At 45.7% G+C, this 115,343-nt stretch carries 93 protein-coding genes and 2 pseudogenes; 42 read left to right on the plus strand and 53 right to left on the minus strand.

What is annotated here, in order from left to right; genetic code table 11:
- Window positions 1-171: 171 nt before the first annotated feature.
- Window positions 172-1,281: a hypothetical protein gene (locus QT998_RS17415; protein WP_333116689.1), complete on the minus strand. Its 1,110-nt coding sequence runs from the start codon at window positions 1,279-1,281 to the stop codon at window positions 172-174.
- Window positions 1,282-1,746: 465 nt separating this feature from the next.
- Between QT998_RS17415 and QT998_RS17420 the strand changes: the two genes are divergently transcribed.
- From QT998_RS17420 to QT998_RS17435, 4 genes are read left to right on the plus strand one after another with little or no spacing between them, the layout of a single operon-like run.
- On the plus strand, window positions 1,747-2,526 hold the full coding sequence (locus QT998_RS17420; protein WP_333116688.1) for a helix-turn-helix domain-containing protein: 780 nt from the start codon (window positions 1,747-1,749) through the stop codon (window positions 2,524-2,526).
- Entirely contained in the window at window positions 2,523-3,662 is a 1,140-nt protein-coding gene (locus QT998_RS17425) for a DUF1822 family protein (RefSeq protein ID WP_333116687.1), read from the plus strand. Before QT998_RS17420 ends, QT998_RS17425 begins: the two co-directional genes overlap by 4 nt.
- A 30-nt stretch (window positions 3,663-3,692) precedes the next feature.
- A complete protein-coding gene (locus QT998_RS17430) occupies window positions 3,693-5,555 on the plus strand; it encodes a CHAT domain-containing tetratricopeptide repeat protein (protein ID WP_333116686.1) in 1,863 nt (620 codons plus the stop codon).
- Window positions 5,552-6,745 (plus strand): tetratricopeptide repeat protein, encoded by a 1,194-nt coding sequence (locus tag QT998_RS17435; protein WP_333116684.1) that lies wholly within the window; start codon window positions 5,552-5,554, stop codon window positions 6,743-6,745. Before QT998_RS17430 ends, QT998_RS17435 begins: the two co-directional genes overlap by 4 nt.
- A 122-nt stretch (window positions 6,746-6,867) precedes the next feature.
- Here QT998_RS17435 and QT998_RS17440 read toward each other — a convergent pair whose 3' ends face one another.
- Both QT998_RS17440 and chlG read right to left on the minus strand, forming a co-directional pair.
- A complete protein-coding gene (locus tag QT998_RS17440; protein ID WP_333087406.1) occupies window positions 6,868-9,399 on the minus strand; it encodes a transglycosylase domain-containing protein in 2,532 nt (843 codons plus the stop codon).
- Between the two features lie 157 nt (window positions 9,400-9,556).
- Window positions 9,557-10,567: a chlorophyll synthase ChlG gene (gene chlG / locus QT998_RS17445; protein ID WP_333087407.1), complete on the minus strand. Its 1,011-nt coding sequence runs from the start codon at window positions 10,565-10,567 to the stop codon at window positions 9,557-9,559.
- Window positions 10,568-10,799: 232 nt separating this feature from the next.
- Here chlG and QT998_RS17450 point away from each other — a divergent pair, with 232 nt between their 5' ends.
- Window positions 10,800-10,964, plus strand: coding sequence for a hypothetical protein (locus QT998_RS17450; RefSeq protein WP_333116682.1), 165 nt, complete (start codon window positions 10,800-10,802; stop codon window positions 10,962-10,964).
- A gap of 94 nt (window positions 10,965-11,058) precedes the next feature.
- On the opposite strand, the gene QT998_RS17455 is transcribed toward QT998_RS17450, so the two are convergent.
- The 4 genes from QT998_RS17455 to QT998_RS17470 form a co-directional block, all read right to left on the minus strand.
- Window positions 11,059-11,763 carry a helix-hairpin-helix domain-containing protein gene (locus QT998_RS17455; protein ID WP_333116679.1) on the minus strand — a complete coding sequence of 235 codons (705 nt, stop codon included), beginning with the start codon at window positions 11,761-11,763 and terminating at the stop codon, window positions 11,059-11,061.
- A gap of 186 nt (window positions 11,764-11,949) precedes the next feature.
- Window positions 11,950-12,297 (minus strand): NINE protein, encoded by a 348-nt coding sequence (locus QT998_RS17460; protein WP_333116676.1) that lies wholly within the window; start codon window positions 12,295-12,297, stop codon window positions 11,950-11,952.
- A 67-nt stretch (window positions 12,298-12,364) separates the two neighbouring features.
- Window positions 12,365-12,577, minus strand: a complete 213-nt coding sequence (locus QT998_RS17465) for a hypothetical protein (protein WP_333116673.1) — start codon at window positions 12,575-12,577, stop codon at window positions 12,365-12,367.
- A gap of 186 nt (window positions 12,578-12,763) precedes the next feature.
- Window positions 12,764-14,356: a CPBP family glutamic-type intramembrane protease gene (locus QT998_RS17470; protein ID WP_333116670.1), complete on the minus strand. Its 1,593-nt coding sequence runs from the start codon at window positions 14,354-14,356 to the stop codon at window positions 12,764-12,766.
- A gap of 456 nt (window positions 14,357-14,812) precedes the next feature.
- Here QT998_RS17470 and QT998_RS17475 point away from each other — a divergent pair, with 456 nt between their 5' ends.
- From QT998_RS17475 to QT998_RS17485, 3 genes are all read left to right on the plus strand, one after another.
- Window positions 14,813-16,174: a histidine phosphatase family protein gene (locus tag QT998_RS17475; RefSeq protein WP_333087413.1), complete on the plus strand. Its 1,362-nt coding sequence runs from the start codon at window positions 14,813-14,815 to the stop codon at window positions 16,172-16,174.
- A gap of 256 nt (window positions 16,175-16,430) precedes the next feature.
- On the plus strand, window positions 16,431-17,747 hold the full coding sequence (locus QT998_RS17480; RefSeq protein WP_333087414.1) for a dihydroorotase: 1,317 nt from the start codon (window positions 16,431-16,433) through the stop codon (window positions 17,745-17,747).
- Window positions 17,748-17,872: 125 nt separating this feature from the next.
- The gene (locus QT998_RS17485; RefSeq protein ID WP_333087416.1) at window positions 17,873-18,628 is read left to right on the plus strand and encodes a 4'-phosphopantetheinyl transferase family protein; all 756 of its coding nucleotides are present in this window, start codon (window positions 17,873-17,875) and stop codon (window positions 18,626-18,628) included.
- 44 nt (window positions 18,629-18,672) lie between these two features.
- Here QT998_RS17485 and QT998_RS17490 read toward each other — a convergent pair whose 3' ends face one another.
- The 5 genes from QT998_RS17490 to QT998_RS17510 form a co-directional block, all read right to left on the minus strand.
- Window positions 18,673-18,852 (minus strand): hypothetical protein, encoded by a 180-nt coding sequence (locus QT998_RS17490; RefSeq protein WP_333116668.1) that lies wholly within the window; start codon window positions 18,850-18,852, stop codon window positions 18,673-18,675.
- Entirely contained in the window at window positions 18,849-19,241 is a 393-nt protein-coding gene (locus QT998_RS17495; protein ID WP_333087417.1) for a response regulator, read from the minus strand. The genes QT998_RS17490 and QT998_RS17495 overlap by 4 nt, the downstream gene beginning before the upstream one ends.
- 9 nt (window positions 19,242-19,250) lie before the next feature.
- On the minus strand, window positions 19,251-22,016 hold the full coding sequence (locus tag QT998_RS17500) for an ATP-binding protein (RefSeq protein ID WP_333087418.1): 2,766 nt from the start codon (window positions 22,014-22,016) through the stop codon (window positions 19,251-19,253).
- Window positions 22,017-22,927: 911 nt separating this feature from the next.
- Window positions 22,928-23,671 (minus strand): winged helix-turn-helix domain-containing protein, encoded by a 744-nt coding sequence (locus tag QT998_RS17505; RefSeq protein WP_194067669.1) that lies wholly within the window; start codon window positions 23,669-23,671, stop codon window positions 22,928-22,930.
- 141 nt (window positions 23,672-23,812) lie between these two features.
- A complete protein-coding gene (locus tag QT998_RS17510) occupies window positions 23,813-23,962 on the minus strand; it encodes a hypothetical protein (RefSeq protein WP_194009093.1) in 150 nt (49 codons plus the stop codon).
- 262 nt (window positions 23,963-24,224) lie between these two features.
- Between QT998_RS17510 and QT998_RS17515 the strand changes: the two genes are divergently transcribed.
- Window positions 24,225-24,971, plus strand: coding sequence for a creatininase family protein (locus QT998_RS17515; RefSeq protein ID WP_333087419.1), 747 nt, complete (start codon window positions 24,225-24,227; stop codon window positions 24,969-24,971).
- A gap of 223 nt (window positions 24,972-25,194) precedes the next feature.
- Here QT998_RS17515 and rpsF read toward each other — a convergent pair whose 3' ends face one another.
- Window positions 25,195-25,530, minus strand: a complete 336-nt coding sequence (gene rpsF, locus QT998_RS17520) for a 30S ribosomal protein S6 (protein ID WP_194009095.1) — start codon at window positions 25,528-25,530, stop codon at window positions 25,195-25,197.
- Between the two features lie 15 nt (window positions 25,531-25,545).
- Between rpsF and QT998_RS17525 the strand changes: the two genes are divergently transcribed.
- Complete coding sequence (locus tag QT998_RS17525; RefSeq protein WP_442921506.1) at window positions 25,546-26,463, plus strand: carbohydrate ABC transporter permease; 918 nt, start codon at window positions 25,546-25,548, stop codon at window positions 26,461-26,463.
- A gap of 80 nt (window positions 26,464-26,543) precedes the next feature.
- On the opposite strand, the gene QT998_RS17530 is transcribed toward QT998_RS17525, so the two are convergent.
- Window positions 26,544-26,732, minus strand: coding sequence for a hypothetical protein (locus QT998_RS17530; protein WP_333087421.1), 189 nt, complete (start codon window positions 26,730-26,732; stop codon window positions 26,544-26,546).
- A gap of 19 nt (window positions 26,733-26,751) precedes the next feature.
- On the opposite strand from QT998_RS17530, the gene QT998_RS17535 reads away from it, so the two are divergent.
- Complete coding sequence (locus tag QT998_RS17535) at window positions 26,752-27,234, plus strand: nuclear transport factor 2 family protein (protein ID WP_333087422.1); 483 nt, start codon at window positions 26,752-26,754, stop codon at window positions 27,232-27,234.
- A 54-nt stretch (window positions 27,235-27,288) separates the two neighbouring features.
- On the opposite strand, the gene QT998_RS17540 is transcribed toward QT998_RS17535, so the two are convergent.
- The 7 genes from QT998_RS17540 to glyA all read right to left on the minus strand — a co-directional run bounded on the left by QT998_RS17540 (window position 27,289) and on the right by glyA (window position 37,252).
- On the minus strand, window positions 27,289-29,841 hold the full coding sequence (locus QT998_RS17540) for an HD family phosphohydrolase (protein WP_333087423.1): 2,553 nt from the start codon (window positions 29,839-29,841) through the stop codon (window positions 27,289-27,291).
- 439 nt (window positions 29,842-30,280) lie between these two features.
- Complete coding sequence (locus QT998_RS17545) at window positions 30,281-31,426, minus strand: ADP-ribosylglycohydrolase family protein (RefSeq protein ID WP_333116665.1); 1,146 nt, start codon at window positions 31,424-31,426, stop codon at window positions 30,281-30,283.
- A 620-nt stretch (window positions 31,427-32,046) separates the two neighbouring features.
- Window positions 32,047-32,487, minus strand: coding sequence for a type II 3-dehydroquinate dehydratase (gene aroQ, locus QT998_RS17550; RefSeq protein ID WP_228049995.1), 441 nt, complete (start codon window positions 32,485-32,487; stop codon window positions 32,047-32,049).
- 81 nt (window positions 32,488-32,568) lie between these two features.
- The gene (locus QT998_RS17555; RefSeq protein ID WP_194009100.1) at window positions 32,569-32,706 is read right to left on the minus strand and encodes a hypothetical protein; all 138 of its coding nucleotides are present in this window, start codon (window positions 32,704-32,706) and stop codon (window positions 32,569-32,571) included.
- Window positions 32,707-33,008: 302 nt separating this feature from the next.
- Window positions 33,009-34,265, minus strand: a complete 1,257-nt coding sequence (locus QT998_RS17560; protein WP_333087430.1) for a competence/damage-inducible protein A — start codon at window positions 34,263-34,265, stop codon at window positions 33,009-33,011.
- 201 nt (window positions 34,266-34,466) lie between these two features.
- Entirely contained in the window at window positions 34,467-35,522 is a 1,056-nt protein-coding gene (locus QT998_RS17565) for a glycosyltransferase family 4 protein (protein WP_333087431.1), read from the minus strand.
- Between the two features lie 446 nt (window positions 35,523-35,968).
- A complete protein-coding gene (glyA, locus tag QT998_RS17570) occupies window positions 35,969-37,252 on the minus strand; it encodes a serine hydroxymethyltransferase (protein WP_333087435.1) in 1,284 nt (427 codons plus the stop codon).
- Window positions 37,253-37,419: 167 nt separating this feature from the next.
- Here glyA and QT998_RS17575 point away from each other — a divergent pair, with 167 nt between their 5' ends.
- Both QT998_RS17575 and QT998_RS17580 read left to right on the plus strand, forming a co-directional pair.
- Window positions 37,420-37,617: a hypothetical protein gene (locus QT998_RS17575; RefSeq protein WP_106149203.1), complete on the plus strand. Its 198-nt coding sequence runs from the start codon at window positions 37,420-37,422 to the stop codon at window positions 37,615-37,617.
- 188 nt (window positions 37,618-37,805) lie between these two features.
- Window positions 37,806-38,279 (plus strand): Tic20 family protein, encoded by a 474-nt coding sequence (locus QT998_RS17580; RefSeq protein WP_194067657.1) that lies wholly within the window; start codon window positions 37,806-37,808, stop codon window positions 38,277-38,279.
- Window positions 38,280-38,462: 183 nt separating this feature from the next.
- Here the strand turns inward: QT998_RS17580 and QT998_RS17585 are convergent, their stop codons facing one another.
- From QT998_RS17585 to QT998_RS17600, 4 genes are all read right to left on the minus strand, one after another.
- A complete protein-coding gene (locus QT998_RS17585) occupies window positions 38,463-39,239 on the minus strand; it encodes a fumarylacetoacetate hydrolase family protein (protein WP_333116663.1) in 777 nt (258 codons plus the stop codon).
- Window positions 39,240-39,477: 238 nt separating this feature from the next.
- Window positions 39,478-40,059 (minus strand): 5-formyltetrahydrofolate cyclo-ligase, encoded by a 582-nt coding sequence (locus QT998_RS17590; protein WP_333116662.1) that lies wholly within the window; start codon window positions 40,057-40,059, stop codon window positions 39,478-39,480.
- Between the two features lie 369 nt (window positions 40,060-40,428).
- Complete coding sequence (locus QT998_RS17595) at window positions 40,429-40,785, minus strand: hypothetical protein (RefSeq protein WP_333116660.1); 357 nt, start codon at window positions 40,783-40,785, stop codon at window positions 40,429-40,431.
- Window positions 40,786-40,911: 126 nt separating this feature from the next.
- Complete coding sequence (locus tag QT998_RS17600) at window positions 40,912-41,826, minus strand: NB-ARC domain-containing protein (RefSeq protein WP_333116658.1); 915 nt, start codon at window positions 41,824-41,826, stop codon at window positions 40,912-40,914.
- A gap of 463 nt (window positions 41,827-42,289) precedes the next feature.
- Between QT998_RS17600 and QT998_RS17605 the strand changes: the two genes are divergently transcribed.
- Together QT998_RS17605 and QT998_RS17610 are read left to right on the plus strand one after the other, a co-directional pair.
- On the plus strand, window positions 42,290-42,898 hold the full coding sequence (locus tag QT998_RS17605) for a hypothetical protein (RefSeq protein WP_333116655.1): 609 nt from the start codon (window positions 42,290-42,292) through the stop codon (window positions 42,896-42,898).
- Between the two features lie 142 nt (window positions 42,899-43,040).
- Window positions 43,041-43,379, plus strand: a complete 339-nt coding sequence (locus QT998_RS17610; RefSeq protein ID WP_333116652.1) for a hypothetical protein — start codon at window positions 43,041-43,043, stop codon at window positions 43,377-43,379.
- 53 nt (window positions 43,380-43,432) lie between these two features.
- On the opposite strand, the gene QT998_RS17615 is transcribed toward QT998_RS17610, so the two are convergent.
- From QT998_RS17615 to QT998_RS17635, 5 genes are all read right to left on the minus strand, one after another.
- Window positions 43,433-44,044 (minus strand): Uma2 family endonuclease, encoded by a 612-nt coding sequence (locus QT998_RS17615; protein WP_333116649.1) that lies wholly within the window; start codon window positions 44,042-44,044, stop codon window positions 43,433-43,435.
- A 153-nt stretch (window positions 44,045-44,197) separates the two neighbouring features.
- Window positions 44,198-45,022 (minus strand): peptidoglycan-binding protein, encoded by an 825-nt coding sequence (locus QT998_RS17620; RefSeq protein ID WP_333116646.1) that lies wholly within the window; start codon window positions 45,020-45,022, stop codon window positions 44,198-44,200.
- Between the two features lie 401 nt (window positions 45,023-45,423).
- The gene (locus QT998_RS17625; protein WP_333087446.1) at window positions 45,424-46,368 is read right to left on the minus strand and encodes a GDP-L-fucose synthase family protein; all 945 of its coding nucleotides are present in this window, start codon (window positions 46,366-46,368) and stop codon (window positions 45,424-45,426) included.
- 234 nt (window positions 46,369-46,602) lie between these two features.
- The gene (gmd, locus tag QT998_RS17630) at window positions 46,603-47,634 is read right to left on the minus strand and encodes a GDP-mannose 4,6-dehydratase (protein ID WP_333087447.1); all 1,032 of its coding nucleotides are present in this window, start codon (window positions 47,632-47,634) and stop codon (window positions 46,603-46,605) included.
- A 227-nt stretch (window positions 47,635-47,861) separates the two neighbouring features.
- Window positions 47,862-48,593 carry a sugar transferase gene (locus QT998_RS17635; protein WP_333116644.1) on the minus strand — a complete coding sequence of 244 codons (732 nt, stop codon included), beginning with the start codon at window positions 48,591-48,593 and terminating at the stop codon, window positions 47,862-47,864.
- 117 nt (window positions 48,594-48,710) lie between these two features.
- On the opposite strand from QT998_RS17635, the gene QT998_RS17640 reads away from it, so the two are divergent.
- Window positions 48,711-48,905 (plus strand): hypothetical protein, encoded by a 195-nt coding sequence (locus tag QT998_RS17640; protein ID WP_333218090.1) that lies wholly within the window; start codon window positions 48,711-48,713, stop codon window positions 48,903-48,905.
- Between the two features lie 63 nt (window positions 48,906-48,968).
- Here QT998_RS17640 and QT998_RS17645 read toward each other — a convergent pair whose 3' ends face one another.
- A complete protein-coding gene (locus QT998_RS17645) occupies window positions 48,969-50,132 on the minus strand; it encodes a glycosyltransferase (RefSeq protein ID WP_333116639.1) in 1,164 nt (387 codons plus the stop codon).
- 416 nt (window positions 50,133-50,548) lie between these two features.
- Here QT998_RS17645 and QT998_RS17650 point away from each other — a divergent pair, with 416 nt between their 5' ends.
- Window positions 50,549-52,609 carry an iron uptake porin gene (locus tag QT998_RS17650; RefSeq protein ID WP_333116695.1) on the plus strand — a complete coding sequence of 687 codons (2,061 nt, stop codon included), beginning with the start codon at window positions 50,549-50,551 and terminating at the stop codon, window positions 52,607-52,609.
- 563 nt (window positions 52,610-53,172) lie between these two features.
- Here QT998_RS17650 and QT998_RS17655 read toward each other — a convergent pair.
- From QT998_RS17655 to QT998_RS17665, 3 genes and pseudogenes are all read right to left on the minus strand, one after another.
- Window positions 53,173-54,975, minus strand: coding sequence for an Rqc2 family fibronectin-binding protein (locus tag QT998_RS17655; protein WP_333116635.1), 1,803 nt, complete (start codon window positions 54,973-54,975; stop codon window positions 53,173-53,175).
- Between the two features lie 399 nt (window positions 54,976-55,374).
- Window positions 55,375-56,459: pseudogene (locus tag QT998_RS17660) on the minus strand (ISAs1 family transposase).
- A 211-nt stretch (window positions 56,460-56,670) separates the two neighbouring features.
- A complete protein-coding gene (locus tag QT998_RS17665; RefSeq protein ID WP_333218092.1) occupies window positions 56,671-56,880 on the minus strand; it encodes a hypothetical protein in 210 nt (69 codons plus the stop codon).
- A 232-nt stretch (window positions 56,881-57,112) separates the two neighbouring features.
- Here QT998_RS17665 and QT998_RS17670 point away from each other — a divergent pair, with 232 nt between their 5' ends.
- Window positions 57,113-57,562: an EVE domain-containing protein gene (locus QT998_RS17670; protein ID WP_194069305.1), complete on the plus strand. Its 450-nt coding sequence runs from the start codon at window positions 57,113-57,115 to the stop codon at window positions 57,560-57,562.
- A 395-nt stretch (window positions 57,563-57,957) separates the two neighbouring features.
- Here QT998_RS17670 and murQ read toward each other — a convergent pair whose 3' ends face one another.
- Both murQ and QT998_RS17680 read right to left on the minus strand, forming a co-directional pair.
- Complete coding sequence (gene murQ, locus QT998_RS17675; protein ID WP_333116692.1) at window positions 57,958-58,872, minus strand: N-acetylmuramic acid 6-phosphate etherase; 915 nt, start codon at window positions 58,870-58,872, stop codon at window positions 57,958-57,960.
- A gap of 504 nt (window positions 58,873-59,376) precedes the next feature.
- A complete protein-coding gene (locus QT998_RS17680; RefSeq protein WP_194012547.1) occupies window positions 59,377-59,763 on the minus strand; it encodes a DUF3110 domain-containing protein in 387 nt (128 codons plus the stop codon).
- A gap of 464 nt (window positions 59,764-60,227) precedes the next feature.
- Between QT998_RS17680 and QT998_RS17685 the strand changes: the two genes are divergently transcribed.
- The 3 genes and pseudogenes from QT998_RS17685 (at window position 60,228) to QT998_RS17695 (ending at window position 69,221) form a co-directional block, all read left to right on the plus strand.
- Window positions 60,228-66,935 (plus strand): translocation/assembly module TamB domain-containing protein, encoded by a 6,708-nt coding sequence (locus QT998_RS17685; RefSeq protein ID WP_333116634.1) that lies wholly within the window; start codon window positions 60,228-60,230, stop codon window positions 66,933-66,935.
- Between the two features lie 277 nt (window positions 66,936-67,212).
- A complete protein-coding gene (locus QT998_RS17690; protein WP_194012543.1) occupies window positions 67,213-67,578 on the plus strand; it encodes a hypothetical protein in 366 nt (121 codons plus the stop codon).
- Window positions 67,579-68,264: 686 nt separating this feature from the next.
- Window positions 68,265-69,221, plus strand: a pseudogene (locus QT998_RS17695) (IS630 family transposase).
- A 77-nt stretch (window positions 69,222-69,298) separates the two neighbouring features.
- On the opposite strand, the gene QT998_RS17700 reads toward QT998_RS17695, so the two are convergent.
- From QT998_RS17700 to QT998_RS17710, 3 genes are all read right to left on the minus strand, one after another.
- Complete coding sequence (locus QT998_RS17700) at window positions 69,299-71,170, minus strand: ABC-ATPase domain-containing protein (RefSeq protein ID WP_333116630.1); 1,872 nt, start codon at window positions 71,168-71,170, stop codon at window positions 69,299-69,301.
- A gap of 183 nt (window positions 71,171-71,353) precedes the next feature.
- Entirely contained in the window at window positions 71,354-72,391 is a 1,038-nt protein-coding gene (locus QT998_RS17705) for a M28 family peptidase (RefSeq protein WP_333087457.1), read from the minus strand.
- Between the two features lie 398 nt (window positions 72,392-72,789).
- Window positions 72,790-73,368: a hypothetical protein gene (locus QT998_RS17710; RefSeq protein ID WP_333087459.1), complete on the minus strand. Its 579-nt coding sequence runs from the start codon at window positions 73,366-73,368 to the stop codon at window positions 72,790-72,792.
- Window positions 73,369-73,874: 506 nt separating this feature from the next.
- On the opposite strand from QT998_RS17710, the gene QT998_RS17715 reads away from it, so the two are divergent.
- The 3 genes from QT998_RS17715 to glgP all read left to right on the plus strand — a co-directional run bounded on the left by QT998_RS17715 (window position 73,875) and on the right by glgP (window position 80,285).
- Entirely contained in the window at window positions 73,875-77,219 is a 3,345-nt protein-coding gene (locus QT998_RS17715) for an EAL domain-containing protein (RefSeq protein WP_333218094.1), read from the plus strand.
- Window positions 77,220-77,414: 195 nt separating this feature from the next.
- A complete protein-coding gene (locus QT998_RS17720) occupies window positions 77,415-77,651 on the plus strand; it encodes a hypothetical protein (protein WP_333218096.1) in 237 nt (78 codons plus the stop codon).
- Between the two features lie 75 nt (window positions 77,652-77,726).
- A complete protein-coding gene (glgP, locus tag QT998_RS17725) occupies window positions 77,727-80,285 on the plus strand; it encodes an alpha-glucan family phosphorylase (protein WP_333087499.1) in 2,559 nt (852 codons plus the stop codon).
- A gap of 222 nt (window positions 80,286-80,507) precedes the next feature.
- On the opposite strand, the gene QT998_RS17730 is transcribed toward glgP, so the two are convergent.
- Window positions 80,508-81,275, minus strand: a complete 768-nt coding sequence (locus QT998_RS17730; RefSeq protein ID WP_333116624.1) for a DUF429 domain-containing protein — start codon at window positions 81,273-81,275, stop codon at window positions 80,508-80,510.
- 109 nt (window positions 81,276-81,384) lie between these two features.
- Entirely contained in the window at window positions 81,385-81,570 is a 186-nt protein-coding gene (locus QT998_RS17735) for a ribbon-helix-helix domain-containing protein (protein ID WP_333116622.1), read from the minus strand.
- A gap of 213 nt (window positions 81,571-81,783) precedes the next feature.
- Between QT998_RS17735 and QT998_RS17740 the strand changes: the two genes are divergently transcribed.
- Entirely contained in the window at window positions 81,784-82,089 is a 306-nt protein-coding gene (locus tag QT998_RS17740) for a hypothetical protein (RefSeq protein WP_333116620.1), read from the plus strand.
- A 53-nt stretch (window positions 82,090-82,142) separates the two neighbouring features.
- The gene (locus QT998_RS17745; RefSeq protein ID WP_333218098.1) at window positions 82,143-82,271 is read left to right on the plus strand and encodes a hypothetical protein; all 129 of its coding nucleotides are present in this window, start codon (window positions 82,143-82,145) and stop codon (window positions 82,269-82,271) included.
- A 206-nt stretch (window positions 82,272-82,477) separates the two neighbouring features.
- Here the strand turns inward: QT998_RS17745 and QT998_RS17750 are convergent, their stop codons facing one another.
- The gene (locus tag QT998_RS17750; protein WP_333116618.1) at window positions 82,478-83,368 is read right to left on the minus strand and encodes a hypothetical protein; all 891 of its coding nucleotides are present in this window, start codon (window positions 83,366-83,368) and stop codon (window positions 82,478-82,480) included.
- Between the two features lie 83 nt (window positions 83,369-83,451).
- Between QT998_RS17750 and QT998_RS17755 the strand changes: the two genes are divergently transcribed.
- The 6 genes from QT998_RS17755 (at window position 83,452) to QT998_RS17780 (ending at window position 88,700) form a co-directional block, all read left to right on the plus strand.
- Window positions 83,452-84,054, plus strand: a complete 603-nt coding sequence (locus QT998_RS17755) for a hypothetical protein (RefSeq protein WP_333116615.1) — start codon at window positions 83,452-83,454, stop codon at window positions 84,052-84,054.
- A gap of 169 nt (window positions 84,055-84,223) precedes the next feature.
- Complete coding sequence (locus QT998_RS17760; protein ID WP_333116612.1) at window positions 84,224-84,793, plus strand: hypothetical protein; 570 nt, start codon at window positions 84,224-84,226, stop codon at window positions 84,791-84,793.
- Window positions 84,790-85,209, plus strand: a complete 420-nt coding sequence (locus tag QT998_RS17765; RefSeq protein ID WP_333116609.1) for a type II toxin-antitoxin system VapC family toxin — start codon at window positions 84,790-84,792, stop codon at window positions 85,207-85,209. The genes QT998_RS17760 and QT998_RS17765 overlap by 4 nt, the downstream gene beginning before the upstream one ends.
- Before the next feature lie 109 nt (window positions 85,210-85,318).
- Complete coding sequence (locus QT998_RS17770) at window positions 85,319-87,901, plus strand: CHAT domain-containing protein (protein ID WP_333218100.1); 2,583 nt, start codon at window positions 85,319-85,321, stop codon at window positions 87,899-87,901.
- A gap of 56 nt (window positions 87,902-87,957) precedes the next feature.
- The gene (locus QT998_RS17775; protein ID WP_333116604.1) at window positions 87,958-88,374 is read left to right on the plus strand and encodes a XisH family protein; all 417 of its coding nucleotides are present in this window, start codon (window positions 87,958-87,960) and stop codon (window positions 88,372-88,374) included.
- Complete coding sequence (locus QT998_RS17780) at window positions 88,362-88,700, plus strand: XisI protein (protein ID WP_333116603.1); 339 nt, start codon at window positions 88,362-88,364, stop codon at window positions 88,698-88,700. The genes QT998_RS17775 and QT998_RS17780 overlap by 13 nt, the downstream gene beginning before the upstream one ends.
- 69 nt (window positions 88,701-88,769) lie before the next feature.
- Here QT998_RS17780 and QT998_RS17785 read toward each other — a convergent pair whose 3' ends face one another.
- Together QT998_RS17785 and QT998_RS17790 are read right to left on the minus strand one after the other, a co-directional pair.
- Window positions 88,770-89,366 carry a hypothetical protein gene (locus QT998_RS17785; protein WP_333116600.1) on the minus strand — a complete coding sequence of 199 codons (597 nt, stop codon included), beginning with the start codon at window positions 89,364-89,366 and terminating at the stop codon, window positions 88,770-88,772.
- 253 nt (window positions 89,367-89,619) lie between these two features.
- A complete protein-coding gene (locus QT998_RS17790; RefSeq protein WP_333116597.1) occupies window positions 89,620-90,660 on the minus strand; it encodes a glucokinase in 1,041 nt (346 codons plus the stop codon).
- 399 nt (window positions 90,661-91,059) lie between these two features.
- Here QT998_RS17790 and QT998_RS17795 point away from each other — a divergent pair, with 399 nt between their 5' ends.
- The gene (locus QT998_RS17795; protein WP_333116594.1) at window positions 91,060-92,271 is read left to right on the plus strand and encodes an RNA-guided endonuclease InsQ/TnpB family protein; all 1,212 of its coding nucleotides are present in this window, start codon (window positions 91,060-91,062) and stop codon (window positions 92,269-92,271) included.
- A gap of 1 nt (window position 92,272) precedes the next feature.
- Here QT998_RS17795 and QT998_RS17800 read toward each other — a convergent pair whose 3' ends face one another.
- On the minus strand, window positions 92,273-94,339 hold the full coding sequence (locus tag QT998_RS17800; RefSeq protein WP_333093355.1) for an amylo-alpha-1,6-glucosidase: 2,067 nt from the start codon (window positions 94,337-94,339) through the stop codon (window positions 92,273-92,275).
- Between the two features lie 325 nt (window positions 94,340-94,664).
- Here QT998_RS17800 and treZ point away from each other — a divergent pair, with 325 nt between their 5' ends.
- Window positions 94,665-96,491, plus strand: a complete 1,827-nt coding sequence (treZ, locus tag QT998_RS17805) for a malto-oligosyltrehalose trehalohydrolase (protein ID WP_333116591.1) — start codon at window positions 94,665-94,667, stop codon at window positions 96,489-96,491.
- 54 nt (window positions 96,492-96,545) lie between these two features.
- Here the strand turns inward: treZ and QT998_RS17810 are convergent, their stop codons facing one another.
- Complete coding sequence (locus QT998_RS17810; protein WP_333093352.1) at window positions 96,546-96,671, minus strand: hypothetical protein; 126 nt, start codon at window positions 96,669-96,671, stop codon at window positions 96,546-96,548.
- Window positions 96,672-96,945: 274 nt separating this feature from the next.
- Here QT998_RS17810 and treY point away from each other — a divergent pair, with 274 nt between their 5' ends.
- The 4 genes from treY (at window position 96,946) to QT998_RS17830 (ending at window position 103,482) form a co-directional block, all read left to right on the plus strand.
- The gene (treY, locus tag QT998_RS17815) at window positions 96,946-99,738 is read left to right on the plus strand and encodes a malto-oligosyltrehalose synthase (protein WP_333116588.1); all 2,793 of its coding nucleotides are present in this window, start codon (window positions 96,946-96,948) and stop codon (window positions 99,736-99,738) included.
- A gap of 374 nt (window positions 99,739-100,112) precedes the next feature.
- Entirely contained in the window at window positions 100,113-100,298 is a 186-nt protein-coding gene (locus QT998_RS17820; RefSeq protein WP_333218102.1) for a hypothetical protein, read from the plus strand.
- Between the two features lie 334 nt (window positions 100,299-100,632).
- Window positions 100,633-102,531, plus strand: coding sequence for a molecular chaperone DnaK (gene dnaK / locus QT998_RS17825; protein ID WP_333093349.1), 1,899 nt, complete (start codon window positions 100,633-100,635; stop codon window positions 102,529-102,531).
- Between the two features lie 438 nt (window positions 102,532-102,969).
- The gene (locus QT998_RS17830) at window positions 102,970-103,482 is read left to right on the plus strand and encodes a DUF4112 domain-containing protein (protein WP_333116583.1); all 513 of its coding nucleotides are present in this window, start codon (window positions 102,970-102,972) and stop codon (window positions 103,480-103,482) included.
- Window positions 103,483-103,804: 322 nt separating this feature from the next.
- Here QT998_RS17830 and QT998_RS17835 read toward each other — a convergent pair whose 3' ends face one another.
- Entirely contained in the window at window positions 103,805-104,770 is a 966-nt protein-coding gene (locus tag QT998_RS17835) for a DNA polymerase III subunit delta' (protein WP_333093347.1), read from the minus strand.
- 218 nt (window positions 104,771-104,988) lie between these two features.
- Window positions 104,989-105,657 (minus strand): dTMP kinase, encoded by a 669-nt coding sequence (tmk, locus tag QT998_RS17840; protein WP_333093346.1) that lies wholly within the window; start codon window positions 105,655-105,657, stop codon window positions 104,989-104,991.
- A 105-nt stretch (window positions 105,658-105,762) separates the two neighbouring features.
- On the opposite strand from tmk, the gene QT998_RS17845 reads away from it, so the two are divergent.
- Complete coding sequence (locus QT998_RS17845) at window positions 105,763-106,110, plus strand: hypothetical protein (protein ID WP_194012637.1); 348 nt, start codon at window positions 105,763-105,765, stop codon at window positions 106,108-106,110.
- Between the two features lie 204 nt (window positions 106,111-106,314).
- Here QT998_RS17845 and QT998_RS17850 read toward each other — a convergent pair whose 3' ends face one another.
- Window positions 106,315-108,846 carry a heavy metal translocating P-type ATPase gene (locus QT998_RS17850; protein WP_333093344.1) on the minus strand — a complete coding sequence of 844 codons (2,532 nt, stop codon included), beginning with the start codon at window positions 108,844-108,846 and terminating at the stop codon, window positions 106,315-106,317.
- A gap of 222 nt (window positions 108,847-109,068) precedes the next feature.
- Here QT998_RS17850 and QT998_RS17855 point away from each other — a divergent pair, with 222 nt between their 5' ends.
- Window positions 109,069-109,296 carry a DDE transposase family protein gene (locus tag QT998_RS17855; RefSeq protein WP_333093343.1) on the plus strand — a complete coding sequence of 76 codons (228 nt, stop codon included), beginning with the start codon at window positions 109,069-109,071 and terminating at the stop codon, window positions 109,294-109,296.
- Between the two features lie 93 nt (window positions 109,297-109,389).
- Here QT998_RS17855 and ctpC read toward each other — a convergent pair whose 3' ends face one another.
- Together ctpC and ispG are read right to left on the minus strand one after the other, a co-directional pair.
- Window positions 109,390-110,745 carry a carboxyl-terminal processing protease CtpC gene (gene ctpC / locus QT998_RS17860; RefSeq protein WP_333093341.1) on the minus strand — a complete coding sequence of 452 codons (1,356 nt, stop codon included), beginning with the start codon at window positions 110,743-110,745 and terminating at the stop codon, window positions 109,390-109,392.
- A gap of 427 nt (window positions 110,746-111,172) precedes the next feature.
- Window positions 111,173-112,396 (minus strand): (E)-4-hydroxy-3-methylbut-2-enyl-diphosphate synthase, encoded by a 1,224-nt coding sequence (gene ispG / locus QT998_RS17865; protein ID WP_333093340.1) that lies wholly within the window; start codon window positions 112,394-112,396, stop codon window positions 111,173-111,175.
- A 79-nt stretch (window positions 112,397-112,475) separates the two neighbouring features.
- Between ispG and QT998_RS17870 the strand changes: the two genes are divergently transcribed.
- Both QT998_RS17870 and QT998_RS17875 read left to right on the plus strand, forming a co-directional pair.
- Window positions 112,476-112,616, plus strand: a complete 141-nt coding sequence (locus QT998_RS17870; protein WP_333093339.1) for a hypothetical protein — start codon at window positions 112,476-112,478, stop codon at window positions 112,614-112,616.
- A 74-nt stretch (window positions 112,617-112,690) separates the two neighbouring features.
- Window positions 112,691-114,046, plus strand: a complete 1,356-nt coding sequence (locus tag QT998_RS17875; RefSeq protein WP_333116581.1) for a serine/threonine-protein kinase — start codon at window positions 112,691-112,693, stop codon at window positions 114,044-114,046.
- A gap of 103 nt (window positions 114,047-114,149) precedes the next feature.
- Here the strand turns inward: QT998_RS17875 and QT998_RS17880 are convergent, their stop codons facing one another.
- The gene (locus QT998_RS17880) at window positions 114,150-114,542 is read right to left on the minus strand and encodes a type II toxin-antitoxin system VapC family toxin (RefSeq protein WP_333143612.1); all 393 of its coding nucleotides are present in this window, start codon (window positions 114,540-114,542) and stop codon (window positions 114,150-114,152) included.
- Window positions 114,539-114,769 (minus strand): prevent-host-death protein, encoded by a 231-nt coding sequence (locus QT998_RS17885; RefSeq protein WP_333093335.1) that lies wholly within the window; start codon window positions 114,767-114,769, stop codon window positions 114,539-114,541. The genes QT998_RS17880 and QT998_RS17885 overlap by 4 nt, the downstream gene beginning before the upstream one ends.
- Window positions 114,770-115,343 lie beyond the last annotated feature (574 nt).

Consider the following 115,343-nt stretch of genomic DNA (forward strand, 5'->3'; position numbering starts at 1 on the left):
TTTTGGCTGGCATACACTATAACTAATGATTGCTTATTTTTTTATATTATACAATCTAGCTGCGTCTCAGCTTAGTAGAGTGCCTTACTAATTGTGACACTTGCATAATTCCTGATTTTTTAACCCCAGATAAACACAGATGAACGCAGATGAAATTTCGTCTGCGTTCTTTTAATTAAGCTTAAATCCTTTAGCAGCTAATTGTTGGCGGAGACTTTGAATTATTACGCTATCTAGAGTATTCTCGCCTCTATTGCTACTAGATTGGCGCTGTTGTTCAATATATGCTGTACGCTTTTGAGATAAGTCGCGGATCGTCTTTTTAATTGCCTCTCTTTCCGTTTTCTTTCCAGCTACATATGCTCTCTTTTCTGTTAGCGTCATCCCTCGCATGATTTCTGGTAAATTATCATCTGATATTGCCTCTAGTTTAACTGTTCCGTTTTCGAAAGCATCGAGCAAATCCCAAGAAGCATTATCATAGTATTCAGAAGCTTTGGACGCACTACGCAAAACCCTATTACTGCCAGCATTACTATCTTCAACTTCTTGACGTTGTTGTCCTACTCTTCCTTCTCTACCATAGGGAATGTAGGTTTGATTTAGTTTAGTATTCCAACTAGAAATTTCGTCATCGTAAGGGGACTTAATTACCACAATTACTTGGTTTTGATTAATATTGAAGTGACTGCCTTTTGCTACTGTAGCTCCTGATGCCCAAAGTTGTCGCTCCTGACTTTCCGCTGAACCACAGTAGATAGTATTAATGATAGTATCTCCTTTAACAGCTAGATTGACAGATTGTGTCCAAACTATTGGGCCTTGATCGAATGGTTCATTACCCGCAATAAAAATCACGCGAAAATCTTCCTGATTTTTACTCCAGTTTAATTCTTGCATTGCCGAGCGAATTACCCAGCCAGCATATTCCTGGCCGCCGTTGGTTTTGATACTAAATAGCTTTTCGGAAACTAAATCTAATTCTGGAGTAAATCCAGTTAATAATCTCACAAAACCTTCCGAGGAAGGTAAGCTGTCATTGCCATAATGGTAGACAGCAACTTCTAACTCTGGCACTTCGCCATCTTTGGTGACTTTAGTTAAAAAATTCACAATTTGCCAAAGTTGAGTACGAGTCTGGTCGATCAGTCCATCCATGCTATTACTAGAATCTAAAAGGATGGCAATCTGAATTTTAGCTTTGGCGAAAGCGGCTGTGGGAAAACACAAGATACTTAGGGTTAATGCTGTAGCGAATAAATTTTTAGCTAGTTTCTGCATGAATTTTTCCCTATAAAATTATTTTTTATCTAATTATAGTCAGTGATAATAGAGATTTAGTTCCAGGTGTCAAGTAATTTATAACAATATTTTACATTTGGGTTCGATTCATTACAGAACTTATCAACTCCGATCGAAGAAACCGGGTTTTTACCGAATTTGTGGACTGCAACGAAGTATTTTCCTAAAAACCAGGTTTCTGGTCATTTATGGGTAACTCAGACCAAAGAAACCGGTTTTTTTGCGAAAATTATTCGCTGTTACCAGAAGATGCGGCCAAAAACTCGGTTTCTTGAGCTTGGCGCGCCAGTCTTTACAAAAATTTACATCTAATTTTACAGCCACATCGACCGCACAGCGAGACTTTCAACCATATGCCGAAAAAAAGTTTCATAATTTCGCAAAAAAAGTCCCAACTCATCCTGATAAGTAAATGTAGGAAAAAAGTTGCGACCGCACTTAACTATGAACGATAAATCCAACCCATCCAAGCGGGAAGACAACTTATCCGACAACTCCGATGCTGTTGGGGCTGGGGGAAAATCGAAATTATCCGATCGAGATTCCGCCCAGCAGCAAATCCTCCAACTCGTCACCCAAGCTTGCAAGCATCCCCTGGGCAGTCCCCGGCGAGGTTACTTTGTGGGTAAACTCATTCGAGAAATTCTCAAATCCGGCAAACTCTGGAAAGAAAATACACCTCACTACGAAGAGGCATTGCACAAGACATGGATCTATTTATCTGCGAATTTATGTGAAGCTACCACAGCAAAACAAGCTTACAATCCCGAAATAAGCCAAATCACGAGTTGGTTAAATCCCTATCTCAAAATGCGGCTGTTAGATTGTCATCTGAAGCAACAACAGGAAAGGGAAAGACAAAGCAGCGATCGCATAGTTTGGCTAGACGGAATCAAAGAAGATACTATCAATTCAAGCAACAATCTCGTCGCCGATCCAGATGTAACTTTCTATTTAGACGAACTTCTAGAATGGATAGAAACCGATCCCAATAACGAGTTAAAAAGCAGACACGTTAGAGGTAAACCACAGCTCAATTGCCAAGTTTTATTGCAGCGGCAGTGTTTGTACGGTCAAAGCATTCAAGAAATAGCAAAAGAGTTTGGCTGCGCCCCCTCCACTGTATATCAATTGTTCAAGAACGACTGCCGCCACCTGCTGCAGAAATTTTCGGAAAACCAAGGATATCAAACTTTTAACATAACAGGATTGCAAAAACCATGAACTCGAATAACCTTTCAGAAATAGACTCTTTGCCCATGCCAATTACTCAAGACTCACTGCATATTGCTAGACGTTTTTCATCCCAACAACGTCACCCACAAAAACAAGATCAAGTTTATTTAAATACTTTGGCAGTGCTGGCAGTTCGCGATTACCTCACAATTTTGAGTATTGAAACTGACTTAACTCAATGTGATAGCTGGAATCCCGCAATGCGCTTGTTTGCAAATGCGGCAGATTTGTATATTAAAGGATTAGGTAAAATTGAATGCCGCCCGATTATAAATCGGTTTCAAAATTCATCGTTTCAGACACCTGATATTTACCCGTTGCCGTTGGAAGCCAGGGAGGAACGCATCGGTTATATAGTTGTAGAAATTGATCAAGAGGAAAAGGAGGCAAGATTGTTGGGGTTTTCTCCGACGGCGAGTTCAGGCGAATTAGTATTGAGTAAATTACATTCTGTTGATGATTTTTTAGTACATTTAGAACATTTGCTTGAAGCTAAAATCGACCTAAATCAGTGGTTTTTAAATGTATTTAATTCTGAATGGCAACCTTTTGAGGCCGTATTTCACCCCCAGCCGCAGACTTCGCCCCGCAAAATTGAAAATCCGATTTCGTCAAAATTGGGCAATTGGTTTAAAAATGTTTTTGAAACAGGCTGGCAGAACATTGGGCAAGGTAAAAAAAGTTTAGAAAATGCAATTTTTCCTGATAGAAACCCAGATTTTGCATTCCGAAGTGGTGGAAATTCTAGATCGGAATCTCCGTTGTCAGGGAATCAAACTACTATCCGTCAGACATTCCCGGAAGCGGATGTCACGCGGGCAAAGTTGATTGATTTGGGAATGCGTTTGGGGAGGACAACTGTTGCTTTGTTGGTGGCGATCGCCCAACAAAGCGATCGCACTGTCAGAGTTCACGCCCAGTTGCATCCGGCGATTGGCGATCGTTATTTGCCGCGCAACCTGAAACTGTCGTTAATATCCGATGCTGGCCAAGTTTTAGATGAGCTTGAATCGACTGTTCAACAGCAGTGCATTTCACTGGAATTTGAGGTAGAACCCGGAGAGAGTTTTAGTATTCGACTGGCGATCGATGGTTTGAGCGTAACAGAAAACTTTATGGTATGATTTTGTGATTACTGTTACCACAGCAAATTTATGACTTGGACTGTCATATTGGCTTTAGGGTCGGGAAATCTTCTTGAAGGATTTCCTCACATCACTGCACAGTTGCAAAACCAAGCCCGATCTATCAGTATTCAACAATTCAAAGGAAGCTTGCCGCCAGCACCAGATATTGAGGTGCTGCACAGAAGATGGAAAGCTGCTTGTACAGGACTACAATCTAGCAGAAGCGATGCTCGAATAAAAGTCAATTATGCCAGCACGACTCACATTTCTGAAACCAATCCGGGCGCTATATATGAAGGTTTAAAAAAAGAGATACAATCGTGGCTGAAAACAGACGATTTTTACAGCAAAATTGAGGTTAAGCTGAGGACACGAATCGGCAATCCCTCGGAAGCTGCCGTTCAAATATTTCTAGAGTGCGATGATTCTCAGATTTCTGAGTTGCCTTGGGATGCGTGGAATTTTCGGGAAGAATACCGCCAGAGTGAAATCATCCGCAGTTCGTCCGAGTATACAATACCCCACCGGCAGGAAACACAAGTAGGAATAAATCTAGCTTCTAGAGGCAGAATTTTATGTATTTTAGGTAACAGTAAGGGAATAAATGTTACAAAAGATCGCAGAATTATCGAAAAAAGTTTGGGCGATAGCTGCCAATTAGAATTTTTAGACAACCCGACACTGGAAGACTTTAACGATCGCCTTTTTGATGAAAAAGGCTGGCAAATTTTCTTTTTTGCCGGACACAGCAACAGTGATGACAATGCTACAAACGGAAGGCTGCACATCAATCAAAATCCTACCAATAATACTGTCACAGTAAAGGATTTAAAATTAGGCGTACAGCAAGCGAGTTTTAAAGGCTTGCAATTGCTAATTTTTAATTCCTGTTCGAGTTTTGGATTAGCAGCAGATTTGGTGGCTCAGAATCATCATTTGCCGTCAATAATTGTGATGCGCGCACCAATTCCAGACCAAATTGCTCACGATTTTGTGAAGTCTTTGCTTAGATATTTGGCTGAGGGAGATCTCTTATTTTTGGCAATGCGAAAAGCTAAGGATGATTTGCAGCGCTGGGAATCTCGATTTCCGGGCGCTAGCGGGATTCCGGTACTATGTCAGGATCCAAACTTTGAGGAATTAACCTTACCGGGATGTGGCGCAGCTAAACCTGTGATTTCAGCAGCGGATGGTGCGGCACCTCGCCCAAACCGCCCCCAATTTACTGTTTCAACTAAATTTATGCAGCGTACCAGCATCAGTTTAGCTGTTTTGGCGATCGGCTATCCACTCACTGGCCCCAATCTGGCAGATGCCATCAACGCATTTGGGCGGGAAAACCACCGGAAAAATCAATTTTTAGCCGCTAAAATTTCCTACAATCTAGCTGCATTAATCAATCCGATTAACGGCGAGCCTTACTATAACTTATCCGAACTTTGTAAACAATTAAGCGATCGCCAATGCGAGCGAGAAGCAATGCAAAGTGCAGTCTGGCGGGGACTTCCAGAAGCTCACGCTCAAATATCTAAATCCTTCTTGCTGGAAAATAAACCTGAAGATGTTTTAAATGCGATCGGACTTTGCTTAAAAACTACTAAATACGATGGAGTTAAATCAGCTTGTTTCAAAAATCGTGGCTGGTTGCGATTCACTCAAAAGCGATACAATTCAGCGGAAGCAGATTTAAGAACAGCAATATCTCTTAACAGTAATAGTCCCGAAGCTCAATGTTTTTTAGCGCAAGTTCTCGAAACTAAAGGTAAAGTACAAGAATCACTAAGATATTGGCAACAAACCTTGAATCATGCGAATTCTAGCATCCCAGAACAAGATGAATGTCTCGAAATGGCAAAGGATCGTTTACAAATCCTAGGAAAGAGCAAATGAAAAAACAGACGGCATTTTGTATAAGCGCAAGCGCGATCGCATTTACATTGATTGCGATCGAAATTATGCCTGATTCCTGGGAAAATGGCCCAGGCTTCCGCGAAATATTGGCCAACAATCCGATAATTTCCCCAGCAATCGCAGCAACGCAAAGAATACCCAACGGACAAATCCTGAATATTAGCGGCGAAGTGCAGCTACAGCGTCAAGATGGCAGAAATATTCGCCCGACAATCGGTACGCCAATTTATCCGGGCGACAAACTGCAAACTTCACAAAACGGACAAATTACGCTCCAATGTGCGGATTTAGGAATTCAGTCAATTAAAGCAGGCGAAAATCAATTAAATAGCTGTTTATTGGCTAGCAACAAGTCGGAGTCTGACTGCAATAAAAATTTAATTAAATGTCCCGATCGCGGTGATGATAGAATTGCTTGGAATAATGCGCCAATTCCTTATACAATCAGTCCGAGGCGGACGCAATTGCTCGACAGCAAACCGACTTTGCGTTGGAATCCGGTTGCGGGTGCGACTAGCTATAAGTTGAGCCTCCTCGAAAATAATGCGAAGTTAAATTGGGAAATGACGGTTAGCGGTACTGAGGCTGTGTATCCGGGGGAACCGGCGCTGAAACCGGGTATTAAGTACAAATTGATTGTGGAAACGAATACGGGGGTTTCTTCGGAAAGTCCGCTGTTAGAGGAAGATACAGAGTTTGATTTGTTGGATGAGAAAGCAGTTGAAGGGGTGAAGGAGGCTGTGGGGGCGATCGACAAACAACTATCGAATCCAGTGGCTAAAAAATTAGCAACAGCACAGATATATCTTAGCACAAACTTGAATGCAGAAGCAATAGAAACCTTAGAAACTTTACCAAAAGCCGGAGTTGAAACAGCGCCAATTTACCGCAAGTTGGGCAAATTGTATCGGGAGCGATCGCAATTGATGCCGCAGGCTGAAATATATTATAAAAAGGCGATCGAGACAGCTAAACCCGATGAGACTGAGGAGCTAACCGAGGCTCGTTACGGTTTAGCACAAGTTTATTTATCTATGCGGAACTATCCCGAAGCGATACAGTATTTGAAGTTGTCACAAGAGGGATATCAAAGTTTGGGAGATTTATCAATGGTGGAAAAAATAGGCAAGCAATTACAAGATGCCCAAAGGAGGAAAGATCGGCAATAGTAATGTGTTGTGAAGTTAATTGTGGGTAAATTAACGTCGCAATCACCAGACTTTTTAGGGGCGGGTTCGTAAGGGATTTTGTCACCCACACACAATCTTAATAAACCCGCCCCACCAATCACTTAATATCCCGGTTCTTGATAAGCTGGTTCTTGATAAGCTGGTTCTTGCCACTCGCGGCGGGGGGGTTCGGGATTGGGATTGTAAGGTACGATCGCCCCATCATCATTCACAATCATCCCATGAATAATCCTATTAGGCTGCACCGGTTTTGCCTTAATACTGCCTTTGCGGCCCTCCAACTTCGGCAACTTCGGAAACTCTTCAACCGGCATTCCCTTGACAGCTTGACTCATAAAATCGCGCCAATTGTAGGCTGCAGTACCGCTAGTTCCCCACGTCGGATAGTTGTCATCATTCCCCAGCCAAACGCCAGTCACCACCTGCGGAATATAACCGATAAACCACAAATCCCGCACGTTTTCTGAAGTACCAGTTTTGCCGGCAACAGCGCGATCGTTTAAAGCAGCAGGCCCGCCCGTACCTCCAGTTACCACACCCTCCAACATCCAAGTAGTAATCGCAGCACTATCCTTATCCAAAACCCGCTTTGGTTTAAAATTAGCCTTATAAATCACATCTCCCCGCTGATTTATCACCTTAGTAATTCCGTGCGCTTCAATAAAATTACCTTGGGATGCTAAAGTACCGTAAGCATTAGTTAACTCCAGCAAATTCACCTCAGAAGAACCCAAAGCCAGGGAATAAATCGGACTTAATTTAGACTTAATTCCCATATCGTGGGCTAATTTGATCGCCGGCTCAAAGCCGACATCAACCAACACTTTCACCGCCACCACATTCACCGAAGCCCTCAAAGCATCAGACATCGATCGCCAGCCACTAAACTTTTTGCCGTAATTGTTCGGTTGATAGCCGTCGAAAATAATTGGCTCATCTTGATAGCTGTCGTAAGGCGAAAAACCGGCTGCTATCCCCGCGGCATAAACCAACCCCTTAAAAGTCGATCCGGGTTGTCGCAAAGCCTGGGTAGCACGATTAAATTGGCTTTCCTTAAAATTTCCGCCGCCGACTAGCGCCTTAACTTCCCCAGTTTTAGTGTCCATAGAAACTAAAGCAGCCTGTTCAAAACCTTGACGGCGGCCATCAACCTCGATCGCATCTTTAACCACCTGTTCCGCTATTTTCTGCCACTTCAAATCCACCGTCGTCTCGACAGTCAAACCGCCAGCTTCCAAAGCATCCTTAGAAATATAGCGCGGCAATTCCTTGCGAATGTAACTAGCAAAATAAGGCGCGACTACTTTAAATCGCTTCGGCGGACTTTGTTTGACAGTCATAGGTTCTGCCATCGCCTCCTTCGCCTGCGCTTCTGTAATTACCTTTGCGTCTTGCATTTGTTTGAGCACAATATTGCGGCGTTCCTTAGCAATATTCGGATTAACCAAAGGCGAATATTCGCTCGGTGCAGGTGGCAAACCCGCCAAAGTGGCCATCTCTGCCAATGTTAATTGATCGACAGTTTTGCTAAAAAAAACCCAAGCCGCATCTGCGACTCCGTAGGAATCCGAACCCAAATAAACCAAATTTAAATATCTTTCTAAAACTTGGTCTTTAGTCAACTCCCGCTCTATTTTCTGAGCTAAAAGAGCCTCCCGAACTTTTCGCTTAAGACTTCTTTCTTGATTGAGAAAAACCACGCGAGCCAATTGTTGGGTAATTGTACTGCCGCCCTGCACCAAATCTCTCGCTACCAAATTAGAAGCTATCGATCGCACAATACCTTGATAATCCACCCCGCCATGTTCGTAAAAACGGCGGTCTTCGATAGAAATAAAAGCTTTTTTCAACAAATCTGGAATTTCATTAAGTTTTAGCTTATCTCTAGTTGCGGGCCCCGACTGCAATAAAATCGTATTATCTGCAGCCTTAATTGTCAGCGTTCCATCGCGGCTAAACGCTGACAAATCGTTAACATCCGGCAAACCTTTATTTAAGGTGTGCAAAATCCATAAACCGTATATTAAAGCGCCACTGCCCACACTAACAACACCTATGGCTATCCAAAATCGCGGGCGGCGGGACCGTAGCTTTTTTAACTTTTCCTGTAGTTTGCTATTTTTCTGCAGCGCGATATTTTCCGGTAGTTCAGTATTTACTTGCAGTTGGGTATTCTGCAAGCCGCTATTTTCCGGTAGTTTGCTGCTATCGAACCTCTTGATTTTTTTTGATGATCTCGTTCTGCGCCTACCGAATACCGGCTGCAACAATTCTCTTCCCTTTGCTTGCAGCATAGTAACTTGAGGTTCAATTTCCAACCAAACGATTAAGCGCTTCAACCCTTGCCAATGGCGCTGGACTCTTGGATATTCACCGTTTTTTGGGTAGGAATATTCTGATGCTAATTCTGACTCTTCTGGAGGTTCAGCATCTTCTGATACCACATACTCCGATCGCTCATCCGTTGCCTGTGGATACAATTCAGGCAGGGATGGTGACGAGTTTAGCCCCGTGCTATTGGCAGCATTTGGCGATTCTCGATCGGAATTACCCCTTGCTGCCTTAGTGACTTTGCTCAATTTATCCTTGATATTTGAGAAAAATTCTGCCACGTTCAGACCTTCAAACCTCATCAACTTCAATTAAAAATTAAAAATCAAAAAGGCTAGCCTCCTTCAATTTTTAATTTTTAACTTGACATTTTTTATTCAACAACACTGCGAACAGTCTTGAGTTAATTATTTTGAATTAAAAACTATTTAACTCAAAATTCCCCACTCTTAATTCTTCTTAACTCGCATGACCAAGTGCCAAGGCTGCTACCAGCATACCCAAAACCAGGAAAGGCTGAGCGCTAGCCTGATATTTAACATCATTTTCCAGGGGATTGCGTAAAAAGTACATATCCTGAAAAGTAATTTGGGGAATTATCAGCAGTAGCAGAATGACAGCGTAAAGGTTTTGGTGGATGCTGATCAGGTAGCCTGCAATCCCAGCTTGAAAGATGTCGATCATCAACACGCAAATCCAAGCTGCAGTGCTGATACCAAACATCACTGGCAAAGATTGTAACCCTAATTGCCGATCGCCCTCGACACTTTTAAAATCGTTAACGATCGCAATTCCCAGCCCTGCCAAACTATAAAACAGGGTCAAAATCATAATAGTAGCATCAAGTTTGCCGAACAAAGCGTGACCAGCCCACCAAGGCAGAGCAATGTAACTAGCACCCAGGGCATAATTTCCCAACCAGCCATTCTGCTTGAGTTTCAGCGGTGGCGCAGAGTAGATGTAAGCTAGAAACGCGCCGCCGAGAGTCAACACAGTCATGATTGGGAATTCGTGACCCGCCCACAAGTCTAGAGCATAAGCCACCCCAATGCCTGCGGCTAATAATACCAAAATTTGCGTTACTACTTGGGGAATCGAGATGATACCGGAGGGAATCGGGCGGTAGGGTTCGTTAATAGCGTCGATGTCGCGATCGTAAAAATCGTTCAAAGTTTGAGTGTAGCCAGTAAGCAAAGGCCCTGACATCAACATACAAGCTGCTGCGATCGCAAAATTCTCTAGATTCCAAACATAGTTTCCAGAAGACGCAGCCCCGCACACCACGCCCCAAATTAAGGGAATCCAGGTAATCGGTTTCATCAGTTGCAAGCGAATCTTCCAGATCGAAGTTTCCCCGCTAGAAGCGCCTTTCATGCCCAACAATTGCCGAGTTTTGGCACTGCGATCTGCGGTAGCAGCACTTTCCGGTGCAGCTTCTGGGGAGATTTGAGATGGAGGAGAGTCAGACATAATTTGATGTTAGCGGTATTGCTACTGTGTCGTTGTGCGTTTGAATAATAATTCTGATAGGATACCACTGATATTTAAGGCATCGTCTGAAAAACTTACCCAGGATTGGAGTTGATGCTAGGGAAAATTACCATTTTTACCAAAATTGTTTAATATCATTATTTGGTGCAAATGTCAAGATTTTTAAAAGTTTTTTTGAATTTTTCGTTGGGTTCGCCTGCTGGGGAGATTTTTGCGAGCAGGTAGATTCTATGTCAGTTACCAGGATGCGATCGAGCTTTTTGTCCTGCTAACCTTGAATCATCCGATCGAGCCAAAACCGGTGGCAGAAACTCAATATGTCTTCTACATGACTTACCCAACTAAGCTGTTCGTACTAGGCTGTTGCGGCCTGTAAATTATATGTCACAAAACTATTCCCCGTATTGTGGGGTGGGCTGTCCCCTCCTGAACATAGAATTTAAATGCCGCGACAGTTTAACAACTGCAACTTAACAAATATGGCGGTAGGAATCAAAAGGCAGTCCCGTGCGCCGCTTGACATCAACAACTGATTTGTATGCACCTTTGATCTGCCTTTCTCTAACTATTGTTTCAGCCACAACCCGATCTAAACCGCTCTGAATTAACTCTTCCGGCGACAGAATATTTAACCGTTTCCAACTAAATTGTGATTCTTTTTTATAATTGTAGCTGAAGCAAATCATCGGAGCGATGCGTCTGACGTGACTTTCTGGAACTCCGGCGATTTCCGATAACTCTTCGGCGTGGGTAAAAATGTAGCCTTCGTTTTGCAAAGATTCAATATCGTTAGCGTAGACGATCGGCAAACCCAATATTCTGACCAAATCATCTTTGGTACACTCATTAATATCTATTTTGCCGCGCTCTTTTGCCAGTTCTTGGGCATTTGTCGCAGTTGCCGGAACGAGTAAGCCTTTGGGTGCGGTTTTGATGAGATAGCGCTTTTTCAAGGCAAAAGCAGTGACAATTTGAGCTATCCAAACCAGCGTCCCCAAATTAGTTGAAGAAGATAGCGCTAGTGCTGCTAAAGTAATGCCAACACCCCATCCCATCCAACTGCGAATATTTGTTTTTTGCCCTGCATAGGCGATCGCCAATCCGCCGAAGTAGGGAATAAAAGAATACCACACCCAGTTGGGAGTTTGACGCAGCCAGTATAAATTTTGAGACACTTTAGTTTTATCCTCGATCTATTTTATATTTGACTATTGTTTAAATCCCACCTTTTTCATACAGTCATAGCTGAGCTGAGAGGGCGGGTTTTGCCATTTGTTTAGTCATTTGTATCATAAATTTTCTTCTAAGCCCGCCCCTACAAAACGCTAATGACTAATGACTAATGACTACTGACTTCTTAATTACAATTCTCGGAGCAGTTTTTGGCGTTTTTCTTCATATTCTTCGGCAGTAATTGCGCCCATATCGTAAAGTCCTTTCAATTCGGCGATCGCCCCTGTCACATCTTTTGCCCCTCTGAGCATATACCCAGAAGGCAATGATCCGTGATTGTACTGTACCTGAAAAGCTTGTTCCGACATCAGCAGCAGACCGATAAAATCGAAAAATGCGATCAGTGACGGAATTAACGTCCAGGAAAAAAGCAAATAAAATAGTCCTGCTACGTTATTTCCTAAATAAAATTTGTGTCCTCCGAAACCTCCAATAAAAAAAGCTAACACAACTGCTACGGTTTTATCTTTTACCATTTTCCCTTTCCCCAGTTTTTGTACTTTAACTTGTGCGATCGAGCGAAGCATTATTACTAATTTTTACTCATTTATTAGGGTTTTTGCGAAATTTAGACATGGCAAAATACAGCAGAACTATACCGGCTTGAGCTTGTAGAATGACCAAGTAGCCTCTCATGAAATAATTTAGTTCGCTGCCTGAATTGAGAGAAAATATTAAAATGCCTAGAGCTGCGTAGGGTGCCAAACGCATCCAATTCGGTGCTCCCTCTAACTTGCGGCTGTTGAAATTGCTCATTCGTGCGACCCATCCACAAAAACCGGACAAGATGTTACTTCTATGTTAAAACAAGTTTTTCCGTTTAGCTTCCCAATTTGGGACTAGATTGAAGATCGCGGGCTGGTGGCGCACCTGCTTTTTTGGCAGTTTCTCAAACCTGCGAAAAAAGCAAGGTGAATTCACAATTATTAACAACCGCGCGACTTAACCCGCGCCGCTGCCCAACAGAAACAGGCTCAGGAGAGTTCCGCTGTTCCAAAGACTGTGGAGAAGCATGGGAGCGAGGAGATTGCGCGATCGCGTGTACACAAAGCCCAACACCGCACCCAAAGTCGCCAAGGGCAGAATCTCGGAGACACTCAAGTGAGCCACGGCAAACAAGAAAGCCGAAGCTGCGATCGCCCCCCAAACAGGCAAATAGCGAGTCAGAGAAGGCAGCAGAAAGCCCCGAAACACGATTTCCTCAAAAACCGGAGCGGCGATCGCAGCAGTGCCGAAAAACACCGCCAGAGCCACGTTGTCCCTACCTTCAAGGACGATCGGCAAAATCGGATTACTGCCACCTTGTCCCTGCCATAATTGCTGATTGATCAGCGACACCACAACTACCAAAGGCAAGGCAACAAAATAGCCGCCCAACCCCCACAAAAACCAATTATCCCGCCAATTAAGCCGAAACCAACCATCAGGCAAAGGCAAAAAAGACTTAATTGAAAAATACAGTACCGAAAGCCCGCCAGCCGACAGCAACAAATAAGTAGCAAAGATATAAAAAGCCTTTTCGCGCGGGTCAAAAGTAGCCGGACTGAGTTTTAAAACAACTAGAGAAACTGGCAATAACAAATAGGGAATCAAGATTTGCCCGACAAAGAAAAAGCCGACTACAAGCACCTGCCAAACAATCTCGCCATCCCAAGGCACATCCCAAGCCAAACTCCCATTTCGCGCCAACAGCGGCCCGGAACTAGCCTGATCTAACTGTCGCCGCTGCAACAGCCACTGTACAGTCAAACCAACCAGCAAAACCGTACCGATGCAAAGCGCGATCGCCGGAATGCCTACAATAAGTGCCAATTTTTCTATAGCTTTTTCAGCCGTTGCTTGCTCTGTAGCTTGCAGCGCCGCCAGTTCCTTAGAACGTTCTTGCAGTTTGTAAAGTTGAGCGAGAGCGCGATAGCGAAACCAACCATTCAAAGACTTTTGAATGCGCGGCTCGGCATCCGGCAGCAGTTGAGCCGGATCGCTCCAAATTCCAGTTAAAACTCTAGCAGTGGACACCGAATAATCGCCATCACTTTGAGTTTTGTACCGATCCAATAAATTTTGCCAAGTTTGGATTGCTGCCTCCGTTTTGTCATTGCTTGCCTGCAAAATTCCGACGCGCAAGTCAATTTCGTTTTGCAGCGCTAACTGTTGCTTGATCGACTCTGACAAAACCTTTTTTTGAGCCAAATTCTGAGTATTATTATCAGGTTTAGCTGCGATAGCAGACTGAATATCTTTAATTTGTGATTGAGTTGTTGTGATAGCTTTTCGAGTGGTATCTCGTGCTTCTTGATACTGCGTCAAAGCAGTATTTAAAGGCTCTGTACCGACAATATTGTTGCGTGCCGAAGTTAAATTAGCATCGCCATCGTTTTGTGGTTGCCACTCCGAGGCGTGAAGCAGCAAATTTGTCTGGTAGAGTTCCAGCCGGCTTTGAATTTGCGGCTGGTTCCAACTACCAACTAAAGATAAACCGACTAGGGCGATCGCGATCGCCGTTAAAATACTTAAAATTATCCGCTTCAGTGTCATTCCTGCTTTTCCGTCCCGCGCAAATCCGTGGCTAAATCTTGTCCGTCTTTAATCATATGTCGGGAGCATCTAAGTTTTGCATTTATACTGCTGTCCCCAAAGAACGAGTTGTACAATACGCGAGCTCTTGAGGTGCTCGCACGCTTAGTCAAAAAATGCGGCGTTGCAAAACCCAGATACTCCCCATATGTCGTTCCAGTCGAGAGTAGCCCCACAACTGGTAAAATTTCACTGGCCGATCTTTTTGACTCGGCTCAACAGGACTTGCGCCACAAATCCTCGACTCGCCGTTTATGCGTAAGCTATACACCTTGGCGCGCGCGACGCACCTTGGCGCGCGCGACAGGATTAGTGTACTGTGCAGCGATGTGTGGGGCACAAGATGCCCCACAAGCAGCCGACGAAGACTCGACAGCAACGTAAATCGTAAATCTAAAATCTAAAATCTAAAATCGAATGACTCGCATTATCTTAGTCCGTCACGGCAAAAGCACCTACAATCTAGAGCGCCGCATCCAAGGCCGCCTCGACAAATCAGTTTTGACAGAAGCAGGGCGCAGCGGCGCGATTCAAGTAGGCGACATACTCAGCACCATCGCCTTCGATGCTGCGTATACAAGTCCCCTGAAGCGAGCCCAAGAAACAGCCGAAATCATCCTGTCGCGCTTGACAAATCCGCCACAACTGCAACCAACCGATAAATTGATGGAAATCGATTTACCTCTGTGGGAAGGAATGTTGCGTCAAGATGCGATCGACCAATTCCCCGACGCATATCAGCAATGGCAAAAACAGCCTGACAAATTTTCCATGAAACTACCTTCAGCCGAAGGAGAAGTCGAACACTTTCCAGTATTGGCAATATTTGCTAACGCCCGCAATTTTTGGAAAGAGCTTTTTTCTCGCCACCCTGAAGGCACAATTCTAGTAGTAGGTCACAACGGAATCAACCGCGCGCTCATCGCTACAGCCTCCGAAATTTTGCCGAATTACTATCAATCTATTCAGCAGTCAAATTGCGGAATTAGCGTCATCAATTTTGGGCCTTCTCCTGTAGGTGGCGATGAAAAAACAGAGCGAAATAAAAAAATTGCCGTTCAATTAGAATCGCTGAATTTAACCGCCCATACCGGAGAAAAATTCCCGAAACCGAGGGACGGACACAGCGGCCCGCGCTTGTTGCTGGTGCGTCACGGCGAAACAGATTGGAATAAAGCAGGTAAATTTCAAGGACAAATAGACGTACCTCTCAACGATAACGGTCGCGAACAAGCTCGGCAAGCCGCAGAATTTCTCAAAGATGTAAAATTAGATTTTGCGATTAGCAGTTCCATGCTGCGACCGAAAGAAACTGCGGAAATTATTCTCCAACATCACGGCGGTTTGCAACTACAACTCCGCGACGAATTGAGAGAAATTAGTCACGGACTTTGGGAAGGAAAGTTTGAATCAGAAATAGAACAATCCTATCCGGGTTTGCTGGATGAATGGAAAACATCTCCAGAAAAAGTACAAATGCCCGAAGGAGAAAATTTGGAGGAAGTTTGGACAAGGGCGATCGCAGCTTGGCAAGAAATTGTACGATCGGTTTCTGGTACAGGAATTGTAGTTGCTCACGATGCCGTCAACAAAGCCCTTCTGTGCCACCTGTTCAATTTGCAACCCGAACATTTTTGGCAATTCAAACAAGGAAATGGGGCAGTTAGCGTCATCGATTATCCCCACGGCCCCGACGGTTTGCCAGTATTGCAGGCGATGAACATCACAACTCATTTAAGCGGCGGCATTTTTGACAAAACAGCAGCCGGAGCACTGTAATTTGTAAGGCGATCGGCAAAGTGTAGCAGAGAAAATCCCCTCTGCTACAATTCCCCCGCCTAACAAATGTCCGAACCCCGATCACAACCACCAAGCATTCTGAATAATTGAAACCCTTGCTTTTATTACTTATTCCTTCTTACCTCTTCCTTCGTGTACTTAGCGCCTTCGCGGTTCGTACTTCCCTCTTCCCGACCTCCGTTACATCCGTTAAATCCCGTACATTGCTCGTTCCCGAACTTCCTTCTGCTACTATATGAGTCGCGAACTGCTACAAAATGTAAGAGTGTTAGATCCAGTTTCAAAGCTCGATCGCACCGCTGATATTCTAATTAAAGAAAATCAGATCGAAACAATCGAAGAAAAAATTACCGAGATTCCCACCGACACCGAAGTACGAGATTCTCAGGGACTAATTTTAGGGCCGGGATTGGTCGATATCTACAGTCACAGCGGTGAACCGGGTTTTGAAGAACGGGAAACCCTGGAATCCTTGATGCAGGCGGCGGCGGCTGGCGGTTTTACGCGGGTGGCCATTTTGCCCGATACGTCGCCGCCTGCGGATAACTTGGCCGGTTTAGCTTTGTTGCAGCAACATATCCGCAATTTGTCGCCGGGGCTGCCCCGCTTGTATTTTTGGGGCGCGCTGACAGCGGGCGTTAAAGGGCAGCAGATGGCTGAGTTGGGCGAGCTGGCCTCCTCTGCGGTGGTGGGGTTTGCCGACGGTTTGCCGCTTAGCAATCCGGCTCTGGTGAGGCGTTTGCTTGAATATATCCAGCCTTTGGGCAAGTCGGTGGCTTTGTGGCCGTGCGATCGAACTTTGGCAGGAAATGGCGCGGCGAGGGAGGGTGCGGTGTCGGTGCGTTTGGGTTTGCCGGGAATTCCTGCGACTGCGGAAACATCGGCTTTGGCGGCCATCCTGGAGTTGGTGGCATCGGCGGGCACGAAAGTACATATCATGCGCGTTTCTACGGCGCGCAGCGTGGAATTGATTCGGGATGCTAAGGCGCGGGGTTTGCCGGTGACTGCGAGTGTGACTTGGATGCACTTGCTGTTGAATGTTGGGGCAATTTCAGGTAACGCCAAAGATTCTGGAGGCGGGAAAAATGCTCTGACTGCTTCGTTTGCTTACGATCCAAATTTACATCTAGAACCGCCGCTGGGCAATCTGGGCGACCAATTGGCGCTGATTCAAGCTGTGAAAGATGGGGTGATTGATGCGATCGCGATCGACCACAACGCGCATACCTATGAGGAGAAAACTGTGGCTTTTGCTGATAGTCCGCCTGGGGCGATCGGCTTAGAATTAGCCTTGCCTTTGCTCTGGCACGGACTGGTAGAAACCGGCAAAATTTCGGCCTTACAACTGTGGCGAGTGTTGAGCCCAGGCCCCGCCGTTTGTCTCGGACAAATGCCCCCCACGGCTGCACCGGGAGTCTCTGCTGAGCTGATTTTGTTCGACCCGTTAATGACTTGGACGGTTGAGGCGCACAGTCTGAAGTCGCGATCGGCAAATACGCCTTGGTTGGGACAAAAATTAGCAGGTAAGGTTGTGCAAACTTGGATTAATTGACCGTTGGAATTAGGATTTATTTAACGAACCGCGAAGGCGCAAAGGGCGCTAAGGAAGAGAAAGAAGATCGAGAATAGGAGCGGTAATTTGGTAACTGGAAGCTTTGGATAAGGCATGGTAAATATATGGTTGCTGTCGTTCCTTCGTGGAATTCCCCACCGCAAAACCTGAAATTAGACATCAACGAAATTCATGTTTGGCGCGTCTCTCTAGCTCAAACAGAAACTTGTTTGCAGAGTTTACAACAAACTCTTTCAACCGATGAACAGACAAAAGCAGAGCGTTTTCATTTTCCCAAAGATCGAGATCAATTTATTGTAAGTCGCGGTGCGCTGAGAGCGATTTTGAGTCGCTACCTGCATATAAACCCCACCCTTCTATGCTTTGAATACAATCCCTACGGCAAACCATCTCTCACCATCGCCCAAGGTGGAAATACCCTGCGTTTTAATTTGTCTCACACTAGGGGAATAGCTCTAATTGCTATAACCAAAAATCGAGAAATTGGTGTGGATATTGAAGCCATAAAGCCCAAAAGTTCTTGTTTAGAAATTGCTGAAAGATTTTTTTCACCATTAGAACAATTAGCACTCAGTTCGCTGCCAGAACATCTCCAGACGACAGCTTTTTTCACCTGTTGGACTCGCAAAGAAGCTTATATCAAGGCAGTAGGCAAAGGACTTTCTCTTCCTTTAAATGAGTTTGATGTCACCCTCGCACCTGGAGAACCAGCAGCGCTGTTAAATGTCAAAGCAAACCCCGATGAAGCATCAAAATGGTCTTTAATTGAATTAATTTCCAGTTCAGATATGGTTGCGGCTGTTGCAGTTGCAGGGGATTGCCACAAACTTGATTGTTGGCAGTGGACGGCAGAGTGTTGAGTTATAACCTTTTTCAAAAAAGTGAAAAAATGAGATTTTATATTTTAGATTTGAGATTTAGGAATTGATATCAAGTGCGATCGATTACCATAATAAAAATGGTTTGTAGTGTGGACTTTAGTCCGCTCTATTTTGCGGACTAAAGTCCACACTACGAATTCTATTTTCAGACTTTTCAAAATAGTTTTTTCATCGTCAACGCAAATAATTACTTGTTTGGTCATAGCGATAAGGCAGTTTTAATGGTTTCGATTAGCTCTGATTCCGACCAAGGTTTCTGCAAACACCGATGTAAGTTCGCTTCGTCAAAAGCTCTCTTCACGGCTTTTTCATCGGCTTGACCTGTTAGCATAATTTTTACTATTTTCGGGAATTTTCGATGGACGCGAATTAGAAATTCATCTCCTTTCATTTCTGGCATTAACCAATCGGATAAAATCAAAATAATCGAAATTTTATCGTCATTATACTCATCAATTAACTCTAAAGCCTCGGTGGGATTTTCCGCTAGTTCATAAATGTAAGCATTTCCAAAAGCTGATTTAAGTTGGGTTTTGAGGCTTTTTAATACTACTGGTTCGTCGTCAACACACAGGATGATTGGTTTAGACATTTTGTTGGTTTAACTAATTGTTTCCTGGAAATTGACAGGCAGAAAAACCGTAAAGGTAGTTGTGCCCGGTACCGATGCAGCTTCTATTTTACCGCGATGTTTGTCAAGGATGTTTTTGACTATATCGAGACCGAGACCGCTGCCTTCTCCGGGGGGTTTTGTTGTGAAGAAAGGAGTGAATATTTTGGGCATGATTTCGGTCGGAATTCCTTTGCCGCTATCCGTAACGCTGACTTTGATATATTTGCCTTCTTCCAGGATCTCCAGGGTTAATGTGCCTTTATTCTCCATCGCTTGCAGGGCGTTGTGAATCAGATTTGTCCATACCTGATTCAGTTGGTCTACGTAGCACGGTACGGGCGGTATTTTTGCGAAATTGCGGATTACTTCTACGCCGTGTTTGAGGTTATTTTGATACAGGGTGAGTACGGTTTCTATGCCTTGAGTGATATTTGATTGAACCATCTTTTCTGATGAGTCGTAACGGGCATAGGTTTTGAGGGCAAAAACGACTTTAGAAGCGCGATCGGCTGCGGTATTAATTATTTGGGTTCCTCGCTGGATTTCTGAGAGTTTGTAGGCGATGTCTAAGATGCGATCGCGATCGCCCTTTTGCAGCAGAGACAGAAAATCGTCAGCTTCGTAAATCCCCATATCCACCAAGGTGTCGGCGATATCATCCGCTTCCTCAATATCTTCGCCTTCGAGTTGACGAATCAAAGCCCGTTTTAACTTCCTTTCTTCTTTAGCTGTTAAAGTCATATCTTTTTGTAGCGAGCGATACATTAATTGGCTAAAAGTGTCAGTTTCTGCGGGGGAAAGCGACTGAAGCAGTGAGGGTAAATTGGTGATAGTTGGGCCCAAAAACTTAATCATATTTCCCGCACTCGATCGGATCGCGCCCAGCGGAGTGTTTAACTCGTGAGCAACTCCGGCGACTAATTGACCTAAAGCTGCCATTTTTTCCGATTGAATCAACTCTTCCTGAGTGGTTTGCAAGTTTTCTAATGCTGTTTTGAGCTCTTGGGTTCTTTCCGCCACTTGGACTTCGAGGGTGCGGTTGTATTCTGCTACCAATTTCTCCGCTTGTTTGCGTTGGGTGATGTCGGCAAAAGCTGCGATCGCATCACTCACCTTTCCTTTATCATCATAGATGGGCGTTCCCCAAACCTCGATCGGAATAGTCCTGTCATGTTGGCGAATTTCCATATCATCAACGTTAACGCTGGTCCCTTTAAAAGCATTGATAATTGGATCTTTTTGGGCGGGATAAATTTCGTTAGTACCTGCTAGATAAGCTTGATAAATCTCTCGAAGTTCAGACGCATTATTAGCAACTTTATCTGTACCCAATAAATCCAGAGCGCGAGAATTAAAATAATAAGGTTTATCGCTAGAAGTGGCGACAAATATTCCGATTGGAACCGCTTCTAAAATTTGGTAAAGTCTGCTTTTACTCTCAGATAATTCGGTATTCAAAGCTTGCAATTCTGTGAAGGATAGTTGCAGTTGCTTCGCCATGCTATTAAATGAATTGGCAAGTTCTCCGACTTCATCATCGCGGTTAATTGTTATACTTTTTCCCCATTCACCCTTAGCAATATTTTTAACCGCATCGTTCAAAGATAAAATTGGTTGAGTCACCCATCTCGCCGTCACAATTCCGACAATTATCGCCACAATTAAAGCAGCAGCACACAACCAAATTGTTGCGGTATTATTGGCATTAATTTGTGCCATGAAATCCGCTTCTGGCACAACCAAAACAATTAACCAATCTAATCCTTTGTCATCTTGCCAGGGTAGAACTTGTAAAAATTGTTTTTTACCCTGAATCTTGAATTCTAGTGACTGCGAGGTTTTGAGAGATTGGAACTCGTTAAAATTAGTTGCTAAATATTGAGCAGTGGTTTTGGTAAAAATATTTTTACTGTCAATTGCTTTAACTCGTTCCGCGCCGTAGTCTTTTTTAACCGTGTGAAACGGTCTTTCTCCTGTCGAAGTTGCGACTAACATTCCCGATCTCTCAATAATGAAAATTTGTCCGGTTTTGCCGATTTTTAAGCTTTCCAAAAACTTACCAATGGTGGACAAATTAATATTAGTTAGCACTACGCCTTGCAATTGGCCTTGTTTGTCATAGAAAGGCATAGATGCGCCGAGATAAGCAGTCAGACCGGCCGTATTGGGATAAATCTCACTCCAGGTGGGCTTGTTAGCAGCTACCGCAGCTTTGTACCAAGGGCGAGTGCGCGGGTCGAAATTAATTTTGTTGTTTAAAAATTGAGTGATTTCACCGGATTTATTGGTAGCATAGGTGCGAAAATCATAGTTACTTGCTGCTGTCGATATTCTCAAAGTCAGCGAGCCGTTGTCGAGTCTTTCTGCCCCCAAGTTGTCTTTTTGTTCTAACCCTAAACCCGTAAAAGTGAGCGTGTCAAATATCTGAAGCTGCCGCCAGAAATGACGCTGTAAAACAGGTAAATCTTTCAGGTTAAGGGTGCCGAGTTCGATCGCAGCAGCATTGATCTGGTTGACCTGATGCGGTACACTCAGGTAAGTACCCAGGTTTTGTTCGACGCGGCTGCCTACTTCTGCCATCAGTCGATCGGCAATTTCATTGACTGCCTTTTGTCCGTTTTTAAATGAGAGATATCCTACCAGTCCCACCGCCGCGAAGAGTTGCAAGACGAAGGGAACTATCAGAACTGTTCGCAAGGTTCGGGAGCGAGCAGTTTTTGCGGCTTTGGGGCTAGTAGATCTGGTTTGGTTCACAACGTTGGTGCTTGTTTTGCGTAGAAACCGGATTGACGATCGTAAGTTTGATCTCTGTTATGGACTGTTGTCAAAGTCTGCTGATTTTTGAGATGCTACTTGTGAACTGCTAGCAGGCTGCATAACTCTACAATATTTTTACGATCGAATTAATAAAATAAAAACGCCTGCGTTTGATTGTACAGCAAAATAGAGGTAATTTCGCGATCGCTGGGGCATTTTTTGCACTTTTTAACTCAGAGTGCGTGGTGTGCAAGCTTCGCCCTCGGCGCTAATTCGATCGCGGGCGAGAAACAAATAAGAAAGAAAATCCAGAAGCTTTGTAGGTGCTAGTTTTTATGAATTGCAGATTTAGCTTTTCATACTGTCATATCAAATCCTCTCTTCATCGGAAGAGTAAATTCACAGTTAACAGTTAACAGTTAACATCATGTATGAGTGCAACCGGAATTGATATCAATCAACAACCCCGAATTTTGGGGCGAGCAATCTCTGTTCTTTTTTCCTCGGAGGTCAAATCTCCCGATCGCACTCGAAGCCCAATGTTTCACCTTTTCTAACACAAGCCGCTGGACTTAAGTATGTATAGCCTTTCAAGCGAAAGATGAGGTACTATGCGGCATAGGGCATAGGCCAAACCGGGCATAGGCCAAACCGGGCATAGGGCATAATTTGTAATATCATGTTCGGTTGATTACTCCAACAAAAACGGTTTGTACTAGGGACTTTGGTTCTCCGTTTAAGAGCGTATGCAAGTCGGCACTAGGAAGTTAATTCGCGATCGGTTAATCGATCGGACACGATATAAAGTGCTAAGCCGGCACGCTACACATACAAATAAGGACACAATAATGTTGTGTCCCTAGGTCATATTTAACGGCTACTTTGCACCCTACAAATGATGTAAAAATTCAACCGAATCGATAGCCAAATCCCCGTACCGTAATGATATATTCCGGTTGACTGGGATCGATTTCCAACTTTTCGCGCAGCCAGCGGATGTGAACGTCAACTGTTTTGCTGTCTCCGATAAAATCTTGACCCCAAATTTTTTCCAACAACCGATCGCGAGACCAAACTCGCCGGGGATTACTCATAAATAGTTCCAGTAAGCGAAACTGTTTAGGAGAAAATTTTACTTCAATGCCGCGAACCAATACGCGGCATTCTTCGGGATACAAAGTTATGCTCTTATATTGCAGCATCACCGGTTGCGACAACTGACCGACGAGGCGCTGGCGACGCATCAGCGCCCGACAGCGAGCAATAAATTCCCGCATCCCAAAAGGCTTGGTTAGATAATCGTCCGATCCGGCTTCTAGATAAAAAGCGCAATTGTTCGCACTTCCTCTAGCGCCGATAATTAAAATAGGAACTGGATTGCCTTGGTGCCGTAACATTCGACACAGATCCAAACCGTTAATTGAATCCATAATTAACAGGTTAAAGGCAAATTCACCGTGGTATGACGAGGAAGCCTGCACAGTAGGCAGAGCGTTACGCCCGTCGCTAGTAACAACCACCTCATAGCCCTGTTCTTTAAGGGCTAAAGCTAGCATTTCCCGCAACAGGTCTTCACCTTCCAATAACAAGATGCGGCCGGCTTGTCCAACAGCCAACCTTGAAGGACTTTCGCTTAATTCAGCAGAAGACATAAATATCAGTGGGAGTTATGTTTGTATGTGGCTAGCGTGAGGTGCCTTCTTCAGTAGCTGAGGCCTCTCGCGCTGCGATCGCTTGTACGCGATCGCCATTTGTTCGTTAGCGAAGCCCTCGAAGAGGATCGCTTGTAATCCTTAGCCAGCCCATCCCACAGACACGCGCTCGACTATTTCTACTTGCTCGTGCAAAAAGTACAGCCGTAGAGCAGTTGCGATAGCTGCGCTGTTTGCCTGCGTCCAGGCATCAGAAGCCCGGTCATTTTTAGGGGTTGGTGTTAATTTCATAAAACATTGCCCGCCGTTAATTGACCGGGTAACACCCAATCTATAGGGAGATGCTTGTTATACTACTCTTAAAAGGTTATTAAAAGGTAAAGTTTTGGTAATTAATTGGTTAAATTATTAAAGTTAAGTAATATCACTGTAAAGTTGCGATCGGACTGTAGAGCTTTGTTTAAGAATACAATCATAAGTTTGTCCAAAGTTCTTTTTCTGCGCTTGCCGGCTAGGATCGAGTTTGTAAGTAAAAATCTGTAAACTGCCTATAATGTTGCTGCATTTGAGTACCTGGCCGGAGGTAGAAGCTTATCTAGAAAGTTCCCGCGGCATAATTATCCCGATCGGCTCGACGGAACAGCACGGGCCCACCGGCTTAATCGGAACTGACGCCATTGCTGCTGGTGCGATCGCCCTTGGTGTCGGCGAAGCTGCCAATGCCTTAATCGGCCCGACAATTAATGTAGGAATGGCCTTGCACCACACCAGCTTTCCCGGCAGCATCAGCCTCCGACCCCAGACCCTGATTCTCGTAATCAGAGATTATATCACATCTTTAGCAAAAGCTGGATTTGAGAAATATTTCTTCATCAACGGTCACGGCGGCAACATTGCCACGATGAAAGCAGCATTTTCCGAGACTTACGCGCATTTGTCGGACTTAAATCTACCAAATGCCGATCGCATCCAGTGTCAAATCGGCAACTGGTTCATGTGCGGTTCAGTCTACAAACTCGCCAAAGAATTGTACGGAAACCAAGAAGGTTCCCACGCCACCCCCAGCGAAATCGCCTTAACCCAGTACCTTTATCCAGAAGCAATCAAGCAAGCACCGCTTTCGGAACAAGCTGCATCCGGGTACAAAATTTACAGTGCTGCTAACTTCCGACGGCGATATCCCGACGGCAGAATGGGTTCAAATCCGGCCCTAGCAACCCCAGAACACGGCCAGCAGTTTTACGAGTTAGCAGTCAAAGAACTGACTAATAACTATTTAGAGTTTTTGAACTCAGATTAACAATTTCCTGAAAATCTCGATCAATTGCGTTTTAATCCGAGGCCAGATCCTCCTCGCATCCCTCTTAGGTCGGGGGAATTTGAGATGAATCCTGTCTTCTCGTTACCAGGCTCTGCCTGGTAATGAAGATACTTTGACTCCGCCTCCTAATCTGTTCTTGCTGTCTCGTGTTATTAATAGAAGCGGTTCTTGGGAACGAGCATACACCCGCCCCCGCCGATTTCTACGCCGCAGCTTCCTCTTGGGCTTCAGCTTCCGGTGCATCAGGGACATCTTGCTTGATCGTCAAATAGCGAATCACTTCCTCGCTCAGACGCATGGCGCGTTCCATAGGAAAAATTGCAGCGCCGGGAGCAGTATAGTTCATTTGAACGTATACTCCGTCGCGGTGCTTGCCGATTTCGTAAGCCAAACGGCGCTTGCCGCGGTGCTGAGTTTCGATATTTTCAGCACCTTGATCGCGCAAAATAGTTTGATATTTCGCGATCGCCGCGTCAGTCATTTCCTCACCCAAATCAGGGCGCAGAATGTACATTGTTTCGTAAATAAACGGTTTCATGGCAATAATCCCCTTATGGACAACAAGGCTTCTCGCGAAGCAAGGACTTATCATCATATCCCAACAATGAACAATCTCAAAACTAAAAAATCAAATTTCCGCAACAACGGTCGATCGAGGTCGAGTACGCTGTGGACGTACAGTATCATGGGGGCGATCGCACTTTTAATGCTCTTCCCCCTGCTGTGGCTGCTGAGTACCTCCCTCAAATCCCCAACCGAAAACATCTTTCAATATCCCCCGCAACTGTGGCCACAACAGCCAACCCTCGAAAACTTCATCAAAGTGTGGCAAACCAACCCCTTCGGCCGCTACCTGTTCAACAGCACCCTAATTGCCGGCCTCACAGTCAGCATCAACGTTTTGTTTTGCGCCCTCGCCGCATACCCCTTAGCCAGACTAAACTTTCGCGGCCGCGAAGCCATCTTAATTACGATCGTTTCCACCATCATGATACCCTTCCAAATAGTCATGATTCCGCTGTACATATTGACAGTACAACTCGGATTAAAAAACAGCTATTTAGGCGTAATATTTCCCGGACTAGCCTCAGCATTCGGCATATTTTTATTGCGGCAAGCATTCCTAGCAGTTCCCAAAGAATTAGAAGAAGCCGCCCGCATCGACGGCTGCACAGAATTGGGTATTTGGTGGCACGTCATGATTCCGGCAATTAAACCAGCTTTAGTCACTTTAGGAATTTTTGTATTTATCGGTTCTTGGAGCGATTTTCTGTGGCCGCTGCTAGTTTTAGACAGACCGGAATATTACACATTACCTTTAGGAGTTGCTAATTTAGCCGGGACATTTTCCTTAGATTGGCGTTTGGTAGCGGCGGGTTCAATTATTTCCATTGTTCCAGTTTTAGGACTGTTTTTGGTCTTGCAAAAATACATTGTACCGACAGAAGCCGCCGCCGGAGTCAAAGGATAGATTGAGGGCATGGGCCTAACAGGGCATGGGGCATGGGCCTAACAGGGCATGGGGCATGGGCTAAACAGGGCATTGTCAGTCTAAAATTCTTCCTTCTTCCTTCTTCCTTCTTCCTTCTTCCTTCTTCCTTCTTCCTTCTTCCTTCTTCCTTCTTCCCTCTTCCGTCTTCCGACGGATTTACATCCGTTACATCCGTTACATCCCGTACATTGCTCGTTGCCTAACTTCCTTCTTCCTTCTTCCTTCTCCCTCTCCCTTCTGCAACACAACTGACAAAATTTATTTGCTATGTACGAACTGCCAGAAATCCGCTGGATTGTTGACCGCGCTGCGATCGTATCTGCGATCGTAGCATTTGCCAATGCGTTCGATGCCAAAGACTGGCAAAAAGTGCGTTCGCATTTAGCAGAGGAAATAGATATCGACTACTCGGAATTCAGGGGTGAACCTCCCCGACGAGTAACTGCAGAAGAATACATAAAACAGCGGGTAGAAGGTCTTGCGGGTTTGCGCTCGCTACACGTCAGCACAAATCACGAGGTAACTCTTAACAAGAATACTGCCGAATGCAAGTCTGTCTATCAAATTTATCGACTTGACCCGACTCGCGAATCGGGACAGAATCGGTTGGATACAGCAGGAAACTATTTTCACTCCTTGATTCAAAAAACAGACAGACATTGGCTAATCACAGGAATCAAACAAACTGTGGTGATTGTCAGCGGCAATCCACAAGTTCACGGTTCCCTGCGCGGTACATCGCCATCATAAAATCTAATTTTCAACAGAAATTAGATCCGCTTTTTTGCTACTCAAAATATCCCCTTACCTCGGAGTGAAAACCGCACTAGGATAAGCAATTCGCTTGTGATTGAACTGTTCCCAAACCCGCACAAAAATCTCCCCAATTAAAGACATATCTTCCCGCGTCAAACCAGAATCCAACAACTGATTATCCTGCCAACGAGCGCGCAAAATCTTATTAACCATATTCAAAGCTTCCTCGTGAGTGGCATCCTTGAGCGATCGCAAAGCAGCCTCGCAAGAATCCGCCAGCATCAAAATCCCAGTTTCCCGCGACTGAGGAATCGGGCCTACGTAGCGAAAATCCTTCTCCGTCACTTCCCGAATTGCGATGGCTAACTTAGAATTATCCGCATCTGCCAAAGCAATCTTTAAATCTTCTGGTTTTTGGGCAGTATCTTGCTTCGCTTGGTGATAGAAATAAGCAATCAACATCGTACCTTGGTGTTCGGGAATAAACGCCTGAATCGCCTTCGGCAATCGGTGCTTGCGCGCCATCAGCAACCCTTCGCTAACGTGCTTTTTAATAATTTCAGCGCTTTTCCAAGGGTCATTAATTTCATCGTGTTTGTTTCCCCCGCCCATTTGATTTTCGCAAAATCCGAGCGGATCGTGCATTTTTCCAATATCGTGGTATAATGTTCCAGTCCTGACCAGCTCAACATTGCAGCCGAGTTCCCGAGCTGCAGCCTCCGCCAAACTAGCCACAAACAGCGTGTGCTGAAAAGTCCCCGGAGCCTCGGCAGCCAACCTCTTTAACAGCGGGCGGTTGGGATTGGCAAGTTCCGCCAGCCGGATCGGGGTAATCAAGTCGAAAACGTGTTCTAAATAAGGGCTGATGCCGATCGCCACAACGCTCCAAGCCAAACCGGCCAAACTTTGGGCGCCCACCGTACCGAGAACGAGGTACCAAATCGCACCGGCAGCCGCACTGGCAATCAAAGTCCCCACCAGATAAACCGAGCCCTGAGTCAAGCCCACAGCCACGCCCAAGAGAGCCAACTCCTCGCGCGATCGCAGCCGCCCGGCCATAAAAGCGCCCAGCAATCCCCCCGCCGCGCTAGCCACCAAATGAATCAACTCCACATTTAAGCCAACGGGCAGCAGCGCCGACAGCAGCCCCACCACAGTCACTCCCACCGCAGAACCGTAGAAGCCACCGGCTAAAATGCCGATCGCGGGCAAACTCGTCCAAGGCAGCCCCAAACTCACCAGCACGGGCGCGCTCAAAGTCAGCAACAGCAACAGCAAATGATCTCTCCGCCGCAAGCGGTAGTGCCTTTCTACCAGCAGCACGATCGCAATTGCCCCCGACACTAAACACACAAACCCCGCCAGCCCCAGCCAATTCACCCCCCGCCGGCTCAAACCAAAATAGTCCAGCAACACGAAATCTTGCTGCGATATTTCTTTTCCTTCTGTAACAATAATATCGCCCTGCTTGACGGCGATCGTCACCGGTTTCACCTTTTGCGCCGCCAATTCAGCTAGCTGTTTGGTTGCTTCGGGATCTTTTACCAGATTTGGCTGCAAAATCGCACTTAAACCTTCAACTGCCAAAGCTTGCGACTCTAAAGGCACTTCATCTGCTATTTGCAGCTTCACAGCTTCTTTCAACATCTCTTTTGGCAACCCCGGCGGGATACCTTGAGCCAGCATTATTTTTGCCACTCGACTCATACCCGTTTGGGTTTTCTGCCAAGCTGCATCCGACAAATCGAACAACGAAGTATCGTAAATCTGTCGGAGTCCAGAAACCGAAGGTTTTTCCAGCGCCTCCACAGCACTGGCATAGTGGATGCGAGCTGAAGAAATACTGTCTGTCAGGCTTTTGAACTCTGCTGCTGAGACCGATCGACTGTAAGCTTGCAGTTGAGTCAGAGCCTCCTGCTTAGACTGGCTATCTGTCGGCGCATCACTGGCGGGGGAATCCAAATTCAACTTCTCGGAAGTTCCGCCGCTAGAGTCTCCAGCCTCCGCCAAAATGGATCGCCACTCCCACTCAGGACACCGCCTCAAGTAAAGCTGAGTCGAATTTGAGAGCGCCGAGGTGGCGGCAAACGGAAACGAGCCTACTTCCCGCCGCAGTTCGCTTCCCTGTTGCCAAAATAGCTGCATTTCTTGATCGATTTGTTGCTCGACGGCTGGATCGAGCATTAATATCGCTACAGCCCCGATCCGCGCCGATGAACGCTCTTCTTCAGTAGTTTTGCGATCGGGGATACTAGCACTAGCAGGAGCCTGAATCGTCTGAGGAGCTTTCGTCCCCACATCAAGTTTCGGCTGGTTGTAGAAGCGGTGGCCCAAAGTGCTGCTGAGGGAAACTACCGCTACGATCACCAACATCGGGGAACGAGCTTGATTTTTGATAGTTGATTTTGAGGTTTTACTTCTAAATTTAATAAAAGTTTCGGGCAGATCCAGTTTGTCGAGCGAAAAACGGCTTAACAGATGTTTACCAGGGCGATCGGGCTCTGCTTTGCTGCCTTTTTGCACTTTAGCAATCTGTTGGCGCAGTGAGCGCGCAGCCCCTAGCTGCTCAATCTGCCGCATCAATGAGGAGATCGTATTCATTATATGTCGAAGATATGTTCACTGTTATCCAGCAGCCTTGTCAGAAATTCTGACTGTGCATCTTGATTGAGTGTATCCGAATTACCGTACCTGAATATTTAACCGCGCCAGCTACTTTGCCTGAATGTCGCCAGCAGTTCGGTTTGCTAAGAAGCAGCCAACCAGCCAGCAGTTTCCTCAAGCTTCCGCTGTTTCTTTCGGGCCCTTCTCTATCTCGAACAGTTCGCGGGCGCGAGGGCTAAAAACCCGATTTATCCGTAGATTCCTGGTTTTACAACCCAACATTTTCCTAGAAACCGGGTTTTGGGAGTCAAGATAGTCAGATTTTATTTTTAAATTTTTAATTGCCGCTTCCCTTCCGCTTTCACTTTTGACTGGTTAATTGCTCATTTCTCATTACTAATTTCTAGTTTACCCTCCCTTTTTCAAGCTCAAAACTTTATATTTTGCGAGGTCTAATCACATAAGGTGCAGCCACAGCGCGGGCTAGCGCTTCCGAATTCATGCCTGCTGAAGGGTTGTAAACTCCCGCCCACACCGCAAACAAATTATTTGCTAACTCCACAATTTTGGCATCGCTGCCGATTCCCCAGAGCGAGGGTTCTCCGCCCTCGGCGAGCCGCCGCGATTCCACCGCAGCCGAAGATAATTGTCGCCATTCTACAGGAATTGCAGCAGCGCCGTTGTAAGCTCCAGACAAAGCTCCCGTCAAAGCGCAGGTGAGTTGTCCGGCTATCCCGCAGCGGGCGGCCCGCATCACTGACAAGCGCAAGTCTTCTGCAGTGTTCAAGAAGCAGTAGAAAGCTAGGGCGATGGGTAGCAAATTTCCCTGGTTGACAGTTGAGTTAGTTTCCGCTCTTTTGTCGCCATCACCTTGTTTTTCTGGCAAAGCTGTGACGCTTTTGCACAGGTCGGTGGTGGCTGTTTCTAAATCGGCTTTCTGTTCTAGTAGTATTTGCACTTGTAGCAGTAGCTCTGTTAAGGCATTATCTGTGTTCAGGTAGGCAATTGTTTGATCGATCGCTGTCGAGGGATCGAGTCTTTGTTTGAGCGATCGGGCGATCGCATATCCGATAGCTAAAACGGCTGTTTGCAATTCTGACTTATTTTCGTTGGGAAAAACATCTGTCGCCAGCATGATGTTTTCTCGCAGCTTAGCTTTATTTTCGTGAAAAAACATCGCGCACGGGATCGCAGCAACAGCAGCTTCGCAAGGGTTAAGCACGCTTTGAAACTCGGTGATTTCTGGAGGATAGATTTGCGACTTGACAAATCCTTCCCAAGTGTCGCCCCAATCTTTTAAATCTAAACCCATACACCGAATTAAACTTTGAGTCCACGCTACTGCAAGTCTCCCGCATTCGGATGAGTGCGTGCCCGTGAGGATTTTAGTGTTGGGAGAATTCAACAATGTTTGCCCGTTCAGGGTCAATTGCTGGTGTTTCGTCAGTTGTAAAATCGGCTGCCAGCCTTCTGTTTTGGGGGAAATACCCACCAGTTGCCTCTGATATTGCAGGCCTGTAGAGTCTCCTAAAACTGCCCCCAGTATGGTTCCTTGAAACTTGCTCAACAGGGAATGACGCATTTGAATTTAACTCAAGTTGTTAGTAATTGGGAATTGGGAATTGGGAATTGGGGAATTGGGAATTAGGAATTAGGAATCCAGAATGGTTAATTTTTTTTCCTTATTAGCCCTCTATCTGTACTGCAATTAATTTCAAAAATCTTGTTTTTTTAACTCTTGTGGGGAGGGCTTTTTGCAGCGCCCAAAATTTTAAAATCAAATGCAGCAGTACAGTTTATCTGTTACCAATTATATCGTTTCCGGTTGCATCGGAATGATTTGACCGGCGCTAGAACACAGAGTACACAGAGTCCGAGAATATATATCTGAATCATTCCGATGAAGAGAGGATTTGATATTACCCACAATTCTGGACGCACCATCATAAACCGTTTTTTTTACGAATCGATTATCATCACAAAAATGGTTTGTAGTGCGTCAGTCAGCGTCTGCATTGTAAGAGCCGACTCGCATTCCGCACTACGAACCGGAGTGCGGTGCGGAACAGGATGTTACCCATTAGCCATTAGCCATTAGCCATGATCCAATTCTTGTGGCTAATGTCAATTAGCCATAAATATACAAGGGCTGGCCTTCCATCTAAAACCTGCCCTTATCCGATCGCGAAAATCGGTGAATTTTTAATTTTTAACCAAGTAACTAACCAGAGCCTGCAGCCCCAGCCGATAACTGTCTGAGCCAAAACCGCTGATTTGTCCGATCGCCACTGGTGCAATATACGAGTGGTGTCGAAAAGCTTCCCGCCGATAAATATTACTCAGATGAACTTCCACCACAGGAATATTCACAGCAGCGATCGCGTCTCTAATTGCCACACTCGTATGAGTATAAGCTCCAGGATTCATTAACAAGCCTTGGTGCTGCCCTAACATCGAGTGAATTGCATCCACCAAGACTCCTTCATGATTCGACTGCTGAATTGAGACTTTCACCTGGAGGGCTTGCGCTTCTCGTTCTAGCAACTCGTTGATATCATTTAAAGTCGCAGAACCATAAACTCCAGGTTCTCGTTGACCCAATAAATTCAAATTGGGGCCGTGAAGTACCAGGATCTTTAACAATTTTTTAAATTCCAGCGCCACAAAACTTTGAGTTTTGACTTGAATTCGATCGCCAACATCAAATCTCAAACCCCGTCTCAACTATCGACGATGCCTAGGTTGGTTAACTGGAATAGGAATCGGTTCCAATTCCGGTTGAGCTTCGGGACTCAGCAGTCCTTCTATCAACTTGCGAACCCATTTTTCAATTTGTTCCAGCACCTTTTCAATGTTTTCCATTGAACGGATAGCTCCTTTTTTTATAGTCTAGACTGCTAAACCGACGGCTAAATCTCTGAAACATAAGCAAGCACGGCTTTGAAACCAAAGGTCAAACTTGCTTTCTCGCTTGCTGGTTGTTTTTGAGCAAAGGAGAGAGTTCAGTATCTTTGCCAATCAGTCCTATCTTATTATCATAACGAATCTTTACAGATAAGCAAGAGGCAAAAGGAAGATTGCCAAATTATGTCGGAGTATAGAGTGTTAAATAAAGCTTAAGCTTAGAGTTGACTGTTGACAATTGACCAATCGTAGGATTTTTTCTATGTTTTTACCAATAATAATTGACGCCGGAGTCGATCGAGCGCCGTACAGCTACTGAGATGCCGAATCCAATCGCGGCCTCGCGCATCGCCAAAGCGGTATTCAAAACTTTCTGTCACGCCGTCGGGGCCTGCTAAACCGATATAAACCAGTCCCACAGGTTTAGCGTCTGTACCGCCTCCTGGCCCGGCGATGCCTGTAATGCTCAATCCCCAACTCGTATTGAGCCTCGCGCGCACTCCCGCCGCCATTTGTTTCGCTACTTGCTGGCTGACTGCGCCGAATTCGGCTAAATCTTGGGGATTAACACCTAATAATGATTCCTTAACCCGATTGTCATAAGAAATAATCCCGCCCCAAAAATAGCTCGAACTGCCGGGAACAGTAGTCAGCATCGCCCCTAACCCTCCTCCCGTGCAGGATTCAGCCACACTCAGAGTTTCCCCGGCCAACAGCAGCAATTTGCCTACTGTCGAAGGGAGGGTATCGCTATCGGCACCGTAACAGTCTAGGCCTGTAATCTGCTGCAATTGTTGTTCGATCGGCTCAATTAACTTTTTCGCAGCCACTTCCGAGTCAGCGCGGGCAGAAATCCGCAATTTGACTTGACCGTGATTGGCGTAAGGAGCGACAGTAGGATTAGTTAAATTCAGAAAAGATTCTACTTTTTCCGCCAGCGCCGACTCAGCAATTCCCCAAAATTTCAACGTGCGGCTGAAAATAGTTGCGCTGCACCAACCGCCATTTTTCAGGTAAGGAACGGCGGTTTCTCGCCACATCAAGTGCATTTCCGCCGGTACGCCGGGAAATGTCATCACTGTCACCTTGGGAATTGGCTGCCAAAGAATGCCCGGTGCCGAACCGCTGCGGTTCGGCAGAATGTCCGCCGTTTCTGGAATTAAAGCTTGTTTGCGGTTGCTGGGACTCATAGTGCGTCCGCGCAGGGCAAATTTTTGTTCGATATCGGCGATAATTTCCGGTTTTTCGATTAAGGGAACCCCAAAGAAATCGGCGATTGTTTCGACGGTGAGGTCGTCTGGTGTCGGGCCGAGGCCTCCTGTAAAGAGTAAAAGTTGCGATCGGTTAACGGCGATTTCTAACACTTGTTTGATGCGTTCTGGATTGTCCCCCACAACTGTTTGATAGTAGTGAGGGATTCCCAGACTCGCTAATTCTTTGGCTAAAAACTGAGCGTTCCCATTAAGAATATCTCCTAAAAGCAATTCAGTGCCAACACAAATAATTTCAGCAACCATTCGATTTTAGATTTTAGATTTTAGATTTTAGATTGGAAAATTGGGCAAACAGGGCAAACAGGGCATTGGGCGAGCGCGAAGCGGAGGGATTGGGCATTGGGCATTAGAAATTATTTTTCTTCCTTCTTCCTTTTTCCTTCTTCCTTCTTCCTTATTCCTTATTCCTTATTCCCTCTTCCTTCTTCCTTCTTCCTTCTTCCTTCACCGAGCGTGTCTCCAAACTTTCCAGCTAGCGTATCCCAGCAAACTTGTTGCACCCAGTGCGTAAATTACGCCGCTGGGTATCGAAAAAGCGAGGGCTAAACTTCCCACCCACAGTGTTAAGGCGTAAATAAATAAAACCGCAAATCGATGGGATACTCCGGCTTCTAGAAGTCGGTGGTGGAGGTGGCGCTTGTCAGCAATAAACGGTGATTTGCCGTTGCGGAGTCGATCAAGAATAACCGCAGACATATCTAAAATCGGTACAGCTAAAATTAAATATGGCAGTAACACAGAGGTAATAGCCGTAGTTTTAACTAACCCAATTACTCCCACTCCCGCGAGAGTGAAACCGATAAAATAAGCGCCGCCATCTCCCATAAAGATTTGAGCCGGATTGAAGTTGTAGCGCAGAAATCCCAAAGTGCCGCCTGCTAACGCCGCTGCAATTAGGGCTGCTGCGGGTTGGTGCATTGACAGACTGACTATCAGCATCACAACTGCTGCAATACCTGAAACTCCGGCTGCTAAACCGTCCAAACCGTCAATCCAGTTGATGGCGTTGGCCATACCGACGAGCCAAATTACGGTAATTGGCAAACTCAGCCAGCCAAGATCTGTCAGTCCCAAGGATGGAACTGTGAGAAACTCAATTTGTACGCCCGCGTACCAAGCGATGCTGGATACGCCAATTTGCATGAGCAAGCGTTTGATGGCTGAGAGCGAAAATAAATCGTCTGCTAAACCGATGAGAAAGAATCCGAGGCCGCCGAGGGTGACTCCCCAGATTTCGTATTCGTCTTTGCGATCGAGAATTTGTCCGCTAGCATCGATGAAGCCTCCTGAGAGCCAGACAAATAACAGAGCAATCAGAGTGCCCATAAAGATGGACACTCCTCCCAAGCGCACCATCGGGCGCTTGTGGACTTTTCGCTCGCCTGGCCGATCGACTCGCCCGCTTTTGAGACCAATTTTTTTGACTATTGGCGTACTGTAGAGGACGACGATCGCAGAAACCAGAAAAGCGACTACGTGGTACAGATACTGGTGCGGCATCTGAAATCAATTTTAAATAGTGCGGGGCAATTAGGCTGTCAGGCAGAGTCTACTACATTTCAGATGGCTTATCACAAGGAAACATCTTTAAAGTGCGACTGGGGGGTTTGGGAGCCGGAAATTTGTTGGAATGGAAGTTGCCCGATCGCCAAAAAGTGAGATTTTTAACTTACGTAACTCTCAAATTAAGATCCTTGGGGATCTATGCTGCGATCGCGAGACTGTCGTTCGACACATCGATCCGAGTGGATTTATCCCTCGAAGGGGGCGGGTAGATCGATATTTTTGGCTACCGACAAATATATCGGGTAAAACCCGCCCCGCGCGATCGATAATATGCAAGTTAAAACAGGGGGCGCGAATGGCAACTCTCAATCTTTTCCGGCTGTTTTACCCTTTTACCCGTACACTTCCAACTACAAATTTCCCATTGCCGATCAGGAAAATTAAGCTAATGCCGGCACTTTTAAGAACAAGTGCGGATATAACGGGAAGCGATCGCAAAGTGCAGCTACTCGCCGCAGGCAATCGGCTGTGACGCTTTCATCTTCAGGATTCAGCAGTCGATCGGCAATAATATTACCAATTTCGGTAAATTCAGCAGTTCCCATGCCCCTGGTTGTCATCGCCGGCGAACCGAGTCTCAAACCGCTGGTGATAAAAGGCGATGCCGGATCGAAAGGCACGGTATTTTTATTAGCAGTAATATTCACACCGCTAACTAATTGGTCGGCTCGCTTGCCTGTCATGTTTACCGATTGCAAATCGACTAGCATTAAGTGATTGTCTGTGCCGCCGGAAACGAGTTTTAAACCCCGCTGCTGCAACTGTGCTGCTAAAGCCCGCGCATTTTCTATTACTTGACCGGAATAAGTTTTAAATTCAGGTTTTAATGCTTCGCCAAAAGCTACTGCTTTGCCGGCAATTACGTGCTCTAATGGGCCGCCTTGAGTGCCGGGAAACACTGCTTTGTCGAACTTTTTGCCTAGTTCGGGGTCATTGGTCAAAATCAAGCCGCCGCGCGGGCCGCGCAGGGTTTTGTGAGTAGTGGTGGTGACTGCGTGACAGTGGGCGAGGGGGCTTGGGTGGTGGCCTGTGGCGACTAACCCGGCGATGTGGGCAATGTCTGCGAGCAGGTAAGCTCCGATTTCGTCGGCGATCGCTCTAAACTTTTCAAAGTCGATAATTCGCGAATATGCTGAATAGCCGCAAATCAGCAATTTCGGTCGGTTTTGTTTCGCCAGTGCCAAAATTTCGTCGTAGTCGAGCTGTTCTGTTTCTGGGCTGACACCGTAGTGAAAAGCTTTGAACCATTTGCCGGATACGTTGACGGGGGAACCGTGGGTCAGGTGTCCGCCGTGGGACAAATCCATGCCCATAATTCCGTCCCCTGGCTCTAGCAAGCTCAAAAACACTGCAAAGTTGGCTTGAGCGCCTGAGTGGGGCTGGACGTTGGCGTGGGCTGCTCCAAATAGCTGTTTGGCGCGATCGATCGCGATTTGCTCGATGCCGTCAATAAATTCGCAGCCCCCGTAGTACCGTTTCGCTGGCAGTCCTTCGGCGTATTTATTGGTCAGCACTGAGCCTTGAGCTGCCATTACCGCTGCGGAGGTAAAGTTTTCACTGGCGATGAGTTCTAGGTGGTCTCGCTGCCGCTGCAGCTCTTGCCCGATTAAATCGGCAATCTGCGGGTCGGTTTTGGAAAGCAAGTCTAAGTTAGTGTCGGTCACAATAATCAACCTCTTGACAATTTAGGATTGCGAATTGGGGATCTTTTACCCTACTACGGATTTCACATGATTTATCCAAATATTACATTGTGTTCAGCTTAAGCGGTTTGTCCCAAGTTCCTGACATACAATGAAATTACTGGTATGAAACCTGCCGGAGGTATCAAATGTTAGTTATTCTAATGGAAAATCAGATGCTTGCCCCTCAGTGTGTTTGCCAAGGTTGTGTGCTCGCCGATCGCACGGGCCAACCACGCTGGAGCGGTGGAGAGCTTCGCTGCGGGCATCCAGTTGCTAAACCTACGGAAAATTTGCCCGATCGGTACGAGTGTCTAATGGGCTTCGTCATTGCCAATATTAAATAATCATCGGCCAAACAGGGCATCGGCCAAACAGGGCATGGTGACTATTGAACCCGACTCGCTCTCAATACCCCTGAATCTACTCGGCTCTGAGTGTGGGAAAATTCCGGGCGAGTCGGAACTGAGCCTGCTGCGTTATCCTGAGTTTAACGGGAATTGATAGTTTATCGATCGACTCAGGAGAGTTCATTATGACTTGGCGCGGATCTACGACTGTTCCAGACCGAATTTTTGCTTGTTTGCCTTATTTGCTGCCATTGATTGACGGGCTGGGGTTTGGCAGGTATCTGTTTGCACAGTTTCCTGTCCTCCAACTGTTTTTGATCCCGCTAACTCCGTTGCTTCAGATTTATAGGTTGCCCTTCGCTAGCTTGATTATTTTCTTTGCGCTGTATTTAGCAGTGGTGAGAAACGAAAACATCAGTCACTTCATTCGTTTTAATGCGATGCAGGCGATTCTTTTAGACATTGTTTTGATGCTATGCGGTTTGATATTGCCGATTTTTTCTAGAGGCTTACAAGTCGCATTTATTGCGGAAACTCTGTTTAATATGGTGTTTTTGGGAGCTTTGGCTGCATTTGTTTATGCAGTCGTACAGTCGGCGTTGGGACGCTATGCAGAGATTCCTCCGCTTTCGGATGCTGTTTATATGCAGGTTCGTTAGGCAGTTGGCAGTTGGCAGTTGGCAGTTGGCAGTTGGTTGTTGGCAGTTGGCAGTTGGCAAAAGTGCCAGTTCTCTTAGTTGTGAGTTGACAGGAAAGCAGTAGTTATTAGTTATTAGTTATTAGTTATTAGTTAACAGTCAACAATGACAACTGACAACTGACAACTGACAACTGACAACTAACTACTGACTACTAACTACTGTATTTTCAAGACTCCCAATACCTTCTATCTCAATACGGACTCGATCGCCTATTTGTAGCGGCCCTACCCCTTGTGGCGTTCCTGTCAGTATCACATCGCCGGGAATCAAAGTCATTATTTGACTGATGTAGGAGACTAGAAAGTCTGGGGAAAATACCATGCGATCGATCGGGGATGACTGTATCGGCCGATCGCTATCATTGACAAAAGTCTGCAACTGTGCAGCCGGACTCAATTCGCGGACAATCCAAGGCCCCAAGGGACAAAATGTATCGAACCCTTTCGCCCTCGCCCACTGGTTGTCCCGCTTTTGCAAATCTCTGGCTGTCACGTCGTTGGCGATGGTATAGCCCCAAATCTTGCCGTGTGCTTGTTCGGGAGTGCAGTTGCTACAATGTTCGCCAATTACCAAGGCCAATTCTCCTTCGTAGTCTACCCTTTCCGATTGCTGCGGATAGCGAATCGCTCCACCTGCGGGGATGATAGCGCTGGGCGGCTTAAAAAATAGCAGCGGCTCTTCGGGTACTGGAGTACCCATTTCGGCGGCGTGATCGACATAATTTTTGCCGACGGCTACAATTTTTGAGGGAGAGCAAGGGGCAAGAATTTGGTAAGTATCTGGTTGGAGTTCCAAATCTGTTGGTTGTCCTTTTAACCAGGGAGGTGCATCAAATACTTGAACGCTGTGGCTCAGTTGCAGCAAACCGTAATGGATGTGTCCTTGTGTTGTTTTAACTCGAACGTAGCGCTGGGCCATAGTATTTTAGATTTTAGATTTTGGATTTTAGGTTAAACTATACTGAGAACTAAAGATGGCTCTAGGGATAATATCATGTCTTGTAAAATAACTGTTATAAGTTTGTATAAGTTTGTAGTGGGGACTTCAGTCCTCAGATTTTTATGAAGATTGAAGTCCGATGCTGCAAACCAATTTTGCTGCGATCGTTTGAGCCGACATCCTGCTAATTATTAAAAATTTATTGCTCGATCGACCTTTAAGATTTTTGCTGTATCATTTTTAACCCGCTTTCGGTGCAAACTCCGTGCAGCGGTTTGTCCCAAGAGTCGGCTGGTAGCTGGGTTAGCAAGGCAAATTCAAAGATTGTGGCGATCGTCATTTTCGCTCGCCACTCTGGTAAACTCAGCATTCGATCGTAATAGCCGCCGCCGTAACCCAAGCGATAGCCGCGAACATCGCAACCAACGGCGGGTACGAGGATTAAATCTACTTCTGAACAATCTATTTTTGGAGCATCAGGCAGTGGTTCTAGGATGCCGTAAGCTCCACTATGTAAAGCGTCTCCGGGCTGCCAAACGTGCCATGATAGCTCTTTCCCGACACAGCGGGGAAATCCCCATTTGCGCGGTGTTGCAAACAAGGGACTTAAATCTGGTTCTTGGCGACAACTGAAGTAGGCGAGGATTGTTTTTGCTTGGGCGAATAGGGGCGAGTTTTGCAGGTGATTGCAGAGGCTCGTGCTCTTTTCTCTCCACTCTTGTGCTGATAGGGATTTGCGGGTTTTGAGGAACGATTTTCTTAATTCAGTTTTAGTTAATGAAGGTTCAGCAGTATTCATATTTGCGATCGAATCTCTCGTTTGACTTCCAGTCCGACAGGGGTTGAAAACCCCTGTCTCACAGCGAAAGTCCTCTAAAAGAGGACTACAATTAATTGCATTTCCATCACACTCTGCAGTCGGTTTTAACTGATATCTTGCACCATTCTCAATTAGCCGTAGGGACGGGTTCGCCAACAGCCTTAAAGCTTGCAAATAGGTTCTATAAACCCGCCCGACCCCACGAAAAATCCTCTTATTGATATTGCTGCAAGATATCAGTTTTAACCGACTTTAGCTTTGAGGCAGGGGTTTCAACCCCTGCCGGACTGTCGGGCTGTCGGGCTGTCGGACTGCCGGACTCCCGGACTGTCGGACTGTCGGAAAGTATCAACAAACTGGATTTGAGAGCACATATTGTCTCACCACAGGACAAACGCTGAATAACGTTTCATTCTCCTGTTCTTCTATTTCAACTAACGATCGCCTCCCCAAAGATTGCAGCCCGTTGAATAACTCGGAGGGCGATAAATCGGCATCTTGTAGCAATTGCTCTCTTGAAACTGAATTTGCTTCTCGGCTGAGGCGACAGATTAGTTTTTTTTCTAATTCTGACAAACGATTTATCTGTGGGTGCAATGTTGCTGCCAATTCTTCCCCTAAAAATAGCATATCATATTTCAAAAATTCTGCAACCCTACCTCGGAATATTTCTTGAATGGTGGTGGCGACTATTTTTAACCACAATGGATTGCCTCGGTAGGTGTTAATTAGGTTTTCCCATGTTTCTGGATTGAGTAAACTTTTTTGTCGAAAAATTTCGGCTGCTACTGCACCTATGCCTTTGAGTTGTAAGCTGCGAACTGGTGATTTTTATTCTTTTAATGCGGTAATTTCTCTGGGTGGTTCCCAACTATTGAGAATTAAGCAACTGTTGTGGGTTGTTTCTCCGATTTGTCTGAAGAGGATGCTGTAATTTTCGCATTCGGGGCGGTAATTTCCTGCTAATTGTCCGCTGCTGAGAATGGTTTGCACGTCGTCGAGGATAATGAGACAGCGGTTTTTTCGCAGATATTCCATTAACAAGGAAAGTCGATCGGGTATGCTGCTAGGGAGTTCGATTTCGGGTTTATTTAAGAGAAATTTTAGGAGATTTTTTAGGGTTGTTTTTAAGGGTGGGGAGTGGCGGAGACTTCGCCAGATGACGCATTCAAAGTTATGCTGAATTTGTGGGATGAGGTGGAGGGAAAGTGCGGTTTTGCCAATGCCGCTTATTCCTGATATTGCTGCGAGGTTGCACTTTTCTTGGACGATCCATTGTTCCAGGGTGGCGAGTTCGGATGTGCGATCGCAGAATGATGAAATATGAGGTGCGTCTGCTAAGTCTAGTCTGGTTTGAGGTTGGGATGTGTCTGAGGTGGGGGCTGAGGGCGATCGGGTTTTTTGAATTTCTGAAGCTTGGGTATCTGTACAAACATTGACGTTACCAATGTGTAGAAAATCATTGCCAAAATTTGATGATACGATGAATAATTGTCGTCTCTCAAGTGCCGAGCGTAAATTCGATGGAGTAACTTCTTCACCTAAGACATTTGATAAACGCTTCCATAATTTTGAAGCTACATTCCTGACGTGACCTTCGCTACAATGCGATGCTTCTGCGATTTGAGAGTATTTTTGACCTTCCCATACACCCCCCAGGATAGCTTCTTGCAGATCCTCCAAATGTTCTCCCGTCTTAGCGAAAACCAGGTCATCGGCAAATCTCAAGACTTCTTTAACGTCCATCGGTGACTTAAGTTTAGGGGTTTTGCTTATTATACCTGCTATTTTATGACATTTTATGACATGGATGGCAACATTTGACTTTTTTTGAGAGTTAGCGTCAGGTACAACAACTTACATTGTCTGACGTTTTATGACTGGATATCACTGTGAATATAATGATATTATCCAAAGATAAGCGAGCATTTTCCGCTAATGAAATATAGCACAACATTGGAGTATTAAGCTCATGGCTGACCAACCCAAAAGAGAACCTAAGCTAAAATGTCCGCTGTCGCAAGAACAAAAGGAGACAGTCAAAGAGGTGGCTGATGTCATTGATAAGCATAGAAAAATTGTGAGAAAAATTACTGGGAAAAGTTAATAAATCAACTGGCTTTGCATAATGCTGTAAGAGTCAAAAAAATATTTTATGGCTTTTTTGCAACAAAATATAACACAAAAATACTTATAGCACTAATTAATCATGAACGAAAAAGAAAATCCAAATGAAGTGGCTAGTGAAGTCGCAAGCAAAGTTAAATCCACTCTTAATGACGCTATCCAAGGATTAAAAATTTTTCTAATTAACCCTGTTGGCGGTCTTCCAGTTTTTTTTCAAGGGTTAGGCAAGGAACGTGCTTTAGGAGTTGGAATTGCTTTTGGAATAGCCTATGTAGTTTGCTTTGTATTCGCGTGCCAAAAATATTTAACACAATTTTCGATCGATAGCTCATTATTTAATTTGATACTTGCCAGCGTTGCTAATTTTTTGAGTATAGCAGGGGCTAGTTTTTTGACGCGAAAACTATTTCGGGGATATGGCAGCTTTGAAGGGGATATATTCATTGCTGGTGTCGCTTTAGTTCCTGCGTCATTATTGCTATTAATGAGTAGTCTTTTAGGAATAACGAATCTTGAAATTATCGTTATAGTTATGGTTGTGGCTATAACTTACACAGTTTTAATGATTTACACGGGATGCCACAAGATTTCGGGAATTCCCGAAAATGCTGCTGCTTTTGCAGTTTCAGTCATGTTACTTTTGAGTGGCTGGTTATTTAAAATCTTGATTTTATCTAACATATTGAATTAAAAAGCAGAATAATGTAGGAACCAAGATGAGAAATGATTTGAGTTTGTTAGAAATGATAAGACTATTTTTTGAACTGCTTTTTCAGCTAGTTGACTAAGAGTATTGATTTATCGTAGGTATTTGACCCTAAAAGGAAATAAGTATGGATGCACTCGTAGCAGCAATCACACAAATTTTAAATTACATTCACACCCAAGGCCCAGACGCGATCGCGCAGCTCACGGGACTACTCGAAGCTCTCAAGGCTGGAGCTGATTATGTTGAGGTTGGAGCTGGTTCTGTTGCGGCTCTGTTTGGCTTGGTTACTAGCGTACCCGCTGTTATTGAAATTATGAGCCAGTTGATAGCTTTAATCAGTTCAGGTGCCGGTGTTACGGAAATAGCGACAGCGATCGGCTCCTTGGCCGGCTCACTGGGATTGTCTATTGAGTCTGTCATCCATATCTTACAAATGATCGCCGCTTTCTTGCTGGCATTTTAAATATATCAAAAGCGATCGCTCTTCCTTAACTGAGGTGCGATCGCACTTTCCATTTATCCCCTCGATCGCACTTCGTCAATTTCTGTTTCTGAATCTTCCTTAGTAAAAATTACATCCTCATAGATAGCCTCAATACCTGTGCGAAAATCTACGCTAGCCAAGTGAATTTCGCTGCCTTGAGTATAGGAATACAAAACCCACAACCCTTCAGCATTACGGCGAAAACACTCTACCCGCTCACGTTTTTGGCTAATTAACACATACTCTTGCAGCGTTTCTAATTCTTGATAGTCAGCAAACTTATCGCCCCGATCGAATCCTTCAGTACCATTAGACAACACCTCGACAATTAAACAAGGATATCTTTTAAAAGATTGAGATGATTTGTCCCGTTCATCGCACGTTACCATCACGTCAGGATAGTAGTAAATATTCTTCGATTCAATCCTGGCTTTCATGTCGGACATATAAACGCGACAGCCACTACCCCGCACGTGATTTCTCAAAAGAGCAAATAAGTTGCCGGCAACTGTCACGTGAGCGTCACTTGCACCAGCCATTGCATAGGTTTCGCCCTGAATATACTCGTGTTTGAGGGGACTGACTTCTTCTAACTTCAGATACTCTTCCGGGGAGATATAATTTGAAGTGCGATCGGCAATCATGGCTATTACAAAATGTCAATTTTATATGATTTAATTCGAGCTATTCCTATTATATCATAGAACGATCGAACCGCGAAGCCGCGTTAGGCGAAGCGGTTCATTTAATCTTACGCCCTATTAGCGGCAGATGAAATGACCTCTGAGCCGATCAATCTAAGCACTTTGCTCGATTAAATCCGCTTCCGCATCCCGCCGCCTGTTGATACCTCTTGCAATACTCGTACCCACCCAAATCCGTTTCATTTCCCGGATTTGTTCAGCAATGCCCTTCACATCTTTTTTCTGCACTAAATCCCGGATTGCACGCATTTCCCGGCGGCGGTTTCCTTCCATACTCGTGCCGCGATTGAACACCAAACTTACCAATCCACCTTGAACATCTGGCGGCAATTCTTCAAAACCGGGAAATGCTTCTTTAGTAAAATTGTAAAATTTCGGGATAGTTACAATATTAAAAACTTCCCACGCTAATTCCCAAGAAATAAGAATGTCTCGCACGCTAGCTAAACGGCTTTTTGCAGCTTCTCCTTTCAAGCCGCAGCATTTACTCAAACGTTTTTGATCTGCATCTCCTAATTGATACCAATCTTGGTTAAAAACTTCTACACTGTTGTAACCTAAATCGTAACCGATGCCGATCGTAATTCCCGATGCTGCTTCCGGCCAAGTTGGACGCTGCAACAGCTTTTCGTAATATTCCCGCCCGCCGCCAACCTCGAATTCTAAAATTAGCCCGATCGCCCTGTCTGATAAAAGTGACAACCGCAAAGGTTCTCCGGGGAACAAAGCAGCTAGCGTTTTCGGGCCCGCAATTCCGTCAGCCAAAAACCCTTGATTGCTTTGAAACTGTTTAAGGGATGCTTCAGTTTTTGGCCCAAATTGACCATCTGCACTTCCTGGATTCAAACCTAACTCCTGCAAGCGTTTTTGCAGTTTAACAACATCGGAACCCGATGCACCTAATTTTATAGTTTGCACAACCTGTTTTCCTTTAATACTATCGGTAAATTAATTTTTGGTTCCGATTATATCAGAACAATGATTCTCCGGCGTTGCTGAATACTGGTATGATATCAATTCCGGTTGCACTCCTCATGATGTTAACTGTTGACTGTTGACTGTTGACTGTTGACTGTGAATCGAACAACTGAAAATTGCACCGATATCGGTGGTGACTTGTAAAAATAATTCATGAATTACCCTCTAATTTATAACCTGACGATGCAGCCGGAAACCCTATGAATTAAATAAAGATTTTCAAATTCTTATAAACCAAGTACGATCGGTTTTGTAACATCAAATGAAAAGTTGATTCATACCGCGAATCAGCAACGCCTCCTAAAAAAAACCGGCTTCTTCAAGAAACCAGTTTTTCCGACTTACGCTGCGTGTTTTCGATACCAATCAATCGTATTTCTCAAGCCTTCCTTAAAGCCCACTTCTGCCACAAAACCAAACCTTTCCTTAGCCCTTTGGGTATCCAAACAGCGGCGCGGCTGACCGTTCGGTTTGTCTGTTTCCCAAACAATTTCTCCCTCAAATCCCATCAATTCGCAAATGGTTTCCACTAAATCGCGAATTTTAACTTCACTATTTGTTCCCAAATTAACCGGGTCAGATTGATTATAAGATTGAGTTGCCATCACAATTCCCCGCGCTGCATCTGTGGAATACAAAAACTCGCGGCTGGGGCTGCCATCTCCCCAAACTGGCAGTGTTTTGTCTCCCCTTTCTTGGGCTTCGTAGACTTTGCGAATTAATGCAGGAATTACATGGGAACTTTTCGGGTCAAAGTTATCTTCCGGGCCGTACAAATTGACTGGTAGCAAGTAGATACCGTTGAATCCGTACTGCTGGCGGTAGGATTGCAGTTGCACTAATAAGGCTTTTTTTGCTATTCCGTAAGGTGCGTTGGTTACTTCGGGATATCCGTTCCACAGGTCGTCTTCTTTGAAGGGAACTGGGGTTAAGTTGGGATAGGCGCAAATGGTACCGACGCAGACGAATTTTTCGACTCCTGTTTCGTAGGCTGCGTGGATTAGTTGCGCGCCCATCATTAAATTGTCATAAAATAGTTCTGCCGGTTTGAGTTGGTTTAAACCAATGCCGCCAACGTGGGCTGCTAAGTGTATGATGATGTCTTGTTGGTCGGCGGCGCGCTTGCAGTTTTCCATGACGCGGAGGTCGCAGTCGCGCGATCGCGTTACCGAAATTTTATCAGCATCCGCCCCTGTTTTGACTAACTGGTCGATTACCTGACGGCCTAGGAAACCCGCGCCACCGGTGACTAGAATGCGCTTGTTGCTTAAATCCAAGCTTGTCATAATTTGATCCTCGGGATTTTCAATAAAGGTCGATCGACAATTTTCTGTCTAAAAATGCCACCGCTACACAACTTGGAGCGATCGCGCTTGTTTTTCCTGCTCAGTAAAAATATAACCAAACTCGCCCTAGTGGATCTACATTAACTCAACTAGGACGAGCGATCGCCCAACTACCAATTTTGTTGAACGAAAATAGCTGTCAAGCAGTCGCGGTGACTGCTTAGTTTCGCCGCATCAATCAAATCCGTTACCAGAACCTCGTTCCTGCTTTTCTAAAGCTGTGATGTCAGCATCTACCATCAAATGCACTAACTCTTCAAAAGTTACAGACGGTTCCCAATTTAACTGCTGCCGCGCCTTAGTTGAATCGCCAATCAACAGTTCCACTTCTGCCGGACGCAAGTAGCGTTCGTCAAACTCGACATATTTTTGCCAATCTAAATTGACGTAATTAAAGGCTAAATCGAGAAATTCTTTAATCGAATGGGTCTCGTTAGTAGCAATGACATAATCGTCCGGTTTGTCTTGTTGCAGCATCAGCCACATTGCCCGCACGTAGTCTTTAGCATAGCCCCAGTCCCGCTTGGAATCGAGATTGCCCAAGTAAATCTTTTTCTGCTTGCCGGCGACAATTCTGGCAACGGCGCGAGTAATTTTGCGAGTTACAAAAGTTTCGCCGCGACGGGGAGATTCGTGGTTGAACAAGATGCCGTTGCAGGCAAAAAGTCCGTAAGATTCGCGATAATTTACTGTTTGCCAGTGAGCGTAAACTTTAGCGCAGGCGTAGGGACTTCTGGGATAAAAAGGAGTTGTTTCCTTCTGCGGAACTTCCTGCACCAAACCAAACATTTCCGAAGAACCTGCTTGATAAAACCGCACTTCTATGCCCGTGCGGCGCTGGTAGTCCCGAATTGCTTCTAGCAGGCGCAATACTCCCATTCCTACTGTGTCAACCGTATATTCCGGCGAGTCAAAACTGACTCTGACGTGGGATTGAGCGCCTAAGTTATAAATTTCTACCGGCTGAACTTCTTCTAAAATCCGGCGCAGAGTAGTGCCGTCGGTTAAGTCGCCGTAGTGCAGAAATAACTGTGCGTCCGCGCTGTGAGGATCGACATAAATGTGATCTATGCGATCGGTATTGAAACTAGAACTCCGCCGGATAATGCCGTGAACTTCATATCCTTGATCTAAAAGTAATTCGGTCAAGTAGGAGCCGTCTTGACCTGTAATACCTGTTATTAGCGCTCGCTTGCGTTGCGTCATCTGATTTTCCTTTTACAGGCTGTGTTAATTAATTTGGGACGTTCGGGCCAGAGGATGTTGTTCCCTGGCGATCGTATTCTCAAGCTCTAGATTAACTCACAATTGTGCGATCGTCATCAACAAAAGGTGAATGTTTTGACAAAGAGTTTGCCACTTGCTGTCAGTAGTCAGCATCAGCGGCCAGTAACAAACAAAACTAACTACCGATTGCTGACTGCGGACAATAATTAATATGCGCCGTTATTTTTGGGAAAAATCACAACTCCAATTGTTTTGAAAAGAATCCACATATCCATCCAAAGGTTTTTGTCCTTGGCGTAATAGAGGTCGATTTGGACTCGCTGGGGATAGGGAATGTCGTTGCGACCGGACACTTGCCACAAGCCTGTAATTCCAGGTCTGATGGTGAGAATTTTGTTGATGTGACGGCCGTATTTCGGCAGTTCTTCTTCAACTAGAGGTCTCGGCCCGACGACGCTCATATCTCCTTTTAAAACATTCCAAAACTGGGGAAATTCGTCCAAACTGGTCATTCGTAAAAATCTTCCAATCCAGGTAATTCGAGGGTCTTGTTTGAGTTTGAAATTGTCCTCAAACTCTTGACGCAAATGCGGGGATTTTTCCATGATTTCCAGCAATATATCGTCCGCATTTTCCACCATCGTTCTGAATTTAAGGCAATAAAACATTTTACGGTTTTTGCCTACTCGTTCCTGTACGTAAAAAATAGGCCCGGACGAGCTTAAGGCGATCGAAAGAGCCAAAAGCAGATAAACCGGAGCAAACAGGAGCAGAACCGATGAGGAAAACAGGATATCAAATAGCCGCTTGAAAAATTCTCCGTCGAGACTCTGTAGAGAACGAGTTATGCGTCTGTCTCCGTCGAGGACAGGCCCAAAACCGCGTCTCGCGATCGCTCGAATTACCTTAACGGAGATTAGTTGGCTGTCGGCAGTCATCTTACTCCTTCACTTCACACCACACACAGTCTCGATCATAAAGCCTCAAGACGCTTTGTTCTCTGAATTATGTTTCCAATACTCAATTTTCTGCATTCAGAAGATGGAAGATGGAAGATGGAAGATGGAAGATGGAAGATGGAAGAATGGACAAGGTACTTATGTAGAGCGGTTTTGAGGGCTTCGGAAGCAATTACGGAATATTTTCCCACTCTCCCTCTCTCCCCCTCTCAACTCTCAGACTTGGTAAAATCGCGGGAAGAAGGAAGAAAGAAGAAGGAAGAAGGAAGAATAGACAAGGTACTTATTTAGAGAGGTTTTGAGGGCTTCGGAAGCAATTATGGAATATTTTCCCACTCTCCCTCTCTCCCCCTCTCAACTCTCAGACTTGGTAAAATCGCGGGATTGAAATTCCTGATAGCACTGTTCCACAAAAGCTAGATAGCGCTGCTCAAAGACTTCGGGGGCAAACCCGGAGGCGCGCAACCGTCCCATTTCCGGGGAAAATTTGCCTTGCAACTGCTCAAATTCCTTGACAGCTTCGATTAATCCTGCTGCGGTTTGGGAGGGAAAAAATAAACCTGTCCCCGTCTCTGGGTGTTGGCGAATGTCGAGCACTGTCTCCAAAGCGCCGCCTGCTGCATAGGCAATTACTGGTGTCCCGCAAGCTTGAGCTTCTACTAAAGCTATGCCAAAATCTTCACAAGCTGCATAGACAAAGGCTTTTGCCTCGGCCATATATTTTTCGACTGCGGAGGCGGGCTGGTGGCCGAGCAATTGTACGTTGGGTTTGGCGATTTGCCGGAGCATTTCTAATTCTGGGCCGGTGCCGATGACAATTAGATTGCGCCCGAGTTGATTGAATGCTTGGACGATCGCACTTACGTTTTTGTAACTTACCAACCGGCAAACTGTCACGTAAAAATCTTGTTTTTGCTCCAGCAAGGCAAATCGATCGATATTTACCGGCGGATAAATTACCTCAGCGCGCCGCCGGTAGCACCGCCAAATTCGGCGCGCCGTGTGTTGGGAGTTGGCGATGAAATAATCGACGCGGTTGGCGGAAATTACATCCCACTGCCGCAGTCGGTGCAACAAATATCGCGTCATCAGGCCCAAGATGCCCCGTCCGGCTTTGCTATTACGTAAGTAGTCAAAAGTTAAGTCCCAAGCGTAGCGCATGGGTGTGTGGCAGTAGCATACGTGCAGTTGCTGGGGGCTGGTGAGGATGCCTTTGGCGACGGCGTGGGATGATGAGAGGATGATGTCGTAGGCTCGCAGATCTAGTTGTTCGATCGCGACGGGCAGAAATGGCAAATATTTTTGCACGCCGCTGCGGGCTGCAGGAAAGCCCTGCAAGAATGTTGTACCAATCTGTCTTTGAAAAAGATAGCTTTCGGGATTGGCTGATTCAAAGTCGATGAGGGCATAGACATCAGCATTTACGTATTTGAGGATTTCCTGCACTACGAGTTCCGAACCGCCGGTAGCCAAGGGTGTCAACCATTCATGAACTAGGGCGTATTTGAGTTTTTTCACTTTATGTAGTCGATCGAACGATTTATTAGCGCCAGTTCTGTCAATATTAGTCTTACCGAGAGATTACTGACGCAGTATCGAGCCATTAACCGCGTTTCTACGTAGGCGACTCGATTTGAGATTCTTCGACTTCGCGAGCGAACAAGTTTGAGATTTACTCCACGGATTAATCTGGGAGCTCGAACAGGAGTCTCACCAGCGTGGGGTGTTTGTACCCATTTTTTGGGATAGTTCAAACCAAGAATTTTGGGAATCAACGAGGTTTTTGTCAAATTTGGGGCTGGCCAAATTGCCTAGTGCGGCAACGATTCGCCAGATTGTTGACAAAAAATACTATTAGGGGCAATAGTGTAAAGGATTTGCGATCGGCTAACTCTTCGGAACGGGCGATCGAACTAACGTGGTGTGAGGAAAAAATGTCCAAATTTTTGTGGAAAGGACTTTTAGTCAGTCCTGCTGTATTAGCAGCAAGTTTAGTAGTATCTTCGACAGCCCTAGCAGCAGAGCAACCTGTAGAAATAGCCCCGGTAGCTCAAGCCAATCAATTAGAATTAGCAGGTGCTGCCATCGAGCAAGCACAGCCTGAAACAGCAGCCGTGACAGCCGAACCAACGTCACTAGCCACTAACTTAACTGTTGAAACTATTGACAAAGAAAACCTAGCAGCAACAGTAACCCCAGTTACCCAACAGACAAAAGCACCGGAAAACCCAGTTGCAGCAGACACAAGCGAAACCCAACCCGCAGTTGCAGCAGCAGACTTAAGCGCCCAACAACCTGTCGCAGAGGAAATCCCCGCAGTCGCGCCCGCCAACACAAGCGCCACGCCACCCGCCGCACCGACCAATTTAAGCGCCGAAAAACCTGCCGCACAACCCGAGGAGATTTCCCAATCAACCCCTCCGGGCACCCAACCTCAAGCGCAATCAAATCTTTTAGAACAAATCAACCAATACAGCGCAGAAGACAGCGAAGATGCAGCCGGCCAAGTAACCTCAGTTTCGCAACTGTCCGACGTGCGCCCCACAGATTGGGCGTTCCAAGCTTTGCAATCCTTAGTAGAGCGCTACGGTTGCATAGCTGGCTATCCTGACGGCACTTTCCGCGGCAACCGAGCCATGACTCGCTACGAGTTCGCAGCCGGTTTAAACGCCTGTTTGGATAAAGTTACCGAACTGATTAGAGGTGGTACGGGAAATTTAGCAACCAAAGAAGATTTAGCTTCTATCCAAAGGTTGCAAGAAGAATTTGCAGCGGAATTGGCAACTTTGCGCGGTCGCGTCGATGCTTTGGAAGCGCGCACTTCTGAATTAGAAGCAAATCAGTTTTCGACTACTACTAAACTCAACGGCGAAGTGGTATTTGCTGTGACCGGTATCGCCACCGGAGATGATGCTGAAGGCCGCAAAGCTGATAGAACCACAGCTTTTGGTAGCAGGGTTCGTCTCAATTTTGATACGAGTTTCTCAGGTAAAGACTTGCTGAGAACTCGACTGCAAGTTTTGAATTTAGGTTCGTTTTCTACTAACAATACCAAAACCGCTGAAGGGGAATTGCGGTTTAATGCCGGGCCTTTCGGCGAGGCTAGCAATACTGTTGGTTTAGATGCGCTGCTTTACCAATTCCCTCTAGGCAAAAACACTACTGTAATTCTAGAAGCCAACGCCGGCGCTGCTGATGATTTTACCAACACAGTCAACCCTTACTTTGACGGAGATGGCGGTAGTGGCGCTCTTTCCAACTTCGGTACTCGCAACCCGATTTACTATTTGACTGGCGGTTCTGGCATCGCTCTGCGGCATCAGTTTGGGGAAAAACTCGAACTGAGTTTAGGATATTTGGCCGGCAACGCCGCCAACCCGACGCGGGGTAACGGTTTGTTCAACGGTTCTTACGGCGGTTTGGCTCAGTTGACTTTCAAACCGAGCGACAGCTTTGCTATAGGTTTAACTTACGTTAATTCCTACAATTTCGTGACCGGTACGGGGAGCAATGCTTCTAATTTCCCGGCGCGTCTCGGTTCCTTCGGAATTGACAGCGATAGCAATCTGCCTGTTTCTAGCAATTCCTACGGCGCGCAAGCTTCGTTGAAACTTGGTCGCCGAATTGCTCTTGGCGGTTGGGCGGGTTACACCAACCAGCGCATTTTATCGAACTTGGCTACTCCTACTGGTTCTGTGCAGCGGGGAGACCAAAAAATCTGGAACTGGGCAGCTACTTTGGCTTTTCCTGATTTGTTGAAAGAAGGAAATGTGGCGGGAATTCTGGTTGGTATGGAGCCTCGCGTGACGAGTTCTACTAATCGGAGTTTACCGGAAGATAAGGATACTTCGCTGCACATTGAAGGTTTCTATCAGTTTAAGTTGAGCGACAATATTTCCGTCACTCCTGGTGTGATTTGGCTGACTGCTCCGGATCACAATAATGATAATTCTGATTTGGTGATTGGAGTCATCAGAACGACGTTTACTTTCTAGGAGTTGTATGTATAAGGTGCGCCCCCGCACCTTTTTTTGCGCTGAAATAAGCTCTAATTAGATTGATAGTGGTAGTGTAAATCTTTAAACTTGCATTGCATCAATATTCGCTCTGTTAACCGCATATTTCCAGCGTACAAACACTGATTGACGCTGATAATTTAATAAGTCAACCGTTAATTTCAGGCAGATAACGCACGCTATAGCAGATAATTTCCAGATAGAAAGGCAATTTGGGCAATCTTGTGTTTTGTTTCAACAGAAATGACCAGCTTTAGCTAAAGCTGGTCTGCACAAATAGTTAAATCCGTTGTTTTTCCCACAGTGTTTTTCTCACGGCGAGGAAACCCGAGTTGCACGTTTCTTTGCAGCGGGTTCTAAGACAGATATCATCTCTCTTAAGCGGTACTTTTGCAACAAAATTTATTTTTTTGTAATACAACTTTACATTGAATAGAGATTTTTGAGGTTTGTAGTGAGGAATTTAGTCCTCGGATTGTTGGAAAACTGAAGTCGGAACGATCGAACTTATTGTCTTTTAGTTGTCACCGCGTACATCATAATCATGCGGGGGCTTGCTGCGGTCTGCCCCAGACAATCCGCTCTTGTTTGTAGACAACCATACCAGGTTTTGCACCTTTCGGCTTATATACATATTTCGGTTCTGTATAAACCACGGGAACTTGTTCGCTGTGGCGGGCGCGACTGTAGTATGCAGTCATGTCGGCCGCAAATTGCAAATCGGTTTCTTGGGCGACATTACCGGGTGTCAGACGCAGCAAGGCGTGACTTCCGGGAATCTCTAGGGTGTGGAACCACAAGTCGTAGTCGGTGGCGGTACGAAAAGTGAGTTGGTCGTTTTGGCGGTTGTTGCGCCCGATTAATAATTCAAAGCCGCTGGGGGTTTGGTAGCGGTGAAATTCGATCGCAGCATTTTTGTCACTGCCACGGTAATCTGGTACAACTAGATATTTTTGCTGGATCAGTTCTTCGCGAATTTCGGCGAGGGTTTGCAAATCTTGGGTGTTGCGGTAGGTTTCGAGTACCGAAAGCGCGGCTTCGACTTGTTCCAAATAGTCGATTTCTTCTTGTACCGCGGCTAACAAAGGCTCTACTGCTATGCGGGCTCTTTTAAGTTTTTGGTGTTTTTTGTAGATTGCTTGAGCGTTTTGAACGGCGTTTTTTTCTAGGTTTAGGGGAATGGTAATTGGTTTTTCGGTTTCAAAGTCGGGGAGGGAAATTGATTTCATTCCTGGTTGCCAATGCTGCAAGTTTGCCATTAGCAAGTCGGCTTGGGATTTGTGGATGTCTGCGCCTGCCGATTGCTGCAAGCGTTCTTTAAATGTGTTGGCTTTGAGGCGCAGTTTTGCGAGGATGTTGTTGAGTTTTTGGGTAAGTTGATGCCGCAGTTGGGCGAATAGTTGTTGGTTGATTTCGCCGGTGTAGTAGCTGTTGAGTAATTCTTGGACGGAAGAGTTCGGCAGCGGATTTTGTAGCGGATGTAGCTGATGTAACAGATTGGGGGAATTAGATTCCTTTTCAGATTCAGATTCTGGCTGTTTTTCGTCGGGTTTTGGCCACTCGATGACGCTGTAGCCTTCGGGGGTCAAATTGGGTTGGAATTTGGAGTTTTCTAGGCATTGCAACCAGTACAGCCAGCGCTGAAATAGTTGCTGCCATTGGTGGGGATTGAGGCTGTCGGTGGATTGTTCGGGGTCTAAAGAGGCAGATCGAATCATGGACACTACTAAGTTTTTACTCAACCCTCGGTAATTCTTCAACAGATTGGTCTTTAATTGTCCGGGAACCAGGCTAATTCGTTCTTGCCAGCGGTTTTGAGGTTCGATCGCGCTTGGCACTGCATCGGTCAAAGAAGGGGGCAATTCGTAGGGTTGCCCGGTTTGGACTGGGCGGACGCTGGATTGTTTTATGCCGACTTGGTGGGCGCAGGTGACAACGAGATTGTCACTGGCGGTGAGGATGATGTTGCTGTATTTGCCCATGATTTCGGCGTAGAGATGCCAAAGTGCTCCTTCGCCGGGACGTTTGGCGAATTGCAAGTCGATGACTCTTTCCCAAGGGGACACGGGGGCGATGGAAACTAAGGCTAAGCCGCACAGTTGGTGGCGCAGTTGTTCGCTGAAGGTGAAGGTGTCGGGAATGCGGGGCGGGGGGTCGCCGACACAGATGCGGGCTGCTGTTGGATGGGAGGAAAGGTCTATCCAGCCGCGCCCTTTCATGGTGCGGAGGGCCAGGGACACGGTAAATCGATCGCGCTGGTAGACTTGTTCTAGGCGCGCTGGCAGCCATTGGGCTCGCAGTTCGCTGCAAGCTGCGGTTAAAGTTGTAAAGTCTACGGGTTGCACGGTGGCCTCTTTGCGATCGATCGAATATGTATTTCTATACTGACAGATATTGGTCGTATTTTACCGATCGAATCAAAGTTTGGAAACGAGCTGGAAGGGAAAGCATATCTATGCTATAACAACAGCTCGTTTGCGATCGAACAAAGGTATACTGTTGCGCGATCGATCCATTAAGCAGGGGGAACACCTCTTATTGAACACTGTTCATCAGTGGTGAGTATATTTTGAGATAAATTCACCATTCTTAGAAGCTACAGACACGCTTTGTAATGACTTTTTAAATAAAAGAAGAACTGATTAATAGTGGTTTTTACTTAATGCAAAATTTGAGAAAATAAAAATATTACAACCACTATTTACAAATTGTATAATATTGATTAATGAGTTATTTGTGAGAATTTATTTAACTGCCACAGCGAGAATCTTAGTCAAATAGTCATCATCCCACCAGCTCGAAGTCGCTTATTCTTTGTTCCAGTTTTTGAATTTTTTTATTATCAAAAGATTAAACGAGATATGTCTGATTGTCGCAAAATTTTGCGGAGCATTATCTTTTCCGATCCGACAATCATCTTCACGAAAATCTATATCTGATACCCAATGTAAATAATTTTTCTTCCCAATGACTGCGGACTGATTCACCAAATGTTTGAGCATCATTTGGTAAGCTACTAATATAATAACGAGTTTTAATAGTTGTTTTTCCCTGGACTATTCTTACGGATTCTATCAGACCTATACTATGAAGCTTCTTCCATTGATTTTCGGGTTAAATCTGCCCTTTGATGTCACTTAACATGGTTGTGATGTCGGATTTCTGAGCGACCATGATTACTCTCTTTTTTTGTTGAACAAGCTGTATGTGTCAAGCCAGAAAATCCTTGTCTATTTGCTTGTTTAAACAACGCTTATACTCTGGCATATAAGGATGGTTGGTTATTTTTTAAGGTGATCGCGTAATCTCCTCCTTGTTCGACAATTGACTTCACAACTGACTTTTGACAGCCCAGATTATCAATCGTGACAATGCTGACCTTTAATTCTAATACTTTGATTAAAGCCGGAATTGCTGTGATTTTATTGAACTTTTTATCAACTTTAACTTGTCCTAAAACTAATCTTTGACTGGTCGCCCAAGCACTGACCATATGAATCGCTTTTTTGTCTCCTACCCGATCGTAAGAATGGCGAAGAGTTTTGCCATCAATTGCGATTACTTCTCCTGGATTGAAGCAACTAATAGATTGATTGAATCCAATTCAAAAAACATTTCTGAAATTGCTCAGGTTTGAGGCGGGAAAATACTCGCACAATTGTGTCATGTCTCGATACCATTCGGCAATTCTAAAAGTTTCTTTAACTAACCATTCGTGTTGAGCTGCGCCCGTAACTTTCGATATCCACCCATGTATCAGCACCGCAAATTACCGCACAAATTGAGTCATGATAATATCCATTAATTGATGATGTTTTGTTCGCTCAATTCTTGGGTGTTCTCAGCCGGAAAAATGGTCGAAAATGGTAATTTTAGGTTTGAGTTTCATACAGGGCGAACTCTGATTAAATGTTTTGTAGGTACTCAATAATTATTCTCCAATATACCATATTCTGTTAATGTTAAATTTAGATGCGTTCACCCTGCTTTACTCTATGCCCGGTGTCAGAAGAAGCAGGCTTGATTCCCGCCACCCTGGGCTACGTACTCATCCGCTTCACGGCTTGACTCAAACTTTTATCAGGTGAGAATACCTGGGATATCATCGCCCACAAGGTGACTATCGGTGTGTAGACGCTTTGGTAGTAGGTTATCTTCTGCTTCGCTAGAATCTTCTGGACTAACGAATCTGGCAGCAGTTTCTCCCAAGGTGAGGCAACCAGGGCAAAAATTGTTGCTTGAGAATGCACGCACGATTTGGCATAATGGAGAGAGAGATTTTGGTTTGTAAGGAAATTATCTATGTATATCTTGCCTTACAGATTTTTTTTGCTCACTTGATCAGTGCGATTGGACTTTAGTCCGCAATCCGGGAGCAAACTAAAGTCCGCACTACGAACCAATCTTAGATATGTCAATTGACCGGACACGATATCAGCAAGCCCTAAATATTAGTAACAAAATAGCAATTTTTAATTATCTATGAATTATTGGTTGATGAAGTCGGAACCGGATGTTTATAGTATTGCGGATTTGAAGAGCGATCGTACTTCAATTTGGGACGGTGTTCGCAACTATCAAGCGCGCAATTTTCTGCGGGAAATGAGTCTTGGAGATTTAATATTTTTTTATCATTCTAATACTAAAATTCCGGGCATTGTCGGATTGGTGCGCGTTATTGAGACTGGGATTGCTGACCCGACTCAATTTGATGTTGATAGCGAATATTATGATGCTAAATCTCGGATTAACGCGCCTCGCTGGCAAACTGTGAAAGTTGAGTTTGTGGAGGAATTTGCTAAGTTAATATCTTTGGATGAATTGAAAGCAAATTTTAGTGCTGAGGAGGTTTTGGTGGTGAGGAAAGGCAATCGCTTATCGGTGATGCCGGTGTCTGAAAGTGCTACTCAGAAAATTTTGAAGATGAAGTAGGATAGTTGAGGAAAGTCGGTATTAGTATTGAGTTTTTGGCTGTTTAGTAGCACAAAACAGAGGCTCTGCATTACCAGGCTTTTGCTGGTAACGAGCTATTAGGAGCAATAGGTAATATTCTGTCCGGTGGATTACCCTAAGAATAACGGTTTGTAGTGCGTCGTGGAGTCCTCTGTTTAAGAACGAACGGTCGTCCGCACTACGAACGGTATTAGAGAAATATTATTAGTTGAGTTTGTTTACTCAAATGTTGTAGGGCGCTTTGCGTCGCTAGAAATGGCGACACGCCCTACTAATATTTTTGCATTCTTGATTCTTGCTTGGGATTAATTCTTGTTGTCGAATCTGAGCAAGTCATGATTTGAGATTAAAGAATTGGAGGAAATATCTAAAATCTACGGTTGGATTGATGCTAGGGCCGATCGCAAATTACCTTGAAACTCGCCCAAAATTCGATCGCACTCCTGCATCTCCAAATTAGTCCAGTGCATCATCAAAGCTAATTTTACCGACTTGCCGCTTTTTTCTAGCAACAAACCCGCTTCTTCCCGGCTCAAATCAGTTAAATCCTGCAACATCCGTACCGCCCGATCGCGCAATTTCTGATTGGTCACTGCCACATCAACCATCCGATTGCCGTAAACCTTCCCCAACTTTACCATTACGCCAGTCGAAATAATATTCAAAGCCATTTTTGTGACTGTACCCGCTTTCAGGCGCGTCGAGCCCGCCAGCACTTCCGGCCCCACCAACAACCGAATATCAACATCCGCCTCAAAATTCACCTGTTCGACGGGTACGCAGGCGATAAATACAGTCTTCGCCCCCCGCTGTCGCGCCGCCTGTAGGGCACCGGCTACAAAGGGTGTTGTGCCTCCAGCCGTAATCCCGACTACCACATCGAGATTGTTAATGTGACGGTGGGTGATCGACTCTGCCCCATCTTCGGGCCGATCCTCCAAATCCTCCGAACTCCGCACCAAAGCCCCTGCACCCCCGGCTATTATGCCTTGTACGAGTTCTGGCGGGGTGCAGAAGGTGGGGGGACACTCAGCGGCATCGAGTACCCCCAAACGCCCGGAAGTCCCCGCACCGACGTAAAACAGGCGGCCTCCTTGACGCAGAGATTCGGCGGCGATGTCGATCGCCCGGGCCAACTCTTCGCGGGCGCTGGCGATCGCGCTTAAGGTTTGGGCGTCTTCCCGGTTGAACAAATCCACTAATTCGATCGAACTGAGTTGGTCTAAATTCTCGCTGTTGGCATTCACCTGTTCCGTCAGCAGATGCCCCCGTTCTTCCACATTCTTCATTTTTTGTCTGTTGTTAATGGTCATTGGTCATTGGTCATTAGTCATTAGTTATTGGTCATTGGTCATTAGTCATTAGTCATTGGTCATTTTAGCCACAGCAAGTCGAAGGCTAGTCATTGGTCATTAGTCATTGGTCATTTTATTTTAGCCGCAGCAAGTCGAAGGGTAGTCATTGGTCATTAGTCATTGGTCATTGGTCATTGGTCATTGATTTAGAGGAAAACCGCAGATAAATGCAGACAAACCCAGATACCTTTTAAATCTTGAGGCGAATGAATGCAATTCAAGTTGACTCATGACTCAGTAGTTCAGTAGCCATGACTATTGACTATTGACTACTAAGAGGGCCCGCACGCACCATCCACCGCCCCTACCCTACTGACGACTAAGAGGGCCCGCACGCACCATCCACCGCCCCTACTGACAACTGACAACTGACTACTGACAACTGACTACTGACTACTGACAACTGACTACTGACAACTGACAACTGACTACTGACTCTTACAGAAGTCCTTCTAGTCGGCGGCGAATAGAATCCAGTTCGTTTTGGGAAACCTCAGAGTCCGAGTCCGCCTCCGGCTCCGGCTCTGGTTGCCCCTGCGCTTGCCACTGAGTCTGTGTTACATTGTCTTCTGGCGGAATCGCTAGCGCGCCCGCCGGTACCAGTTCCCAATCATAATCAACACTGTCGCAGAACTCCTTAATTTCTCGATCGTCGATCGCCTCGACAGTCGGTTCGGGGAAATCCTGAGCTTCCAACATCACGCCAAAGCGGGTGGCGTCGTCTTCTGACTCAAACATCAGAACTTTGTTGCGATCGCCGAGTTGAATGGTATGAATTCCCTCATTCTCGGTGCGGGCATTGAAGAGTAAGACGAACACTCGCATAAGTTTTAAAGACCTTCTTAACCACCGTTTTTTAATCTTAGAAGCGATCGGGCGATCGATTTGAGATTTGAGATTTTTGATTGAGGGTCAATCCTGCACGCGGCGCGATCGAGAGGATTTGAGGGATTTAGACAACTCGGTTGGAGATTTGAGATTTTTGATTGAGGGCCGATCCTGCACTGGGGGGGGAATCTAGAGAATTTGGGGGAGTTGGAGGACTTGGTTTTGGGTGGTGTTGCGTGTTTTGATTAAGTTCGGTAAAGGTTTTTGCAGTCTACCCTAGAGTGTGGGCGTGCCTTCTGCCGAGAGTTGGGTTCGATCGGCACTTCCGGCCTCTGTTCTGAGTCTACCAAAGGCAGAAGGCAGAAGGCAGAAGGCAAAAGGCAAAATCAAAGAAATTCTACCGCATCGAACATTGGTTGATTTCCTTATTGGTGAATTCTCACAAGCTCTGAGAGACAAGCATGACTAACTCCGACGATGACAAAAACCAACTCGCACCCCGTCTCAGCCGCCGCTGGTGGCGCGTGCTGCTGCTTAGCGGTACGGGATTGGGCATTCTCGGCCTGGTTGGGGCGGTGGCCGCACAGGAGTGGGTGCGGAAAAACTTAGCTCCTTTGGTGCAATCTGAGGTCAGTCAGACACTCAAGAGGCCCGTGCAAATCGGAAAATTGGAGCGATTTTCTCCGACGGGTTTGCGGTTTGGCCGATCGAGCGTACCCGCAACTTCAACCGATCCAGATTACGCCTCTACAGAAGCAGTAGAAGTAAAATTTTCAATTTGGCCGCTGCTGTTCAACCGCACTCTAAAATTAGATCTTACCTTAATTAAACCCAGCGTTTATATCGAACAGGACAAGCAAGGTACCTGGATTAATATTCCTACATCCGAGCCCAAAAAACCAGGTTTATTTAAAACAGAAATTGATGCCGTGCGCGTTGAAAATGTCAGCGCAGTTTTGGTGCCAAATCCCCCCATCGGACAGCCAAAATCGGCTCCTATTTCTGTAAGTCTGAACAACGGCAACGCTTTATTTCGCGAGCAAAATCACCGCATCCTCTACGAACTCAACGGTCAATTTACTAATAATGATAATTTTGCAGTCAAGGGCGATTCTCTGTTGCCTATGGCTCAAACTAACCTGCTGTTGCAAGGTCAAAATTTGCCTTTGTCCGACCTCGCCCGCTTGCTGAAACTGCCGGGAATTTCTTTACAAAAAGGTCTGGCAAATAGCAACTTAACCGTGCAATTGCGAGAGAATAAATTATCCTCACTTACTGGAACGGCTAGTTTTGCCGGATTGCAAGCAAATATCAAGCCCCTGAAACAAACAATCCAAAATAGCAGCGGTCAATTGCGGTTTCAGGGAACTAATGTGATTGTGGATAGTTTGACTGCTAATTACGGTCTAATTCCAGTTAAAATAGCCGGAACAGTCGCAACAGGAGCAAATTTCAACCTAGATCAAGCTAGCTTCAATCTCATAACAAACCTGCAGCCTGTAGCCGTGGCAAATGTTGTCAGTACGGTAGAAGCAGAGTTAGGGCAGAAAGTGGTATTGCCGATCGCAGTAGCCGGAGAAATCAAGGCAGATACCAAACTGACTGGAACCGTTGCAAATCCACTGCTGACTGGTACGATCGCCTCCACAAAACCCGCTGTGGTCGATCGCCTGCAATTAAACAATATTAGCACTAATTTTAAGCTGGAACCGAGGAGAATGGCTCAAACCCCAACTCCCAAAACCCAATCTTCTCTTCCCCCATTTTCCTCTGTAGGTTTGGCTGTGGGCGATATCTTGGTAGTGCCGGCTGCCGGTGGTAAAATTAGCGGTAAAGGTGAAGTCGATATAGCTTTAGGAAGCGGGAATTCGCGATCGGGTTTGGTGTTTGATTTGCAAGCAGAAAATGTACCCGCAGATAATCTCGCCCAAATTTACGCTGTCCAGATTCCTGCTACTGTTAAAATCGGTAATCTCTCCGCCAAAGCTCAACTTTTCGGCCCTTTTGACAACATCCAAGCTAGAGTTCAATGGGAAGCGCTGCAAGGAAGTTTTCCCGCAAGTGGTGAAATTATCGCCGCAGGTAATGCGGTGGATTTGCAAAATACCGTTGTCAAAATTGGCGACACTAATGTAAAGGTGGATGCAGCCTTAAAAAATCGTCAGTGGGAAGCGTTGATCGAGGGCGATCGCATAGCTATTAATAGTTTGCAGCAAGTCTTGCCAGAACTTAATTTACCTCCGCAATTAACAGGTTTTTTCAGCGGAACCGCCGAGGCTGCGGGAACTCTGGACGATTTGAGTTTAAATGCGATCGCCGCTAACGCCAAAGGAACACTAGATATTGCTGACAGTATTGTAGATGTTCGCGGCAAACTGGAATCCGGCCGGTGGCAAGTTTATGGCAATACAGAACGAGTTGCTGTCAATCAATTAATTGATATTGGTTTACCGTTTGTCAACCTGAAATCCTCAGCAAATCTCGACAATATCAAATCCAAAATCCAAAATCTTAAATCCCTGGGCGGACAGCTAACAGGTGAAGTTTTAGCTACGGGAAATGTTGACAATTTGACCGCTAGCGGCATCAATATTAAGACCGACGGCAAACTCAATTTTGCTGACAGCAATGTCAATTTGCAAGGAGAATTGACAGAGGGAAATTGGCAAGCAACCGCAGAAACCGATCGCACTTCCATCAGTCGCTTGGTAGATTTAGGATTGCCGCTGTTAGATGTCGCTTCCGCCTTCAACCCCGAAAATCAACAATCTGCCAATCTCAACAATCTAAAATCCAAAATCCAAAATCTAAAATCGATTGACGGACTGCTATCTAGTCAGTTTACCGCAGCGGGAAGTCTTGACAATTTGACCGCTAGCAGCATCAATGCCAGCGGCAGAGGCCAACTCAATATTGCCGGCAGCAACGTCAATTTTAAAGGAGAATTGGCAGAGGGAATTTGGCAAGGAATCGCAGAAACCGATCGCACTTCCATCACCCGCCTGGTAGATTTAGGATTGCCGCTGTTAGATGTCGCTTCCGCCTTCGTTGCTGAAAACCCCCAAACAGTCGCCAATCTCAACAATATAAAATCTAAAATCCAAAATCTAAAATCGCTAGACGGACAAATATCCAATCAAATTCAAGCGTCGGGAAATCTGAACAATTCAACCGCCGCCGATATTTCAGCCAACAGCAGCGGTAAACTCAATATTGCCGACGGTACTGTTGCCTTTAAAGGTAAATTAGATGGTGGACGGTTGCAAGTTTTTGCTGATGCCGATCGAGTTATTCTCAGCCGCTTAGAACAAACAATCCGCAATACCCAACTATTTACCCTGACGGCGACTTTGCCCAAAGGATTTGACGGCAGAGTTAACGGCCAACTGGAAGCAGCGGGCAGTTTGAATAACTTGACAGCCAAGGGAATTAGTGCTAAGGCAGAAGGAGTGATTTTGGTCGATCGACTAGGGGCGATCGATACTGCAGCCACATTGGAAAACGGCAACTTAGAAGCATTGCTAGAAACCGACCGAGTTACAGTCAGCAACTTAGAACAAACCCTCAAACAAACAGGTTTGCTGACAGCCAATTTGCCGCCAGAAATAGCCGGCACCCTCGACGGTAAAGTCCGAATTTTGGGCAGTGTAGATAATTTAACTGCCAACGGCATCACCGCCAAGGGCGACGGACAAATTCGACTCGCCAACGGTGGCGGAGTTGTCAACGCCACAGGTAGCGCCGCCTCCGGGAATTGGCGCGCCTCAATCGAAGGCGACCAAATTGCCTTAAGTCGCTTCCAGAAAGCCTTTGAAGCCCAGCGGCAAAGCTTGCAAGCCAGCGGTTTAGTCTCCCAAGCCCAAAATCTCCCGCTATTGCGAGGCATATTTAACGGCAATGTCAATTTATCCGGCCCGATAGCCGCTGCTTCGGGGGCACCGCCCCTACAAAATGTTCGCGCCGGCGGCAGTTTCCGCATCTCCGAATTGCCGTTTTTGAAACAACCTTTTGACGCAGTATTTAACTGGGACGGAAAGCGGGTAGAAATAGAAAAAGCTGCAACTCCGGGTTTGACAGCCAGCGGTTTTGTGAATGTCGAACTCGAAGGTAAAGGATTGCCATCAATTGAAAATTTGGATTTGGATATCAAACTCTCCAATTTTAACCTCGCAGCCTTACCAACAGAACAATTAGGATTTTTGAAAGCAGCGAATGTCAACAATGCTTCAGAAACAAATCAGCCTGTTCGCGGAAATGTCGATTTCACGGGCCGCCTCACCGGAAATCTCTCCGCCCTCAGCTTGGTTGGCGATGTGGAAGTGCGGAATTTGGCAGTAAATCAAGTTGAATTCGATCCTGTACTGGCGGGGATTGTGAGTGCGAATTCCGATAAAAGTGTAAACTTGCGTTTGGCCGGGGCAAGCGACAAAATTGAATTAGCTTTAAATTCATCTTTTCTGCCGACTTCTTTCTTAGTTAAACGCGGGGAATCTGTAGCCCGCGGCGAAACTGAGGGAGAAACTTTGCGAGTGAATTTAAGCGATTTTCCCCTCGCTGCTTTGAATCTGTCGCCCGGTAAAGATGCCGGTTTGGGGCCGATAACTGGTACGGTTTCTGGACAGGTGAATGTACCGGGCTGGAAGATGCCGTTAAATCCGCAGACTTTGCAAGCAAACGGACAAATTGCGATCGCGCAACCGGCGATCGGCTACATTAAAGGTGACAGTTTTCAAGCCGAATTCAGCTATGCTAACGGCAGCGCCACTCTGACAAACGGCATCTTCCGCCAAGGTACCGGTCAATACTTAATTTCGGGCAATGTGAAAACCGGCGCAAACCCAGAATTTGCCGGGAAAGTTAACATCCAGCAGGGCAACTTGCAACAGGTTTTAACCGCTTTGCAATATTTCAATTTAGGCGATTTAGCCAGAGGCCTCAAACCTCCCGTTTACGCTAACGCCGCCGACGTGCAAACTGTCGCAGTCGGAGAACCGGAAGCCCCGTTAATCGAACAGTTGCGCCGTTTGGCAGAAATTGAAGTGCTTTTGCAGCAGCGGCAGGAGGTGGTGGCCCAATCGCAAAAATTGCCGCCGCTATCTCAATTGCAGGGGACTTTTGGCGGAGAAATTGCTGTTGCCGGTTCTTTGCGAACCGGTGTGCAAGCTAAATTTAATGTTGAGGGCGATAATTGGCAGTGGGGCCAATATGTCGCTGAAAAATTCAGCATTGAGGGCGGTTTTCAGGACGGGGTTTTAACTATTTTACCTCTGGAAATTCGATCGGGCAAAAGTGCGATCGGCTTTTCGGGACAACTAAGTCAAAAAGCTCAATCCGGGCAGTTGCGAATCGAAAATGTGCCGGTGCAAAAGTTAGCCGAACTGGTAGAATTGCCCTTTGTAGATGTCACCGGAAATTTGAATTTGCGGGCGAACTTGGCCGGTAGTTTGGAAAATCCGCAGGCCACCGGAGAATTGAGTTTGGTTGACGGTACGCTAAACGGAGAACCGATTAAACAAGCTGACGGCAGTTTTAGTTACAGCAACGCCCGCCTCAATTTTGGCGGCAGCGCTTTGGTGACTCAAGTCGAACCGATTGAAGTTCAGGGAAGTTTGCCTTTTGAGTTGCCCTTTGCTGCTGTCAAACCTGACAGCAATCAAATTGATTTGAGGGCGAATTTGAAAAATGAAGGATTGGCAATTATTAATGTCTTGACTCCGCAAATTGCCTGGGTCAGCGGCAAGGGACAGGTGCAAATTCGTGTCGGAGGGACGCTGCAAGAGCCTGTAGCGGAAGGAATTGCAAATTTTGAAAATGCTACCGTCCGGGCGAGGGCTTTCCCAGAACCGCTAACAGGGCTGACTGGGACGGTGCGCTTTGAGGGCGATCGAATTCGGGTAGAAGGAATTCGGGGACAGTTGAGTCAGGGAGAAGTTGTGGCGCAGGGCGTGATTCCCCTGTCAGTGCCCTTTGCTGCGGGCGATGTCGATGCTGCGAATCCTTTGGCTGTCAATCTCGACAAGCTGGCCTTGAATCTCAGAGGATTGTATCGCGGTGGCGCAGTCGGTCAAGTCCAAGCCAGGGGCACGGCTTTTCGGCCGCGCTTGAGCGGTAACATTGAACTCTACGACGGCGAAGTATTTCTCCCAAGTGCGGGCGGCGGTGCAACTCAGTTAGTTTCTTCGCCTTCCGATTCCCCATCTTCTCCTGCGACAGAAGCTTCCCCTTCCGATTCCCCGTCTTCTCCTGCGGCCCCTCCTTCCCCTTCCGATTCTCCTTCCACGGCTTCGGCTTCTCCTTCCCCTTCCTTTGATGTGGTGTTCAGGGATTTGCAACTGAAGTTGGGCCGGGGAGTGCGGGTAACGAGTCCGCCGATATTGAGTTTCCAGGCGACTGGGGGTTTGACGGTGAATGGAACTTTAGACGATATTCGCCCGGAGGGTACGATTCGGTTGACTTCGGGGGCGGTGAATTTGTTTACAACGCAGTTTAAGCTTGATAAGGGGTACCCGCAAACTGCTACCTTTATAGCGGGACAAGGACTCGATCCGACGCTGGATGTGAGGTTAGCAACTTCGGTACAGGAAGTAACGCGCTTCCGCACTCCGGGAACTTCTGTCGCCTCTGAAATAGCCGACGAACCGACGAGTTTCGGCAGCGTGCGGAGTGTCCGAATTCAAGCGTTAGTGCAGGGAAGGGCTTCTCAGTTAGCCGAAAATCTGGAGTTGAGGAGTTCTCCAAGTCGATCGGAAACAGAGATTGTAGCGCTGTTAGGTGGCAGTTTCGTGCAGACATTGGGACAGGGAGACAGTACACTGGCGATCGCAAATCTAGCCGGTGCGGGTTTATTAAACAACCTGCAATCGGTGATTACCAACGCCACAGGATTGACGGAATTTCGGTTATTTCCAACTAGAATTCGAGGCAACCAAGGAGAAACAGCCAGTTCCAGTTCTGGGGGCGCTTCCGGTGCCGGTTCCCTCGGCATAGGTTTAGAAGTTGGAGCCGATATCACCCGCAATCTTTCGGCATCAATCATTCGAGTTTTGTCAGCAAATCAGCCGACCGAATTTAATTTGCGCTATCGATTGAGCGACAAAATTTTGCTCAGAGGTTCAACTAATTTTCAAGGAGACAATCGCGTTACTGGTGAATACGAATTGAGGTTTTAGTTAGTGGTTATTGGTTAGTGGTTATTGGTTGTTAGTTATTAGTTATTAGCGATTAGTGATTAGTCATCAGTTATTTGCTAGCAATTCCCAATTCCCCATGCCCCATTCCCCATTCCCAATGACTAATTCCCAATCCCCAATCCCCAATCCCCAATTCCCAATCCCCAATTCCCAATTCCCAATCCCCCATTCCCATTTGTGAATAATTTGCTATAATAGTAACAGCAGCAAATTAATCCTGCCAATCCCGCACCAAAGATTATAGGAGTTAAGTCAAATGGCAAACAAACTCCAAGTAAAAACACAGTCGATCGGCTACAGTGACTTTTACTGGAACCGGTTTAGTCCGAGAGTCGCGACTATCAGCAGCATCCGCAACGCCAACCACTGGGACGGCGGATATATTACCTACATTGCATTTGCCACAAAAGTTGAAGCTACAGCAGCGATGAAATATTTGCTGCTGCATCAAAAAGCTGCCGATGTCGATATGCGAAAAGCCAAGAGAATGAAAGCAAAAGGCATTCGGTGGGAGCTAAAAATTCGGGGATTAGCTTTTAATCAAGTGTTGAAATGTGCAACTATGGATATAACTGGAAAGCTAGTTATATCGCCGGAAACAATCGGTATAACCACAGGCTGATAGCTGCCATACATATGATAGTCCTGTCCTAAGAAGCCTGCTTTTTGCAGGCTTTCCAGTCAGCCCCCCAAGTATTCTTTGACACCAATAGGTAATGCCCAGTCGCTAGAACTATCGCGTACAGTCTATATTGCATAACGTCTAATATCGCGATCGATTACCATCACAAAAACCGTTTGTAGTGCGGACTTGAGTCCGGTTGACAGCTTGGTTGCAGACTTAATTTCGCGCTAAGAACCTTACTTGTTTGTAGTAGCGAGTTCGGGAAAGCCCTATAATGCAAAATACCAGATGTTCCCGTTAAATCACCCCTAGCAGCCTTGGCTTTTGATTGTCCAATTTATCTTTTTTCCCGATCAATACTTCGGACAGTTTTTTAACTGCCCTGTAAGCCGAGGGCGAGGAAGCCCTGCCATTTTTTACGCATTTTCTGAAACGAGTGCGCTGAACTTAAACCTTGAAAAAATAGTCCAGTATATAGCCTTTCAAGCGAAATATGAGGTATCATGTTACTGACACTCACTCGTGAGGAGCCCACAGAGAAAATCAGATCAAATCAACTAGAATTACATGGTTACGCACAAGCCACGCGAAAGCGATAGCACACATGATAGCATTTGTTTGACAGCACGAATAAGTTGACTCATAACACGTTTACTTATACTCCTCTTCATACATTGGTAAAAATGAAAACTTATTCGATTGATTTTAGGCAAAAAATCCTTGATACTTATCATACTGAACCGATTTCACAAAAAGCAATAGCTAAGCGTTTTTCGCTCTGCCCTCAGCTTTGTACAAAAATTGCTTAAACAATATCGTGAAACAAAAAATATTACTCCCCGAACTGACCGATGTGGAGTCAAAGGCAAACTGAATGCAGAGCAACTACTCATACTGGGGGAATTGATTGAAGCAAACAATGATGCCACTCTTGAAGAACTTCGTCCCAAACTTTATGGGAAAATTGGATTTTTCCTGAGTATATCGACAATAGCAAGAATGATAAAACTCTTAGATATTACTGTCAAAAAAAACTCTCTTCCCTGAGTGGCAAAGGCACCGATCGAGTTCAACTCCAGCGATGTGAGTTTTGGCAAAAAATTAAAGAGTAAGGTTTGAAAGACTTAATATTCATTGACGAATCAGGAGTTAATTTGGGAATGGTTAGGTTATATGCTAGAGCTTTGAAAGGTCAAAGAACCCCGGGCCCAAGACCAACGAAACGTGGCAAAAATGGATTAATAATTGGAGCCATGTCAGTCAATGAAATTTTGACATCGGTTAATCTAATAGGCGGGACTGATGCAATTACATTTGAAGCTTTTATTATCAGAAAACTTGTGCCAAAACTATGGAAAGGGGCTTGTGTAGTCATGGATAATTGTTCCATTCACTTGGGAGAAGAAGTGGAAAAAGCTATCGAAAAACAAGGGGCAAAATTAATATACTTATTGACCTATTTACCAGATTTTTAACCAATAGAAAATCTGTGGTCAAAACTTAAAATTATTCTCCGTTCTATCAAGACTACTAATTATCAAGAATTAGCCAAAGCCATAGATTTAGCGTTCAGTCAAGTTACATCATCAAATATTTTTAACTGGTTTACACACTGCTGTTATTGTACCTCATCTTTGTGAGAAAGGCTATAGCATTTTTGGCAATCACCTTTGTAAGCATATCAAAAGTAGGACAACAATACTTATATTAAGCAAGTCTACTTAGCAACAACAGACAAACTGCGAAGCCGATTAATTGCCGCCGCTAATTCAAAGCGTCGAAACATCGCAAAATCCCCTTCAGGAAAAGAAGATAAAATATCCATCCCGCGCCCATCAATATCTGCCATCACCAAATCAATGATTTCCGACAAAGTGCGCTTCCCGTCCATGTACTGCTGCTTAGCATAAACCATAGCCGCAGCGATCGCCCTTAACTGTCCGCTGTCCACAATTTGCTCGATCGCACCCAAATCAACATCCTCAGTTCCAAAAGTCAATTCATCAACATTTCGCACCTTCACCCGCACATCTCGCCGTCCCCGACTAGGGTCTAAACTAGCTGGAATCGGCACTCTTTGAGTAATCTCACCAAAACTTTCTCCCCCTTCAGCAGCGCGACTAATAGAGTATTCTTTAGCAATTTTTTTAGCTTTTTGTGTCACGTTATATGCTTGAAAATTATCCATTGAAATCACAGTATCCGCCACATCAAAATAATCGCCGCTTCCCCCCATGACTAAAATAGTCGATACACCACAATCTGTATACAACTGTTTAACTTTATCGATAAACGGCGTAATCGGTTCCTTATCCTTAGCGATGAGTTCTTGCATTCTGCGATCGCGAATCATAAAATTAGTCGCCGCCGTATCCTCATCCACCAATAAAACAGGTACTAAATCCCCTTCTGAAATAGCGACTAATTGCGTCTCTAAAACAAAAGATTGAGCTTCTTCCTTCTTCCCTCTTCCCTCTTCCTTCTTCCCTCTTCCTTCTTCCTTCTTCCCTCTTCCTTCTTCCTTCTTCCCTCTCCCAACTTCCAAAGCCTCAATAATATTAGCAGCTTGCGACGTACTGCCGCTCGCATTTTCAGTATAAAATTGTGCCGTATCTCTACCTTGCGGCAACCCAGCAATAAAAGGAGAAATATCAACTCCGGCAACACTTCTGCCATCTTCCGCCCTAATTTTAACCGCGGCCGAATTTGCCACAACAAATTCCCTACCATCTTGCGGAATTTGGTTATAAACTCCCAACTCAATCGCCCTGAGTAAAGTTGACTTACCGTGATAACCACCTCCAACAATCAAAGTAATGCCAGCCAGAATACCCATACCGGAAATCGCACCGCGATTCGGACAATTAAACTCAACTTTTAACGAAGGCGGCGACACAAAAGCCACAGCATCATTTAACAAAGGGCGATTGTCAACACCGCTGCGGCGGGGCAAAATAGAACCATCAGCAACAAACGCAACTAATTGTTTTTCAGCTAACTGCTGCCGCAGCCAGTCAGCATCTTCTACGGTTTCAACGTGACGGCGACATTCCGCAGCATTTAAGCTAGCATATTTCAGAGATTGGCTGACAATTCGCGGGATATCTTCGCACAGCATTTCAGCAGCTTGTCGCCCTAAAATACTGCGTCCGCCTGCGGGAAGTCCCACAACAAATCGCAGTTCAACTCCTCCTAAATCTACGATATCTGATGCTGTTGAGGAAATAATAAATGCGGCAGTTCGTTCTAAAACTTCTTGTCCGAAGCGAGTCACTGCAATCAAACCGCTTTTGCCAGTGCCGCGCTTGCTGCTATTGCTGTATGTGGCTTTGTCAAACTGGCGAGTTAGGTAATCTCGCAGGGCTATTTCTCGACTGCGGGATTTAAAAAGTTCGCGGGGAATTCGAGCAATTTCTGGCGGAACTATGACTCTAAATTTACTGGGAGAGGCAAAGGGATCTCCCTGTACGTAATCAATAATCAATGTAAATTCATCCAATTTATAGCGGCCTTGAATTTCTTTGTAAGCTTTGTAGCTTCGATTATCTAGTTGCAGTAAATGCCGTTTTAAGATTTCTTTATTAGTCATTAAGAAAAATTATTGGTTATTGGTTATTGGTTATTAGTTATTGGTTATTGGTTATTGGTCATTAGTGCTGTCCACGATCGCCAACGTTATCATTCATCACTCAATTAGGAAGAAGGAAGAAGGAAGAAGGAAATAACATTTTACCTAATTACCAATTACCAATTACCAATTACCAATTACCAATTATTGAATTTCTAATAATTGAGCTGTAGCATTAACCACAATTTGAGCAGAACCGGCGAAAAAAGGTCGATCGATAGTTGCGAGTGTATCAGTAGGCTGGTGGTAGTGGGGCGATCGCAAATTTGCAGTATCCGTCACCAACACAGCACCAATTCCTTTATACCAAAAAGGAGCGTGGTCGCTTCGCAAAACATCAGGAGTCAGCAACCCTTTCAGAGGAACCGGCAGCGCCACCACTGGCGGCAAATCCGCGTTTCCCGACTCCGCAAAAGTTTTCAACAGCAGCGGATGTTCCGCATCCCCAACTACAGCAATAAACTCGCCTTTGTCGGGAGAAGTTACCCCCGATGCTTCTAGAAAAGGTTGCGCCGTCAACCCTTCGGGATATTGCTGACACCCAGACGTGCGACAGGCATAACCAACCATATCTAAAACTACCGCTGCCTGCAAATTTTTTAACCGCGCCGCGCTACCGGTGAATGCTAAACTGCCTAAAAGTCCGAGTTCTTCCCTGTCAAAAAACGCTACTTGTAATGTCCGAGGAGTGGGACGAGAACCAAGCAATCTTGCTACTTCTAAAACTACTGCAACTCCCGTCGCATTGTCGTCAGCCCCTGGGGATTTCGGTACAGTATCGTAATGTGCCGCAACTAAAATTTTACCTGCATTTGAGTCAGTACCTTTTCTCTCAGCAAAGACGTTAATTCCGCGATCGAACTGCTGCAACTCGGGCGACAATCCTGATGTTTGCAATTGTTTGGAAATGTAGTCTCTACTAAAAGAACGAGAATCTTCTCCATCGCGTTCTCCTACTAGATTTTCGACGTGTTTCCATAACCGAGATCGGTTAATTTGGGGCGCGAGTACATCATTTTTTTCAACAGTCAGCGGCGAGGGAGACGGGTTTGGGAAAGTGTCGGTAGTGCGATCGACCGACACTTCCGGTACTGCCGATAACCGCTGCCACGAACCAGAACCCCAACCCACAGCCGCCAGCGCAACCAAAATAAATAGCGCTATCCAAATCAATTGTTTCATCAGTAAGTTTATTTAAAAGTTGAGACTATTTTATTTGATATTTTACATTAATATCATGTCTGGTAGATTGACAACGATAATATTGTTTCGCACGTGCGAACTGTATAGCAATCGGGCATTCCTGAATTAACTTCCAGGCTCTACCCCGGCACCCAAAAAGGTCGGCAGAGCTTCTGGATCTGCGTTACTTTCGCTCGAACTGGTAACGAGTAACGAGCAAACGATTAGGGAGGCAGAGCCTCCGAACCTGCATTACCAGGCTCTGCCTGGTAACGAGTAAAAACTGAGATGTTCCCAACCATTTAAATATCGACATCGGAAGTTTCACACTTATTGAGAAATTTGACAATGGCGATATTCAACGATACTAATTTACGTTAAAAGATTACCATGTTTAACTATTTTTTATCCAATTCAATCTCCTTGTTTCCCAATATCAAACTATTACTACCCGGCCAAGCGTAAGGAATAGTTTTTGCAGAAAATTCTACAATTTCAGTTGGCTGTTGAAACCACTCGGAATAACTGGGATTTAGTTGGTCATACAGTGCTTTTAAAGCTTGGATTTCTGCCTCTAGTTGCGCTGCTGCTTGATTGATTCTGCGAGCTTGTGCCTGCAAGCGCTTTTCTCCGGTGTGAACGTTGTTTTCTACCTCTTGCCAGTGCTGTCCGGCTAGCAATTTGTCTAGTTCGCCTTGTTTGTAATCGAGTACCGCCTGTTTTTGTTGCAGTTGCTTTTCAATAATTTGAGTTTCTCGGTCAATCTCCTGAATTTGCTGCAACCATTGCTCCCCAAAGACAGCATTTTGCTGGTGGAACTCGGCAATGGCTTCAGGAGTATTATTTTTGGGAAAGCTGACTGTCACTCGGCACTCTGAGCGCTGGGAAGAAAGTTTGTCCCGCGACTGTTGCAGGGTGGCAATTTCTGCTTGCAGCCCGCGGACTTCTATTTGGAGTTCTGGGATTGTCTGACTCATTGGTTCAATTAGTGGATTTCTGCATCGATTTTAAGCTAATTGTTGATTTCTGGACGCACAGGAAGTCCGATCGCCTGGTTTGCGATCGGGGCTGGGGGCTGCAACTAAATATTTTCGTGAAAAAATTGCTGGTTGAGCTTCGACTACGCTCAGTTACCGCGCCGCCGAAATCCGGTTTATAGGCATCCGTGCGTCAGTCCTATTGTTTATTTTTATAACAAATCTCTGTCGCTTCCTCACCACAATTATCTAATTTTAGCGCGATCCAGTCAGTGTCTAGGCATAATGGCGGATAATTTGTAGCACAATGGCCGATGACAGGTTTTTAATTATGATTCAAATTATAATTAGTTAGGCAAATAAATTACTGCTTGCGTAAATTTATTTGACACAATTATAATAAATTAAGGTCGGATATATTTTTTGGTCGCATCTACAGTTACGTTCAAGTTGTTCACATTTTTTACTGCGGTCAAGCATTTTTTTAAAGTTAGCAATTGGAACCCATGAAAATTACTGGTAAATTAATGTTAGGATACTTAACTGCTGCTGTGTTTGGTGTGGAATGTTGCATTAATGCAAAAATATTGCCGCTAAGTGTAGGGGATGGAGGTGGAAATCGTACTGTAGAAGCAAGTTTGGTAGCGCCTGACAAAATTAGCTATTTGCGATCGGCATCTGGTGCTAATTCTGTAAGGGCTGACTTATTTGGGGCTCAATCATCCCCAATAGCAGCGATCGCTCAACCCAGCGACAATTTTATACAGTCTCAGGAAAATCCTCAAAAAGAGCCTATTTTAAGTTTTAAAATTATTGATTATTATCTGGCTTTTATTTTGGGATCAATTTTTTTATTAATCAGGATGAATGGGGTAGGTATGTTATCTCAGGCGATCGGGTTAATTAAATCGAAGCCTGAAACAGACAAGGACAAGCTAACAGCAGCATATCAATTGTTGCATCCACCAAAAGAACAGGATATCCGAGATACTATTGCTAAAATGACCCAAGATTTGCAGCAAACTGCCGAATACGCCTTCGATATTTGCGAGGAAATGAGCGTCTCGATAATTGCGACTACCCCTGGCGGTCGTATCTTATCGTTAAATCAAGCTACTTGTCAACTTTTAGGATACTCAAAAAAAGAGTTGTTAGGCGCACCAATAGCCGGACTTTTTCATAAAAATGAAGCGCTGCCAACGCGGTCAGAATTAGAAAATTTAACAGCGGAAGATTCTGTTCGCAATGTCGAAAAAGTTTATATTTCCAAACATGGCAAAAAAATAATTGTGCTGCTTTCTATTTCAATTATTCGGAATGGCAAAGGTAAGGTCAGCGGCAAGTTATATGTAGCACAAGATATTACCTATCGCAAGCAGGCTGAAAGAGATTTACGGCGCAGTGAAAAAAAATTTCGGCAACTGATAGAAACTGTTAATGCTGCTGCATTGATCTATCAGCGCAGACAGTTGCGTTATGTCAATTCTCAGACAGAAGCTTTCACTGGATATAGTCGGGAAGAATTGCTAGCATTGGATTTATATGACTTGATCGATCCAGATTTTCATGAAATAGTTAAAAAATGGGGTAAATCCCGCCATCCGCGAGAAACGGCAGGCTCAAAATATGAAGTAAAATTTATCACAAAAACCGGAGAATCACGCTGGATAGAAGCAACTGTAAATATTATTAAATTTGAGAGAAAACCGTCAATATTAGTCACAGTCTTTGATATCAGCGATCGCAAATTAGCAGAGTTAGAATTAGAAACATCTCTTTCGTTGCTTCAAGCAACCATTGAATCTACTGCTGACGGTATTCTGGCGGTTGACGGCGAGGGAAAAGTTGTCAGCTTTAACCGCAAGTTTGCCAAAATGTGGCAGGTGCCAGATGTTCTACTAAATTCGAGAGATCACAACCAAATTTTGGAGTTTGGAATCAACCAGTTAAAATACCCGGAAATCTTTGTCAACCGCGCTAAAGAATGGTCAGATCGTCCGGCGGCTGAAACTTACGATATTATTGAGTTTAAAGATGGCAGAATCTTCGAGCGTTACTCGTTACCCCAGCACACCGGAGGCAAAATTACTGGTCGAGTATTCAGCTTTCGAGATGTCACGGAACGCTTGCAATCTGAAGAAAAACTCCGCAAAAGTGAAGAACGCTTTCACCTGCTGACTAGGGCTACAAATGATGCAGTATGGGATTTTAATTTGTCAAAAAATGAGTATTGGTTGAGCGAAGAGTTTGAAAAAGTATTTGGATATAAACTCAACGATACTCAGACGATAGACTTTGACTTGTGGTGGCAAAACATTCATCCCGAAGAACGGGAAAGAGTGATGTCAAGCTTCAACGAAACAATGAAATCTGATGCTGAATTTTGGTCGGAGGAATATAGCTTTCATCGTGCAGATGGGGGATATGTTTTTGTGTTAGATCGCGGGTACATCATCCGCAATGAAAGTGGCAAAGCAGTAAGGGCGATCGGTACGATGATGGACATTACTCAGCGCAAGCAAGCTGAAGAAATTATTCGCTATCAAGCGGTTTACGATCAACTCACGGGTTTACCGAATCGGATACTTTTTAACGAGCGACTGACGGCAGCATTAAGACAAGCTAAAAAAAAGAAAAAAATGCTGGCTGTGATGTTTTTAGATTTAGATAGATTCAAAAAAATTAATGATACACTAGGTCACGCTGCGGGCGATCGCCTTTTAGAAAGTTTTGCCGGACGGATCAGCGACACTTTGCGATCGACTGATACGGTAGCCCGCTGGGGAGGCGACGAATTTACCGTACTGCTTCCCGATCTCAATTGCTTAGAAGATGCAGTTAAAACAGCTCAAAGAATTATTGACTATTTAAAGCCCCCTTTTAAACTAGAAGAACAGCCGTTTCACGTCAGCAGCAGCATCGGTATTGCCATTTATCCCAACGATGGCGAAGATGCCGAAACTTTAGTCAAAAATGCCGATGCCGCCTTGTACCGCGCTAAAGACATGGGAAGAAATAACTATCAGTTATATACTTCAACAATCAATCCGCAAGGCAGCCAATTGCTGACTCTGGAAAACAGGCTGCACGAAGCATTAGCACAGGGAGAATTTGAGGTTTTCTACCAGCCAAAAGTCAATATCACTACTTGGAAAATTCAGGGTATGGAAGCATTGCTACGCTGGCACCATCCCGAATTAGGTTTAGTTTCGCCCGCTACATTTATTCCGATGGCTGAAGACAACGGATTAATTGTAGCTATTGGGGAATGGGTGCTGCAAACTGCCTGCACTCAGAATAAAGCTTGGCAGGATGCTTTGCAACCTGATTTGCGGGTAGCAGTCAACTTTTCGGCCAGGCAGTTCCAGCAATTTAATTTAGTGGAAATGGTGACGAACTGCTTGAAAAAAACTGGTTTAGAACCGAAGTATTTAGAGTTAGAAATTACTGAAAGTACAGCGATGCAAGATGTGGATTATACGACAAAAGTTCTGAGGGAGTTGCAGAATATGGGAGTGCAGATTGTGCTGGACGATTTTGGCACGGGTTATTGTTCTCTAAGTTATCTCACAAAGTTTCCGTTGAATATCTTAAAAATCGACAAATCTTTTATCAACGGGCTGACGACAGATCCGTCCGAACGGGCGATCGCGAATGCTGTAGCGACGCTGGGGCGAGATTTGAATTTGAGCGTGGTAGCAGAGGGAGTAGAAACTAAAGAGCAGTTGGATTGTTTGCGATCGCTCCACTGTCAAGAAATTCAGGGTCACTATTTTAGCAAGGCGCTCTCGGCCGGCGATGCTAGTAAACTTTTGGTAAATTCTCTGTTGCGGAAAGTCAAAATTGCATAATTTGCCAGTAGTCAGTGGTCAGTGGTCAGTAGTCAGTAGTCAGTGGTCAGTGGTCAGTAGTCAGTAGTCAGTAGTCAGTGGTCAGTAGTCAGTAGTCAGTGGTCAGTAGTCAGTAGTCAGTAGTCAGTAGTCAGTGGTCAGTAGTCAGTAGTCGTATAGTGTCTGGTCAATTTACCTATCTAAAATTGCTTGCTAGTGCGGAATGCGAGTCCGCTTTTATGGAGCGGACTCGCATTCCGCACGCGCGCGCGATCCTCTTTTGTGACGATCGTCCTCGATCGCAAATCAGAGCATTGGTCAATAGCGGTTGAGACGGTTGAAAAAGACGGCGGGTCTTCTTCAACCCACGGAGGTGGGTTTTGTTGGTATCGACGCGGTTGCAACTGCGCCCGGAAGAGTGCGATCGATCGCCCGCGCCACTTAAAAACTTAAAATAGTGTGCAGAATCACGGACTTGCGGCTAAAGACAGAGGAAAATATCGCTACTCCAATATAAAAGCTTTGTCTATGCAGCCAATTCGCACATTTAACGTTTCGCCCTCGTTACCGACAATTCTCGAACCCCTACGCAAACTTGCCTACAACTTGCACTGGGATTGGAACGTTGACACCAAAGACTTATTCCGCCGCCTCGATCGAGACCTGTGGGACTCCAGCAACCAAAACCCGGTACTGATGCTGGGAACCATATCCCAAGAGCGACTGCAAGAAATGGCGGAAGACGACGGCTTCATTGCCCAAATGAAACGAGCCGCCCAGCAGTTGGACGATTATCTCAAAAACCGCGCCTGGTATCGCAAAGAGCGCGGTACAGAGCGCCAGGAATGCTACGCTTACTTTTCGATGGAATTCGGCTTAGTAAAAGCCCTACCAATCTATTCCGGCGGTTTGGGCGTGCTCGCAGGCGACCACCTCAAATCAGCTAGCGATTTGGGCTTGCCCTTAGCCGGCGTGGGCTTGCTCTACCAAGAAGGCTATTTTTCGCAGTATCTCAACGCCGACGGCTGGCAGCAAGAACGCTATCCGCTGAACGATTTCTACAATATGCCGCTCCACCTAGAACGCAATCCCGACGGTTCGGAATTGCGGATTGAGGTAGACTATCCAGGCCGCAAGGTGTACGCGCGGATTTGGCGAGTACAAGTGGGAACTGTTCCTTTGTACTTGATGGATACAAATATTGAACCTAACAGCCGCTACGACCAAGATATTTCCGACCAACTGTACGGCGGAGACAAAACTCTGCGGATGCACCAAGAAATCATGCTGGGCATCGGTGGCGTGAAAATGCTCAAGGCCTTGGGCTTGACAGTCACGGCTTATCACATGAACGAAGGCCACGCGGCTTTCATGGCTTTGGAACGGATTCGGATGCTGATGGAGGAATATCACCTGAGTTTCGTGGAAGCTGAACAGGTGGTGGTTTCGAGCAGTATGTTTACGACTCACACGCCGGTTCCTGCTGGGTTTGACTTGTTCGAGCCGGATATGGTGATGCACTATCTGGGTCAGTATGCCAAGATGTTTGGCTTGTCGCAAGATGAGTTTCTGGCGTTGGGCCGGGAGAATGTTGGCGATTTGTCCGCACCTCTGAATATGGCAATTTTGGCAATTAAGATGTCGAGTTTTGTCAACGGGGTGGCGGCTTTGCACGGTGTGGTGTCGCGCCCGATGTTCCAAGGGTTATGGCCGGGTTTACCTCAAGAAGAAGTGCCGATTACTTCGATTACGAATGGGGTACACGCTCGCAGTTGTGTGGCGAAGTCTACTCAGGAATTGTACGATCGATACCTTGGCCCAGAGTGGGAAATGACTCGCAAGGACGATCGCCTGTGGGACAGAATTTCGTCGATTCCTGACGAGGAATTGTGGCGGAATCACGAACGCTGTCGATCGGAGTTGGTGGTATTCGCGCGGGAGTGGCTGCAAAAGACCTTGCGCGAGCGCGGTGCGGCTCAAACCGAAATCGAATACGCGCGCGAGGCTCTCAATCCGAAAGTGCTGACGATCGGGTTTGCGCGCCGTTTTGCTACTTACAAGCGGGCGACGCTGTTTTTGCGCGATGTCGATCGAATTATGCGGATCATGCGGGATCAAAACCGCCCCGTGCAGTTTGTGATTGCTGGGAAGGCTCACCCGATGGATATTCCGGGTAAGGAATTGATTCGGGATATCGTTCACTTCATCCGCGAACACGAAACTATCAATTCGATGGTATTTCTGCCGAATTACGACATTAACGTCGCTCGGATGATGGTATCTGGCTGCGATGTGTGGCTGAATACGCCCCGCCGCCCCCGCGAGGCTTCGGGTACTTCCGGGATGAAAGCTGCGATGAATGGTTTGCCGAATCTGAGCATCCTCGACGGTTGGTGGGATGAGGCGGATTATGTTCGCACCGGTTGGCCGATCGGACATGGCGAGTTTTACGAAGATACTGAGTATCAGGATGAGGTTGAGGCCAATGCTTTGTACGACTTGATGGAAAAGGAAGTTGTACCGCTGTTTTACAACCGAGATGCTGATGGAATTCCTCGCGGTTGGACGGAGAAAATGAAGGATTCAATTCGCTTGAACTGTCCTTTCTTCAATACTGCTCGGATGGTGAAGGATTACGCGCGGCGGGCTTATTTCCCCGTGAGCGATCGCTTCCACACCATGACTTCGGATAATTGTGCTCCGGCGAAGGAATTGTCTCACTGGAAGAAGCACGTTTTGGCGAAGTGGTACGACATTAAGATTGAGTCTGTTGATATTTCCCAGGATAAGGAAGTTAAGGTCAATCAGTCGATCGCGGTTAAATCTCGCATCAACCTGATGGGATTAACGCCTGCGGACGTACAAGTCGAACTTTATCAAGGTTCTGTTGATGCTAACGGCGATATTGTCGGTGGCGTGCCGGTGGTAATGGAGTATTTGGGAGAAGACGATCGCAATGCTAGCCTTTATACGGCTGACATTACTTATACTTCTAGCGGTTTGCAAGGTTTGTCCTTGCGCGTTTTGCCGAAGCACGACAATCTCAGCAGCCCCTATGAAGCTGGTGTGATTCTCTGGGCACATTAAGAAGGAAGTCAGTAGTCAGTAGTCAGTAGTCAGTGGTCAGTAGTTGGGAGTCAGTGGTCAGTAGTCAGTAGTCAGTAGTCAGTAGTTGGGAGTCGGGAGAATAAAGGAAGATTTTCCTAATTCTCCCCCTCTCCCAATCTCCCCCTCTCCCAATCTCCCCCTCTCCCAATCTCCCCCTCTCCCAATCTTCCCCTCTCCCAATCTTCCCCTCTCCCAATCTTGTTATCGAAGTTGGGGAATAACAATGTATCCGTTTGTACGATCGCCCAATACGAGATTCCCCTCGATTCCCCAGTACCACCAGTGCGCGCCGATATAAGCGCACAGCAAGGCATCTAGCTGGTCTTCTAAGGCTTTGAGGGTAGCTGTGCTGGTGGGGATTTCGGGGAGTTTTGAACCGCTGATGAACGCTGATGAACGCTGATTTTTATTGGCGACATTGGCGAGATTTAGGGATGGTTTGAGAGTCGGTAAAATATCTAAAATATACTGGTAGAGCTTCATCAATTCTAATTGACGTTCTGCCAGTTTTCCTTTTTTATATTTGATTATTCGCTCTAATTGAAATAGATTAATTGTGGCTGGATGGGGATAAACTTCTATTTGATATCGCCCTAATTCTTGAGCGGTGATTGTTGGGGCGTGGACAAATCCTCTGGCTTCTAAACTGAGGCCGAATTCTACTGTTTTTTGGGCGAAGGGGCGGGAAAGGTTGGCGGGATAGCAGCCTGCGTGGTAGCGCCCGAAATGTTTGTGCGTGAGTTTGTCGGCGAGGCGCATTCCTGATGGATTGCTGATGATTGTGGGCGCGTCTACGGCGACGATGGCTGGTTCGGTTGGGGAGATTTGGGTGTCGATCCAGGTGAGGATGTCGTTGGTTGCTAAGAGGCGATCGCACTCTATTAATTCTAATTGGTTATTTTGCCAATTCAAACAGCACAAACCGCTTGCTCCTGAGCTCCAACCTAAATCGATTCCGATAAATTTCATATAGTTCTGGACGCACGGGTGGTCAAAAACCGGGTTTTTTTGCCAAATACTTCGTTACAGCCGGCAAAAACCGCAAAAAACCCGGTTTCTTTGGCTTTGATGCGTCCACTCAACTCTTCTCCTGCTTCTCATCCGATGGCTGGGGCTGTTGTTTCATTTCCTTTTGGCGTTCTCTGGCTGCTTGCTCCAAAATAAATGCTGACAAGCTGCTGACTGAACGGCGTTCTTGACTTGCCCACTCTTCAAGGATGTCATAGATTCCATCGGCTAAATAGGTCGCTAAGCGTTTGGTCATCAGAGATTCATTATTTTTTAGTATAAGCCGATCGTAATTGTGCTGTATCTAGACCATCCTGTCGAGTTTAGCTCATTTAAAGCATTTATGTGTGCTATATCTATGCTATAGTTTCAAAAAGTCAAAAGCCAGCGCTGAACTTTCGTCGGGCCCGCGCTGGCTGATGGTTCCCCAAATACAAGGAGACAATCCACATAAAAGGAGACAATTACTATGGTAAAGCCTGTGAGCGACGGCAGCGAATATAACCGCGGCTATCAACAAGCTTTGAATGATTTTGGCATAACGCAACTGCTGTCGGGTATCCGCAGCTATTCTGATGAGGATTTTGAGGCCGATCGCGCGCGCATGACTGGGCCAGAGATCGAAAGCTTTGCGGTGTTTCTGATTCTGCGCGTCGGGGCGAATCTCAAAGGAAGTACGATCGCCCGCTACCTCAACACTCTCAGAAAAGCCAATTCTCCGACGATCGCCGATCGCCCCGCGATCGAACTCAACTCCGCGAGGGAAAACACCTGAAAACTCAAAGGGGGGCGATCGCACTTCTTGGGCGATCGTCCGAATTTTACCGAATGCTGAGCACTATACAATTGCGCGTTTTGTCAATCGCCAAGATGCGGACGATCGGCGGAGGGCTTTGTGTCGGTTTATTCCAGGGGGTGTGTTTGAAGTTGTTATGTGCGATCGGGCTTAATCAATAAACACAAATCCAGTAGGGTGTACTAAATCCAGATCCCCCTAAATCCCCCTTAAGAAGGGGGACTTTGTATCTCTCACTTGTTGTTGAGTTTTGATCCCCCTAAATCCCCCTTAAGAAGGGGGACTTTGAATGCTCTTGTCCCCCCCTTCTTAAGGGGGGTTAGGGGGGATCTCGACTATTTTGGCATCCAATCAACCCGCCCCAAATTTATTTAGAAGGTTTAGAAGCTTCGGGACTTACAATTAACAATTGATCGCCGGATTGACTTTGTTGAATGGCAATTACTGGCGGGCGAGCTTTAGGGTCTGTTTGCTGTTCTTTTGTTAAAGCAGGAAACAGATAAATCCAGTTTCCTCTCTCCAAAAGTAACCGCCAAACTAAAGGTTCTTTGGGATTATTGATATCAGTATAATCTCTTCTGCTCAAATCTGCAAATAAACCTGCATCGCCGATCGCCTTAAATCCTTTGGGGTCTAGTCGGAGTGTTGGATCGTCGAGTTTTCTGCCTAAAGCAATGTTGTCTTGTTTGGCGATTAAGGCAACGGCGGGTAAAGACGAATTTTCCCCGGCATCGCGTCGGGCATCGGCAATACCTTGGTGGTAAGCTGACCAAAACAACACTAGCAATACCCAACCGACAATGATAATTTCATCTACGAGCGATCGCAATAATTTGATTGAGTTATATCTATTGACATTAAATTGTTGCCAAGAGGTCAGGATGCGGTAAAGCCACCTGAATCTTCTGGCGTAAGTAGAGGAAAGCCACCGTGTAATTGTTCCATTAATTTTAGCAGTAACTGTCTTGTTTATACTATTAACCAGCCACAAAGTGAGGTAAATCGCGAGGGCTGTCAGTAGAAGGGCGATCGCACTTTTGAGTATTGTCCAGCCATCGCCTAAAAATACCTGAAGCGGTACTAGGAAAAACGATTCTACTGGTAAATCGAGGGTAATTACATTTAGCTGAAAGCAGTAAAAATAAGACCAGCGATAAATCCAGCCGGTGAAAAACAAAGCGGCACCGAGTAAGCCAACAACACTGGCAAAGTTGCCTAAAATATTCGATTCGGGAGTAGGTTGGGGAGAAGCAGTCACGGAATCACCTTCAAGGGATGTGGAGTACAATTTTAGGACAGTAGCACGGGTAACGCTTATCCTTGAAGGGGGTCTAGGGGACGATGAAACGCAAAACACTTTCATTTCTAGTTGTAGCACTTTTTACGGTAACAGCGGGTATGGCAGCACAAGTTAATGCGGCCAGTCAGGAAGTCCAGAAACAGAATTTGCCATCCGTACAAGCACAGGCTAACGCTAGCCAGCCGATACCCGTAGCATTGCCGACGCAAGCGGAAATTGTGATGAAAGGGGGCGGAAAAAGAGACGGTCGAGTTGTGCAGATTGACGAGAAAGTGCAACAATTATGGATACAGCTAGGACAGGAAAAGCGATCGATCCCGTTGGGTCAAATTGATAAAATCGTGTTTCCCAAAAATGCGGTGGTTTATTACAGTAATGGAGGGCCAGTTGTTAGGGGCGATGGCACTTCAGCGAAAGGTCGTCCAGAGACTTGGCGCGGTATTCCCATGAACGCTTTTCGCTTGCTAGATCCGAATAAAGGTCAAGCGGATGTGAAGCTAGAGTCTGTTCTTTCTCTTGACAAGTTGGACAGTATCAGGTCAGTTATGGTTGGAGATGGGAAAAATAAACGGCAATTTGTCGTGGATGAAATGCAGTTTGATGTGCAGAAAAAGACAATGACAATTGCAGCGACTCCCTATTGAGTCCGTCGCGTGGCCAGAAACCGGGTTTTTTTACGAAAATATTTCGTTGTAGCGCGCAGATTCGGTAAAAAACCCGGTTTATTTGGTCGGAGTGTGTCCCGGACTGTCTATTTCAATGAAGATCCTAGTGCTACAATTTATAAAAGTTCGTTAAGAGGGACATATAAGTATGCAAATCAAAGGCATAAAACGGGGTAATATTATCGAAATTTCTGAAAATCCGAATATTCCTGACGGCTCCGAAGTTCTGATTGAAGTCCAGGAAGTTTCGCCAGTCAACTATGAGGAGAAGCTGGCAAAGATGAAAGAGTTTTTAGCAGGTTTGTCAGATGAAGACAGAGAGGAATGGCGAAAAATTGGAGAATTCCTAGACAGTGAAGGTGCAATTAATAGACAATTATCAGTGCTTTTTTATAAAACCCAAGGCCGTTCCCTGCTGTTTGGGAGCGATAGCGGACTAATTACAACTTCTGATGACTTTGATGAACCGCTGGAGTTATTGCCATCACCGCTGGTCGATCGCTTGCTGGAAAAAGCTAAAGAATTGACTAAAGTATCTGCTGAATTAACTGAAATTATTGCTAAGATTGAGAAAGAACGCCAGATTGAGCAACCTCAAAATTTTTGGGAAGCAATCCAAAAGTTTCGTCAAGAAAACAATCTAGAAGAAGCAGGAATTGAGGCAGAAGTTTTTGAGGGACTCAGAGATTCATCACCAGGGCGCGAGGTTATTTTGTGAGTTTGCGATTTTTATTAGATACTAACGTACTTTCGGAACCAACTCGACCAATTCCGAATACAAATGTGGTCAAAATGTTAGAGCAATACAAAGAAGAAGTTGGGACGGCAACAGTTGTCTTTCACGAACTTTTATTTGGGTGTAAGCGACTTCCTGAATCAAGGAAACGTCGAATCCTAGAAAGTTATCTCTATGAGACAGTTCGAGTTCAAATTCCTCTCCTGCCTTATGATGCTAATGCTGCCATTTGGCACGCGACAGAAAGAGCGCGTCTCTCCAGTATTGGCAAAACCCCAGCATTTGCAGACGGTCAAATTGCGGCGATCGCTAAAGTAAACGAATTGATACTTGTGACAAACAATGTTTCAGACTTTGCAGATTTTATCGACTTGAAAATAGAAAATTGGTATGTGTAAATATCGCCTTATTATTGCACAAGCAATGATGGAAGGGATACCTATATTAAGTAAAAATTCTGCGTTTGATGCCTATTCTATTAATCGAATTTGGTGAATTATGAAAAAGATGAAACGAATTATTAGTAGTGTTTTGGTTTTGGGTGTGTGTCTGACTCCTATGACTGTGCCGATTATGGTGCAACCGAGTTGGGCACAAAGTCAAAATTCACAGGTTGAAAAATTAGAGCAACTCATAGAGCAAGCAAGGCAACAGGAAAAGCAAGGACAAAGGCAACAAGCGATCGAAACATGGCAGCAGATTCTAGTCATTGCGCGACAATTTAAAGAGAGACGAGGTGAAGCTATAGCACTCAATGGTATTGGTTTGAACTACAACAGAATCGGACAACCACAAGAAGCATTGAAATACTATAACCAAGCTTTACCAATTACGCGGTCAGCGAGCGATCCTTATGGAGAAGCTGCTACTTTGAGTAATATTGGTGCAGTCTACGACAGCATCGGACAACCACAAGAAGCATTGAAATACTATAACCAAGCTTTACCAATTATGCAGTCAGTGCGTGATGGTTCTGGAGAAGCTACTATTTTGAATAATATTGGTTTAGCCTATAACAGAATCGGACAACCGCAAGAAGCGTTGAAATACTATAACCAAGCTTTACCAATTAGGCGATCAGTGCGCGATGGTTCTGGGGAAGCTACTACTTTAAATAATATTGGTGCAGTCTACAACAGCATCGGACAACCGCAAGAAGCATTGAAATACTTTAACCAAGCTTTACCAATTCTGCGGTCAGTGGACAATCGCTCTGGGGAATCTGCTACTTTGAATAATATCGGTGCAGTCTATGACAGAATTGGACAACCACAATCAGCTTTGCAATACTATAACCAAGCTTTACCAATTAAGCGGGAAGTAGACGATCGCGCGGGGGAAGCTACTGCTTTAAATAATATTGGTACAGTGTACCAAATCATTTCCAAACCGCAAGAAGCATTGAAATACTATAACCAAGCATTACCGATTCTGCGATCAGTGGACGATCGCTCTGGAGAAGCTACTACTTTGAGTAATATTGGTTTAGTGTACGACAGCATCTCCCAACCGCAAGAAGCATTGAAATACTATAACCAAGCATTACCGATTCTGCGATCAGTGGGTAATCGTTCTGGACAAGCTACTACTTTAAATAATATTGGTTTTGCCTATCGAGACATGAAGCAACCAACTCAAGCGATCGACAATTTGCAGCAATCCATCCAAATTACCCTAGAAATACGGAGTGGTTTACAACGGGAAAATCGCCAAAAATTTTTAGAAGGCGAAAGAGGTAGCGCAGTTGCACTTGTTGACATCCTCATCGACCAAAACCAAGCCGATCGCGCCTTCCAATGGGTCAACATCGCCACCACAGCCGATCTCGCCGACTACACCCGCTTAATTGACGCCAAAGTAGCCAACCCCCAAGCACAAAAAACCCTTGACGAGTGGAATCAAAAAAATCAACAACTCCAATTCCTCCGTAGCCAACTCGAAGACAACTTCTCAGAAAATCTAGCCCGACAAATGCGGGAATTAGAAACAGAAGCCAACCGCAAAGCCGAAGAAATCTCCCGCCAATTCCCTGAAGTCGCCGAACTCTTTGAAACCACACCCAAAGACATCGCCCAACTGAAAGCAAGTATCGCACCAGATACCGTTGTCATTCAACCCGTCTTGCTGACAAATGTCAAAAATGTCCCCAATACCATCGCCCTATTTGTCTTGACAAAAGACAGTTTAAGCGTTAAAAAAATTGCCATCGACCCCGCAGAATTTGACAAACTCCTCACCGAACACCGCGAACAAATATCAAGCGAACTCACTTCAGATTACAGAGAAACGGGTGGCAAACTATACGATATCTTAATTCGCCCACTCGAAGACCAAATACAGGCATTATCTCCCAAACAATTGAGCATCATCGCCACAGGAAAATTGCGTTATATCCCTTTTGAAACCCTTTGGGACACGAAAAATCGCCAATTCCTCATCCAGAAATATCCCGTCCACTATCTCACCCGCATTTCCACAAGGTCACTTCCCAATTCTACTTTACAAGGCGGAGTCTTAGCATTAGGAAATCCCATCCCCCGCGATCCACAAAATTTACCCGGTACAGAAGAAGAAGTTAGAAATATCGCTCAATCATTCCCCGGAAGTTCCGCCTATATCGGCAATGCCGCCACCCTCGACCAATTCAAAACTCAAGCACCCCGCTTTCCTTTTTTACATCTAGCAACTCACGGCTGTTTCCAACAGGGAGGCTGTAAAAAATTGGGCATGGAGGAAAATACACTGCTATTTGCTGACAGCCAATTCAATATTCGCGATGCCGCGTTATTAGGATTGCAAAACACCAGACTCCTCACCTTAAGCGCGTGTCAAACTGCTATGCAAGCAAATTCTAACGGCGAAGAAATATCGGGAGTTGCCTATGTATTTGAGCGGGCGGGCGCACAAGCTGTGATGGCGAGTTTGTGGAGTGTTGATGATGCCGCTACTAAAGATTTGATGGTTGAATTTTATCAAAATATTAATAAGGGGATGAGTAAGAATGAAGCTTTGCGGCAGGCTAAGTTGAGTCAAATCCAGCGGCATCCGTTTTATTGGTCGCCGTTTATTTTAATTGGCGATGCCCGGTAGTAAAGACCAAATCCCGTTCGCTGCTATAATAATACCTAGATACTGTAAAAAAAACGATGGCTGCCAAAGACCGATTCCATGATGCTGTTAAACAAGCTCTATTGAAGGAGCAGTGGGTAATTACGGCAGATCCGCTGATTCTCAAGATAGATAAGGTAAAGTTTGAGATAGATTTAGCAGCAGAGAAAGTCTTGGCTGCTGAAAAGGCTGGACAAAAGATTGCTGTTGAAATCAAAAGCTTTTTGAATCCATCAGCGGTTACAGACTTTCATTCAGCGTTAGGACAGTTTTTAAACTACCGCTTAGGATTGCAAATGAATGAATCAGATAGAACTCTATATCTGGCAATTCCTATCGATATATTTGAATCCTTTTTTCAAGAACGATTCACTCAGGAAGCTGTCAAACAGTATCAAGTGAAGTTAATCGTCTATGAACCGATTCAGGAGGTAATCATTGAATGGAAAGAATAGAGCAGTACCGCCAATTTATCCGCCAACTCTTAACATCCCATGCCAATGTTGATAATAATTCAGACTTGGATGTTGAATGTCAGCTTGTGTTCGATACAGAACAAGACCATTACCAAATTTTAGATCTTGGTTGGGAGGGATACAAACGGATTTATAACTGTTTCATTCACTTAGATATCAAGGATGGTAAAATTTGGATTCAACGCAACATGACAGAAGCCGATCTCGGTCAAGAATTAGTGGAGATGGGAGTACCAAAAGAGGACATTGTTCTAGGGCTGCATCCACCTTACAAGCGTCCGTATACTGGTTATGGAGTTGCTTAGAAAAAAGGGGGTCAAACCCTCAGTCCGCCAGGGGTTTAAACCCCTGGCGGACTGAGGGTGAAGCTGACATTAATGCGCCCCTACAAGTCGCCACAAAGCCAATCCGCCGCCCCTTCCCCTAGCCGCAATTATCCCATCTCCTACCAGAAAATATGCAAAAAATGCCTGCTTCCCCACACTCAAACTAAAAAACTCCGCCTCCCGCCCTTCTCCACCGCGAATAAATCCTTGATACACAGTTTTACCCAACAATTTCACCGTAATTCTGGTAAAATCAAAAGCTAAAATATTCTTATTAACCAAAAACTTAGTCGGCCCAGAAAGAGTTAGTACGATCGCCCCAACTTGCACCGAATTCTCCACCCTGCCCGTTTCGCTATCCGTTTCCCCACCAGCAACAGGTTGGGCCGAATAAGCAATTTGAATTTTCGCCACCCACTCAGGGATGTAACGTCCCGCGCCCAACACAATTCCCGCTTTTTGTCGAGTCTTTTTAGTGCCGGTGATAAAGCACAAGCGCCAATTGCCGATTAATTGCTCGAAACCATAGCGAATTTTATTTTGTTTCGCGTTTTTCTCAGCTTCTAAGAGGGCTGCGACTACGGCGGCGGGAGATGGTTTTGTATTCGATTTAGCGGCTTGTTCTAGAATAGATATATTTTCCATTTAATAATATACAGATTTGTATTTTGAAGGTAATATCTGAGTCTAACTTATCCTCGCATCTTCCGAATCGTTGGCGGCATTTTGAGATGGCTTACGCCCCGCTACGCTACGACTTTTGGCAAACGGGCGATGGCTTACGCCCCGCTACGCTACGACTCTAAAGCATAGCACAAACTTTTTAGCATGGGCCGCAAAAACTCTTGCGGGGCCCGCACGCGGGCCTCCAATATGGCAAATTCCTCAGTTTCAATCCCTAAAGACCGGCCGCACAAACTGCCGCTCCCACTAACCCTACATTGTCATCCAAAACCAATCGCACCGGAATCATTTCTAACAGTGAATCCATCCGACCTTTGTGGGTAAAAGCTCGCATAAAACCGCCTTCTAAAATCAGCGGCAAAATCTTAGCAGCAATACCGCCGGCTACATACAAACCGCCGTAAGGTAAAAGTGAAACAGCCATATTTCCCGCCACCGCCCCGTAAGCTTCTACAAACATTTGCATTGTTTGTTCCGAAAGCCGATCGCACTTTTTGAGTGCCGCCTGAGCAATTGTCGCCCCCGGATCGACAGTCTTCTCGCTTTTACCAATTTCTGATTCCCATTGAGCGATCGCAGCCCCTACCTCCGCAGATTCAGCAGCAAACTTGCGATCGCGCAAAAACTGGTAAATTGAAGCAATCCCCTGTCCCGAAACTACACGCTCGATCGATATTCGGGGAATATCATGTTTTGCTAACAAATATTTCAGCAAATCAAACTCCAACTCCGAGCGAGGTGCAAAATCAGCGTGTCCCCCTTCCGAAGAAAAAACCCTAATACCATTTGCTTCGGGAATTGCAAAACAATTTCCCAAACCAGTACCCGCACCAATCACAGCAATTGGATCGTTTTGGCAGGGTTTTCCAACTTGCAAAACGTGCAAATCTCGATCGTCCAAACCCCACACGCCGTAACCAACCGCAACAAAATCATTAATTAAACTAACGCGGGATATTCCTAAATCCTGTTCCAAGCGCTTTGCATCCAGTCGCCAAGGTAAATTAGTCAATTTTGCAGTGTTGTTGACTACCGGGCCCGCGATCGCAAAACAAGCTTTTTCAGGCTCAGGTACAAAATCCAGTTTTGCAGCAGCCTCCGTCAAAAACTGCCGCACAATCGGCACTAAATCGGGAAACTCGCCGCTCGGATAGCGAAACTCGTAAAGAGCATTCATTTCACCCTTAACAGTCCTTTCCACCAAGCGCAAAATCGTCTTAGTCCCGCCAATATCACCCGCTAACAATAATGCCATAAACCTCCTATTTCAATCAAAGATGGGGGAGCATCTGTGTTTTGCATAATTATAGTGCGAGCGTCCCCGCTCGCACTCTAGCAATCCTAAATCATTATCAAGACTATAGCAGTCCGTTCATTAGTGTAATTCTTGTAGGGGCAACCCCCCGTGGTTGCCCTCTTTACTTCCGATCGCATTCCCCATTTAACTAGACAGGCGGGAATTCCCCCCACCATAGCGGTACTCCGCTTGGTGGTGGGATGAAAGACGAGCGAAGCGACGATCTATCGCCTATCCCACGAAACTCGACATCTTGATGATCGAGGGAAATGGGATAGGCGTGACCAGACGAGCAAATTCCTGGGATTTTCCGGCGTATCCTTGGTACCATATTATCAGAGATGTCGATCGCCAATAATGTATCAAGCCTATAAATTCAGAATCTATCCTACTGCCCAACAGCAAACGTACTTTGCGGGTGCTTTCGGCTGTTGTCGTTGGTTTTGGAATTATAGTTTGAATCTGTGTCAGCAAACCTACAAAGATACTGGCAAAGGGCTGAGTAGAAGTGCGATTCAAGGATTACTCCCAAATCTAAAAAAGGAATCTCCTTGGTTGAAAAATGCTTATTCTCAATCACTTCAAGTAGTCGCATTGAACCTGTCTACTGCTTATAAAAATTTCTTTGATAAACGTGGCGGTTTTCCTAGCTTCAAGTCGAAGCATGGAAAACAATCTATTAGTTATCCTCAGAATGTTAAAGTAGGTGATAACTCGATCAAATTGCCGATAATCGGTGAAGTGCATTGCATAATTCATCGAACACTCGATGGCCAGGTTAAAACTGTTACTATTTCCCAAAATACTGATGGTAAACACTATGCTTCGATCTTGGTTGATGATGGACGAGAGACACCGGAAAAAGATGCTAACGGCAAAGCTATCGGCTTAGATGTTGGGTTAATTGACTTTGTTGTAACCAGTGATGGCAGCAAGTATGCAAACCCTAAGCATCTCAGGAAACACAGTCGCAATCTCAAGCGTAAGCAGCAAAAACTAAGTCGCAAACAGAAAGGGAGCAATACTAGGCATAAGGCTAAAAGATTAGTAGCCAGAGTTCATTCGAGAATCAAAAGAGTCCGGGTCGATTTTCTGCACAAGCTATCCCGCAAGATAGTAGACGAAAACCAAGTTATTGCAGTAGAAAATCTAAATGTCAAAGGTATGGTGCGTAACCATTGTCTAGCTAAAGCGATTAGCGATGCTGGATGGGGGATGTTTGGGACAATGCTCAAGTACAAAGCAGAAAAAAGTGGAAAAACCTATGTAGAGGTTGACCGATTTTTCCCTAGCTCTAAGACTTGTAATAATTGTCTTCACAAAGTATCAGAAATGCCTTTGAACCTGCGTTATTGGGATTGCCCTAAGTGTCACAGCCGTAATGATAGAGATATCAATGCCTCGAAAAATATTAGGGATGAAGCCTTGCGGTTTTTGGCATTAGGAACGAGTGCTGCAGCCAGTGGAGGGAGTGTAAGTCAACCTGGAAAGATTTCGGTCTTGATAGATGCGATTCCCCTTGAAACTGGAAGCCCCCGTCATAGCGGTACTCCGCTTGACGGTGGGTAGTTCACACACCCACAGTATTAATTGCCAACCAAGCCCGCAGCACCTCAGCCACAGTCCAAGCTTGAGCAGTGCAGCCCCTAGGCGAGTGAGGAGCGTCGCCCTCAAAAATCTCGCTGAGACTTCCAACCCCTGCGCTTTTTATATGATGTGCCATCGGTGCTAGAAATTCACGAGCTTGTGCTGGGTCTTTGTATACGTGCAAGTGAGCCAAGACAAAGGGGCCCATCAGCCAGCCCCAAACCGTGCCTTGGTGGTAGGCGCTATCGCGCTGCAATTGGTCGCCTGTATAGACTCCAAAATACTGCGGGTGCTGCGGTGAGAGGCTTCGCAGGCCGTGGGAAGTCAGAAGCCCTTGAGCGCAAGCGTCCACTACGCAGCGCCGCTGGATTGGTGTGAGTAACGGTGTATAGCGGGGAGTTTCCTTGCCCCGCACCCCCGGTAACAAAGAGGTGGCGGAGCGAGGCGGAATCGAGTCTAGGGGCAGGGAAACGGCGAATATTTGGTTTGGCCGCAGCGAGCTGTCGTTGCCGTCCGGGCCGTCTAAAACGTCGTAGCAGTAACTGGTTGAGTCGTTCCAGAAGCGGGTGAATCCGGCGCTGGTGCGATCGCCCAACCGATCGTATTCGTGGTGAGACTTGCCCAATCTGCGAGCAAAACTTGCCATAGCTTGCAGGGCGTTGTACCAAAGGGCGCTGAGTTCGATCGGCTTACCAATCCGAGGAGTCACCACCCAATCGCCGATTTTCGCATCCATCCAAGTTAGTTGGACGCCGGTTTCGCCCGCGTAGACTAAACCGTCATCGGGATCGACGCGGATGTTATACCGAGTTCCCCGAATGTGCCACTCCACAATCTCACATAGTGTCGGCCAGAGTTCGGTCAAAAGTTCGTCGTCTCCGGTGCAGTCGCAGTAAGCGCGAATTGCCTCAAAGTACCACAGTGTCGCGTCTGCGGTGTTGTATTCCGGTGCGCCCCCGGCATCCGGGAAGCGGTTCGGGAGCATTCCCCGATCGACATACCGCGCAAAAGTCCGCAAAATCGATCGGGCAATGTCCCACCGCCCGGTACAGATTGTGAGGCCGGGCAGGGCGATCGTGGTATCGCGCCCCCAGTCGCTAAACCAGGGATATCCGGCGATAATCGTTTTACCTTCGGGTTCCTCCGGTAGCGGGCGGTTGACGATAAATTGGTCTGCTGCTAGCACTAGGCGATCGATCCAGTCGGGAGATTCTCTGGCGGGCGAGAAGTTTTGCAGCAATTGTCGATCGTAAGTGCGACGCATTTCTAAAGCTTTAGCGCCGTTGAGTTCGGGATTTTTCTCGGTACTGGCTATCAATGTGACAGAGTTTCCCGGTGCGATGGTCAAGTGAAAAGTCGCCGCGTGCAAGTGATCCTCGCAATACTCCAATCCGCGCCGTTTTTCAGCGGCGAGGTCAAATCCGTAGTACCAATTGTATAAAGGAGCCGAGACTCGGAATTGAGCCTCTGGTTCGGCATCTGTCAGCAGATAAAGCGGTGCGGCTCCTTCAAAAGCCGTGACGCAAACCCCATCTGTCAAGGTTTCTAGCCTCCCGGGCCAGTCGCTAGCCCTTGTTGTGTGGTGGTAGTCGCGGTAGTTGACTAGGGCTTTGACAGCGAGGGATACTGGCTTTGAGGCGCGGTGCAAATGGTATTGAATATATGTTGTGTTAGCACCTTGCTGCATCCAAATCCGCTTGGACAAAATAGCGTCGCCGAGGGCAAACCTCCAAACAGGGGTAGTTTCTTCGAGGTAGAAGCTTTCGATTAAGTTGTAGCCGTGGGGTTCGATCGCACTGTCGGCCCAGCGGTTTGTATAAAGCGGATAAGGGCGATCGGCATACACCGCCGTCTCGTCGAGCTTGGCGAGCATCAAAGTGCGTGCCAGCGGGGGTTTGAGGGCGGCTACCAGCAGCCCGTGATAGCGCCTAGTGAGCAGATTGGCGATCGTCCCGCTAGCGTAACCGCCGATCCCGTTTGTTACCAACCACTCGCGAGACTCCGCCGAGTCAAGATTGCAGCAAATTTCCCGTCCAAAATCAATAACCATAAAACAAACACTCGCGCTAATTTGTAATCTATCTTTAGGTATATTTAAAACCAATTGTTAACAACAAATATTAACCATTGCAGGCTGCTATTGGGCGATCGGCGCTAGGAGCAGATTCATGCTTTAATTTAAACATAACCAACCGCTACTTTTACTTTTTCCCAGTCGCAATTCTAGCCTTTAATGGCTCTGTCTAAAGTTAGTTGTTTGTTATTTTAAGCCATATTACCCTCTAAATAGACATCCAACAGTCACGGCAAAGCATTTGATACCGCCCCTAGGGATATCGCACCACCAACCTATTTTATAAGGAGAACAACTAAAAGTGAAGATAGGAGCCAATTACCTCGGCAACAATCAATGTGAATTTACAGTTTGGGCCCCCACAATCAAACAAATATCCCTCCAAATCATTTCCCCAAACAAACGCCAAATCCCCATGCAGCAATCCGCAGAAGGTTACTGGCAAACCACAGCTACAGACATCCAACCAGGAACCCTTTACACTTACAAACTCGAAGAAAAAACCGATCTACCAGACCCAGCCTCAAAATATCAACCCCAAGGAGTCCACGCCCCATCCCAAGTAATAGATGAAAACTCCTTTACTTGGACAGACAAAAATTGGCAAGGTGTGCCAATAGCCGAAATAGTTATCTACGAACTGCACGTAGGTACATTCACCCAAACCGGAACCTTTGCAGCCATAATTCCCCAACTCAAACAACTTCAAGAACTCGGAATCAACGCCATCGAAATCATGCCAGTCGCCCAATTCCCAGGCGACAGAAACTGGGGATACGACGGCGTATATCCCTACGCCGTCCAAAACTCCTACGGCGGCCCCGAAGAGTTCAAAAAACTCATCAATGCCTGCCACGAACACGGCATATTAGTAATTCTCGATGTCGTTTACAACCACCTAGGCCCCGAAGGAAACTACCTCCCCGAATTCGGCCCCTACTTCACATCAAAATACCGACCTATTTGGGGAGAAGCCCTCAACTTCGACGACGCTTACAGCGATGGAGTCCGCAATTACTTTGTTGAAAACGCCCTCTACTGGTTTCGAGACTATCACATCGACGCTTTGAGGCTAGACGCAATTCAAGCAATATTTGAAGTGAGTGCCAGACCGTTTTTGCAACAACTATCCGATGCCACAGCGGATTTTTCCGAAGAGGTAGGAAGGAAAATTTATTTAATCGCAGAAAGTGACTTAAACGATGTCCGCACTACACGCCCCAAAGAACTAGGTGGCATGGGATTAGATGCCCAGTGGTGCGACGATTTCCACCACGCACTCCACGCCTTGCTTACCGGAGAAAATGACCGATATTACCAAGACTTCGGCAAGTGCGAACATTTAGAAAAATCCTTCAAAGAAAGCTTTGTTTACTCAGGCCAGTACGCCCCCCACAGAAAGCGAAAACACGGCAGTTCTGTCAAAGATGAACCGGGCGAAAAATTTGTAGTATTTTCCCAAACCCACGACCAAATCGGCAACCGCATTTTGGGAGACAGACTGTCGCAAATAGTTGACTTTGAAGCACTGAAACTCGCAGCAGGTACGGTTTTTATTTCTCCTTATATTCCCTTCTTATTTATGGGAGAAGAATACGCAGAAACAGCACCGTTTTTGTACTTTGTTTCTCACTCAGAACCTGACTTAATTGAAGCTATTCGCAAAGACAAACAACAAGAATTTAAGATTTTTGAAGGTCGAGGCGAGTTTCAAGACCCCCAGAGTCCTGAAAGCTTCCAAAAGTGCAAATTAAACTGGGAAAAACAAACAGAAGGAAAGCACAAAGTCCTCTGGGAATGGCACCAACACTTGATTCAACTGCGGCGGACAATACCGGCACTTAAAAAACTCGACAAAAACAATCTAGAAGTGTCCAGCATTGAAGCCGATCAAATATTGTTTCTACGTCGCTGGACAGATGACAGCGATATCTACGGCATTTTAAACTTCAACAAGCAAGAGGTCGCTTTTACTGCTGCACTTCCCGCAGGCAAAGGTCACAAAATTTTAGACTCTACTGATGTAAAATGGATGGGTTCGGGTTCTAGCTTGCCTGACAATATCGAATCAGAGCAAGAATTGATTGTTAAACCGCAGAGTTTCGCACTCTACGAATTAGTGAAATAGTAGGTTGGTTTGGGCGATCGCTCATTGGTGTCAAAAACCCAATCAAACTTAGTATCAGTCTACTATTTGATGTCTTAGTTTTCGCGATCGCCCCGTAATGAGGGCGGCACGCACCATCCACCGCCCCGTAATTAAGGCAGGCAAGCACCATCCACCGCCCCTACTTGTCATTATCCACATTTTTGATTTTTCGTTTACCGACTAGCCAGCCTTCGGTTAAAACAAACTAAAAAAACCAGAAACTGGGTTAGTTTTAACCGACTTACACGCATTAGTCAGGGAATTAATTCCCTGGCGGCTCGCAGCGGATTGAGGATTTCACCAGATATGGGTAATGACAAATAGTTGTTAGGCTATTGTCGAGCCGAATGCGCTACCGCTAAACCAAACCCACTATTTCTAATTTTAAACAAAAAAGCCGACCAACTAATTAAATAGGACTCAAATTAACATAATGAGAATTCCCACAGCAACTTATCGGATTCAATTTCATGGAGGTTTTAAATTTGAAGCCGCCAAACAAATTGTGAGTTATTTGGAAGAATTAGGCATTACCGACCTTTACGCATCACCGATATTTAAAGCCAGAAAAGGCAGCACTCACGGCTACGATGTCGTTGACTCAAATCTGCTCAATCCCGAATTGGGAAACTCAGAAGATTTTGAATCGCTCACCTACGAAATCAAGCAGCGAAAAATGGGATGGCTGCAAGATATTGTCCCGAACCACATGGCCTACGACACTCAAAACTTGCTACTGTCAGACGTATTAGAAAACGGCCCGGATTCCGACTATTTCGATTACTTCGATATTGAATGGAATCACGCTTACGAAAATCTCAAGGGTCGAGTTTTGGCTCCGCTGCTGGGCAATTTTTATGGAGAGTGTCTGGAAAATGGCGAGATTCAACTTCAATACAGGGAAAAAGGGCTGACTATCAATTACTACGATTTGAAATTGCCCGTCAAAATTGACTCTTACGGTAAGTTTATTACTCATGATTTAGGGCATTTAGGCAGGGAATTAGGCAGGCGACATCCAGATTTTATCAAACTTTTAGGAATTATTTACCTAATCAAAAATACCTCTTCCGAAGTTAAAGGTAAGGCGCGATACGATCAGGTAGCTTTTGTCAAAGGATTGCTGTGGGAACTCTACAATCAAAATCCCGTAGTGCATGAATTTATCGATAAAAACATTAATGTTTTTAACGGAGAAAAAGGCAATGCTGAAAGCTTTAATTTGCTGGACGATTTGCTTTCCGATCAGTTTTACCGCCTATCTTTCTGGAAAGTGGGAGCTGAAGAAATTAACTATCGCAGGTTTTTTACGGTCAACGAACTGATGTCGGTAAAAGTTGAAGAAATTAAAGTTTTCCACAAAAACCATGCTCTGATATTCGAGATGGTTGAAGAGGGAAAGTTTACCGGATTAAGAATCGACCACATCGACGGACTCTACGATCCAACGGAATATTTGAAACGGCTGCGGGAAAGAGTCGGAGATACTTACACTACTGTCGAAAAAATTCTGGAACACGAAGAAGATTTGCCGCCATATTGGCCGATCGAGGGGACGAGCGGCTACGATTTCTTGAATTATGTAAACGGCGTTTTTTGTCGGTGCGATCGCGAAGAGCAATTTAGCGAAATCTATCATAGATTTACTCGACTGACCGTTCCCTACGAACAGTTGTTTTTAGAGAAAAAAGGGCTCATAGTTGAGAAAAATTTGGCGGGAGATGTTGACAATCTGGCTCAACTTTTGAAAAATATTTCCGGTCACTCCAGACAGGGAAATGACTTTACTCGTTCCGGTTTGGAAAAAGCACTGTCAGCAGTTTTAACAGTTTTTCCGGTGTACCGAACTTACATAAATCAAGAGGGTTTGCGAGAGTCCGATCGCACTTACGTAAAATATGCGATCGCCCATGCGAAAGAACTGGTACCGCGACTCCTCAAAGAACTTAAATTTATCGAAACGCTGCTGTTGCTGGAAGAAGAAGAAACTCTCACAGTCGAACAAAAAGAGGAGCGACGCCACTTTGTCATGAAACTCCAGCAATTGACAGGCCCTTTGATGGCGAAAGGAGTTGAAGACACGCTTTTATACGTCTACTACCGGCTTTTATCGCTCAACGAAGTAGGAGGAAACCCCAGTCAGTTCGGTGTTTCGCTGGCAGATTTTCACGACTTCAACAAACAGCAGCAAATAGCTTGGCCGCACAAAATGAATGCTACAGCTACCCACGATACCAAACGGGGCGAAGATGTGCGAGCCAGAATTAACGTTTTGTCAGAAATTCCCGAAGAATGGGAACAGCAAGTCAAGTCGTGGAGAGAGCTAAATTCTTCTAAGAAAATTAACTTTGTGAATCGAATGGTTCCCGATACTAACGACGAATACTTCTTGTACCAAACTATTCTCGGCAGTTTTCCCTTTGAAGGAATTGAAAACACCGATTATGTCGATCGCCTCAAAGATTATGCAATCAAAGCCGTCCGCGAAGCTAAAGTTTATACGGCTTGGCTGAGAGCCGACAACGACTACGAAACAGGTTTTATGACATTTATCGAGAGCGTTCTCGAAAATTCAGAAAACAATCAATTTTTGAAGAATTTTCTGCCTTTCTGGAAAAAAGTAGCTGATTACGGAATTTTCAATTCTTTATCTCAAACGCTGCTAAAAATCACCGCTCCTGGTGTTCCCGACATTTATCAAGGAACGGAATTCTGGGATTTAAGCCACGTCGATCCGGACAACCGCCGTCCGGTTGATTTTGACCGCAGAATTCAAGTTTTGCAGGAAATTAAACAGCAAGCTAAGACAGATATTTTGCAACTGGTAGAAGATTTGATTGCGACGCGGGAAGATGCTAGAATCAAGCTGTTTTTGACGGCAAGATTGCTAGAAGCGAGAAAAGAATACTTGGAAGTGTTTAAGTCGGGCGACTATCAATCATTGCAAGTAGTTGGCACGTTTAAGGATAATGTGGTTGCCTTTGCGCGAAGCTTTGGAGATACTACAGTTATTGTCGTTGCTCCTCGGTTTTTGACGGGAGTTGTCAAACCGGCAGAAATACCGATCGGCAAACAAGTCTGGAAAGATACTAATCTGGTATTGTCCGAGCAAATGCCGTCGGTTTGGAAGGATGCGATTACCAACCAGCCAGTAGAAAGTAACGGTACGCTGGAAATTGGTGATGCTCTTGGTTATTTTCCCGCAGCTTTGCTGATTAGTCAGTAGTCAGTGGTCAGTAGTTAGTGGTCAGTAGTTAGTAGTCAGTAATCAGTAGTCATTGGTCAGTAGTCATTTTGCCCCCCGACCGAAGTCGAAGGGTAGTTAGTAGTCATATCGTGTGCGATCGATTGATAACGATCAAATTGGTTCGTAGTGCGGACTAAAGTCCGTACTACGAACCAATTTGTTAGGGTAATCGACTGGACGTGGTATCATATCAAATGCGGTAGCATTGGAATTATATAGTGCGAGTTTCCCTGCTCGCGAAGTCGATCGCTCTTCGGGGAAGCTCGCACTATCAATGATTAAAATATATAATTTCGATGCTATCGGAAACGATATCAGTAGGCGAAGACGAACTGGTTTTTTGTAGTGGCAAAATGATACATGACAGGGATATTAATGCGGCGGCGAGCAATATCAGAGATGAAGGTTTACAACTTTTGGCAGGAGGGCATCTCGCTACCGCTTCTGGAGAAAAAGTCAGACCCAGTAAAGGCACTGTTTTTGCAAGGTGTTTTTATTTGAAGGAAGAATGCCCGTGCGTGATAGCTGGGGAGTTGTAAAATATATAAGACGGCAAATACAACACAACATATACGGTTTGCCACAATGCCACTAGCGATCGCACGCCGTACATTAGGAAGAGTAAACAAAAGCAGTCAGCAACTGTAGCGGTGCAAGCCTCACGGATGCAACCGTCCCTCAACAGGTTCGGTAAATACCCCTTCATCGCAAGGTCTACCGCCCGCAGTATAGAGATCAGCACCCTATCGAAGACTGTATTAAAGCAGGACTCACTACCCGTAAACCGCGAGGTAATATCGCAGTCCTGAATAACCAGACTATCGCAAAGATAGAAAACCAAAATTTTGTAGAGATTGGAGCCGGAACACCCCTATGGGAAAAGTAGTTGGAATTGACTTAGGTACCACAAACTCCTGCGTCGCAGTTATGGAAGGCGGCAAACCCACCGTCATAGCCAACGCCGAAGGGGGTCGTACCACACCTTCGGTAGTAGCATACGCTAAAAACGGCGACCAGCTTGTCGGACAAATCGCCAAGCGCCAAGCCGTGATGAACCCCGAAAACACCTTTTACTCAGTAAAACGGTTTATCGGACGCAGAAATGAGGAAGTAGCCAACGAAACCACCGAAGTTTCGTATCAAGTGCTCAACGTCGGCGGTAACGTCAAACTCGACTGTCCCGCCCGTGGCAAACAATTTGCTCCCGAAGAAATTTCCGCGCAAGTTTTGCGGAAACTCGTAGAAGATGCCAGCAAATACCTCGGCGAAACTGTTACCCAAGCGGTAATTACAGTGCCCGCCTACTTCAACGATTCCCAGCGCCAAGCTACTAAAGACGCTGGCAAAATTGCCGGGATAGAAGTTCTGCGGATTATTAACGAACCTACAGCAGCAGCTTTAGCTTACGGATTAGATAAAAAAAGCAACGAAACCATCCTGGTATTTGACTTGGGGGGCGGTACTTTCGACGTATCGATTCTCGAAGTCGGCGATGGCGTATTTGAAGTGCTCGCAACGAGTGGAGACACTCACCTCGGCGGTGACGACTTCGACAAAAAAATCGTCGATTTCATTGCTAATGACTTCCAAAAAGCCGAAGGAATTGACCTCCGCAAAGACAAGCAAGCACTGCAACGCCTGACGGAAGCTGCAGAAAAAGCCAAGATTGAACTGTCGAGTGTTACTCAAGCAGAAATCAACTTGCCGTTTATTACTGCGACTCAAGACGGGCCAAAACACTTGGACACGACTTTGACGCGGGCCAAGTTTGAAGAACTCTGTTCCGATTTGATCGATCGCTCTCGCATTCCCGTAGAAAACGCAATCCGCGACGCGAAATTAGACAAATCTGCAATTAATGAAGTTGTCTTGGTCGGCGGTTCTACGCGGATTCCTGCGGTGCAAGAACTGGTCAAAAAAATCCTCGGCAAAGACCCCAACCAAACAGTAAACCCGGACGAAGTGGTTGCTGTAGGTGCAGCAATTCAAGCCGGGGTGCTCTCCGGTGAAGTCAAAGACATCTTGTTGCTCGACGTTACCCCGCTGTCTCTGGGTGTCGAAACCTTGGGCGGCGTGATGACCAAAATCATTCCTCGCAACACCACAATTCCTACTAAGAAGTCGGAAACTTTCTCGACTGCTGTAGATGGCCAAACAAACGTGGAAATTCACGTTTTGCAAGGCGAACGCGAAATGTCGGTTGACAACAAAGGTTTGGGAACTTTCCGCTTAGATGGAGTTCCGCCGGCTCCCCGTGGCGTACCGCAAATTGAAGTTACTTTCGATATCGACGCTAACGGTATTTTGAATGTAGCTGCCAAGGATAAAGGTACTGGCAAGGAACAATCGATTAGCATTACCGGTGCTTCTACATTGCCCAGCAATGAAGTCGAGAAGATGGTGAAGGAAGCCGAAGCAAATGCGACTGCTGATAAGGAACGTCGCGAAAAGATCGATCGCAAAAACCAAGGCGACTCTTTAGCCTATCAAATTGAGAAACAGTTGGCAGAATTGGGCGATAAAGTCCCAGATGCTGACAAGACTAAAGTTGAAGGGTTGATTAAAGACTTGCGGGAGGCGATCGCCAAAGAAGACGACACAGCCATCAACACACTGACAACCGAGTTGCAGCAAGCGTTCTACGCTGTCAGCAGCAACCTGTACCAGCAAGCTGACGGTTCCACTGGCGGCCCGACTGGCGGCCCGACTGGCGGCCCGACTGACGGCGGTGACGACGTGATTGATGCCGACTTCACTGAAGGCAACAAATAGACATTTCCCATAATTCCTGTGTAGCAGGCTGGAAAAGTCTGCTATTTACAGGCTGGTGAGGATTCGTCTAATTCAGAACAAGTGCGATCGGGCTTTCCCGATTAAACTGAGAACAGACAGCTAAAAGCCAGAAACCCGGTTTTGAAGAAAAACCGGGTTTTTTGGGTGATGAATTACCCACAAATCGGCTTTTCCCACAAAAACCGGATTTCTGAGGCTGAGACGATCCTGACATCTTGCACCATTTTCAATCAGCCCTAGGGGCAGGTTAGCTAAGGGAATTAAACCTGCATATAGGTGAAATAAACCCGCCCCACCCCAGCAGATAACCCTTGATTGACATTGCTGCAAGATATCAGATGTTCCCGACAATAAACTTCAGACTGGTTGAATAAATATCCTACACTAGCTATCAGATCGCAACCAGGAGTAAATTAAATGTCTCGTCCTCCCCTACAAAACTCTGCTGCAAATAGCCCAAATAAATCCCAGACTGCATCCTTGCGACGACTCCGCCAAATCAGCCACTTACTAGATAATGCAATTCCCATTCCCGGCACCCGTTATCGCATCGGACTCGATCCGATCTTGGGACTGATACCGGGTGGTGGCGATTTAGTTGGTTCGATTTTTGCAGGCTATGTTGTCTTCAAATCCGCTCAAATGGGAGTGCCGCAAGAAACTTTAATAAAAATGGCAGCTAACATTGTATTTGATACAGTTGCCGGTACAGTACCTGTTGCTGGAGACTTGCTTGATGTTGCTTGGAAAGCGAATGTCAAAAATATAGAATTGCTGGACGCTCATTTAGGTTCCCCAGAACCAGGTAAAAAAGCCGATTGGTTATTTGTGGCGGCTTTACTGTTAGGTTTGACGTTAATTATTGGAGGCGTTATTTTTTTGAGTGTCATGCTTTTAGGGTGGCTATTTCAAGTATTTACTGGACGGTAATATGAGATTTTAGGGTAAGAATCAGGAATGGGCGATCGCCACAAACAATTTAGTATAGCAATCCTAAATCAATTTAAATAACTGGTTTCCAACAATAGCCTGGAAACCTTGTCCCCAAAAAGGTTCGTAGTAAGGTTAATTGAGCGGACTTCAGTCCGCACTACGAACCTTAATCTGGTTAATTGAGCGGACACGATATTATTTGTTTCATATCCCGATCGAGCAACGCCGATCGCTCATATTTATCAATTTCCTCTCAAAGTCATTTTGTCAAGGTCTGAGTCCTAGATTAATCTGTGGAGTAAATCTCAAATCTAAAATTTCAAAGGGATTGACAAATTCCCATAAGCGTGCATTCCCAAACTAATCGCGGCTGTACGTAGTTTAGCAAATATTGTCGCGCTTTTTCCAAGGGTTCTAAGGGCGATCGACCAATTCCCCCGGTCAAAAACTGCTGCCAATAACAATGCTGTAAATAATCGATCAACCACAACTGAGATTCAGTATCCAAAGTTTTATCAATTTCCTTGGCCAATTCCAAAGCACACCGCAGATTTTGAGGCAACTGTTTCACCTTTTGCAGGAAATCATCGGGGATTGATTGCAGTTGCTGCCAAATAGCAATCGCCTCGCCAGGGCTTCCCTGAGCCATCCCCATTACCTCGGGATGCGATAAAATCTCGGCGAATCCGGCTTGCTGCAAAACTTGTGCCATTGCTTCGGAATTCAGCCGCGAAAACTGGATTTTTTGACAGCGAGAAATCAAAGTCGGCAGCAAAACATCCACAGTGGGAGCAATTAAAATTAAGGCTGCTTTTCCCGGTTCTTCCAAGGTTTTTAACAAGCCGTTAGCGGCTCCCTCGCCCATTGTTTCTGCTTGCTGCAAAACTACAACTGAACGCCCAGCTTCTAGAGGCGGTCTGCTCAAAAACTCACTGATTTCTCGAATTTGTTCTAAGCGGATTTGGGGCGGTGCTTTCCGCTTCAAACCTGCTTCCTCTGCTTCCTTTGCCGAAAGCCGTTTGCCTTGGTTCATGTAAGTTGGTTCTACCCAAAGCAAGTCTGGATGATTTCGCTGCCGGACGCGATTTTGCAGGGAGCTGATCGATTGTTTTTCGGGAAGATTGACTGAGAATAAAAGCTCGATGAAACACTGAACGGCTAAACTTTTGCCGATACCGTTAGAACCTACAAATAAATAACCTGGAGCAATTCGGTTGCGATCGACTGCTTGGGTTAGTAATTCTACGGCTCCATTTTGTCCGATTAATGATGTGAAATAATCCATGTGATAGTTGACAGTTGACAGTTGATAGTTGACAGTTGACAGCCCCCTGATATCAATTCCGTTACGGAATTATTCATTTCTCTCTAATCTCTCTGTGTTCTCTGTGTTCTCTGTGGTTAAATCATTCCGATGTTAACGGATTTGATATAAGTTGCGAGATAATAAGGAGGCAGAGCAAAAGTAACGAGCAATCGCTTAAGTTATTAAATTTTCATTCCTTACTTTTCGGAATTGGGGTTATTTGAATATCCCCAATCTTCTAGCCTGCGAGTTACAATGGCTTGGATTTCCTGGGCGACTTCATCTTCAGACCGATCGCCATTTATGCGAACAATGCGAGATTTATGTTCCTCCGCTAACTCCCCAAAACCTTGCTGCACGAGGCGGTGAAAGTTCAAGTCAGCTTGCTCCATCCGATCGCGCTCTCCCCGAGCCCTTACCCTCGCCAAACCCGCCTCCACATCAATATCCAGCCACAAAGTCAGATCGCTTTGCAAGCCGCCCGTGGCAATTTCATTCAACTGCTTAATTAAATTTAACTTAAGACCCCGGCCGTAGCCCTGATAAGCAATCGTAGAGTCAGTAAAGCGATCGCACAAGACAATCGTTCCCTTGGATAACTCTGGTTTCAGAAAAGTTTCGACGTGCTGAGCGCGATCGGCCGCATACATCAGTAATTCTGCCATCTCCGATACCAATTCTCCCGAATCTTGTTTGAGCAACAAATGTCGCAGTTGCTTTCCGAGCTCAGTCCCCCCCGGTTCGCGAGTAGCCACCAACCCGACTTTCAAATAGCAACTTGATTGCAGCCAATGTATCAACCGCTGCATTTGAGTAGTTTTACCCGCACCTTCGCCGCCCTCAAACACAATAAATTTACCCTTCATGAGTCTAACTTTCCATCTAAATAAAATAAATCCATATTGTTCTGTCGATCTCTTCTAGGTTCGGTATGATAAGAAAGTCTAAATGCCTCACGGCTGGAGTTTTCTATGGCTCGCTATACTGGTTTTTTTATCGTTGCCGTTCCGATCGACCGTCTCCGTCAGTCTCTGATTGAAATTTTAGAGTCATGCAATCTTGATATTATCTACAATACAGGAGATTCCCTCATGGCTCGCGAAATTCCGGGTCAAGTTTCGATTCCGAAACTTGTCACAGCAGAAGTCCTAATCGAAAAAAACACGGCCAGCGACTCAGAGGTTCGCATGAACTTCGTGATTAAAAACGAGGAACTACCACTGCAAACCAATAACCACTGCCGTCAAATGTTCGAGCTAGTCAGTCATTCAATTATGAAAAACAATAATTGGCGGCTCTTGGAAAGTATGGCACTGTAGCCATCAGTCAGTCGATTTTAGATTTTAGATTTTAGATTGACTCCACAGATGAATCTGGGGTCTCGAACTAACGTCGAAACTTCTTGGATCTCGACTCCTGGTGTGAGGGGCTTGTATCCGTCTTGGGATGAGGTCATTAGTCATTAGTTTGTGGCTAATGACCGATGACTGATGACTGAGGACTTTTATCTGCAAGCCCTACATTTAAGCTCGAAAGTTCCGGCGTAGCAACAAAGAATTTGTAACAACGCTAACAGAACTAAAGGCCATAAATGCACCGGCCGCCGCAGGAGTGAGTAGAATTCCGGTTGCAGGTAGCAAGATACCGGCTGCAACTGGAATTCCCAAAGTATTGTAAACAAAAGCCCAGAATAAATTTTGGCGAATCTTATTAAAAGTAGCGCGACCAAGGTCGATCGACTCAACAACATCCATCAAAGCATTTCGCATCAGCACAATTTGAGCCGTCTCAACTGCCACATCAGTGCCGCAGTGCAAACCGATACCGACATCAGCTTGAGCCAAAGCCGGCGCATCATTGATGCCATCCCCCACCACAGCCACTTTACAGCCTTGAGCTTGCAAACTGGCGATCGCCCTCGCCTTCCCATCCGGCCGCACTTGGGCCAAAACATCAGCCGCCGCCAAACCTAGCTGCTGCTGCGCCACCGCCGCCGCCGCCTCCGTATCCCCCGTCAGCATCATCACCCGCAATCCCATCTCCCGCAAACGTTCCACCGCCGCCTTAGCATCCGGTCTCAGAGTATCTTTTAGCCCGATTACCCCAAGCAAAACGCCCCCAGAAGCCACGAAAACCGCCGTTTTGCCTTTGCAAGACTCCAAAAGTTCCGCAGCCACAGCCACGCCCTGCTCGCTCATCCACGCGGCATTCCCCGCGAACACCCGCCGCCCCTCAACCAAAGCAGAAACCCCCAATCCCGGTTCCGTGTAGAAATCCTCAGCAGGTAGCAGCGGCAAACCTTGCTGTTGAGCTTCCAGCAAAATCGCTGCGGCGATGGGATGACAAGCGCCCCTTTCCACCGCCGCGGCAATTTGCAGCAGTTTTGAGTCAATTGTGGCAATTGTGGAAGCAACATCTTGCCTGTTTCCGACATTAATATCCGAGTTCAAATCCCAATCCGAATTCTGGAAAATCGGCAAATAATCAGTGAGTGTAAGATTGCCGGTTGTGAGAGTGCCCGTTTTGTCAAAAACCACAGTATCTAATTGATGTACCCGTTCTAAAACATCGCCACCGCGAATTAAAAGTCCGCGCTCCGCGCCGATACCAGAACCGACTAAAATTGCAGTTGGGGTAGCAAGTCCCAAGGCGCAAGGACAAGCGACAACTAAAACTGCGATCGCCAATTTCAAACTTAACAACACAGAAGATTGATAATGGATAATAGGCAATTGGTAATTGGTAATTGGTAATTGGTTTACCCTGCCCCATGCCCCATGCCCCATGCCCCATGCCCCATGCCCCATATCGTGTTCTAAAAGCACAGAAGGCCAAATATGAGTTCCGGCAAAATACCAAAATAGGAAAGTTAAAGCCGATATCGCCATAACCCCATATACAAAATATCCGGCGACAGTATCAGCTAAATTTTGAATCGGCGCTTTGCGAGTTTGGGCAGCTTGCACCAAAGCCACCATTTGAGCTACAGTTGTTTCTTGACCGGTGCGAGTTGCGCGCATCACAATTGCGCCGGATTTGTTGATAGTTCCTGCTGCGACTGTATCTCCCGGTTGTTTCAAAACAGGCATCGATTCGCCAGTCAACATCGATTCATCTACAGTTGTTTTACCTTCGCAGACTTCGCCGTCTACTGGGATTTTTTCCCCTGGTAAAACTTGCAGCCATTCTCCGACTCGAACGCGATCGGCTGGAATTTCAATGTATTGTGGATTGTAGAGTTGAGATGTCGAGTTTGGGGGCAATTCTTCCGAGTCTAAATTTAAAATCGGCAGTTTAAAATCAACTAAGCGGGCAGTTGCCGGCTGCAATGCGATTAAAGCTTGCAAAGCTGATGCAGCGCGCCGTCTGGCTTGCTGTTCGAGAGTTTTGCCCAACAAAATAAAGCCCAGCAGCATCACTGGTTCGTCAAAAAAGCACTCCCATCCCATCCGTGGAAACAGCAGCGCCGCGTTGCTAGCGGTGTAAGCGGTGACAGCGCCTAAAGCTACTAAAGTATTCATGTTGGGTGCGTTTCGCCACAAACTGCGGCAGCCGTCAACGATAATCGGGCGGCCAGGTAGCAGTAATGCGAGGGTGGCGAGTCCCCAGTGAAACCAGATGTTGCTGAGAATTGGGGCTTTGGTGCCGAGTATGTGACCTAAACCGGATAGAATAATTAGGATAAGGGCGATCGACAATTGATTGATTTGCTGTCGAATTTCTTGCCGCCGCCGTTCAACTGTTGCCGCTTCGGCTTCTTGCTGATTTCCACCTAACCGAGACACAGAGGGAAATCCGTTATCAGTTAACTTTTTTGCTAAAGCTTCTGCATCGACAGCCCCCGGTTGGCATTCAACCGTTGCAACTTCTACTGCTAAGTTAACGCAAGCTGAAATTACACCTGAATGCTGCATGAGTTGGCGTTCAACTGCTTTGGCGCAGCCGGCACATTTCATCCCGCTGACATCGAAAGTCACAAGTTCTGGCGGCGGGGATTCTTTAATTGGGATGATTTCTGGTTGATTTTCGGAGATTGTTTTGGGGACAAATTGCATTGTTTTTTTGTATAGATGAGTAGGTTTTTGTATTTCGGAAATATTTGGATGCACTGTTCAGACAAATGCTTGTATTTTGATAATAGATAATTTTTCTGGCATCTTCCGAAAGTGTTAGTTTTTTTTAATTCTTATTAATTGCCCGGTTGAAAGCGGATCTTTATTTGATACAATCAGTGAATTGCTTCGTTAGTATCCAGCTTTTGTCTGACGAATTTAGCTATGACACCAACACCAAAATATTATATTGTCAAACGTCTGGCCGGTAATTGTGAGATTTTGCCGTTGGCGGAGCCCGCCCCTACGGGGGCTACGCCAACGCAGACGATCGCCCAAATCGAAGAACAAGACCCTACTATTATAGACAAGTGGGGCCCTTACGATTCTGCAGAAGATGCGATCGCCCGACGCATCGGTTTAATTCGCGCGGGAAAATGTCAACCGCAATAAATAAACTTGAAGGACTAAAGTCCTCACTACGAACCAGGTTTGTAGTGAGGACTTTAGTCCTTCTTTGATGGAGTTTTTGTTGGTGACTAAAAACTACTTGGATTTAGAAGGTGCTGCACTCGGTTTTGCCTGCGCGGTAGTCGGTTTGGGCGATGCAGAATTGGGTTTCAACTGAGCTTTGTCGTTCCCTGTTTTGCCAGTAACTTCTTTTGTCAAAACTTCTAAAGCCTTCGCGTATTGCGGATCTGCCGCCGTAGCAATTTTATCGCGATCGCGCCTCAACTCCTGTTTTTGAGCGTCGGTGAGTTCAATCACAAAATCCGGTTTAATTCCCATGTGATTGATATCAGTGCCGTTGGGAGTAAAATATTTGGCAATTGTCACCGCCAAACCCGAACCATTTCCCACGCCGCGTACCGACTGCACCAAACCCTTACCAAAAGTCTTTGTACCAACCAAAACCGCGCGTTTGTTGTCTTGCAAAGCACCGGATAGAATCTCGCTAGCACTGGCTGAACCTCCGTCTACGAGTACAACCAAGGGTTTGTCAGTAATCTCTCCCTTGTTTGCAGTTTGTCTGTCGGCCTCCCCGACTCGATCGACCGTCGAGACGATCGTACCTTCCTTGAGCCACATCCGAGCAATTTCAATACTTCCGTACAGCAACCCGCCCGGATTGGAACGCAAGTCTAGGATATAGCCTGTCACCTTTTTCTGTTCCAAATCCTTCATTGCCGATCGCATTTCCGATGCAGCATTCGCACTAAACTGATTTAAGCGAATGTAGCCGATTTCGCCGATCGGGCTTTTCTGCACCGAATGTCGCACCGGATGAATTTCAATTTTAGCGCGCTTGAGCTTAAAATCAATTTCCTTTTTGTCCCGCAAGATAGTCAGAGTCACATTACTATTTACCGGGCCGCGAATCAAAGTTACCGCTTGATTCGTATCCATACCTTCAGTGGTTTTGCCGTCAATCTTAGTAATGATGTCTTTTGCCAGAATACCGGCGGTAAAAGCAGGGGTATCCTCGATTGGCGAAATCACCACCAACTTTTTAGTTTTCTCATCTTGAGTCAACTGAATCCCAACTCCTGTCAATTCCCCAGAAGTTTCCACCTGCATATTTTTGAACTCTTGAGGATCCATAAACCGCGTATAAGGATCGTCCAGCTTCTTCAGCATTTCCCGAATTGCTTTGTAAGCTTCATCGTCGCTGGTATAAGTGCGGTTCAAATAATCATTTCGCACTGCTTTCCAGTCAACCTGGTTAAAAGTGCCATCAACATAACTTTTGTCAATAATCTGCCAAACTTCATCAACCAATTCTTTAGGACTTCCCCGAAAAGAAGCCAGAGATTTAGAACTGCAACCAGTGTTGACAAGAGTTACAGCAGTGAGTGCAACTGCTGCAGCACTTAGAATAAGCCCTCGTTTTGTTATAACCATTTGTCTGACACGCCGGAGCAAAAGATTTCAGAATAATCACGCCCAATCTAACACAGGCAAGGCTTGGTCGGATTTTGGATACATATTTATTCAACTTTGCCGAGTTGTATTCCCGAAGCGGAAGCTGCCGCGCCTGAATGCGGACGCGGGTTTAGGAAGTTGATTTGCGAATGCCTAAATCCTTTGTATATCTGCTGCACAAGTCTCGCTCCCCCTAAATCCCCCTTAAGAAGGGGGACTTTGAGAAGACTTTCTTGTCCCCCCCTCTTCTTAAAGGGGGCTAGGGGGACTTCGATCGCTCTTGTCCCCTCTTCTTAAGGGGGAGTAGGGGGCAAGCTAAGGGGGGATCTGGCCTCAGATAGAAGCGAGATTTTTCAAAAGTTGCAGTCTCTGTGTTGACACCAATCCCATTGTGTCGGCCCCAAACCTACTCAGGTTCAACCCAGCGATCGTCCGATTTAATCAAGTCAATCAATTCTGCCACACCCTGAGACTCAGGAACCTTCTTAATCTCATCCCGGCCGCGGTACAGAGAAATATAACCCGGTTGCTTCCCGACATAGCCGTAGTCAGCATCAGCCATTTCTCCAGGCCCATTGACAATACAGCCCATTACTGCTATATCCAAACCCGTGAGATGCTTCGTCGCCTCTCTCACTTTGTGCAAGACTTCCTCTAAATTAAACAAAGTCCGGCCGCAGGAAGGACAAGCGACATACTCAACCATCGTTTTCCGCAGTCCCAAGGCTTGCAGAATGCTGTAGCAGACGGGAATCTCCTTTTCTGGGGCCTCTGTCAGCGACACGCGGATAGTGTCGCCGATGCCGTCAGTCAGCAGCGGTGCGAGGCCTGCGGTGGATTTGATGCGGCCGTATTCGCCGTCTCCTGCTTCCGTGACGCCCAAATGCAGCGGGTAATCCATGCCCAATTCGTCCATCCGGTGCACCATCAAGCGGTAAGCAGCCACCATCACCGGCGCGCGGGAGGCTTTGAGGGAAATTACGATATTTCGGAAGTCGAGGGATTCGCAAATCTTGATGAATTCCAGGGCCGATTCCACCATCCCTTCGGGCGTGTCGCCGTAGGTAAAAAGCATCCGTTCGGCGAGGGAACCGTGATTAACGCCGATTCGCAAAGCTTTGCCTTGGTCGCGCAGGGAAATCACCAGAGGTTCCAGGGTTTCGCGGATTTTTTCGCCAATTTCCGCGAATTCGCTGTCGGTGTATTCGCTTCTGTCGGCTTTCGGCTTCTCGAACACGTAAAGTCCCGGATTGATTCTCACTTTGTCTACGTGTTTGGCGACTTCCAGGGCAATTTTCATGCCGTTGTGGTGGACATCGGCAACCAGGGGCACGGCTTGGTAGGTTTCTTGCAATTTTTGCTTGATTTCGGCTAATGCTTTGGCGTGGGCCATGCTGGGCACGGTGACGCGGACGATTTCGCAGCCAATCTCGTGCAAGCGCCGAATTCCGGCGACTGAACCGTCGATGTCGAGGGTGTCTTCGTTAATCATCGATTGTACGACGACGGGGTTGCCTCCGCCGATCGTCACGCTACCGACTTGGACTGGACGGGTTTTGCGGCGCTTGATGGTGGTGTCGAAGGTTGGTTCGGTGGTGAGGGTTTTAGTGGGGTTCGGCAGAGTTTGCATAACTGGTTGCTAGGGTTCTTTAATTAGAGTTTATAAAATTGTGTCTGCTGTTTTTTAGGTTTGCACAGAAAGGGCCTGTTTGGGCAAAGAGGTTTTGGGATTTAGGATTCTTAATGAAATTGTGGCGAATTTGTCGATCGAATTATGTCGGAAAAGGGCGATCGAACTAAAAGCCAACCATCACCGGGAAGGCGAACTGAAGTTGGGCCCGTGGAACTAAACCCAACTTAGAAAATACAGTTAAAATACAGGCTATGCCGAGATAAAAATTAATATTGGTTGGCGGTGAGGAGAATGGTTTGGACACCGGGGCAGCGGTTAAATGGCGATCGGTATATCATTGAACGCAAGTTAGGTGAGGGTGGCTTTGGCATCACCTATCTAGCAAAGGAAGCGCCAAACGGGGGGCGGGTTGTCATCAAAACGCTGAAAGACGACTTATTGAGCGATCGAAATTTTGCCCGGTATCGGGAAAGATTCCGGGATGAGGCGATAAAGCTATCTGTGTGCAGGCATCCCAATATTGTGCAAATAGACAACTACTTCACTCACGATGATTTCCCTTGCATTGCGATGGAATATGTGGCAGGGAAAGATTTGTGGAATTTGGTAGAAAAGCGCGGTGTCCTGTGGGAAAGCGAAGCTTTAAACTACATCCGCAAAGTGGCAGAAGCGGTAATAGTAGTTCACGAAAAAGGTTTGCTACATCGGGATATCAAGCCACAAAACATTATGGTACGCGACAATTTTGATGCAGTTTTGATTGACTTTGGTTTGGCACGGGGTTTTATTCCAGATCGCACTCAGCAAATGACTTTGGGGCTAACACATGGTTTTGCGCCTCCCGAACAGTACGGGGAAATGGGCAGATTTGCTGAGTACACAGATGTTTATGCTCTGGCAGCAACGCTATACTATTTGCTAACGAAAACACAACCAACTCCTGCATTTATGAGAGCTTTAAATCATCCTTTAAAGCCACCGTTTCAGATTAATCCTAATATTAGCGATGCGGTGCATCGGGCAATTATGAAAGGGATGGAAATGAATGAGACAAAGCGCCCTCAGTCGGTTCAAAAATGGTTGGCTATGCTTCCCCAATCCCCCGGCAATCGGGGGCAAAGAGGGGGTGTTTCACCAACGATTCCTAGCCCGCAGCCAGCGCCCCAACCTGTAAAATTGATTTCAGCAAAAGGAGTTGATTATCGTCAACTCGATCGGCTGTTGGCTAGCGGAAAATGGCAAGAGGCGGATGGGGAAACGGCAAGAAAAATGCTGGAAGTAGCGGGGAGAACAAAGGATGGCTGGCTGAGGGGTGAAGATATCGATCGATTCCCCTGTGAAGACTTACGAACTATTGACCAACTTTGGGTAAAATACAGTAACGGACGTTTCGGCTTTTCGGTGCAGAAACGCATCTATGAAAGTCTGGGGGGAAGCAGAGAATATGATCGGAAAATTTGGGCAGCTTTTGGCGATCGGGTAGGTTGGCGTGTGAATAATAGTACATGGTTGCACTATAATGATCTAAAATTCAACACCAAAGCACCTATAGGACACCTCCCGTGTGTGAAGGGAAAGTTAACTGATGGGGTGGTTGGTGGAAGGCTTGTTGTGGGGCGTTCTCTTCTCTCGCGTCGAGACTTGTAGACTGTAACATCTAAGGGTTACAGAGTTTCGTGAAGATTTATAACAGAGGCTTTAACCACGAAACCGCGCCTGTTCTACGTTTCCGATACCTGGCACATTCGATTTACCAAATTACTAAAGAGTAGAAACTAGCTATTTTTTGATCGGCTGTAATAATAGCAGCTTGACTTCTTTTGGCAACTGCTACAACCACTCTATCTGCTGGATCTCGGTGTTCCCATTCTAATTTGACACTTTCTAGCCAAATGTCCTCATCAATTGGAACGATCCGAATAACATTAGACTTTTTTAAAGTAGCGATATAGTCATCAATACTTACTCCTAAATCTAACTTATGATTTTTGATCTTGATAGCTATTTCCCAGATGGCCGTTGATGGAACTAAACCATTTTTTTCTTGTTCCATCTGCTGACAAGCATCTTTTGCCGATTGAGAAAGTTTCTCTGGATCTAAACTCCACCAGATGAGAGCGCAGGTGTCAAGGACAACTGTCATACTTCCTGCCATTCTTCAGTTGTTGGCGTAGTTAAATCTTCAAAATATTTTACTTTCCCCCGCATATCCTTAAATAATTCTTCAGTTGAAAGAGACTTTTCATACTGAGAAATTATCACAAGTGGTTTAGTCCCATCCATCACTAAAATTTCTTCGCCTTCAATCTCGACAAGTCGCAAAAATTCTAGTAATTGAGCTGTTAATTGACTTTTGTCTATGGTTTTCATAGGACAATGATTGGTGTTGTGTTCAAACTACATTATATCTCAATACGGTTCACTGAGCAAAGGATGTCATTGCGATTCAAGAAAGCAATCGCAGGGACTATGAAGCTTTTGAGTTAAAAGAGGTGCGAGGCGAGCAATTCTTTTTTTCCTGATTAACTTTTACCCAATCGTAACTCATCTTTATGAGAAAAGCTATACTTAATCTATGGTGAAAGCTTGAGAGGAGATTTATCGGCCAGATGCAAATCGATGGATTAATGGGATACAAAGAGGCATTTAAGCTACATTCGATATCATAGCAAATCCTGCTTTAATATCGGGTTGATTCTTCAGTCCCCCTCTGCTAAAACTTCGTTTGACAAGAAACAATTTCAATCGCCGATCGCCTAAAATCAAAAATCAGCTACAATAAAAAATTAAAAAGCAATCAAAAAACATCGCCATGAGCGTAATTGCAGCCAAATGGACGATCGCCCAACCCACCCGCCGCACCAGTAAGCTATCGCGCAAATAAACATTGCATATTCAGGGCGGGCGGGACACCCCCACAAAAGTTATATTTTTTTGACATTCA

Origin of the sequence: Microcoleus sp. S1D4 (genome assembly GCF_036700765.1) — a bacterium.
Classification (GTDB): domain Bacteria; phylum Cyanobacteriota; class Cyanobacteriia; order Cyanobacteriales; family Microcoleaceae; genus Microcoleus.

Bases quoted from the DNA above. Each gene is read 5' to 3' on its own strand.
- QT998_RS17415 (WP_333116689.1), bottom strand. From the start codon at position 1,281: ATGCAGAAACTAGCTAAAAATTTATTCGCTACAGCATTAACCCTAAGT.
- QT998_RS17420 (WP_333116688.1), top strand. From the start codon at position 1,747: ATGAACGATAAATCCAACCCATCCAAGCGGGAAGACAACTTATCCGAC.
- QT998_RS17425 (WP_333116687.1), top strand. From the start codon at position 2,523: ATGAACTCGAATAACCTTTCAGAAATAGACTCTTTGCCCATGCCAATT.
- QT998_RS17430 (WP_333116686.1), top strand. From the start codon at position 3,693: ATGACTTGGACTGTCATATTGGCTTTAGGGTCGGGAAATCTTCTTGAA.
- QT998_RS17435 (WP_333116684.1), top strand. From the start codon at position 5,552: ATGAAAAAACAGACGGCATTTTGTATAAGCGCAAGCGCGATCGCATTT.
- QT998_RS17440 (WP_333087406.1), bottom strand. From the start codon at position 9,399: ATGAGGTTTGAAGGTCTGAACGTGGCAGAATTTTTCTCAAATATCAAG.
- chlG (WP_333087407.1), bottom strand. From the start codon at position 10,567: ATGTCTGACTCTCCTCCATCTCAAATCTCCCCAGAAGCTGCACCGGAA.
- QT998_RS17460 (WP_333116676.1), bottom strand. From the start codon at position 12,297: ATGGTAAAAGATAAAACCGTAGCAGTTGTGTTAGCTTTTTTTATTGGA.
- QT998_RS17465 (WP_333116673.1), bottom strand. From the start codon at position 12,577: ATGAGCAATTTCAACAGCCGCAAGTTAGAGGGAGCACCGAATTGGATG.
- QT998_RS17470 (WP_333116670.1), bottom strand. From the start codon at position 14,356: ATGACACTGAAGCGGATAATTTTAAGTATTTTAACGGCGATCGCGATC.
- QT998_RS17475 (WP_333087413.1), top strand. From the start codon at position 14,813: ATGACTCGCATTATCTTAGTCCGTCACGGCAAAAGCACCTACAATCTA.
- QT998_RS17480 (WP_333087414.1), top strand. From the start codon at position 16,431: ATGAGTCGCGAACTGCTACAAAATGTAAGAGTGTTAGATCCAGTTTCA.
- QT998_RS17485 (WP_333087416.1), top strand. From the start codon at position 17,873: ATGGTTGCTGTCGTTCCTTCGTGGAATTCCCCACCGCAAAACCTGAAA.
- QT998_RS17490 (WP_333116668.1), bottom strand. From the start codon at position 18,852: ATGACCAAACAAGTAATTATTTGCGTTGACGATGAAAAAACTATTTTG.
- QT998_RS17495 (WP_333087417.1), bottom strand. From the start codon at position 19,241: ATGTCTAAACCAATCATCCTGTGTGTTGACGACGAACCAGTAGTATTA.
- QT998_RS17505 (WP_194067669.1), bottom strand. From the start codon at position 23,671: ATGTCTTCTGCTGAATTAAGCGAAAGTCCTTCAAGGTTGGCTGTTGGA.
- QT998_RS17510 (WP_194009093.1), bottom strand. From the start codon at position 23,962: ATGAAATTAACACCAACCCCTAAAAATGACCGGGCTTCTGATGCCTGG.
- QT998_RS17515 (WP_333087419.1), top strand. From the start codon at position 24,225: ATGTTGCTGCATTTGAGTACCTGGCCGGAGGTAGAAGCTTATCTAGAA.
- rpsF (WP_194009095.1), bottom strand. From the start codon at position 25,530: ATGAAACCGTTTATTTACGAAACAATGTACATTCTGCGCCCTGATTTG.
- QT998_RS17525 (WP_442921506.1), top strand. From the start codon at position 25,546: ATGGACAACAAGGCTTCTCGCGAAGCAAGGACTTATCATCATATCCCA.
- QT998_RS17535 (WP_333087422.1), top strand. From the start codon at position 26,752: ATGTACGAACTGCCAGAAATCCGCTGGATTGTTGACCGCGCTGCGATC.
- QT998_RS17540 (WP_333087423.1), bottom strand. From the start codon at position 29,841: ATGAATACGATCTCCTCATTGATGCGGCAGATTGAGCAGCTAGGGGCT.
- QT998_RS17545 (WP_333116665.1), bottom strand. From the start codon at position 31,426: ATGCGTCATTCCCTGTTGAGCAAGTTTCAAGGAACCATACTGGGGGCA.
- QT998_RS17555 (WP_194009100.1), bottom strand. From the start codon at position 32,706: ATGGAAAACATTGAAAAGGTGCTGGAACAAATTGAAAAATGGGTTCGC.
- QT998_RS17560 (WP_333087430.1), bottom strand. From the start codon at position 34,265: ATGGTTGCTGAAATTATTTGTGTTGGCACTGAATTGCTTTTAGGAGAT.
- QT998_RS17565 (WP_333087431.1), bottom strand. From the start codon at position 35,522: ATGCCGCACCAGTATCTGTACCACGTAGTCGCTTTTCTGGTTTCTGCG.
- QT998_RS17575 (WP_106149203.1), top strand. From the start codon at position 37,420: ATGTTAGTTATTCTAATGGAAAATCAGATGCTTGCCCCTCAGTGTGTT.
- QT998_RS17580 (WP_194067657.1), top strand. From the start codon at position 37,806: ATGACTTGGCGCGGATCTACGACTGTTCCAGACCGAATTTTTGCTTGT.
- QT998_RS17585 (WP_333116663.1), bottom strand. From the start codon at position 39,239: ATGGCCCAGCGCTACGTTCGAGTTAAAACAACACAAGGACACATCCAT.
- QT998_RS17590 (WP_333116662.1), bottom strand. From the start codon at position 40,059: ATGAATACTGCTGAACCTTCATTAACTAAAACTGAATTAAGAAAATCG.
- QT998_RS17600 (WP_333116658.1), bottom strand. From the start codon at position 41,826: ATGGACGTTAAAGAAGTCTTGAGATTTGCCGATGACCTGGTTTTCGCT.
- QT998_RS17605 (WP_333116655.1), top strand. From the start codon at position 42,290: ATGAACGAAAAAGAAAATCCAAATGAAGTGGCTAGTGAAGTCGCAAGC.
- QT998_RS17610 (WP_333116652.1), top strand. From the start codon at position 43,041: ATGGATGCACTCGTAGCAGCAATCACACAAATTTTAAATTACATTCAC.
- QT998_RS17615 (WP_333116649.1), bottom strand. From the start codon at position 44,044: ATGATTGCCGATCGCACTTCAAATTATATCTCCCCGGAAGAGTATCTG.
- QT998_RS17625 (WP_333087446.1), bottom strand. From the start codon at position 46,368: ATGACAAGCTTGGATTTAAGCAACAAGCGCATTCTAGTCACCGGTGGC.
- gmd (WP_333087447.1), bottom strand. From the start codon at position 47,634: ATGACGCAACGCAAGCGAGCGCTAATAACAGGTATTACAGGTCAAGAC.
- QT998_RS17635 (WP_333116644.1), bottom strand. From the start codon at position 48,593: ATGACTGCCGACAGCCAACTAATCTCCGTTAAGGTAATTCGAGCGATC.
- QT998_RS17640 (WP_333218090.1), top strand. From the start codon at position 48,711: ATGGAAGATGGAAGATGGAAGATGGAAGAATGGACAAGGTACTTATGT.
- QT998_RS17650 (WP_333116695.1), top strand. From the start codon at position 50,549: ATGTCCAAATTTTTGTGGAAAGGACTTTTAGTCAGTCCTGCTGTATTA.
- QT998_RS17670 (WP_194069305.1), top strand. From the start codon at position 57,113: ATGAATTATTGGTTGATGAAGTCGGAACCGGATGTTTATAGTATTGCG.
- murQ (WP_333116692.1), bottom strand. From the start codon at position 58,872: ATGAAGAATGTGGAAGAACGGGGGCATCTGCTGACGGAACAGGTGAAT.
- QT998_RS17680 (WP_194012547.1), bottom strand. From the start codon at position 59,763: ATGCGAGTGTTCGTCTTACTCTTCAATGCCCGCACCGAGAATGAGGGA.
- QT998_RS17685 (WP_333116634.1), top strand. From the start codon at position 60,228: ATGACTAACTCCGACGATGACAAAAACCAACTCGCACCCCGTCTCAGC.
- QT998_RS17690 (WP_194012543.1), top strand. From the start codon at position 67,213: ATGGCAAACAAACTCCAAGTAAAAACACAGTCGATCGGCTACAGTGAC.
- QT998_RS17700 (WP_333116630.1), bottom strand. From the start codon at position 71,170: ATGACTAATAAAGAAATCTTAAAACGGCATTTACTGCAACTAGATAAT.
- QT998_RS17705 (WP_333087457.1), bottom strand. From the start codon at position 72,391: ATGAAACAATTGATTTGGATAGCGCTATTTATTTTGGTTGCGCTGGCG.
- QT998_RS17710 (WP_333087459.1), bottom strand. From the start codon at position 73,368: ATGAGTCAGACAATCCCAGAACTCCAAATAGAAGTCCGCGGGCTGCAA.
- QT998_RS17715 (WP_333218094.1), top strand. From the start codon at position 73,875: ATGAAAATTACTGGTAAATTAATGTTAGGATACTTAACTGCTGCTGTG.
- glgP (WP_333087499.1), top strand. From the start codon at position 77,727: ATGCAGCCAATTCGCACATTTAACGTTTCGCCCTCGTTACCGACAATT.
- QT998_RS17730 (WP_333116624.1), bottom strand. From the start codon at position 81,275: ATGAAATTTATCGGAATCGATTTAGGTTGGAGCTCAGGAGCAAGCGGT.
- QT998_RS17735 (WP_333116622.1), bottom strand. From the start codon at position 81,570: ATGACCAAACGCTTAGCGACCTATTTAGCCGATGGAATCTATGACATC.
- QT998_RS17740 (WP_333116620.1), top strand. From the start codon at position 81,784: ATGGTAAAGCCTGTGAGCGACGGCAGCGAATATAACCGCGGCTATCAA.
- QT998_RS17745 (WP_333218098.1), top strand. From the start codon at position 82,143: ATGCTGAGCACTATACAATTGCGCGTTTTGTCAATCGCCAAGATGCGG.
- QT998_RS17755 (WP_333116615.1), top strand. From the start codon at position 83,452: ATGAAACGCAAAACACTTTCATTTCTAGTTGTAGCACTTTTTACGGTA.
- QT998_RS17760 (WP_333116612.1), top strand. From the start codon at position 84,224: ATGCAAATCAAAGGCATAAAACGGGGTAATATTATCGAAATTTCTGAA.
- QT998_RS17770 (WP_333218100.1), top strand. From the start codon at position 85,319: ATGAAACGAATTATTAGTAGTGTTTTGGTTTTGGGTGTGTGTCTGACT.
- QT998_RS17775 (WP_333116604.1), top strand. From the start codon at position 87,958: ATGGCTGCCAAAGACCGATTCCATGATGCTGTTAAACAAGCTCTATTG.
- QT998_RS17780 (WP_333116603.1), top strand. From the start codon at position 88,362: ATGGAAAGAATAGAGCAGTACCGCCAATTTATCCGCCAACTCTTAACA.
- QT998_RS17785 (WP_333116600.1), bottom strand. From the start codon at position 89,366: ATGGAAAATATATCTATTCTAGAACAAGCCGCTAAATCGAATACAAAA.
- QT998_RS17790 (WP_333116597.1), bottom strand. From the start codon at position 90,660: ATGGCATTATTGTTAGCGGGTGATATTGGCGGGACTAAGACGATTTTG.
- QT998_RS17795 (WP_333116594.1), top strand. From the start codon at position 91,060: ATGTATCAAGCCTATAAATTCAGAATCTATCCTACTGCCCAACAGCAA.
- QT998_RS17800 (WP_333093355.1), bottom strand. From the start codon at position 94,339: ATGGTTATTGATTTTGGACGGGAAATTTGCTGCAATCTTGACTCGGCG.
- QT998_RS17810 (WP_333093352.1), bottom strand. From the start codon at position 96,671: ATGTGGATAATGACAAGTAGGGGCGGTGGATGGTGCTTGCCTGCCTTA.
- treY (WP_333116588.1), top strand. From the start codon at position 96,946: ATGAGAATTCCCACAGCAACTTATCGGATTCAATTTCATGGAGGTTTT.
- QT998_RS17820 (WP_333218102.1), top strand. From the start codon at position 100,113: ATGATACATGACAGGGATATTAATGCGGCGGCGAGCAATATCAGAGAT.
- dnaK (WP_333093349.1), top strand. From the start codon at position 100,633: ATGGGAAAAGTAGTTGGAATTGACTTAGGTACCACAAACTCCTGCGTC.
- QT998_RS17830 (WP_333116583.1), top strand. From the start codon at position 102,970: ATGTCTCGTCCTCCCCTACAAAACTCTGCTGCAAATAGCCCAAATAAA.
- QT998_RS17835 (WP_333093347.1), bottom strand. From the start codon at position 104,770: ATGGATTATTTCACATCATTAATCGGACAAAATGGAGCCGTAGAATTA.
- tmk (WP_333093346.1), bottom strand. From the start codon at position 105,657: ATGAAGGGTAAATTTATTGTGTTTGAGGGCGGCGAAGGTGCGGGTAAA.
- QT998_RS17845 (WP_194012637.1), top strand. From the start codon at position 105,763: ATGGCTCGCTATACTGGTTTTTTTATCGTTGCCGTTCCGATCGACCGT.
- QT998_RS17850 (WP_333093344.1), bottom strand. From the start codon at position 108,846: ATGCAATTTGTCCCCAAAACAATCTCCGAAAATCAACCAGAAATCATC.
- QT998_RS17855 (WP_333093343.1), top strand. From the start codon at position 109,069: ATGACACCAACACCAAAATATTATATTGTCAAACGTCTGGCCGGTAAT.
- ctpC (WP_333093341.1), bottom strand. From the start codon at position 110,745: ATGGTTATAACAAAACGAGGGCTTATTCTAAGTGCTGCAGCAGTTGCA.
- ispG (WP_333093340.1), bottom strand. From the start codon at position 112,396: ATGCAAACTCTGCCGAACCCCACTAAAACCCTCACCACCGAACCAACC.
- QT998_RS17875 (WP_333116581.1), top strand. From the start codon at position 112,691: ATGGTTTGGACACCGGGGCAGCGGTTAAATGGCGATCGGTATATCATT.
- QT998_RS17880 (WP_333143612.1), bottom strand. From the start codon at position 114,542: ATGACAGTTGTCCTTGACACCTGCGCTCTCATCTGGTGGAGTTTAGAT.
- QT998_RS17885 (WP_333093335.1), bottom strand. From the start codon at position 114,769: ATGAAAACCATAGACAAAAGTCAATTAACAGCTCAATTACTAGAATTT.